We start from the raw sequence: 113,245 nt of genomic DNA on the forward strand, positions 1-113,245 counted from the left end.
CGCCGCCTGATCGGACGCACCTTCACATGCCCGGAGCACGCCGCCACGGAATTTCCACAGCATTCGCGACACGACCCTCCGGAACTATACGCTCAATGTCTTCGATCACCGTCCGTCGACCTCCGAAACGCTTTCCGAGGCCTTCCACCATCAATATCTCAAACCCGTGGGGAACGAGGCTTGAATTATCGGTCTGAATTAGGTCCGGTTCATCTCGAAGGAGCGAGATAGATTTCATGGTTGGAGGGCATCGGCCCGGCCAAAGTGCGCGAACGAAGATCCGCTCGTCATTATTCGGAAGCATCCTCAACAACCAATTTAGCCGCGCCTTTGTTGATTTGCGGTCAGTTGGGGCTTTGACCGTCATCGATACTGAAACGGTCTTGCGCGCAATGTCCGCACAGAGATCGATATCAGATGCGCAATCTGGAACCCGGAGCTTCGAGGTCAGCATGTGTGTTTCGACAATCGAGCTTATTTGCTCCTTCAGTCTTGCTGCAGGATCTTCCTGGAGCTTGCGTTCGATTATGCTCTCTACGCGTGTCCCCACATGGCTCGACATGTGTAGGCAAAGGTCGCGCTCCTCGGCGATCCAACTCGCCGCAGCCGCTTCGACCTCAGAAGATGATTTCTTCAGTTTCTCGTCGTTCGCGACCGATTGGACGATCTCTTTCCATTGCGCTGCCATTTGTGTGAAACGTTCAACTCCCGTTGCCGGATGAGCCAAGAAGTCGTTGAGTTGCGCCAAGAGATAGGACTGTTCAGCATCCTCTACTGCGTTCTGATAGCCGAGAATTTCGCAAATCGTGGCGAGCCAGGTCCAAGACCAGTGATAAAGTGAAACCTTGCGGAGAAGCGTTTTGGGTAGATTTACGGGAGAATGATCCGCGCGAGATACAAACTGGTTTGAGATTGTAATGACCGCATCGATCCCTTGGGCGCGCGCAATCTCGACGTAACGTTGCACCTGCTCCGCATCGAGATCGTTCTTACCGATTTTCGCTTCGATCAACGCAGACCATCGCGTGCGCCCCGTGTCGATTACGATCAACCCGTCGGGTCGGCAATTTGCGAAAGCCTTCTCCCGAAAGACAACTTCCGTAAAGGCTTGAACTTTGGTGCGCTTTCCGACGCGCACGCCGGTCGATGCTAGGACTTCTTGCGCGAGAGCAGGTATTTGCGTCATCACAGCAAGGAAAATCGAGGCCACACGCTTCTCCTTGCTCGTTTCGGCAAGGACGGGGAATAGCCGTGCTTCATCACCACTAAAAAGGAAATCAGGCAATTCTTTCATTATCAGCTCCCCGAGAAATACACTCGAAGGCTAACAACTCGAAATCAAACCGTCTACTTTCTTGAGCTTCGGCCCGCGGGCCAACCATTACAGGCCGCTTAGCCATATTGGGTGAGAAGCCAACTTCTGCGCGCGACAGCAAGGGTAGCCATCGGGAAATTGCTGAAAGTTTTCTGTCTGATCTCGGTTTCGAGAGTTTACGAAACGCCAAATCGCACTTTCAACGCTTCCACTGTTGAGCGCCACTTCGGAGTCACCGGTTTACAGACAGTGTTCTGGTTGCCGAACATGCCGACCTCTTGAACGCCGTGTTCCTCGTTTACAGTTTTGATCCACTCGACCGGGACGAAATATTCCGCTTTCTCGGGGTCTTCTAGATGTGCTCTGTGGTAATCCGCCTCAAGAATTTCGAGCGCCGGGCGGCCATCAATCTCGAATTCGGCTGCGGTGACGCGCGGTCCAGTCACACGGCCGACGCCAACGAAGCCTTTCCCCGGGATTTTGACCCAAACGCGGTCCCCCTCGGACAACATACGGAGCGAATTGCTATACCAACTGCCACCTCCGCCGGAGATGAACCCGTGTTGAACCGCTTCATCCCATCGACGCGTATTGTCCGCCCCGAAGCTCACATAGAACTCTCCGTTCCACGGTTCTTTTTCGCCGCGCTTGGCGCCGCTGGCCGCTTGGACTTGGACCTCGCCAGGATCTATTAGCCACGCGCGGCTTAAGAGTTGCTGGCCATCGTGATCGAATACTTGAAAGAAGAGCACGTTAATAGCGAGGCCGCGATCGTTCAGATAGTTCACAATACGCTCGCTGCTTGCGTCGAGCGAGGCGGCAACGATCACGACCTGATGGCTTTCATTGATACTATCTTCGTCGAGCATCTGCCCGAAGTTCGCGTGGAAATCTTCTGCGAGACTTCGATTGGGCTGAAACCGGCTGTAGATACCGGCGACATCATCCGCATCGAGCCGCTCCACCCAAGAGGCGTAGTCGAGCGCTTGGGCCACAACTTCCCTCGGCGTGCGGTCTCGCTTTAGTTCGACAAGAACCAGCGTTCCGTCTGGCGCGATTGCTAACAGATCGATCCGACCGCCGAAGCCGGTGTCGACTTGGCGGCCGATCAGCATCCATTCCGAAGAAAGTATCCGGGGCTGGGCGACAATCATGTCTTCCAGCATTTGCTCTGAGGGAAGAATGCCTTGGGGGATTTCAGTGGGGGAGGACGAAACCGTCCAGACTGCGTGGCTAATAGGCATGGTCTTTATCTTCCTAATCCAGCTTTTATATTTCGCCCGCTATTGCGATAGCATCCCGAGGCTTAAAGAAGTGGGTGGCTAGTTAGTGTTTTTTGCCGCACTGCGCCACGTTCCCGAATGTCTATTGAGTGACCGCTTTGGGCAGCCATCACCTGAGCGGTAGGACTGAAGTTTTGACCACAGCTTTCCCTACTCCTCGTAGTAGCGCTTCAAGTCACGCCGCCCGCTTAATTGCGTTGGCCGATAAGGCTTCACCTCACCGCACTGCGCTACGGCTTCCGCTCGCATACGTTGCTCCACCGAGGGGTGAAGAGGAAAGTCGTCGCCAACCTCACGAATTCCCTTCTTCCAGCGAATTCTAATCGGTCCGATTGCCACCATTGCATCTTCGCGGTGCTGAAGGCCGCCAGGGTCAGGTGCGCGATGCAGGAAATTTTCGTTAATCTGGATCGACGGAATACAATCCCTCAACTCATCTACCATCCAGTCTAGAGCGATGTCGCTGAGGCGGGACTCCGCTTCAGAATAGCTGCCGCCGATGTCGCTGTGGCAGCCTGGAAACCAGACTTGCTTGAGCCACGCCGGATCACGGTCTTTCGTCTCGAGCGCTGCATCTCTGGACGCCCACCCGACTCTAGGAAAATCAGCCCGGTCTTCGTCTATTGCCATTGCATGGCGGGCGTGTTGGACGTCGGGATCCAGCCACATATCGTAGTTGCGCTTGTTCCAGGCGGCGAAATGCCCTGTCTTGAAAATCTGTGGCCAATCCGCTGGGCGCCAGAGCCTCAGTTTATGGCCTAGATCGTCCGAAAAATATTTAAAGTTGTCGAGGAGTAGCGAGCCGAGTTGCCAGAGAAGCGCAACTAGGAGTGCGGCAAGTGGAATAACTAAGAACCACGACCACCCAAGCGCTAAGCTGGCGACAAATGCTGCGCCGACGGCACAAGTGCCACCCCATACAAGGGTGCGAACGACGGCGGTCCGCAGTGATGCTACCGTGTCAAAAACGCCAATAAAAGTTGGCTGGACGTTGCCTTGATTGTCTTCTCCCTCGAGGGGAAAGCTCGAATACTTCTTGCGAAACCGTCTGCCGAGCTCCTCACGGTTCGCAGAATACGAATTCCGTGCCCGCGGCTTCCCTGCGCCATGATTGTAAACGAATTTCACTGCATCCTTAGCGATCTTGCGCAGGCCGGGACCATGACGCGGAACCGGCGAACCGTCGGGCATCTGCGTTGGCACACCGCATAGGTTCATGACATTGGCGAGTGCTCTCACCGTGTATGCACCCCGTGAAAATCCAAACAGAAGAACTCGGTCGCCCGGCTCGTAATGGGCAACGATCTGTTCGTAGCAATCGATGATGTTATGGTCGATGCCGGTTCCGACCGCGCTTTCCAAGATCGGCTTGATACGTCCGAAGAGTCCGCCACTTTCGCCCGTTCCGAGACCGGGGTCGTAAAAGGCGACTTGGTCCTTTGGGCTAATAGGGGAATCCGGACCCGGGCGCATGGCGCGATACATCTTGTAGATGTTGGATAGGCGCTGATCCGGTCGCATCCCACCGATTTGACCGGTGCCGTCGGAAAAGATGAGAATATTCTTCGGCATATGATGCTCGCGAAAGTTCTTAATATGTTCCCATTCTTGTCGCGCGATCGACTTCGGTCAACAGGTTACATGCGTGCTTGCGTCGGGATGGCGATGGATGCAGTGGCAGGCTCGATCCTGAGGGTAACCTCGGTAAGCCATGGGGAAGGGGCCTTGAAAACCTGCAATGAACGGAGCCAGTTGAAGAAATTCAGGCATGCTTGAGGCCACCTTTTTTGCCGCGCTCTTCCTCACTTAGCTGGGGCAATCGGGTGCGGAACGGAGGCTGAGGTCGGGAGATCGTTTCAACGTTGAAAAAATACGTATAATTTACAATGGGTTGCGCGACTTCTTTGGTTTTCTGTTGGATCCGCGCTTTTTTCCGGTTCCGGAAATTCTTCCATCCTGCTATTGTCTCAGCATGAAAACGACCTTGCATATCAATCTGATAGCCCCGCAGCTGATACGCTGATCCTCTTGGATCGCGTGCGCTGAACGGTTCTCTGCGCGCTCGCTATTTCGAAGCAAGCGAAGCGGTCCGGTCGTTCTCACTCTCTCCCACTAACAGACCTGCGTGACAGCCTTGTTCAGGTCCGCATTGCGGCCTGTCAATGGCTTTTGATCGCGAGCTTCCGACGCCGATTCGCTTCGAATTGGTGATCGGACTGCTGAAAAAGTTCTGCCTGGGGTCTCCGCGAGAGGTCAGTTCGATTGGGTTTCGACACATGTTTCAGCAGGCGCTCCTTGAGAGGTCCATGCGAAAAAATCGAGCTTTCAGCTCGTCAAGGCGAACCAAGTCCAAGCTGGCTTGAAGAGGAGATAGAAAACGGCGGAGGCAAAAATCGTGCGGCCTAAGAGCTCCCGAACGTTTTTCGCACGGGTCCAAGTTCCGTTATGGGGTAAGTAGCTCGATTCAGTTCAGATCAAGGTTTGAAAGGCGCTTTTAAATCAGTGATTTGGCTGATGGCGATCAACTGCCGAAACCTAAGAGAGGGGACGACCCAAGAAGCGACACATTGAAAAGAAAAAGGCGCGCCGAGAGCGGCACGCCAAAAGTAACGACCGAGAACGGCCGCGTATTCAATTGCGTTCATAGACCCGAATACGGGCAGGCGCAACTCCGTTCCTCGGTCCATTCGAAATGAAAGAACCCGGATTTCCGGGAACGGAGGACCTATGTCCAAACCCTACGCTACGACCCACGAACGGCTCGAAATCGACGAGTGGAAATCGCACTTGCCCGCTCCCTCGCGCGCAAACCGCTCCATCCCCATCCGGTCGAAAGGCCACTGCGTCGTCAACGCCGTCCTTGGACGCGGACACGGACAGGTCACGGAGGGGGAGTCCTATACGGAATACAAAAACCTCCTGATCGTGAATGCGGACCCGGAGGTGGCGGATTTTCGTGTTCAGGCCGAGTTCCTCTACGGCCTAAATCGGGAGCATCGACACTATTTCGATGTCCTGAAGACCATGCTGGACGGCCGCATCATCGCGGAGACCGTCAAGCCGCGAGCGAGGCTAAGGTCAGGCGTGTTCCTGCGGGAAATGGCTGAAATCGCCTGGTGGGTGCGCGAATTTGGTTTCGCCGACGAGGTGCGGCTGATCACCGAAGCGGACATCGATCCCATCGATCTGCACAACGGACGCGTTCTCGCTGGCGTGCGCCTCGTCGAGGCTGCGGCGCTCGCCCAGGCGCGGATTGTGGTGTCGCAGCTGTCGGGGAGCGTCAGCTTGCGCGATTTGGTGAACGAAATCGCGCTCGGCGCTCCTGGCTACAGGGCGCTCCTGCATCTGCTCGCCCGGAATGAACTCCAACTTACCCACCGAGAGCGGATCACCCCTCAATCGAATGTTCGCCGCAAGGAGCAAGGCAAATGAACCAACACAATCAAACGTCCTACATGCCCTTCACCGCAGGTGAATCTGATCTTCTGCGTATCCAAGGGCAGGCGTGGCGCCCGGAAAGCGTCCGTGGCGGCGAGCTTATCCTCGCGCCGGTCGACCGGAATGGACTTCGCGAGGCTTTTGATTTCGGCATGCTCCGTCGTCTCAACGCGGCTGGCGAAATCGAGCATATTCCGGGGTATTTTCTGCCCGAAGATCAACGCATCGCGCAACGCCATCAGAGCTTTCGCGAATTCTCATCGTCACTCTCGCTTGAGGGATGGCAGCGTCTGTGGGTGAAGCTGGCTTTCGTCCGCGCTTTCGATCATCTCTATGATCGCAAGCAGATCAAGAAAACTGAGCTGTCGATCGGCGCGAGCCTTCTGGCGCTTGAACAACTCGCAGAGCGGTATTTTCTGCAAGAGCTTCCGACCGGCGCGCAGATGGAGCGAGAGGCGGCACAAGCTGACGCGGAGGCCGCTGGTGAGGCTCTCAAGACGCGTAGAAAACGCGGTGGTCGGCAGGAAACGAGGTTGAGCGCTCCTGCCGCCCGCACGCTTCTGGGCTGGGTGCGTGACTACAAGAAATATGGTCTCGCTGGCCTGTGCGACGAATATGCCAAGTGCGGCAACAACAATTCGTATTTCACGTCGGATGAACGCTTCCTTCTGACCCAAACGGTTCGCGAAAAATACCTCGTGCTTGGTGGCGCGACGAAGACGCATGTTCAGAACACAGTCCGCCTCGCGTTTCGCAAGGCCAATGAGGAACGTGAGGCGGAGGGACGCTCGCTTCTTCGGGTCCCGGGTAAACGTGCGGTCAGCCGCGAGATCGACGCGATCCCACATGTCGAAGTTTTGGTCGCTCATTTCGGTAAAGATGAGGCCATGAACCGATTGCGCACGATCGGCGCTGGTGTGGAGACATCGCGCCCCTTCGAGCGCGGTGAGGCCGATGAATGGAAGATCGATCTCTTCTCGCATCTCGACCCTGATGCCTTCCGGGAGATCTTCGGGGAGAAGATCTACAAAGAGGTCGGCTTCGAGTCCGGGAATGTCGGGCGCTGGTGGCTGAGTGCGATCATTGATCACCGCACCAAGTTGATCGTAGGCGCGACGCTGACGCGATCGCCGCGTGGTAGCGCAGCCCTGAAGAGTCTGAGGATGTCGGTGTCGGATCGCGGATATTTGGCCCGGGCGGTAGGTGCCAAGGCGCCTTGGGATCAATGTGCGACGTGGGAAGAACTCGTGACGGATGCCGGGGCAGCCTACACGTCAATCGTGTTTGTGCGAGCCTGCGAAGCACTCGGGATCACGAAGGTAGTCGCGAAGGCCGGTGCGGCCACGATGCGCGCTGCGATCGAGAGATGCTTTGGCTCCGCTGCTCGGGGTGTTCTGCGTGAGCTTCACGGGCGCACGTTCGAGGACGTCATCGCAAAGGATGGCTATCCGTCGATGGAGAGGGCGTGCCTGAGTGTCGAGGATGTGGCGAGGATCTTCCTGCGCTGGGTGATCGACATGTATCATAACACGCCCCACGAAGCCCTCGGCGGACGCACCCCGCTCGAGCAGTGGGAGGCGGACATGACCGCTGGAAATTCCACGTTGACGGGGGCACCGGATAAACGAAAGAAGCGTATGGCTTTCGGGCTTGCCGTGTTCCGCAAGCTGCACAAGGGCGGTTTGACCGTTCTGGGGGTTCAGTATCAGCATCCGCTTCTCGAAAAGGCCTATCTCGACAAACGCGGACAGATGCTCGAGATCCGTTGGGATCCTGACGACATCCGCGTCATCGAGGTAAATCTCGGTGGCTGGATCGAGGTTGAGGCTCTCAAGCCCGCATTCCACAATGGCTGCGTCTGTGCGGAAGACTGGATCGAAACCCGCAAAGCGCTGAGGACGCGCTCGCCGCAACGGCAAAAGTGGACCGACGACGTGGTGATGGCGGCTCTCGATGACATCCTTTCGCTGAACCGGCGCAAAGGCCTGGCGTTCCAGATCCTTGATCGGAATTGGTCGAAAGACCGTTTGACGAGCTTCGAACTCGAAGAGTTCCAAGGGTTCAGTATGTCGCAAGCGGTGCCGGCCCTTGGACAGCCGGATGGCGGACGTGGTCAGGTAATTCTGCCCCAGCGGCCGGGACAGGACCTTGAGGGTGCTCCTGAGCCGAGTGTCTCCGAAGAGGAGCCGCAGACGCAGGACGACGCGTCCGAGCAAAGCGCGGAAACGCGGCCGCGAAGCCGCCGGTCTTCTTCCGAGTTCAAGTTCCCCTCCCGGGACAAATGATCTGTCGAGCCATTGAGGCTGGGCGCCACCCAGGTGCCCGGTCGCTTTTCTCCTTACTGGCAAGTTGCACGGACGGCGTGATCCCCGTGCTCCACAGGAAAATCGAAAGAAAAATCATGACAACCAGTGCATTCGAGACGAAATCCGTCCTCGCGGAACTTCGCGCCATTCATATCGAGACTGAACGCGATGTCGAGTTACGTCGGCAATTGGATCGCCTCCTCGATGTCCGCAATGACGGTGCGATGACTGTGCATCCGGTGCGCTTCGCGGGCGGGCTGGAAACGCGTGGGATCGCGATGATTGAGCCTGCGGGCGGCGGCAAGACCACGGCAGTCCAGAATGTCTTGGCTTCGTATCCGGCACTGCAGGACAATCCCGAGACCGGAAGACCGCGCTATCTTCATGCGCAGGTCGAGAGCCCTGCAACCCAGAAAAGTCTCGGCATCGCGATCTTGCGCGAACTCGGTATCGACAGGATCTCCGAGCGCGCCAAGGTTTGGGAAATCTGGGACATGGTGCGCCACAGGCTGGCGCTCAACGGCATCATCGTGCTCTGGATCGACGAGGCGCATGACCTGTTTGGCAAAGGCAGCGACCGCGAAGTCGACCGGATGCTCAAGATGCTCAAGAGCCTCATGCAAGGCGAGACTGCAGTGATCGTGCTTCTGAGTGGCACGGAGCGCTTGGGCCAGATGACTTCCGTGGATCCCCAGGTCAGTCGGCGCTTCGTGAAGATCATTCCGTCGTCGCTCGAGCCAGGGGCTCATACCGACAGCCTCGGGAAGATGATCGCAGCTTACTGCGAGGTGGCCGGTTTGGCTTTCCGACAGGAACGGGACCTGGTTCACCGGCTTATCTACGGCAGCCGGAACCGTTTCGGGCGCGCGATCGAAACATCGATCAATGCGATTGAGGTCGCGCTCGAGAGGGGAGCCGAGACGTTGACGCCCGACGATTTCGCCGAGGCCTGGGGCATGGGCGAGAGCTGTGCCTGGTCGGAAAATGTCTTCGTGGCGCACCACTGGCAGAAACTCGATCTGGATCCGCTTGAAGACGATCCCTCCGCACTCCGCTCCGGCAATGGTCGCGAACGCTCCCGGCGGAAAGGATGACCACGATGGCACTGCTCCCACATCTCCCCATCCTGCCGCGGGAAAGCCTGATCTCGTATATTTCGCGCATCGCTCGCTATCATGGCAACACGAGCACGTTCGACTTTCTCAACGTGATCGAGATGAGCCGACATTCGGTGCTGTGTGCTGACCCTGGGGCCTTGATCCGGCTCGCGTCGATGACCGGGAATACCCTCGAGAGGCTGCTGGATTCGACTTGGTCCTCTCTTGGTGTGCGGCTCCACGAGCATCGCGGCGAGCGGTTTCACAGCGAGCTTATCGCAGGGCGGCACACGACCTACTGTCCGGCCTGCCTGTTGGAGGCAGACAATGGTGAAGGCATCGGTGGCTCGCAGCGGGTGGGACTGGTGGATTGGATGTTCACTCCGGTCAGAACATGTCAACGCCATCGAATTCCGCTGATCCGGCGTCACAATCAAAGCCACGCCGAGGGTGCGCAGGACATGAATTTCGTTGCCCCGAGCACTGACCAACTCATGAAGGAGTTGGGGCGCTGTTCGCCTCGGGAGGTCTCGGACCTCCAGTCATATGTCGACGCTCGCTTTAACGGGGGCAGGGGGGCGACATGGCTTGATAGCCAGCAAGTCGACCAAGCGGCCCGCGCGTGTGAAATGCTGGGCTTCGTTCACTTGTTCGACCCGAACGCGGACCTGAAAAAGCTGACAGTCGATGACTGGGATCGGGCAGGCCATGTTGGCTACCAATTTGCCAAGCGTGGGAGCGAGGGAATTCACGAGTGCCTGGCCGATGTGCTCAAGCGCGAACAGAAGGACCGAGATGTCAAAGGCGGGCCTCAGAAAGTATTCGGAAAGCTCTACAAATGGCTCCAATACGGACAGCACAAGAAATCGGTCGGGCCGATCCAGGAAGTGGTTCGCGAGTTCGTGTTGGATCGTATGCATGTCGCAGAGGGCACGATCCTCTTGGGGCAGCGGGTCGACCGCTCAAAGGTTCATTCTGTCGCCTCATTGGCCGCGAAATCCGGGATCCATCCTCGGACGATCAATCGACTGGTGGTCGGCGCCGGCCTGATCGAGGAAGGAGATGTGGGGCTACTTGATGCCCGTCTGGTATTCGAGGCTGAGGCCGGCGAAAGGCTGGCAGAGAGCTTTTTGAGAGCGATCCCGATCAATCAGCTGCCGGAGGCCCTCAACTGCAACCGCACACAGGCTGAGGTGCTTGCAAGGGAGGGAGTGATCCCATCAGTGATGAATGGAGCGGGTGGCATCCGGACGACGCGTATTGATCTCGACGAGGTCGAAACATTCCTGAAGAAGCTTCGCTCATATGGACGGGTCGTAGAGTTGCCTGGCGATGGGATGCTGGACATGATCGATGCGGCGCAAGCCGTGCGTTTTTCTGTCGTCAAGATTGTCCGGATGGTGCTGCGACGCGAACTCAAGAACATCGAGCTGATCGACGCAGGAAAACGCTTTCGTTCAATTTTTGTGGACCCGGAAGAAATTCGGGGAAAACTTGCAGTCAAGCCACCGGAGCATCTCATGTCGAAGCAGGCGGTTGCGACGAGGCTCGGTGCTTCCCTTTATGGCGTAAGCTTGTTGGCGAGGGAGAGAGATGACACAGGAAACCTCTATCTCGAGCCGGTGCTCGTGCGGAATGGTCGGGGTAAAGACGAGCAGTTCTTCGAGCCCGATGCGGTGAAAGCCTTCATGAGCCGCCATGTGGAACTCTCAAACATGGCATCTGAAATGGGCGTCTCCGTGCGCAAGGCATCAAACGGATTGCGAAATCGAGGGATCGAACCAATTCTTCCGATCAGCAAGCTGGGCAGATCCTACTATCGACGCGCGCAAATCTGAAAACAGCAGAATTCAAGTTCCTGGCCGCCCTTCGGGGCGGCTTTTTTCATGCCTGAGAACGATTTTTTGAAGGGTGATCTTAACGGGTCAAAAAGGCAGGGAGGTGAGCTCGGATTTGAAAAATATGCAATTAAATCAATGAGGGGAGGGTCCGGAAAAGGTCAAACTTACCGCGCCCGGACAATAAATAGACCTGCCCCTGACCTCTTGGTCAGGGGCTTTTCTTTTTCAGCGGGTTACGAGCTTCGACCTGATTTCAGGAGCCGAAGCGGCTCAATCAAGCGTCTGTCGATAGCGCAGCATCGAGATCAGCATGATCACCACGCCGATGATGAAGATCGCCCGCAAGTCGCCGGTGATGTCGGCCAGGTGGGCGCCTTTGAGCATCACCTTGCGCACGATGCGCAGGAAATGTGTGGCGGGGATCGCCGAGCCGATCACCTGCGCCCAGCCGGGCATACCTGCGTAGGGGAACATGAAACCCGAGAGCAGGATGGTGGGCAGGATCGTCATGAAGCTCGCCTGCATCGCCTGCATCTGGGTGCGCACGAGAGTCGAGATCAGGAAGCCGAGGGCGAGGTTCACCACGATGTAGAGGTTGAAGCCGATGAAGAAGGCCAGCCCCGATCCGAGGAACGGCACCCCGAACAGAAGCTTCCCGGCGATCAGGAACACGACGGTCTGGATGTAGCCGATCACGACATAGGGCAGGATCTTGCCCAGCATCACCTCGAGCGGCCGGACCGGCGTGGCGATCAGGGTTTCCATCGTACCGCGCTCTGTCTCGCGCACGATCGCGATTGCGGTGATCAGCACCATCGTCATCGCGAGGATCACGGCGATCAGGCCGGGCACGATGTTCAGCGAGGTCTTGCTCGCCGGGTTGAATTGCTTGTGCACCACGACCGAGAAGGGCGGGGGCTGGCCTGCGACCGGGGCGAGGGGGCCCTGGAAGGTCTGCTTCACCGCAGTGTCGATGATCCCCGACAGCGCGCCGACAGCGGTGCCCACTGCCGTCGGGTCGGACGCGTCGGCGCTGACGAGCAGCTTCGGCGACAGGCCCCGCACGATGTCGCGCTCGAAATTGGGCGGAATGACCACGACGAAATTCGCCGTGCCGTCGCGAAGGGCGCGGTCACCCTCTTCGGCGCTGGTCACGATGCCCTCGAATTTGAAATAATCCGAGGTCTCCATGCCCGACAGCACCGCACGCGCCACCGGGCTTTCATCGGCCATCTCGATCAGGGTCGGCAGGTGATGCGGGTCGGAATTGATGATGTAGCCGAACATGACCAGCTGCAGGATCGGGATGCCGATCATCATCGCGAAGGTCATCCGGTCGCGCCGCATCTGGATGAATTCCTTGTAGAGCACCGCTCCGAAACGCGACAGAGAGAACCAGCTCATGGGGAGGGGCCTCCGTTGACACCGAAATTGTCGGCTGCGGTCGCCATCAGATAGATGAAGACCTCCTCAAGCTCGGCCTCTTTCTTCTCCCATTTGCGCGCGTCGGTCTCCGCGCTCTTTTCAGCGACGACCGCGTCGAGCCCGGCGCTGTCGGTCGAGGAGACATGAAGCTGGGCGCCGAAGCGCGCGACCTGCTCGACCCGCGGATCGGCGCGCAGCTCTTCCTCCAACTGGATCAAGTCGGGGCCGGAGACCCGCCATGTGGTCAGGCCGACCTGATGCGGGATCTCGGTCGCGGGGCCGTCGATCAGCTTCTTCCCATAGGCGATATAGGCGATGTAATCGCATTGCACGGCCTCATCCATGTAATGCGTCGAGACCAGCACCGTGACGCCCTGTTTGCTGAGCTGGCGGATTTCGTCCCAGAAGTCGCGCCGCGCCTTCGGGTCGACCCCGGCGGTGGGTTCGTCGAGAAGCAGCAGCGCGGGCTTGTGCTGCATGCAGGCGGCCAGCGCCAGACGCTGTTTCCAGCCCCCCGACAGAGTGCCCGCCAACTGCTTGCCGCGCCCTTCGAGGCCAAGGGTTCGCAGGGTTTCGTTCACCACCTTCTTGCGGTTCTTCACCCGATACATCCGCGCCATGAAGTCGAGGTTCTCGCGGATCGTCAGATCGCCATAGAGCGAGAATTTCTGCGTCATGTAGCCGACGTTTTCCTTGATCGCACGCGCGTCCTTGTGGATGTCGTAGCCGAGCGTGTGACCTTCGCCGCCATCGGGGGTGAGCAGGGCGCACATCATCCGGATCGTGGTGGTCTTGCCCGAGCCGTTGGGGCCGATGAAGCCGTAGATCGCGCCTTTGGGCACTGACATATCGACCGCGTTCACCACCTTCTTGCCGTTGAAGATCTTCGTGAGCCCTTTCACGACGATCGCGGGCTCGCTCCGGTCGCTCACGCTGTCGGCGGCTGTCGTGCTCATTTCACCCGCCTCAGGCTGACCGGTTGGCCCGGCAGGAGCGACGCGCCCGCCGGAATGCGCGCCTCGGCTCGGAACACGAGCCGCGAGCGTTCTTCGCGCGAATAGATGATCGGCGGCGTGTATTGCGGCTCGGAGGCCATCTTGCTGATCGTCACCTTGATGTCGGGGTCACAGCCGTCGCATTCCATCTCCAGCTGATCGCCAATGGCGAAATCCGCGCGCTCGGCCTCGGGCAGGAAGAACAGGACCTTGAGCGCATTCGGCGGCAGGATAGACAGCACGGGCGACCCGGCAGCGGCCACTTCACCGGCCTTGTAATAGACCGTCTCGATCCGACCGGCCACGGGGGCGGTGACCGTCATGTCATCGAGCTGAGACCGCGCGAGATCGGCATCGGCCTGTGCCGCCTCGAGCGTTTTCTGGGCGGCCAGAACCTGCGCGCTGCGCGCGGGCAGCGCCGCCACTTCGAGCTGAGCCTTGAGCTGGGCCACCTGCGCCTCGGCCTCTTCCAGGGCGGCGCGGTCGACATCCACCTTGGCCTGCGCGACGATCTCGCGGGCGAACAGATCCTCGGTGCGTTTCAGCGCGGATTCCGCGAGATTGCGATGCGCGATGGCTTGCTCCAGCGAGGCCTTGATCACCTCGATCTCGGGGTCGCGCGAGCCGGTTTCGAGGTTGTTCAGATTGGCGCTCGCGGTCCCGATCTTGGCCTCGGCGGCGCGTACTGCCGCCTGCTGTTTCGTCGAATCCATATCAAACAGGAATTGATCTGCCTTCACGCTGTCGCCTTCGATCGCCGCCAGCGTCTTGATGCGCCCGGTGACCGAAGGGGCGACATAGACGTATTCGCCCTCCACATAGCCGGAGTAATGCGGCACCGGGGCGTCCCCATAGCCGGGAATGATCGCGGTGAGCAGGGCGCTGATCCACGCAACAATGGTATCAAGCATCGGTCGAACCCTCCGGTGACAGGAAAACGCCGTGGAATAGAATGTCGAGGTGGTTCTCGATCAGCTGATTGAGCGACAGCCCGTCCTCCGGCACGACGTCGAAGATCTCCGCGAGCAGGAGATGGACGACGATCGGGCCGATGATCGAGCGCAGGGTCAGTTCGGGATCGACCGGGCGCAACTGGCCCGATGCGATGCCCTGTCGGATGATTTCGGTCGCCGCGGGCAGGACGTGGTCGAACACCTCGCGCCGATACATCGCGGCGATCTCGGGCGCGACGACGGCTTCGCGGATCACGACCTTCGGGACCGCCAGCACTTTCGGGTCCCCCAGCGAGGTCGCGATCAGAGAGAACAGCGCGCGCAGCGTGGCGCGCGCATCATCGGGGGTCGGTTCGACAAGCGCTTGCGCCCGCGTGGCGATCGGAGACACCGCCCGGCGCACTAGGCCTTCGAGGATCGCCTGTTTTGACGGGAAATAGAGATAGACGGCCCCCTTGGAGAGACCCGCCGTCTTGGCGATCTGCGCCACCGACGTATGGGCGTAACCCTTTTCATCGAAGAGCGAGAGCGCCGCATCGAGCACCTCGTCAGGCCGCGCCTCTGCGCGACGTCGAAATTTGGGCTCGGGCGAGTCGGGATCTGTCATGGGCAGAAAATAACTGACCGGTCAGTCAGTAGCAAGAATTTTGACTCAGTGCCGTATGTCTTCTGACAACTTCAGGAAAAAGGCGAGGGGGGTAGGCCCGACGCGGTTTGTCTTTCGCGGAAGTTGAGGGAAAAATCGCTCAAGGCGAGCAGGCACCGTTGCGCCATGCTTCGCTCAGAGTTGCGCCGCCACGAGCTCGAGCGCCACGATGGCGCGCGGGGCTTTGGGGCAAGCCTGTCTCAGCTTTCCTTGCTCACGCGGTGGCGGAGCCAGACGACACCGTTCTCCAGCGTCTCGGCCTGCACCAGCTCCAGCGATTGCGCGGGGCCGGTGCCTTGTTCGTAGATCGCGGGCGCGCCGCTATTGCCGTCGATCAGGGGCAGGATCAGGGTGCTGGTCGCGTCGATCAAACCTTTGGCGAGGAAGGTGCCGTTCAGCGTGCCGCCGCCTTCCAGCAGCAGCCGGTCGATCCCGAACTCCTCGGCGATGCGGCTCAGCGCGCCTTCGATATCGTCACCGTCGGGGCCGCCGAACACGACCGAGATGCCGCGGTCTATCAGCCGCTCGACATGCGCCTGCGCGACGCGCTCGGAGAGCACGATCGCCAGATGGTCGCCCTCGAGTTCATCTGTATCCGGCAAGAGCCGCCCCTTGCGGTCGAACACGACGCCGAGGGTGCGTCCCGCCAGATCCGCCAGTCGATCGGGCCGTGCGGTGGGCGCGGGGTCGAGCATCGGTTCGACATGCGGCACCCAGCCTTCGAGCGAGGCGCGCCCGATGATCCAGCCTTGCCCCTCCAGACGCGCACCGACCGCATCGTAGATCGTCAGCAATTCGTCTTCGGAATAGGGCCAGCCTTCGGTCTTCAACCGTCCGTCGAGCGTGGTGATCATATGGCAAGTGATGTGCGGCCGGGGCATTGCGGGGCCTCGTGCTTTGAAAATTATTGGGAAGAAGAAAGAGAAGGCCGAGCCGCGCGGGCCCGGCCCTCAAGGTCAGCCGTTATAGTCTTCGTCGGCGACTTTTTCGAGCCAGGTGACGGGCGAGCCGTCGATGCTTTCCTGCACCGCGATATGGCTCATCGCGGTCTCGGACGAGGCGCCGTGCCAGTGCTTCTCGCCTGCCGGGAACCAGACGACATCGCCTTGGCTGATCTCTTCGACGGGGCCGCCTTCGCGCTGGACGCGGCCGCGCCCGAAGGTGACGATCAGGGTCTGGCCCGCCGGGTGGGTGTGCCATGCGGTGCGCGCGCCGGGCTCGAAGGTGACATGGCTGCCCGAGGTGCGGCCGGGCTCTTCGGCCTGAAACAGCGGGTCGACGCGGACGGTGCCGGTGAACCAGTCTTCGGGGCCCTGCATTGAGGCGTTGGCGCCGGAACGAATGATTTTCATGGGGAAACTCCTTTCTTGGGGTAGGGGCGCGCGGGCTTAGCCGCGCAGTTTTTCGAAACGATAGGTCAGGGCGGGACCGCCGGGTTGCCCATAGGCTAGCTCGGCGGTGACCATTGCAAAGGGCTCGACGAAACGCCCGGTGCGCAATCCGCCCGCATCAACCGGCGTAAAGCCGATATCTTCGATCAGCCCGCGGGCGACGGATTTCGCGCTCTCATCATTGCCGTAGATCAAAAGCTGTGGCGGGTCGGCCTGTCCCTTGCGGGCGAAGACCGGGGCGAAGCTCTCGGAGGGAGAGGTGTTGAATGTGGCCACCCAGCGCGCATCGGGGCGCATGGCGGCGAGTTGCTCGGCCCCGGAGGTCTTGGGGCCGAGCACGAGATCGCTATTGCTCGTATCGAGCGGAACACAGCAGTTGAGCACCACCTGACCTGCCATGTCGCCGGCCTGAGACAGCACATCCTCGATCCGGCTCCAATGCACGGCGAGCAGGATCGCATCCGCGCCCGCGACCGCCTCGGAGACGGAGGTCGCGCGGCCGCCGGTCTCGGTGGCGAGCCGCTCCAGCTTGGCCTGGCTGCGCGAATAGGCGAAGCGCAGCTCGTGGCCGCATTGCGCCCAGATCCGTCCGAGCTTCGCGCCCATCAGTCCAGATCCGAGAATGGCGATCTTCATGGCAGGGTCCTTTATTCGGCGCGTTTCTCGAAGACGTCCTTGGCCACCGGCAGGGCGGAGAAGACCTTGGGCCAGCCCGCGTAGAAGGCCAGATGCGAGAGCATCGCACCCGCTTCCTCCTGCGTCAGCCCATTGTCCATCGCACGGTTGAGGTGGAAGGTCATCTGCTCGGGCTGGCCTGCCGCGATCAGGGCCGCGACGGTGACCATCGAGCGGTCGCGCGGCGCGAGGTCGGGGCGCAGCCAGAGGTCGCGGAACAGAAGCTCGCGCGTGTTGTCGACCACGCCCATCGAGACGTCGCCATAGGTGCCGCGCACGAAACTCTCGCGCGATTCTTCGGCCTCTTCATCGAGCGGCAGCAGGTCGACCTCTGCGCCGGGAAGGCTGTCCGCGGCGATCCCGCGCGCCTCGTAGACCGGGGCCATAGCTTCTGCGGCGGCGGTGGCGTTGCCCCAGCCGGTGTAGAAGGCGAGATGGGTGACGGTTTCCGACAGTTCGGCCGGCGTCACGCCGCTATCGAGCGCGAGTTCGACGAAACGCTGGAGGTTTCCGGTCTCGTGGCGGGTCATAAGCGCTGCGAAGGTCACGAGCGAACGGTCCCGCATGGACAGCTGCTCGCCGGTCCAGACCGAGCCGAGAAGGTCATTGCTGGAATAGGCCTCGAGCGCGGGGGCCGCGCGGCCAACGGCGTCGGGGATGGTGCGATCGAGCGCCTCGCCGGAGGCCGAGGACGCGATCAGAGCAAAGGCGGAAGCTGCAAAACGGGTTTTCATATCATCTCTCCTGTCGGGTTGATCTTGTCCTTCAGAGATGGGGTAGGCGGCATTCAGGTTAATGCCGCATCAAGCCAAGTCACTCATGAGCGAGATTCATCGAAAGGCTTGAAAGGCACCGCCGGGACAGGCCCGGCGGTGCGATGGTCTGGCTTAAAGCTGACCGCCATAGACGGGGAACATGCTCGCCTCGCCGTAATCCTTGATCTCCTCGACCGATTTCAGCGCCTCCATATCGGCGTCGGAAATCTCGAAATCGAGCGCCGCATTGGAGCGCATGTGATCGGGATTGGCGGTCTTCGGCAGCGCGACCATGCCCAGTTGCAGCACGTAGCGGATCGAGAGCTGCGGGACGCTGACGTCGTATTTCTCGGCCATCGCCTTGATCTCGGCATTGTCGAGGATCTGGCCGTGACCGATCGGCGAATAGGCCTCGGCCACCATTCCGCGGCTCTGGATATAGTCGATCAGCTCGAAGGGCGTGTTCGACACGTGCGCGAGGATCTGGTCGATCATCGGCTTGACCTTCGCATTGTCGAGCAGGTTATCGAGATCCGCCTTCTCGAAGTTCGACACGCCGATCGCGCGCAGTTTGCCCGCTTCATAGGCCTCTTCCAGCGCGCGCCACGCCTCGAGGTTGCCTTCGAAGTAGCCATCGTCACCGTGGAACTCGGTCCAGGGCTTCGGGCTGTGGATGATCATCAGGTCGATCTTGTCGAGCCCGAGCGTCTCGAGCGAGCCGTCGATGGCGGCTTTCGCATCGGCGTAGTTCTTGATGCCCGCGTCGAGCTTCGTGGTCACGAAGATCTCGTCGCGCGGAACACCGCAATTGCGGATGCCTTCGCCGACGCCGCGCTCGTTGCCATAGGCCTGCGCGGTGTCGATGTGGCGATAGCCCATCTCGACGGCGGCCTTCACCGCATCGGCCACCTTGTCATCGTCGATCATCCAGGTGCCAAGGCCCAGTTTCGGGATCTCGACGCCGTTGGGGAGGGTAAGGGTTTCGTTCAGGATCATGTCTGGCTCCTTGCATTGGAGTGCGCCGCGCCCCTCATTTTTCAAGAGCACGGCTTCGGTTCATGTCCTGCAATCTAGGGCGAGATGCGCCACAGGATAATCGGCGGAATTTTTATAGCACCCATGAATGACGCACATGAATGCGCACGTTCATTCACCCGGGCGTGATAATAGGGAACCGCTCAACCCCGCTCGCGCAGGGCTTCCAGTACCGCGCCGAAGGCCGAAGAAGGGCGCTGACGGCTGGGGTAATAGAGGTAAAATCCCGGGAAATAGGGGCAATATTCTTCGAGACAGGATTGCAGCGCGCCACTTTCCAGATGGGGCGCGGCGAGCCGATCCGGCACCAGCGCCAGCCCGTGCCCGTCCAGCGCCGCGTGCTGCACCAACCCGATCGTGTTGAAGCAGGCCTGACCGGAGACCTTCACCCGGATTTCATGGCCCTCGGCATCCTCGAATTCCCAGGCATAGAGCGCGCCATGCGTCGCCAGCCGCAGGTTGATGCAGTTATGCTCGCTCAGATCATGCGGGGTCTGCGGCACGCCAGCCGCTTCGAAATAGGACGGCGCGCCGACGCAGAGCATCCGTTCGTCCGGGCCGATCCGGGTGGCGATCATCCCCTCGCTCACGCTGTCGCCATAGCGCACCCCGGCATCGCATTGCGCCGAGGCCAGATCGGTGAAGCCGTAATCCATCACCAGTTCGACATTGATCGACGGGTATTGCTTGAGCAGCGGCGAGAGCTTCGGCCAAAGCACCGTCTCGATCGCGTAATCGGTAGAGACGATGCGCACGGTGCCCGTGGGCTGGTCCTGCGCGTCATCAAGCGCGCGCAGCCGTGCCTCGATCATCTCGAAACAGGGGTTGAGCGTGGCCAGAAGATCCTCGCCCTCGAGCGTCGGCGCAACGGATCGCGTGGTGCGCGTCAGCAGCCGTAGCCCCAGCCGCTGCTCCAGCGCCTTGATCGTATGGCTCAGCGCCGACTGCGACACGTTGAGCCGCGCCGCAGCCTTGGTGAAGCTGCGCTCTTCGGCGACGGCGGCCAAGGCGATCAGATCGTTGATATTCTCGCGCAGCATGAGGGAGGCCTCGCTGAATGTTGGTGTCGCCATCGGGCGGGTCTCCCTCACGATATATGCGCGTGGTTCATGACGTCCACGGATTATTCAGCCGTGGATCAGGCGGCGTCACTCCAGATATTCCGCGTCGCTCACCTTCTCGCCCCAGGTCACGGCGGAGCCATCCACCACCTGCTGAATCGCGAAATGCGTCACATGGGTCGTGTCGGTCGCGCCATGCCAATGCTCGATGCCGGGCGGGCACCAGATCACGTCGCCTGCCTGCATCAGTTGCTTGGGCTGGCCGCGTTCCTGTACCCAGCCGGAGCCTGCCGTCACGACGAGTTTCTGCCCCGCCGGATGGGTGTGCCAGGCCGAGCGCGCGCCGGGAAGAAAGGTGACTTCGCCCGCGCTCACATCGCCCATGTCGGGGCCGAAGACGGGGGCGACGAGGGCGGTGCCGGTGAAGGTGTCAGAGCTGCCGATCGTGGCCGCGCGGCTCTCTGCCGGGGTCAGTTCCATCGACTGCGCGACGGCGGCAGGGGCGGCGAGAAGGACGGCGAGCGTCGTGAAGGTGCGGATCATCAGAGATCTCCCTTGGATTGCGTTTCAATGGCGAGGCCGTGATCTCCCTGGCCTCGCTTTCATTGAGGTAAGGACCGCCGTCGCGGGGTTAATGCCGCAAAAGCCGGAAAGCCTCATGAGCAGGATTCATGGATGCTGTGCGCAATGCGGTGATTATCTGCGGCGCGTTTCGCTGCATGTTGGAAGACAGGCGCCACCCCTGTTCCGGCGCTCTTCGTCAGTTCCCGAAAAAGGAGGCCCGAGATGTGCCAATCCTGCAATGACACGTTCCAAACCCTGACCCGCGATGGCGAAAGCCGCCGCAATTTCCTGCGCAGCGGCGCCGCGCTGGCCGCAGCGCCCCTCGCCGCGGGCCTCGCCACGCAAGCGGCCGCGCAAGAGGCCGGCGCATCGCTCGAAGCTTCCGAGGTGCAGGCTTGGGCGGCCTTCGACACGGATGGCAGTTTCGCGCCCCATACGATCCCGCGCCGTGCGGCTGGCCCGAAGGATGTCGTGGTCGAGATCATGTATAGCTCGATCTGCCACTCGGACATCCACACCTACAAGGGCGATTGGGGGATGCCGCAGTTCCCGCTCGTTCCCGGTCACGAGATGGTCGGTCGGGTCGTCGGCATCGGGGCGGAAGTCACCAAGTTCCGCGAGGGCGATATCGCCGGGGTCGGCACGATGGTCGACAGCTGCGGCACCTGCGCCAATTGCCTGGCCGACCGCGAGCAGAACTGCCTCAACGGCACGACCTTCACCTATAATTCCGAGGACAAGATCTCGGGCGGGGTGACCTATGGTGGGTACTCCAAGAAGATCGTCGTCAAGGAAGACTTCGCGCTGCGCATCCCGCCGGGGGTCGATCTCGCCGGGTTCGCGCCGCTTCTGTGCGCGGGGATCACCACCTTCTCGCCGATCAATCACTGGGATCTGCAGCCCGGCCAGCGTTACGGCGTGATCGGCATGGGCGGTCTGGGCCATCTCGCGGTGAAGCTGGCGGCGGCGAAAGGGGCCGAGGTCGTCGTCTTCACCACCTCCGAGGACAAGATCGCCGATGCCAAGGCTTTCGGTGCCGCCGAGGCCTATCTCTGGTCCGACGAGGCCGCGATGCGGAGTCAGATGGGCAGCTTCGATCTGATGCTCTCGACGGTTCCGGTCGCCTATCCGATGCAGCAATTCCTGAACCTGCTCAAGCTCGACAAAACGCTGGTCAATGTCGGCGCGCTGTTCCCGATCGAGGGGGCGCATGGGATGATGATGGGCTTCGGGCGTCAGAGCCTCGCGGGCTCGATGACGGGCGGCATTGCCGAAACCCAGCGCGTGATCGACTTCGCCGCACATCACGGGGTCGCGGCCACCTACGAGATGATCACCCCCGATCAGATCGGCGACGCCTGCGAGAAGGTCGTGAACAAGCAGGCGCGCTATCGCTATGTGATCGACATGACCAAGGCCTGAGGCGAAGACTGATGAGCGCCGCTCATCTGTGGCAGTATTGCGCGGGGGGTAATCCTCCCGCGCAATCGCGCCTAGATTTGTCTCTAGCAGCAGGAGGGCATCGGCCATGAGCTTCACGAAGTTTCTGACACCCGTCGCGGCGCTATGCATCGCCGCCAGCATGGCCTGCGCTCAGGAGACGAAAGGAGACAGCATGATCCCGATCACCGTGACCGCGGGCGAGACGGTTCTGACCGCTAAGCTCGACGACACCCCCGCCGGGCGCGATTTTGCGGCGCTCATGCCGTTGGAGCTGACCCTGCGCGACTACCACGGCATCGAGAAGATCGCCGATCTGCCGCGCAAGCTCGACACGACCGGCGCACCGCGCGCCTACGAGCCGAAGACGGGCGACATCACGCTCTATGCGCCTTGGGGCAATCTTGCGATCTTCTACAAACCCTTTGCCAACTCGCCGGGCCTCGTGCGCCTGGGCGCGTTCGACGGGTCGCTCGAGGCGCTGATGAGCAATCCGACGGTTCGGTTTGAGCGGGCGGAGTGATCGCATATCTTCCGCGCGGCGTAGTCCGGTAACCCGACCCGGAAGGAGATGCCGTGACCGCAGCCGCGCCTTTGCCATTGCCTGCCGCCACCCGCGCGGCTGGTGAGGACCGTCTGACGCGGTTCGTCCCGAAGATGGGCGCGGATTACGCGCAGGGGCGCAATTTCGATCACGGGGCGGGGCGGCACAGGGATGTCTCGCAACTGTCGCCCTATCTTCGGCGGCGTCTTGTGCTCGAGCGTGAGGCGGTGGCGCGGGCGCTTGACGCGCATGGCGCAGAGGCTGCGGAGAAATTCGTGCAGGAGGTGCTCTGGCGGGGCTATTTCAAGGGCTGGCTGGAGCACCGACCTGAGGTCTGGGCGCGCTATCGCGATGGCTTGGTACAAGACCTCGCCGCGCTGGAGGGTGCCCCCGATCTGGCCGCGCGCGTGGCCGAGGCCGAGGCGGGCCGCAGCGGGATCGCCTGTTTCGATGCGTGGGCGCGTGAGCTGCGCGAGACCGGCTATCTGCACAATCACGCCCGGATGTGGTTCGCCTCGATCTGGATTTTCACCTTGCGGCTGCCGTGGCGGATCGGCGCGGATTTCTTCTATCGCCATCTGCTCGACGGTGATCCGGCCTCGAACACGCTCAGCTGGCGCTGGGTGGCGGGGCTGCATACGCGGGGCAAGTTCTACGCCGCCGAGGCCGCAAATATCGCGCGCTATACCGGCGGGCGGTTCGCGCCCGATCCCGCGCAATTGGCGGAGGTGAGCGCGGGGTTGGAGGCGGAAGAACCCGAGGGGCTGCCCCCGGTCGCGGCGCTGCGTAGGCCGCGCGCCGCGCAGCCGGGGCTGCCCACGGCGCTGCTGATCACTGAGGAAGATTGCCGCGTCGAGGATTTCGATCTGAGCGCGTTCGATCTGCGCGGGGCCGCGACCCTCAGCGCCAGCCACCTGCGCTCGCCGCGCAAGGTGGCGCCGCATGTCGCGCGGTTCGAGTGCGACGCGCTTGCCGATGCGGCTGAGCGCGCCGGGGTGCCGGAGGTTCAGCGCCTGAAGGCCGGCGACCCGTCCGCGCTGCTAGATTGGGCGCAAAGTCTCGGCGCGCAGCAGATCGTGACGCCTTATATTCCGACCGGGCCGCTCGGCGATTGGCGCGAGAGTGCGGAGGCGGCGCTGGGCGAGCATGACATCGCGCTGTGCGAGCTGACGCGCGAGTGGGATCGCGTGATCTGGCCCCATGCCGCGGCCGGGTTCTTCAAGGTCAAAAAGAAGCTCCCTCAAATCCTTGCAGAGCTTGGCCTGGCCTGACGGCAGGGGGAATTGCGCGCGCCCTTGCCGATCATCGCCGAGTGATCGCGCCTCTTCGGAATTTTCCTAGTCATCTCAAAGCTTTTGGGCTACGATTCCGATCAGACCCGGAAAACGGGCGTATTCGAGGCAGTAACGGCAGTATAGCCCATGACAGAAATGGCATTCGGCACCGTCCCAGTGCGGGCCGGTGAACCCGTCTTACCGAAATGGTGGCGCACGATCGACAAATGGGCGCTCGGCGCCGTTTTGGCGTTGTTCGGCCTTGGCATGTTGCTGGGGCTCGCCGCCTCGGTACCGCTGGCAGAGCGCAACGGCCTTGAGCCTTTCTATTACGTCAAACGACAGGCCTTCTTCGGGGTGGTGGCGCTGGGCGTGATGCTGGGCATCTCGATGCTCGACCCGAAGCAGGTGCGCAGGCTGGGCGTGATCGGCTTCGTCGGCGCCTTCGTCGCGGTGATGCTGCTGCCGGTGCTGGGCACCGATTTCGGCAAGGGCGCGGTGCGGTGGTATTCCTTCGGTTTCGCATCGATCCAGCCGTCCGAATTCCTAAAGCCCGGTTTCGTTGTCATCTCCGGCTGGTTCATGGCCGCAGCCCATGACGTCGGGGGCCCCAAGGGGCGGCTCTATTCCTTCCTGCTGATGGTCATCATCGTGGTGGCGCTCGCGCTGCAACCCGATTTCGGGCAGGCCTCGCTGGTGCTGTTCGCCTGGTCGGTGATGTATTTCATCTCGGGCGCGCCGATTGCGCTGCTGACAGGGATCGGGGCGCTGACCGTCGCGGGGGGCTTCTTCGCCTATAACTTCTCGGAACACTTCGCGCGCCGGATCAACGGCTTCCTCTCGACGGATGTCGATCCGCGCACCCAGATCGGCTACGCGACCAACGCCATCCAAGAGGGCGGGTTCTTCGGCGTGGGCGTGGGGCAGGGCTCTGTCAAATGGTCGCTGCCCGATGCGCATACCGACTTCATCATCGCCGTCGCGGCCGAAGAATACGGCCTGATCCTCGTCCTCGTGATCATCGCGCTTTATGCGACCGTGGTGATCCGGTCGCTGCTGCGCCTGATGCGCGAGCGCGATCCCTTCACCCGGCTCGCGGGCTCCGGTCTGGCCTGCGCCTTCGGCGTTCAGGCGATCATCAATATGGGCGTCGCGGTGCGTCTTCTGCCCGCGAAAGGCATGACTTTGCCGTTCGTCAGCTACGGGGGCTCTTCGGTCATTGCTTCGGGGATTGCGGTGGGTATGTTGCTCGCGCTGACTCGGACCCGGCCGCAGGGACAGATTTCGGATATTCTCGCCCGACGCGGTCGCTAAAACCCTCAGGAGGGGGACATGGCCAAGGACACGACCCCGCTACTGCTGATCGCCGCTGGCGGCACCGGCGGGCATATGTTCCCCGCGCAGGCGCTGGCCGAGGCGATGGTGCGCCGGGGCTGGCGCGTGAAGCTGTCCACGGATGCGCGCGGGGCGCGCTACGCGGGCGGCTTTCCCCATACGGTGACGGTGGAGCAGATCGCCTCGGCGACATTCGCGCGCGGTGGCGCGCTGGGCAAGCTGGGCGTGCCCTTCAAGATCGCGGGCGGCGTGGCTTCGGCGATCCGCAAGAACCTGTCGGACAAGCCGACGGTGGTGGTGGGTTTCGGCGGCTATCCGACGATCCCGGCGCTGTCCTCGGCGGTGTTCCTGGGCATCCCCCGCGCCATTCACGAACAGAACGGCATCATGGGCAAGGTGAACCGCGTCTTCGCCAAGAAGGTGAACCGCTTCGCCTGCGGCACATGGCCGACCGATCTGCCCGAGGGCGTGCAGGGCGAGCATACGGGTAACCCGGTGCGCGCCTCGGTGCTTGAGCGTGCGGGCGCGGCCTATATCCCGCCGGGCGACTACCCGATGTCGGTCCTCGTGATCGGCGGCTCGCAGGGCGCGCGCATCCTGTCGGACACGGTTCCGGCGGCAGTGGCGAGCCTTCCCGAAGCCGCCCGTGCCAATCTGCGCGTCTCCCATCAGGCGCGCCCCGAAGACCTCGACCGGGTCGTGGCCGCCTATGACGCCGCAGGCATCAGCGCCGAGGTCGAACCCTTCTTCAACGATGTGCCGCGCCGTCTCAGCGAATGTCAGCTGGTAATCTCGCGCGCTGGTGCGTCCTCGGTCGCGGATATCTCCGTCATCGGACGGCCCGCGATCCTGATCCCCTATGCCGCCGCCGCTGGCGATCACCAAGCGGCCAATGCGCGCGGTCTTGCAAAGACCGGCGGCGCGATCACCATCCCCGAAAGCCAGCTCTCGGCAGAGAGCCTCGCGGATCAAATTTCACTGGTGCTGGACAACCCCGAGGGCGCGCTGCAGATGTCGCGCGCGGCTCTCTCCTACGGGGTGCCGGACGCCACCGAGCGGCTCGTCGCCCTCGTCGAAGACCTAGCAGGAAAGACTCAATGAACGCGACCAAACTGCCCGGAGAACTCGGCCCCATCCATTTCGTCGGTATCGGCGGCATCGGCATGTCCGGCATCGCCGAAGTGCTGATGACCCAAGGGTTCACGGTTCAGGGCTCGGATGCGAAATCCTCCAAGATAACCGACCGTCTGGCCACGCTGGGCGCGACCATTTTCGAGGGCCAGCGCGCCGAGAATATCGGTGAAGCGGGCGTCGTGGTGATCTCCACCGCGATCAAACCGGGCAATCCCGAGCTGGAAGAAGCACGCCGTCGCGGTCTTCCGGTCGTGCGCCGCGCCGAGATGCTGGCCGAGCTGATGCGCCTGAAATCGAACATCGCGATCGGCGGCACCCACGGCAAGACCACGACCACGACGATGGTCGCGACGCTACTCGACAAGGGCAATTTCGACCCAACCGTGATCAATGGCGGGATCATCCACGCCTATGGCTCGAACGCGCGCGCAGGCGCGGGCGAGTGGATGGTGGTGGAGGCCGACGAGAGCGACGGCTCCTTCAATCGTCTGCCCGCGACGATCGCCATCGTGACCAATATCGACCCTGAGCATATGGAGCATTGGGGCTCTTTCGACGCGCTGCGCAAAGGGTTTTACGATTTCGTCTCGAACATCCCGTTCTACGGGTTGGCTGTCTGCTGCACCGATCACCCGGAGGTGCAGACGCTGGTCGGCAAGCTCAACGACCGCCGCGTCGTGACTTTCGGCTTCAACGCGCAGGCCGATATCCGTGCGATCAACCTGCATTACGATGCGGGCGTTGCGCATTTCGACATCGCGCTGCAGGGCGAAGAGGGCAAGCCGGTGATCGAGGGCTGCACCCTGCCGATGCCGGGCGATCATAACGTCTCGAACGCGCTGGCCGCCGTCGCGGTGGCGCGCCACCTCGGGATGAAGATGGGCGAGATCAAGGAAGCTCTGGCGAGCTTCGGCGGCGTCAACCGGCGCTTCACCAAGGTCGGCGACGTGCTGGGCGGGGTCACGATCATCGACGATTACGGCCACCATCCCGTCGAGATCGCCGCCGTGCTGAAAGCCGCGCGTCAGGCGGTGAAGCCCGGTGCGCGTGTGATCGCGGTCCACCAGCCGCACCGCTATTCGCGCCTGCATTCGCTGTTCGACGATTTCTGCACCTGTTTCAACGAGGCCGATGTGGTCGCCATCGCCGAGGTCTTCTCGGCGGGCGAGGAGCCGATCGAGGGCGCCACGCGCGACGATCTGGTCGCCGGGCTGATCGCGCATGGTCACCGTCATGCTCGTGCCATTTTGTCGGAAGATGATCTGGCTCGGCTGGTGCGTGAACAGGCGCGTCCCGGCGATATCGTCGTCTGCCTCGGGGCGGGGACGATCTCGACCTGGGCGAACAACCTGCCTGCGAAGCTGGGGGGCTGAGCAGGCGCCGGGGCGACCCGGCACGACATCAAGAAGGTTTGCGGCGCTGCCACGTCGTCTTATGTGGGCAAGAAGGGCCGCGTCATGCGTGACGAGACGCATCTGAAACGCCGATTGGGTCCGTGGCTGATGACCGGCTACGGGGTCGGCGTCATGGTCGGTGCGGGCATCTATGTGCTGGTCGGCGCGGTTGCCGCGCAGGCTGGCATCTGGGCGCCGCTGGCCTTCGTGCTGGCGGGGCTGATCGCGGCGCCCTCCGCGCTCTCCTATGCCGAACTGTCCTCGCGCATCCCCGAAGCTGCCGGAGAGGCGGCCTATGTCGAGGAAGGCCTGCGCAGCCATGCGCTGGCGCTGATCGTGGGACTTGGGATCGTGGTCGCAGGCACGGTGTCGGCGGCGGCGGTGCTCCGCGGCGGAGCTGGCTATCTGACACTGCTGGTGCCGTTACCAGTCGAGGGCGTGATGATCGCCTTTGGGCTGGTGCTAATCGGCGTCGCCTGCCTCGGCGTTCTGGAATCCGTGGGCCTCGCCGTGGCGCTGACGCTGGTCGAGGTGGTCGGGCTCGCGCTGGTGATCTGGGCGGGGGTCTCTGCCGATCCGAGCCCCGATCTCACGCCGGTGCCCGCGCCGCATTGGGCCGGGATCGCGGCGGCCGCATCGCTCGCTTTCTTCGCCTTCATCGGTTTCGAGGATATGGTGAACATGTCCGAGGAGATGCGCGACCCGATCCGCGACATGCCGCGTGCGATCCTCGCCGCGCTCGGGATCACCGCGATCCTCTATCTGACCGTAAGCTACGCTGCCGTGCGCGCGGTGCCGCTGGCCGATCTCGCCCGCTCCGAGCAGCCGCTGGCGCTGGTCTGGCAATCGGCGGGACATGCGCCCGGTATCCTCGCTGCGATCGCGGTGGCGGCGGCGCTGAACGGGGTGCTCGCGCAGGTGGTGATGGCGGCGCGCGTGCTGTTCGGTCTGGGTCGCCGCAGCCCCGCGCTGTCCGTTTTTCATCAGGCGCATCCGCGCTTTGGCACGCCGGTCCTCGCGACTCTTCTTTGCGGTGTGGCGATGATTGCGCTTGCGCTCGCTGCCCCGGTCGAGCAATTGGCCGGTATCACTTCGAAGGTGCTCCTTGGCGTCTTCCTTCTCGTTAACCTGTCGCTCGTCGCGCTGAAAAGCCGGTCCGACTATGCGCCGTTCAAGGTGCCTATGGCCGTTCCGGTCGTGGGCGCATTGGTCGCCGGAGCGGCCCTGATCGCAGCCCTGGGAGGTTTCTCATGACCGTCTCGATCGTTCTTGCCTGTGTCTGGGCGCTCATTGCCACGCTGATCGCGATGGGACCGAGGCGGTTCCACTGGCCGGGCGCGTGGGGGCTGATCGCGGTGGGCGTGCCGCTGGTGGGCTGGGTGACTTATCAGAACGGCCCGATCATGGGGCTGCTGGTGCTGGCGGGCGGCATGTCAGTGCTGCGCTGGCCGGTCATTTTCCTTGTCCGTGCGCTGCGGGGTACGCGTGACCCCGCTGAATGAGATCGGGATCGCTTGCCTCGCCCTGCGCGCGCGGCTACGAGATGCGCCATGACTGATTGTCCTTCGACCTATACCCCGCGCGGCGCGCTGACGCCGAACCGTCCGCTCGACTCTCTGACCTGGCTGCGCGTGGGCGGCCCGGCAGACTGGCTGTTCCAGCCTGCCGACGAGGAAGACCTTGCAGAGTTCCTGAAAGGGCTGCCCGAGGAGATCGCGGTCTTCCCGATGGGCGTAGGTTCAAACCTGATCGTGCGCGACGGTGGTCTGCGCGCGGTGGTGATCCGCATGGGGCGGGGCTTCAACGGCATCGCCTGCGAGGGCGACACGGTCACCGCGGGCGCTGCGGCGCTGGATGCCCATGTCGCGCGCAAGGCCGCGCAGGCGGGGCTCGACCTGACTTTCCTGCGCACGATCCCCGGCGCGATCGGCGGGGCGGTGCGGATGAATGCGGGCTGCTATGGCAGCTATGTTGCCGATCACCTGATCGAGGCGCGCGCGATCACGCGGGCAGGGGAGCGGGTCATGCTCACGCCCGAGGATTTGAACTTCGCCTACCGTCAGAGCGATTTGCCCGAAGGCTGGGTGCTGACCGGCGCCACCTTCCGGGCGCAACCCGGCGACCCGGAGGCGCTCGAGACGCATATGGCCGAGCAACTGGCCAAGCGCGACGCGACCCAGCCCACCAAGGAACGCACCGCCGGATCGACCTTCCGCAACCCGGCGGGCTTTTCCTCGACGGGCCGGGCCGATGACACGCATGAATTGAAGGCGTGGAAGGTCATCGACGACGCCGGAATGCGCGGCGCGCGCATCGGCGGCGCGCAAATGTCGGAAAAACACAGCAACTTTATGATCAACACTGGCGGGGCGACCGCGGCCGATCTCGAAAATCTCGGGGAAGAGGTGCGCAAAAAGGTTGTGCAATCGAGCGGAATTTCGCTAGAGTGGGAAATCATGCGTGTAGGAGAATTCGAGGCGTAAGACCTCCACCCTGCAACGCAATTACCGGACGGGGGTCAACCCCCGCATGAGGCGAAAGTAGCGGGTATGTCGAGCAGGGCATCCCACCGTGTGGCGGTTCTTCTGGGCGGCCCTTCTGCTGAGCGGGAGGTGTCTCTGTCCTCGGGGCGCGAATGCGCCAAGGCGTTGCGCACGGCGGGTTTCGAAGTGATCGAGATCGACGCGGGAGAGGATCTTCCGCAACGGCTGAGTGATGCCGCGCCCGATTGCGTTTTCAATGCTTTGCATGGTCGCTGGGGCGAGGATGGCTGCGTTCAGGGCATGCTCGAATGGCTCCGTATTCCTTATACGCACTCCGGTGTGCTGGCCTCGGCGCTCGCTATGGACAAGGCCCGCGCCAAGCAGGTCTATGCCGCGGCGAACCTGCCCATCGTGCAATCCGTGATCGCGACCAAGGACGACGTGATGGCGCGGCATGTGCTGCCCGCGCCCTACGTCGTGAAGCCGAACAACGAGGGCTCGTCGGTCGGCGTCTATCTGGTGATGGACGGCGCGAACTCCCCGCCGCAGCTGTCGGCCGAGATGCCCGAAGAGGTGATGGTCGAGACCTACGCCCCGGGCCGTGAATTGACCGTCTCCGTGATGGGCGAGCGCGCGCTTTGCGTGACCGAGATCATAACCGAGGGCTGGTACGACTATGACGCGAAATACCGCCCCGGCGGCTCGCGCCACGTTCTGCCCGCCGAAATCCCCGTCGAGATCACCGAAGCCTGCCTCGATTACGCGGTCCGCGCGCATCAGGTTCTGGGCTGCCGGGGGCTCTCGCGCACCGATTTCCGCTGGGACGAGGGCAGGGGGCTCGCTGGTCTGGTGCTGCTGGAAACCAACACTCAGCCCGGCATGACGCCCACCTCGCTGTCGCCCGAACAGGCCGCGCATTGCGGCATCGACTTCCCGGAGCTCTGCGCCTGGTTGGTGGAGGACGCCTCATGCGGCCGCTGAACGGTGCCCCGCCGCGCGAAGCCCCCGGGCATCGCCAAGGCCCTTCGGGTGGCATGGCCCCTCGCGTTTACCAACGCTCCAAACGTCCCGCCCGCCGCGATCCCGCGCCGTCGCGGCTTGCTTTCAAACTCGAACGGCTGTGGCTCACGCCCGCCGTGCGCGCCTTCACCCGGATCGGCGTGCCGATTGTTCTGATCGTCGCAGGTCTCGGCCTGTGGCTGGGCGATCCGGGCCGCCGCGCCGAGCTGGTCGCGCAGGTGCAGGATGTGAAGGACGCGATCGAGCATCGCCCCGAATTCATGGTCAAGCTGCTCAAGATCGAAGGCGCGAGCCCCGAGGTCGCCCATGCCGTGCGCGCGATGCTGCCGGTGGGGCTGCCCGCGTCGAGCTTCGACATCGACCTCGACGCCTATCGCGACACGATCCGCCGCCTCGATGCGGTGGCGGACGCGCGGCTGGTGATCCGTCCGGGCGGTGTGCTCGAAGCCGACGTGACCGAGCGCGTCCCCGCGATTCTCTGGCGCCAGCCGGGCGGTCTCGAGATGCTCGACGCGTCGGGCCACCGGGTGGCTACGCTGATTTCGCGCGAAGCGCGTCCCGATCTGCCGGTGATTTCCGGCATGGGCGCGGATAAGGCGGTGCCCGAGGCGCTGGAAATCATTGCCGATGCCGGTCCGCTTCTGCCGCGTCTGCGCGGGCTGGAGCGACTGGGCGAGCGGCGCTGGGATCTCGTGCTGGATCACGATCAGCGCATCATGCTGCCCGAGACAGATCCCGTCGCCGCACTCGACCGCATCCTCGCGCTTAATACCGCCGAGGATCTGCTCGCCCGCGATTTCACCGTGATTGATTTTCGAAACAAGGACCGTCCGACGATCCGGCTCAGCGATAACGCGCTCGCCGAATTCCGCCGGGTGCAGTCTGACATTCTCAAAGCGAGGGCCACGCAATGACCGATCTCTACGAGTTCCAGCGCGCAATGCGCAACATGCGTAAGGCAGCGATGCAACGGGGTGTGATCGCGCTTCTCGATATCGGCAGTTCCAAGATCGCCTGCCTCGTTCTGAAATTCGACAATCCCAACGGATCCGAAGACGAAGACTCGCTGGCCGGTCACGCCTCGGTTCGGGTGATCGGGGCCGCGACGACGCGTTCGCGCGGGGTGCGCTTCGGCGAGATCGACGCGATGGCAGAGACCGAACGCGCGATCCGCACCGCCGTGCAGGCCGCACAGAAGATGGCCAATACGCGCGTCGATCACGTCATCGCCTGTTTCGCGGGCGCCGAGCCGCGCTCCTATGGGCTGGCGGGCGAGATCGAGGTGCAGGGCGATCAGGTCACCGAGGTCGATGTGAGCCGCGTGCTGGCCTCCTGCGATATCCCGCCGCTCGGGGCAGGGCGCGAGGTGCTTCATGCGCAGCCGGTGAACTTCGCACTCGATCACCGCTCGGGTCTGGCCGATCCGCGGGGCCATGCGGGGCAACGCCTCGCGGTCGACATGCATCTGCTGACCGTCTCCGACACCGCGATCCAGAACCTGATCTATTGCATCCGGCGCTGCGATCTCGAACTCGCGGGTATCGCCAGCTCGGCCTATGTCTCGGGCGTCTCCAGCCTTGTCGAGGACGAGCAGGAGCTGGGCGCGGCCTGCATTGACATGGGCGGCGGCGCGACCGGCGTGTCGATCTTCATGAAGAAACACATGATCTATGCCGACGCGGTGCGGCTGGGCGGCGAGCATGTCACCCGCGACATCGCGGCGGGGCTGCGGGTGCCGATGTCGGTGGCCGAGCGGATCAAGACCTTCCACGGCGGGGTTGTCGCCACCGGCATGGACGATCGCGAGATGATCGAGCTGGGCGGCGACTCCGGCGACTGGGAGAAAGACCGCCGTCAGGTGAGCCGCGCCGAACTGATCGGAATAATGCGCCCGCGCGTCGAGGAAATCCTCGAAGACGTGCGCGCGATCCTCGATGCCGCAGGCTTCGAGCATCTGCCCTCGAAGCAGATCGTGCTGACGGGCGGGGCGAGCCAGATCCCCGGTCTCGACGGGCTGGCCGCGCGAATCCTCGGCCAGAATGTGCGGCTCGGACGGCCGATGCGGGTGCAGGGTCTGCCGCAGGCCGCGACCGGCTCGGGCTTCTCTTCCGTGGTGGGGCTGTCGCTTTTCGCGGCGCATCCGCAAGACGAGTGGTGGGATTTCGAGATGCCCCCCGAAACGCTGGGCGGGCGCTCGCTGCGCCGGGCCATCCGCTGGTTCCGGGATAATTGGTGAAATGTTGCAAAAGTGAAAATCGACTGATCTCAGACGCCTGTCGCGCGAAGTTCAAGTTCGCGTAGCGGCGGCGGTCTGGCCGCATCATCCACACAATATGCTGACGTCTGCGCGAAATACCGCTGGTCACGGAATCTGGAGCTCCAGATTTTGTGGTCCGAAGCGGTTTTTTACGTGACGCTGCGGCGATTCATCGCTAAAATCGGTCTAATTTCCATTGAAATCGGCCTGGGACAGGGTCGGGCAGCAACAACAGGCGGACATACCACATGGCGTTGAATTTGATGATGTCAGAGCACGAGGACCTGAAGCCCCGGATCACCGTATTCGGCGTCGGGGGCGCGGGCGGGAACGCGGTCAACAACATGATCGAGCAGCAGCTTGAGGGCGTGGAATTCGTGGTCGCGAATACCGACGCGCAGGCGCTGCAGCAGTCCAAGTCGCAGGCCCGGGTCCAGATGGGCACCAAGGTCACCGAAGGTCTGGGCGCAGGCGCCCGTCCCACCGTGGGTGCCGCGGCCGCTGAAGAAAGCATCGAGGCGATCGTCGATCACCTCGCTGGCGCGCATATGTGCTTCATCACCGCCGGCATGGGCGGCGGCACCGGCACCGGCGCGGCCCCGATCATCGCGCAGGCCGCGCGTGAGCTGGGCGTGCTGACCGTCGGCGTCGTGACCAAGCCCTTCCAGTTCGAAGGCTCCAAGCGGATGCGTCAGGCCGAGCAGGGCCTCGAAGAGCTCCAGAAGGTCGTCGACACGCTGATCATCATTCCGAACCAGAACCTGTTCCGTCTGGCCAACGAGAAGACCACCTTCACCGAAGCCTTCTCGATGGCGGATGACGTTCTGTATCAGGGCGTGAAGGGCGTGACCGACCTGATGGTCCGTCCTGGCCTGATCAACCTCGACTTCGCCGACGTGCGCGCGGTGATGGACGAGATGGGCAAGGCGATGATGGGCACCGGCGAGGCGACGGGCGAAGATCGCGCGGTTCAGGCCGCCGAGAAGGCCATCGCGAACCCGCTCCTCGACGAGATCTCGCTGGCAGGCGCCAAGGGCGTGCTGATCAACATCACCGGCGGCTACGACCTGACGCTGTTCGAGCTCGACGAAGCGGCCAACCGCATTCGCGAAGAGGTCGATGCGGATGCCAACATCATCGTCGGCTCGACGCTGGACCCCGACATGGAAGGCGCGATGCGCGTCTCCGTGGTCGCGACCGGTATAGATGCGCTGGCCACCCCGGCGGAAGTCCCGGTGCCGCGCCGCTCGCTCGCCGAGCCGCTGAAGCCCGCGGAAACCGCTGCCGAAGCTACCATCGAGCATGCGCCCGCTCCGGCGCCGCAGCCCGCACCGGCTCCGCAGCCCGCGCCGCAACAGGCGCCGGCCGCTCAGGCTGCCCCGCAGCCCGCGCCGCAGCCGCAGCAGACCGCACAAGAGCGGACCCTGTTCGACGCGCCCGCAGCCCGCGCCACGATGGAGCAACCGCGCCAGGAAGCCGCTGACGACCTGCCGCCGCCGGCCTATCGTCCGCAGCCTGCGCCCGCGCAGGATCTGCATGTCGAAGACGGCGCGCATGACTATGTCGCACCGCGTCCGCGTCAGCCCGGCACCCCTTCGCCGGAAGCCCTGCGTCGTCTCGAGGCGGCGGTGAACAAGGCTCCGTCGAGCGCGCCCGCGCAGCGTCCGATGGCGGCGACTCGCCCGGCCGCACCGCAGCAGCCGCAACCGCAGCCGCAGGCAGAGCGTCCGCGCTTTGGCATCAATTCGCTGATCAATCGCATGACCGGCCACGGCCATGCCGAGCAGGGCCACGCGCCCCAGCAGCACGCTCCGCAGCAGCCCGCGCCGCAGCCCCAACAGCCGCGTCCGCAGACCGCTCAGCCGCGCGCCGAGGCCTATGATGACGAGCAATCCGAGGATCAGGATCGCATCGAGATCCCGGCCTTCCTGCGCCGTCAGGCGAATTAATCGGTCACAAAGGCTTCACGAAACGCCGAAAAAGGTCCGCGAGAGCGGGCCTTTTTTCATTCTATATCAGGGCTTTGTGTGCTTCTGCGCGGCCTTCCGCCAGATCACGGTCGCAATGTTTCAGGCCGTTACAAAGAGTGAATTGTTAACCCCGCCTTCTCTGACTAACTGATGCTGCGGCTCTCGGACCCGTGTGTTCGTGGATCGCCAGAGAAAAAAGTTGTGAGGTTATCGTGCAGACGACGCTTGCCAAATCCGTGGCCTTTTCCGGCGTTGGGCTCCATTCGGGCGCCCCGGTCGAGATGCATGTGCATCCGGCGCCTGCGGGCCATGGGATCGTGTTCCGTCGCACCGATGTGTCCGGCGTGAACCCGCGTGTGCCCGCTTTGTGGAGCAACGTGCCGAGCGCGACGCTCTGCACGCTGATCGAAAACGAGGACGGCGTTCAGGTCTCCACGATCGAGCACCTGATGGCGGCTCTCGTGGGCTCGGGCATCCACAATGCGCTGATCTCGCTCGACGGGCCGGAAGTGCCGATCCTCGACGGGTCTTCGGCCCAGTTCGTCGCCGCCTTCTGCGCAACCGGTCTGCGTCACCTCGCTGCCGAGTTGCGCGCGATCCGTATCCTCAAACCGGTCGAAGTACGCAACGGTAAGGCCGTTGCGCGGCTCGAGCCTGCAGCCAGCCTCGAGATCGATTTCGCGATCGACTTCACCGACGCCGCGATCGGCCGTCAGAGCAAGCGCCTCAAGATGGCCAATGGCGCCTTCGTGCGCGAGCTGATGGACAGCCGCACCTTCTGCCGCCTCGCGGATGTCGACGCGATGCGCGAGAAGGGGCTCAGCCTCGGCGGTACTTTCGAGAATGCCGTCGTCGTCGATGGCGACAAAGTTCTCAGTCCCGGCGGTCTGCGTCACGCGGACGAACCCGTGCGCCACAAGATGCTCGATGCGCTTGGCGACCTCGCGCTTGCGGGCGCGCCGATCCTCGGTCGCTATCGCGGCAACCGCGCGGGTCATGCGATGACCAACCAGCTTTTGCGGGCGTTGTTCGAGCGCCCCGATGCGTGGTGCTGGGAAACCTGTTCGCCCGCGCAGGCTTACAGCTTGCCCGGCGCTGGTGTATGTTCGGCAGCGGCACTGGCATCGGCCTGAACGCATCGCGGCCCGGTCACGGGTTCGCGGGCATCGGGAAAAGGGGCGTTAAAACCCGCAAAGGCATTTTGCGCCCCGGATTTTTCTATGCTAGGACATGCCGAACGGCCTCCGAAACGGGGTAGTGATTGACGGGTCCGGGGCCTTTCTCCGGCAACGAAAGAGGGATGGGGCAGGGCATGGCGCGCGGCAAACTGGCGGCAGCGAAACTCGGGGCTCTTGGTGTTGTTCTGGCGCTTTCCGCCTGCGGTCCTGATCCGAACAAAGCACCGAACCTCGAAAACTTCACGGCCAAGCAAATCTACGAGCGTGGCGAGTACGAGCTTGAGGTCGGCAATCCGCGCCGCCCCAATACCGCGCTGAAGTATTTCTCCGAGGTCGAGCGGCTTTACCCCTATTCGCAATGGGCCAAGCGCGCGTTGATCATGGAAGCCTATGCCCAGCATAAGGCGAAGAATTACGAAGAAGCCCGCGCCTCGGCGCAGCGATTCCTCGACACCTATCCCGGCGACGAAGACGCGGCCTATGCGCAATATCTTCTGGCGCTCAGCTATTACGATCAGATCGACGAGGTCGGCCGCGATCAGGGCCTGACCTTCCAAGCGCTGCAGGCGCTGCGCGACGTGATCGAGAAATACCCGGATTCGGAATACGCCCAGTCGGCGATCCTGAAATTCGACCTCGCCTTCGACCACCTCGCGGGCAAGGAGATGGAGATCGGGCGTTACTACCTCAAGCGCGGCAACTACACCGCGGCGATCAACCGCTTCCGCGTGGTGGTGGAGCAATTCCAAACGACGAGCCACACGCCCGAGGCGCTGGAACGTCTGGTGGAGGCCTATCTGGCACTCGGCATCACCGATCAGGCGCAGACCGCAGGCGCGATCCTCGGCCACAACTTCCAGTCCTCGCCCTTCTATCAAGACGCTTACAACCTGCTGCAAAAGCGTGGGTTGAAGCCCGAGGCGAAGGGCAACGGATGGCTGTCCAGCGTGTATCGTCAGGTGGTTCAGGGCAAGTGGCTCTGATCGGGGCCCTCATGGTCTGAAATGCTACATTCGCTGGATATCCGCGACATTCTGATTATCGAGAGGCTGGAGCTGGACTTCGGCCCCGGCCTCAATGTGCTGACCGGCGAGACGGGGGCGGGCAAGTCGATTCTGCTCGACTGTCTGGGCTTCGTGCTGGGCTGGCGTGGGCGCGCGGAGCTTGTGCGTCAGGGCGCCGATCAGGGCGAGGTGACGGCGGTGTTCGAGCTGCCCTCCGATCACCCCGCGCGCGAGGTACTGGCCGAAGCGGGCATCCCTGTCTCGGACGAGTTGATCCTGCGCCGGGTGAATGCGCGCGACGGCCGCAAGACCGCGTGGATCAACGACCGCCGGGCGTCCGGTGACGTGCTGCGGCAGGTCTCCGCCTCGCTGGTGGAGCTGCACGGTCAATCCGACGATGGCGGTCTGCTCAACGAACGCGGTCACCGGGCGCTGCTCGATGCCTTCGCGGGCCATTCCGATCTGCTGGAGGCCACCCGCACGGCGTGGAAAGCCCGCGCGGCGGCGGCGCGCAAGCTGGAGGCGGCGCGGAGTTCTCTCGCTGCGGTGAAGGAGGAAGAGGAATTCCTGCGCTATGCGGTCAAGGAATTCGACACGCTCGATCCGAAACCCGGCGAGGAAGCCGAGCTCGACAGCCAGCGCCGCCTTATGCAGGGCGCCGCGAAAATCCGCGAAGATGTGTCGCGCGCCTTTGCCGCCCTCGGCCCGGAAGGGGCGGAGGGGATGATGCGTGACGCCGATCGCTGGCTGCAAGGTGCTGCGGACCGGGCCGAGGGACGGCTCGATGCGCCGCTGGAGGCCTTGGAACGCGCCTTCCTCGAACTGGGTGAGGCCGCGCAGGGCGTCGAGACCGCGCTGGATGCGCTCGATTTCGATCCCCATGCTTTGGAGGCCTGCGAGGAGCGTCTGTTCGCGATCCGTGGCCTTGCGCGCAAACATGGTGTGCTCGCCGATGAACTGGCCGATTTCGCCGAAGGTCTGCGCGAGAAGCTGGCTGCCTTGGATGCGGGCGAGGAAGGGATCGGCGCGCTCGAGGCTGATCTCGCGAAAGCAGGCGCGACCTATGACAAGGCGGCTACTGCGCTTTCGAGGGCGCGTGCCGAGGCCGCAGGGCAGCTCGACGCCGCGATGGCGGGCGAATTGGCGCCTTTGAAGATGGATCGCGCCGTGTTCGAGACGCGGCTGTCGGAGGGCGAGCCCGGTGCCGAGGGCACCGATACCGTGCGCTTCACCGTCGCCACCAACCCCGGTGCACCGGCAGGGCCGCTCAACAAGATCGCGTCGGGCGGCGAGCTGTCACGCTTCCTGCTCGCGCTGAAAGTCGTGCTCGCGCGCGGCGCCGATACGCTGACGCTGATCTTCGACGAAATCGACCGCGGCGTGGGCGGGGCCACCGCCGATGCCGTGGGGCGCCGTCTGGCGAAACTGGCCGAGGGCGCGCAGGTCCTCGTCGTCACCCATTCCCCGCAGGTCGCCGCCCGCGGCGCCACCCATTTCCGCGTCGCCAAATCGGTCAACAACGACATGACCACTTCCGAAGTCCGCGCGCTGGCCGAAGCCGAGCGCACCGACGAAATCGCCCGCATGATCGCAGGCGCCGAAGTCACCGAAGCCGCGAAGGCGGCGGCACTGGATTTGCTGAAGGGTTAAGCCTTGCCCGTGCGCGCTCTGCGGCGTTTGGACTGACAGCATTGTAGCTGATTGCGCAGTGTCTTGCGATGCATCGAGAGATAGTAACGCGCGACCGAAAGCGCCCCGCCGGAGCGGCCGCTGAAATGCGGCATCCGGATGAAATGCGGGTTCGGGTGACGGAAGGACCAATCCCACCGGTGGACCGATAGATCGACCTTTTGCAGTACCCACGGCAAGGCCAGCTGATCGCGCTTCGAGTTGTGACGATATTCCTCCCACCAGAGTTGCATCGCCGGCGCGAGATTGGTGGCGCGATGGTTGCGGAAGATGATGCTGTTTTCGGAGAGCGGCACGCCGCACCCGGTCGGCATTTCCCCGCGATACCGGTTTAGCTGCGCAAGCATCGCAGCCTTTTCCTCGGGCGAGAAGCGGGGGGAGTCGCACAGTTCGGTGCATTCCTCGTCAATGGTGGACCGCGTCGGGTGTTTGAACAGCCCGATCGCGGCATGCGAGGCGATGAATTCGTCGCGCAAGGCCTTGAGGTTGCCGATGATCCGAATGTTCCCGTCGAGATAGACTGAATAGTCGTGGTCGGGGAAAATCTCATGCGCGAACATCTTGCACCAGCGGTTCGCATCGCCCGAGGGCAGGTCACGGGCCGGTTCGGGAAGCGATCGGACGGTCCAGCCACGCGCCTTGGGCATGGGGGTGTTGGACAGCAGAATATAGTCGACGTCCGGATCGGACTGGCGCGGAGGCAGGGGTAAGTCGTAATCGTCGATTATGGCTGTATAGACGACAACCCTTGGCCGATCTGAAGAGGATGAACTGGGGGTCATGATGTCATTCCCCTTATCCATAGCGCCACTCGGCTCAAAGTGAAAACACGCTCCCGCGCGCGATTTTCACGAGTTCTCTGAATCTTTCAGCAATGGCGGGGGCGGAAACACGCGCGGCCATCGTCTGTGTTGCGCTCAGGGCCTGTGTCCAAGCTGGCCCGCCGAATTCCGTTGTCATCTTCTCGAACGCGGCTTCTACCGCCGTGTCGCTGTCGTCTTCGGTGAAATAGGGATAGTCCGCGCCAAGCAGCGCTTCCGCGTCGGGCACCGAGCGGTTCACCAGCGGAACGGCTCCGCAGGCGGCGGTGATCATCCCCTTGGTGAATGGTTTCGTCACGCGGCCGCCTTGCGCGTCGGGGCGGACGCAGTAATGCGCGCTGTAATCTCCAAGCGCTTCGAATGTGGCGACGAAATCTTCGGCATGGGCCGCGTTGAGCACGTCGATCTTGTCTCGCAGCGCCTCGCTCATTTGGCAGTTCAGCGGGTCGCCGAAATAGACCATGCGGAATGTGTCCTGCTGCGCGCACACAGCCTGATTGGCAAGGCGGATGTCTGGGCCATGCAGGATTGTGTGGACTTTGGACGAAAAGCGGGGACCGCCGGCGTTCCGCTCAGCGATAAGGTCGTGCAGCTGACGCTCGGATTGGTACGAGCTTGCGATATGCAGATCGGCTGCGGGCGACAGAAGTCGGTCGAGATCGCCATCGACATAGTCGGCGCAAATCGTCCCGCCGCGTTTCTTCAGGCTCGCGGCGACCTCGGGGCGCAGCACGGGCAGGGCGCTTTTCGTGACGAAGAAGATCGCGTCTTCAGGTTGGCGTGCAGCCCAGAGACGGCGCGCGATCTTGCCCCAAAGCTTCGACTTGCGCGGCGCGAGGGAAATGGAGAGATCGATCTCGTCGCCAAGCTCGGGCGAAATCAGTTCAATCAGCTGATGGGCGCGCATGAAGGTGCTGCCCAGCGAGAGGTGCCGGTCGCTGCAAACGAAGACGATTCTTGGTCTGATTTCTCCCATGTCGCAACCATAGGTTAAGCGGCTGGGAGCCGCCATACGGCGTCTTACCCCGCCTCCACCACGAATTGCGCGGCGACGATTTCCCAGCCCGCTGGCGTCAGCCCGAGCGTTGCGGCCAGCGTGCAGCCGATCCGGCCCGCATCCGCGCCGTTTTCGGTGATGATCCCGGTCAGGACGAAGCGTTGGAGGACGACCGCGGCCTCGGCGCCGACGGCGCGCGATTTGGCCTTGCCGGTCACCAGCCGCGCGCGCGAGAAGGCGCCGGCGAGTTCGCCTGCGAACAGTTCCGCAATTTGGGTGCGGCCCGAGGCAATCCCGCCGGTGAGCGAGATGAAATCGGCATCTTCCGCGAAGAAGCCCGCAAGCGCCTGCGCATCGCGCGCGCCCCAGGCTTTCGCAAAGGCGCGCGGCAGCGCGTCCGGGGTTTCGAAGCTCATTCGTCCTGCTCCACCAGTTTGCCGGGATTGAGAATGTTCTGCGGGTCGAGCGCGCGCTTGATCTGGCCCATCACGTCCCAGCCCGCGCCATGCTCGCCACGCATATAGCCCATCTTGCCCATGCCGATGCCGTGTTCGCCAGTGACGGTGCCCTGCATCTCCAGCGCGCGTTCGGCCATCTTCGCGGCCACCTGCTTGGCGCGCTTGAACTCCTCTTTATCCTCGGGATCGAGCAGCAGGACCGAGTGGAAATTCCCGTCGCCGACATGGCCCACAACGGGGCCGATCAGCCCGGCTTCGAGGATGTCATGCTTCGTCGCGGCCACGGCCTCGGCCAGTCGCGAGATCGGCACGCATATATCGGTCACCAGCCCCATGCAGCCGGGGCGATGCGCGATCGTGGCGGGGTAGGCGCCGTGGCGCATCTTCCACAGCTTGTTGCGGTCCTCGGTCGTCGTCGCCCATTGGAAATCGGCGCCGCCCATCTCGGCCACGACTTCGCCGAACCGCTCGGAGGCTTCGGCCACGCCGCTTTCCGAGCCGTGAAACTCGATCATCAGATGCGGTTTCGCGGGGAAGTTGGTGCCGTTGGCCTCGTTGAAGATCTGCGCGGTAAGGTCGTCGACGAATTCGATGCGGGCCATCGGGATGCCCATCTGGATCGTCATCTGCACCGTCTCGACCGCTGCTTCCAGCGTATCGAAAGCACAGACCGCCGACGAGATTGCCTCGGGCTGGCCATGGAGGCGCAGCGTCAGTTCGGTGATGATCCCGAGCGTGCCTTCCGAGCCGACCATCAGCGCGGTCAGATCGTAGCCTGCCGAGGATTTCTTCGCGCGGCTTCCGGTGCGGATGATGCGACCGTCGGCCAGTACCACTTCCAGCGCCGCCACATTGTCGCGCATCGAGCCATAGCCGACCGTCGTCGTGCCCGAGGCCCGGGTCGCGGCCATCCCGCCCAGCGAGGCATTCGCGCCCGGATCGACCGGGAAGAACAGCCCCGTCGCGCGCAGGTCTTCGTTGAGCGCCTCGCGGGTCACGCCGGGCTGGACGCGCACCTGCATGTCCTCGGCCAGAACGTCGACCACGCGGTCCATCTTCATCAGATCGAGGCTGATCCCGCCGCGCACCGGCACGGCATGGCCCTCCAGCGAGGTGCCCGTGCCGTAAGGCGTGATCGGCACGTCTTGGGCGGCGCAGATTTTCACGATCGCGCTGACTTCCTCGGCGCTGATCGGATAGGCCACCGCATCGGGCGGCGCGAAAGCGAACCAGGTCTCGTTGCGGCCATGCTGGTCGCGCGCGCCTTTTGAGGTGTCGAGCCGGTCGCCCAGCAAAGTTTCGAGTTCCGCCAGCGCCTCTGCCAATGCCATGCACGCCTCCCATTTTTGCTGCCCAAGCTTTAGGCTCAGCCGCGCGCGAGTGAAAGGGTTCCTGCGGTTTGTCGGCGGTTTTTGTCTCGGATCAAGGATTTGTCGCGAATCTCTGCCTAGCTAGCAGCGCGCAGGTCCGGCAGACTTGCGTAGCAGGCAAAAAGAAGGAGCGCGCCATGATGTTCGAGAGCCGGAAATGGGACGAGATCGAGGTCGGTCAATCGGCGGAGTTGAAGCGGCTGTGCACGGCCGATGATTTCTACGTCTTCGCGGCGGCCTCGGGCAATCACAACCCGGTTCATCTGGAGGCCGAGGACGGCGATGGCGACGGCCAGAAGGAGGCCTACGCGCCGGGCATGTTCGTGGCCTCTCTGATCACCGCCGTGCTGGGCAATCTGCTGCCGGGTCCGGGGACGCTCTATCGCTCGCAAAGCCTGCGTTTCCACGATCTCGCGGCTGCCGGGCAGGAGCTCTGCGCCCGCGTCGAGGTGCTCGAGAAGCTGCCCGGCGATCTTCTGCGGATGAAGACGGAAGTGCGCCGCGTGGGCGATGACGCGCTGATCGTCGAGGGCGAGGCCGAGGTTCACGCTCCGCAGAAACATCTGAAATTCGATGCGCTCGAAGTGCCGGGCCTAATCTCGCAGCGCCACCGCCATTTCGAGAAACTGCTGGAGAAGGCCGAGCCGCTGCCCGATCTGGTCACTGCCGTCGTCTGCCCCGAAGAGCCGGTGTCGCTCGACGGTGCGCTCCTCGCCGCCGAACATCACCTGATCGAGCCGCTGCTGATCGGCCATCCCGAAAAGATCATGTCGGTCGCGAAGGAGCTCGGCCGCGACGTGACCAAGTTCGAGATTCTGCCCGCCGAGACCGCCCGCGATGCCGCGCGCATGGCGGTGCAACTGGTCAATGAGGGGCGCGCCGGCGCAGTGATGAAGGGCCACCTACATACCGATGCGCTCTTGAAGCCGATGCTCGACAAGGCGACGGGGCTGCGGGTCGGCAAACGCTTCACCCATGTCTTCGTGATGGATGTGCCCGGCGTCGTGCATCCGCTGATCGTGACGGACGCCGCGATCAACATCGCGCCCGATCTCGAGACCAAGGTGCATATCGTGCAAAACGCGATCGACGTGGCGATCTCGATCGGGATCGAGGTGCCGAAAGTCGGCGTGCTGTCGGCGGTCGAGACCGTGACGCCCGCGATCCCGTCGTCCCTCGATGCGGCGCTGTTGTCGAAGATGGCAGAGCGCGGGCAGATCACCGGGGGCGAGGTCGATGGGCCGCTGGCGATGGACAATGCCGTCGATCTGGCTGCCGCGCGGACCAAGGGTATCCGTTCGGCGGTCGCGGGCCGGGCCGAGGTGCTGGTAGCACCCGGCATCGATTCCGCGAATATGCTCGCCAAGCAGCTCGCCTATATCTCCCACGCGGAAGGGGCGGGGCTGATGCTGGGCGCGAAAGTGCCGGTGATCCTGAACTCGCGCTCCGATAGCGGGATGGCACGGCTGGCCTCGGCCGCCGTGGCCTCGATCCACTACCACCGCACCCTCGGAGAGCGCGCATGAGCACCCGCGCGATCCTGACGCTGAATTCCGGCTCGTCCTCGCTGAAACTTGGGCTGTTTTCGGAAGATCTCGAGACGCTCGCACTTGGACATGTCGACCGGATCGGGCGGCGCGAGGCAGCGATGAAACTCAGCGGCCCCGATGGCGCGCCGCTACCGCTGCCCGCCTCCGCCCCGGACGATTTCGCGACCAATGCGGCGGCGCTCCACACCGCGCTTGCGGCCTTTCAGGCCGCCTTTCCGGGGCTGGAAGTGATCGCGGTCGGCCACCGGATCGTGCATGGCGGGATCGACCATGCCGCCCCCGAGCCCCTGTCCGAACCGCTGATGAAGGAGCTGGCCAAGCTCGCTCCCTTCGCGCCGCTGCACCAGCCGCATAACCTCGCCGGTGTCCGCGCGGCGGTCGATACCTTCCCCGGCACGCCGCAGGTCGCCTGCTACGACACGGCCTTTCATCGCGGCCATCCCTTCGTCAGCGACACCTTCGCCCTGCCGCGCCGCTATTACGAGAAGGGCGTGCGCCGCTACGGCTTTCATGGGCTGAGCTATGATTTCATCAATGGCGAGCTGACCCGCACCGAGCCCGACTTGCATAAGGGCCGGATGATCGTCGCGCATTTAGGCTCGGGCGCGTCGATGTGCGCGATCGAGAATGGCCAGTCGGTCACCTCGACGATGGGGTTCTCCGCGCTCGAAGGGCTGCCGATGGGCACGCGTCCGGGCGAGCTCGATCCCGGCATCCTGCTCTACATGATGGATCAGGAGGGGATGAGCGCGTCCGAAATCTCGACGCTGCTCTACAAGGAATCCGGGCTTCTGGGCATGTCCGGCATCTCCAACGATATGCGCACGCTGGAAGGATCAAGCGACCCCAAAGCGAAAGAAGCGATCGACTATTTCTGCTTCCGCATCAAACGCCAGATCGGCGCGATGGCGGCGGCGATGGGCGGCTTGGACGGGATCGTCTTCACCGGCGGGATCGGAGAGAACTCGGCCCGCGTGCGCGCGCAGGCCTGCGACGGTCTGGGCTTCCTCGGGATCGAAGTTGACGCCGAGGCCAATACTGAGAATGCGCGCGAGATCGGGGCGGGCGCGGTTCGGGTGCTCGTGATCCCGACCAATGAGGAAATCGTCATCGCGCGGGCGGCAAAGGCCGTGCTCGACCTGTAAACGCCGGCGCATGCGGCTCCTGCGGGACGCTCCGCGGGGGATATTTACGCCAATACGAAAGAGGGCGCCCTGTTTTCGGCTTGGCAGAAATATCCCCGCCGGAGGCATTCCCGGCTTGCCGCGCGCGCCGCCTCAGAGCGGAGCGCAGGCGGCTTGCAGCCAGGCCTTCGCGCCCTCGCTGACCTTCGGCGCGATCCTCTCCAGCACCTCGGCGTGATAGGCGTTGAGCCAGTCGCGCTCCTCGGGGCCAAGCAGATCGACGTCGATCAGGCGGCGGTCGATCGGCACCCAAGTCAGCGTCGAGAAGGAGAGCTGGTCGCGATTGTCGCCCTTGGCCTCGGCCTCTTCGGTGAGGATCAGGTTCTCGATCCGGATGCCGAATGCGCCCTCGCGGTAATAGCCCGGCTCGTTCGACAGGATCATCCCTGGTTCGAGCGGCAGGGTCGAGACACGGGAAATCCGCGCGGGGCCTTCATGCACGCAGAGCGCTGCACCGACGCCATGGCCGGTGCCGTGATCGTAATCCCAGCCCTCGGCCCAGAGGGGCGCACGGGCGAGCGCATCGAGATGCGCGCCTGCCACGCTGCGCGGGAAGCGCGTGCGCGACAGCGCGATCATGCCCTGCAACACGCGGGTGAAGGGGCGTTTCGCATCTTCCGGCACATCGCCCACGGCGACGGTGCGGGTGATGTCGGTCGTGCCGTCGACATATTGTCCGCCCGAATCCACCAGTAGCAATTCACCCGGTTTCACGGGGCGGTTGGTGTCTTCGTTCACGCGGTAATGGACGATCGCGCCATTGCCGCCCGCGCCGCAGATCGTCTCGAAGGAGATGTCGAGCAGCGCGTTGGTGTCGCGGCGGAAGCCTTCGAGCGCAGTGACCACGTCGATCTCGGTCAGCTTGCCTTTCGGGGCCTCCGTATCGAGCCAGCTGAGGAATTCGACCATAGCGGTGGCGTCGCGCAGATGCGCCACCTCCATGCCTGCGACTTCGGCGGCGTTCTTGCGCGCTTTCGGCAGGATGCAGGGATCGCGCGCCTCATGGATCTTGGTGTCGTGATCGGCCAGCAGCAGCGAGACGGCGAGCGGCGCGCTGTCGGGGTCGACCAGCACCGGGCCTTCGATCGCCTCTAGCGCGGCGGTCAGGCTGTCGGGCGGCAGGATCGAGATCCCGTCGCCTAGATGGGCGCACAGGTCGGCGTCGAATTTCGCGTCGTCGGCAAAGAGCTTCACCGCGCCGTCGTCGAAGAGCACCGCGAAGGACTGAACCACCGGGTTGCGGGGAATGTCGGAGCCGCGAATGTTGAGAAGCCAGCAGATCGAATCCGGCAGGGTGAGCACGGCGGCGGCGATATCGTCGTCGCGCAGCGCTTCGGCCAGACGGGCGCGTTTCTCCGCTGCCGTTTCGCCCGCAAATTCCGGCGGGTGAATGCGGGCCGGTTCCGCGGGCGGGGCAGGGCGGTCGTTCCAGACGCGGTCCACGAGATTCTCGCTCTCGATCAGCGCGATGCCGGTGCCTTCCAGCCCCTCGCGGATTTTCGCGATCTCGGATTTGGTATGCAGCCACGGATCGAAGCCGATCTTGGCGCCTGCGTGGGCGTTTTCCTTCAGCCAGTCAGCCGGTTTCACCTCGGGCCAGTTCACCGGGGTGAAATGGTCGAGCGAGACCTCGGCGCGCACCTGGACCCGGTAGCGGCCATCGACGAAGACGCCCGCGATCTCGGGCAGGGCGATGCAGAAGCCTGCCGATCCGGTGAAGCCCGTCAGCCAGCCCAGCCGCGCATCGCAGGGCGCGACATACTCGCCCTGATGCGCATCGGCGCGCGGGATGATGAAGCCGTCGAGCCCGGCGGCAGACATGGCTTCGCGCAGCGCCGCCAGCCGGGGCGGGCCCAGTTCGGGGCGCGATTGCACCGAGAAATCCTGAAACATCAGATAGCCTTCTTGATCCCGAGGAAGCGGGCACGCGCCCGCGGATCGCTGTCGAAGAGGGAGGCGAGCTGTTCGGTCATGGCGCCCGCCAGTTGCTCCACATCGGTGATCGTCACCGCGTGCTGGTAATAGCGCGTCACGTCATGGCCGATGCCGATCGCGATCAGCTCCACCGCGCGGCGGCGTTCCACCATCGCGATCACGTCGCGCAGGTGTTTCTCCAGATAGATCGCGGGGTTCACCGACAGCGTCGAGTCGTCCACCGGCGCGCCGTCCGAGATCACCATCAGGATCTTGCGCTGCTCGGTGCGGGCGAGCATCCGGCGATGCGCCCATTCCAGCGCCTCGCCGTCGATGTTCTCCTTCAGCAGACCTTCCTTCATCATCAGGCCCAGATTGGCCCGCGTCCGGCGCATCGGCGCGTCGGCACGCTTGTAGATGATGTGGCGCAGATCGTTGAGGCGACCGGGGCTTTGCGGGCGGCCATCGGCGAGCCATTTCTCGCGCGATTGCCCGCCTTTCCAGGCGCGGGTGGTGAAGCCGAGGATCTCGACCTTCACGTCGCAGCGCTCCAGCGTGCGGGCGAGCACGTCGGCGCAGATCGCCGCGATCGAGATCGGGCGGCCCCGCATCGAGCCGGAATTGTCCAGCAGCAGCGTCACCACCGTGTCGCGGAACTCGGTATCCTTCTCGACCTTGAAGCTGAGCGGCGTCGTCGGGTTCGCGACAACGCGGGCGAGGCGGCCCGCATCGAGCATCCCTTCCTCGCGGTCGAATTCCCACGACCGGTTCTGCTGTGCCTGCAGGCGGCGCTGCAGCTTGTTGGCGAGCCGCGAGACCGCGCCTTTCAGCGGGTCGAGCTGCTGATCGAGATAGAGGCGCAGACGCTCCAGCTCGGCCGGTTCGGCCAAGTCCTCGGCGGCGATCTCCTCGTCGAATTCGGTCGTGTAGACGGCGTAATTCGGATCGGCCTGCGAATGCGGCGGGGGCGGCGGCGGCTCCAGCGGCGCATCAGCCTGCGGCATGTCCATCTCGTCGCTCATTTCCTGATCGGCGAGATCGTCGGAGCTGACGGAGGTCTGGGTCTGGGTCTGGTCGTCCTGCGCTTCCTGGCTGGATTCCGGCGTGGCCTCGGCCTCGTCGTCCTCCTGCTCGTCGCGGGCCTGATTTTCGCCCTGTTCCTCGTCGGCGTTCTCTTCCTGCTCGTCCTCGGCCTCGTCGCCCATATCCTCGTCGGGATCGTCGCCCAACTGATCGGCATAGCCGAGATCGGCGATCACCTTGCGGGTGAGGCGCGCAAAAGCGGCCTGATCCGCGAGGACGTGGTTAACGTTCTCCAGATCGTCGCCCGCCGATTGCTCGATGAAGGGGCGCCACAGGTCGAGCACGTTATCCGCGCCGGGCGGCAGTTTCCGGCCCGTCGCCAGTTCGCGCACGAAATACCCCGCGGCGACCGAGAGCGGGGCCTCTTCGGGGGCGCGGATCTGGGCATAGCCCTTGCGTTCGGCCTCATGGGCGATCTTGGCGTCGATATTGCTGAGCGTGCCGGGCATGTCGCGCGCGCCCAAGGCTTCGCAGCGCGCGGTCTCCATCGCCTCGTAGATCGCGCTCGCCAGATCGCCCGAGGGCGCATAGCGGCTGTCGATCGCGGCATCGTGGTGGCGGCGGCGCATCGCCATCGCATCGGCCGTGCCACGCGCCAGCAGAACCTCGTCACGCGTCATCCGGCGCGAGACCTGCGGCAGGCGCATCGTGTCGGCGGTCATACCCGAAGGGTCGACCGAATAGCTCACCGTCATATCGGGCGCGTCGGCCATCGTCTTGGTGGCCTCGGCCAGCGCCTTTTTGAAGGGATCCGCGGGGTTGTCGGAAGGCTTGCTCATAGCCTCAGATAAAGCATCGCGCGCGTCCGCCCGCAAGAGCCGATCGCGTGAGGAGCGCGCGGCAGATCGGCCCGGTTTGCGCGGGGCGGCGAGGGCGGGAAAGTTCCCGCTGCTGGCGCGCGGCATCCGTTCACCTGTGCACATAACGGGCGGGTTGGATGGGCTCAAACAGGGCTTACGTAGAGTTGAACACGAGACGCACGCCTCCCCCGCTGGTCCGACTTCCCCAATCGAGGGCCCCGTGCGACACACCGGACGACATACCGGAAAGGAGTTCGACATGAGCGAGACTTTGAACATCGGCCTGATCGTCGGCACGACGCGCGAAGGGCGCTTCGCTGACCGCGCACTCGAATGGTTCGAGACCAAGATCGATGCGCGCGACGACATGCGCTACGAGGTTCTGGATCTGCGCGAAGCCGCGCTGCCCTTCTTCGACGAGGCGGCTCCGCCTGCAGCGAAGCCCGTGACCAGCGAGAAGGCGCAGGCTTGGGGCGAAAAGCTCAAGGAATTCGACGGGTTCATCGTGGTGACGGCGGAGTATAACCACTCGATTCCCGCCACGATCAAGAACGCCTTCGACTATGCGTTCGAGGGCTGGCGTCGCAAGCCGCTGGGCACCGTGGGCTATGGTGGCGTGGGCGCTGCCCGCGCGGTCGAGCATCTGCGGCTCGTCGCGATCAATTTCGGCATGGTCCCCGTCGCAGGCGCAGTCAGCATCGGCGGTGCGGATTTCGTGAAGGCCTCACAAGGCACGCCGATCGCGGAGTTGGGCGACCATCTGGACGGTCCGGCGAAGACGCTGCTCGACGATATGGCGTTCTGGGGTCAGGCCGCGAAGCTGGCCAAGGGCGAGACAGAAAATCGTCAAGCCGCGTGATCCAAACGGATCTGCCACACGTAGTAGTAGAGTAACGAGTTTGCCCGGCCTCCGCGCCGGGCGTTTTTATGCGCGGCTTAGCGCGACCGAATTTACTGGAAAAGCCCGGTGCAGATCATCGGCATCCAGTCCGCGTGCAACGTGCTCAGCGGGAAGGCCCGGCGATCCTGCGAGCCCTTCGCGGTCTGCCCGCGCCGCGTCATGACGTAATCGCCATTGAGCAGGTTTACGTCGCAGGTGCCGGTATCCTCGGGATCGATCCGGTCGTAATAGCGGTAGCTGTAGCCCGAGACGACGAAACCGCCGTTGCGCCACGCGATGGAATAGGCGCTTTCCCACGGGGTGCGCCCGATCCCGATCTGTTCGGAATGCAGCTTGAACGCGCTGTCGGAAAGCGGCTTGAGCGTGGGCGTCTGCCCGCCCATCTGGCCCGAAAAGACCACCCGTTTGACCGTCATCTCGCGTTTCAGCCCGAAGGTCGGATCGCCGAGATAGATCACCAGATCGGCCGCATCCGCGCCGTTCTGCACCAGCATCGCCGCATCCTGCGTGCCGTCGCCGTTCCAGTCCCCGGTGAGGGCCGCAAAAATCTCGCCATCCGTGGGCGCCTCCTGAGCTGCCGCCGCGAAGGGCAGCAGCGCCGCGAAGAGCGCGCCCCGGATCGCGAGGCGCGGGATCACGAAGCGATGGCCGCCGCCGATTCCGGCAGCTCTTCGTCGAAGAGGCGCTGGTAGAACTCGGCCACGGTCTGACGCTCCAGTTCGTCGCATTTGTTGAGGAAGCTCAGGCGGAACGCATAGCCGATATTGCCGAAGATGCGCGCGTTCTGCGCCCAGGCGATCACCGTGCGCGGCGACATCACCGTCGAGAGATCGCCATTCATGAAGGCGGTCCGGCTGAGGTCGGCCACGGTCACCATCTGGCTGATCGTCTTGCGCCCGGCCTCGGTGTTGTATTGCGGGTTCTTCGACAGAACGATCGCGACCTCGGCGTCATGGCTGAGATAGTTCAGCGTCGAGACCAGCGACCAGCGGTCCATCTGACCTTGGTTGATCTGCTGGGTGCCGTGATAGAGGCCGGTCGTGTCGCCCAGACCCACCGTGTTCGAGGTCGCGAACAGGCGGAAATAGGGGTTCGGCGTGATCACTTCGTTCTGGTCGAGCAGCGTCAGCTTGCCGTCGGCCTCCAGCACGCGCTGGATCACGAACATCACGTCGGCGCGGCCCGCATCGTATTCGTCGAAGACGATGGCGGTCGGGTTGCGCAGCGCCCAGGGCAGGATGCCCTCGTGGAACACGGTGACCTGCTTGCCGTCGACCAGCTTGATCGCGTCCTTGCCGATCAGGTCGATCCGGCTCACGTGGCTGTCGAGATTGACGCGCACACAGGGCCAGTTCAGGCGGGCGGCGACTTGCTCGATATGGGTCGATTTGCCGGTGCCGTGATAGCCTTGGATCATCACGCGGCGATTGTAGGCAAAGCCCGCGAGGATCGCCATCGTGGTGTCGGGGTCGAACTTGTAGGTGGAGTCGATCTCCGGCACGCGGTCGGTGCGCTCTGCAAACCCTTTGACCTTCATGTCGGAATCGAGGCCGAACACCTCGCGCAGGTCGATTTCTTCAGTGGGCTTGGCGGTCTGGTCGAGCATCGCGGACGTCCTTTCGTGGTTGGGTCGATTTGTGAACCATCGCGCGCAGGCGTGCAAGGGGGCGATGACGCGTGATGCGCGAGGCTGCTATCGGCCCGTTCCCGCCAGCGTGGCTTGGTTTGAGTTGACCCGGACCCGCCATCCGCTAGAAAGGCCGCAAAGCTTGAGGTGCATCATGCAGCATTACGAATACAAGGTCATCCCGGCGCCCGCGCGCGGCGACAAGGAGCGCGGCCTGAAATCCGGCGCGGACCGCTTCGCCCATGCGCTCTCGGGCGTGATGAACGAGATGGCCACGCGCGGCTGGGAATACCTGCGCGCAGAGACCCTGCCCGCGGAAGAGCGTACCGGCCTCACCGGCAAATCGACGGTCTATCACAACCTGCTAGTCTTCCGCCGTCCCACCAGTGCCGATCCGGCGCGCGCGGTCGGCGCACATCCCGATCCCGAGGATGCGGCCAATGACGAGGACGCGCCCGAGGCCAAGCGCCGCGCGCTTCTCGCCGATGCGCCCGAGGGGCGCGCGCCGAAACTGCGCGCCAACCGCGACGGGACTTCCAAAGACGAAGACTGACGCGGGGCAGGGGCGTTGCGAAGGCGGCGTCCCGAAAGCGGGTGCCGCGCGTCCTGAGCCGCCAGTCCCAAGACCTGCCGTGCGCGCCCCATCTCGGCGCGCCGGTTGCGTTGCCGTCGGGGCGCCCCGCACCGACCCTTGATCCGAGCAGATAGCGGCCCCATTTCCGCCCGACCCCCTTTCAACATCTGTCATTTCCAGTAGACTGCGTGACCCGACTCGGAGGCAGGCCTCAAACGCCGCCCCGAAGTGGCATTCGGGCAGCAGGCAAGAGGCAAGCATGAGCAACAGCGATCCTTTCGGCTTCAACATTTCGGCCGCGGCGGACAAGAAACGCCGCTCGCGTGGCAGGCGCGGCATGTCGGGGGCTTTCGAGACCTCGACCCGGATCTGCGACAAGGAAGGCTGCAACGAGCCGGGCAAGTACCGTGCGCCGAAAAGCCCGAAAATCCTCGATGACTACTATTGGTTCTGCAAGGACCACGTCCGCGAGTACAATCTGAACTGGAATTACTTCCAGGGTCAGTCCGAGGAGGAATTCCAGGCCTTCCTCGACAATGCGACCGTCTGGGAGCGCCCCACCAAGCCCTTCAGCAAGGCCAAGGAAGAAGCCGGCTGGGCGCGTCACGGCATCTCGGACCCGCATGAGATTCTCGGCGACAACGCCACGAAGAACCCCGGCCGGACGATGGGCCGCAAGCTGCCGCCGACCGAACGTCGCGCGCTCGATATTCTCGAGGCGAAGGACTCGATGACCAAGGCCGAGGTCCGCAAGTGCTACAAGGCGCTGATCAAGGTGCTGCACCCGGATATGAACGGCGGCGACCGCTCTCAGGAAGAGATGCTGCAAGAGGTCGTCTGGGCCTGGGACCAGCTGAAAGACAGCCGCAACTTCAAGTGACGGCAGTGGGCTCCGCCCCCCGTCTCCGGAGGGCGACAAGTCTCAGGCAAGCGGGGGCTCTGCCCCCCGCGCTAACGCGCGTCCCCCGGAATATTTTCGCAAGAGCGAAGACGCCTTTTTACATGTCTTCGCTCTTTTGAAATATCCCGGGGTGAATGCCGCAGGCAGAGGGGCAGCGCCCCTTAGACCCCTTCCACTTTCGCGCCCCCGCCCCATCTCTAGGGGAGGAGGTGCTTCATGATCCCGTTTCCGAGCCTGCGCGCCGCATTGGCGCTCGCCCTGACGATCCCCGTTCTCTCGAGCCTCGGCCTCGCGCCGCTCGCCACGCCAGCCGCCGCGCAGAACGTGGGCGAGAAACCCGCGAGCCGCGATCTGCCTTTCGTGCTCAAGCCGATCGCGCAGCTGGAAAACCCCTGGGCCATCGCGCCCTTGCCCGACAGCTCGGTTCTGGTGACCGGCAAGTCGGGCAAGATGTGGCATGTCACGGGCGGCGGGGCGCAGGCGATCAGCGGGCTGCCGGAGGTGCAATATAGCGGCCAGAACGGGCTACTCGACGTCGCTGTCCCGCCCGATTTCTCGGACACGCGCGCGGTCTATATCACTTATGTCGCGCCGGATAACGCGCTGCATCTGGCGCGCGGGGTGCTGGACGGCAGCAAGCTCACGCAGCTAAAGACGATCTGGCAGCAGACGCCGGGCGGGCGTGGCCAGCCCGGTGGGATCGTGGCGTTCGGGCCGGACGGTCTGCTCTACCTCACCGTGGGCGACCGGATGCAGCCCGACACCGCGCAGGATCCCGACAATCCACGCGGCAAGATCCTGCGCCTGACCCGCGACGGCCAGCCCGCCCCCGGCAATCCCCATGAGGGGGCGGGGGGCGTGCGTGCCGAGACCTGGACCGAGGGGCACCGCAACCAATACGGCCTCGCCTTCACGCCCGACGGCAAGCTCTGGGAGCATGAGATGGGTCCGCGCGGTGGCGACGAACTGAACCTGATCGAGAAGGGCAAGAATTACGGCTGGAACGAAGTGTCGAACGGGCGCCACTATTCCGGTCAGCCGATCCCCGATCACGACACGCGGCCCGAATTCGAACCGCCGAAACTGTGGTGGACGCCGGTGATCGCGCCAGCGGGTCTCGCCGTCTATGAGGGGCGAGACTTTCCCGACTGGCAGGGCGATATGCTGATCGGCGGGCTTGCGGGCAATGGGCTCGCGCTGATCGCGGGCGACGGCTCGGATCAGATCGCGCGCTGGGATTTGCAGATGCGGGTACGCGACGTGGCCGTGGGCCCCAAGGGCGAGGTCTGGATCATCGAGGATGCGGGCGACGGCGCGCTCTATCAGTTGGTGCCGAAGTGATCTTCCCGAGTGCGTAAATGAAAACGGCGGCGCGCGCCTCTCAGCGCAGCGCCGCCGCCTTGGACAAAGGCCGGGCGGATCATGCCCGGCCTTTCGCGTTGCGGGCTTACATCCGGCCCTTCCACGGCACGACCTTCTTCTCCACCCAGCGCATCGCCAGATCGAAGCACCATGCGATGCCGCCGATCAGGAAGATGCCCACCAGCACGGTCGAGGTCTGCAGGAACTGGCTGGCCGAGAGGACCATGTAGCCAAGCCCCATCGTCGCCGCGACCATCTCGGCGGCGACCAGCGTCGTCCAGCCGAAGCCCACCCCGATGCGCATGGCGGTCAGGATTTCCGGCAGCGCCGAGGGCAGCACCACTTCGCGCAGCACCTGCGCGCGGCTCGCGCCCAGCGAATAGGCGGCATGGATCTGCTCGATCGCGACCGAGCGGACGCCTGCGCGCGCACCGAGCGCGACCGGCGCCAGCACCGAGAGGAAGATCAGCAGCACTTTCGAAGTCTCGCCGATGCCGAACCAGATGATCATCAGCGGCAGATAGGCCAGCGGCGGGATCGGGCGGTAGAACTCGAGGAAGGGATCGAATAGCCCGCGCATAACCGGGCTCATCCCCATCGCGAGGCCAAGCGGAATTCCGATGATACAGGCCAGCGCGAAGGCGGCGAAGACGCGGCCTGCGGAGACGAGGATATGCTCCCACAGCGGCACGCCGGTGAAGCCGGTCGAGATCAGGCCGAAGAGCTTCTGCACGACCGCGACGGGCGAGGGCAGGAACAGCGGCGCGATCAACCCGGAGGCCGTCACGATCTGCCACAGGCCCAGCACCACCAGAACGGCCACGACCGAGATCTTGATCGTGTTGCCTTCGCCCGGCACGCCATAGGTCTGGCCGGGTTTGGTGGGGGCTTGGCGGAAGATGCGTTTGATCATCGGGGCGGGGCGGCTGTCATCTTGGATATCCATGGTCATGCGGCCTTCTCCTCGTCTGCGAAGATGATGCCGAGAATGGTCTCGCGCATCGCGATGAATTCGGGGGATGCCTTCACCTCGCGGGCGCTCTCGCCTGCGAGGAACCGGCGCGAGAAGGGCAGGTCGAAGCGATGCGTGATCCGGCCCGGACGGGGCGACATCACGATCAGCTTGGAGCCCATGAAGAGCGCCTCTTCGACCGAGTGGGTGATCAGGAACACCGACTTGCCCTGCGCTTCCCAGATTTTCAGGATCAGTTCCTGCGCGCGTTCGCGGGTCAGCGCATCGAGCGCGCCGAGCGGTTCGTCCATCAGCAGGATGCGCGGATCGGCGGTCAGCGCCCGGCCGATGCCTACGCGTTGCTGCATCCCGCCCGAGAGCATGTAGACGGGGCTGTCCTCGAACCCCTCAAGGCCCAGCACGGTCAGGAATTCGCGGGCGACCTTGTAGCGTTTCTCCTTGGAGACGCCCTGCAGCTTCAGGCCGAAGGCGAGGTTGTCGAGCACGTTCATCCACGGCATCAGCGCGTGTTTTTGGAACACCACGGCGCGGTCCTGACCGGGGCCGGTCACGGGGGCGCCGTCGAGTTTGATCTGGCCTGAACTGGGCGCGAGGAACCCCGCGATCAGGTTCAGGAGCGTCGATTTCCCGCAACCCGAGGCACCGAGGGCGACCACGAATTCGCCCGGCTCGATGGTCAGTTCGACATTGCGAAGCGCTTCGACCGGCTCGGATTTGTCACGGGCGGGGTAGAGTACGGAGGCGCGGCGGATTTCAAGCATCTGGGCTTCCTTTCCGGGGCGGAGCTGGGGAATGGGAAACGCCCGGCCAGAGGTCCGGCCGGGCGCTGGGGCGTGTCTTTATTCGCCCATTGCGTCTTGCAGCGGCTTGAGCGTGATGAACTGCGAGTAGTCATCGGCCACCGAGTCGATCCGGCCCGCTTCCTTCAGGAATTCGGCGGTCGATTTGATCGCGGGGGCCATCGCGCCACCCAGCCAGTCTGCGCTGACCTGATCGGCGGGCTTGAGGAAGGTGTAGCCCCCGAGGATGCCCGGCACCTGCGCGGCGTCCGCGCCGGTATTCGTGGCGATCTCTTTCACCTCGTCGCTATCGGCGGTCCAGGCGTCCTTGTTGTCGATATAGGCGGCGTCGGCGTCGGCGGTGACCTTCACGAAGCCTGCGACGGCTTCGGGGTTTTCCTCGGCCCACTGGCTGTTGACGACCCAGCCGTCAAAGGTCGGGTAGCCCCATTTCGCGGTCTCGTCCGCGCCCATGATGCGGGTGCCCGATTTCAGCAGCTGCGACTGAACCGGATCCCAGATCCAGGCGGCGTCGATGGCGTTCTGTTCCCACGCGGCGGCGATCTGATCGGGCGACATCGACAGGATGGTCAGGTCGCTTTCCGAGATGCCCTCATGCTTGAGCGCGCCGGTCAGCGAGAAATGCGCGGTCGAGCCGACCGGCACGGCCACGCGCTTGCCCTTGAGGTCGGCCAGCGACGAAATCCCCGAGCCGTCATGCGCGATCAGGCTCTCGGCCTGACCGATCACGTCACCGATCATGAAGAGCTTGATCGGCACGCCTTGGCTGGCGGCGATCGCGAAGGGCGAGGAGCCGAGCGCAGCGAGCTTCACGTCGCCCGAGGCCATCGCCGCGATCACGTCGGTGCCCGAGGCGAATTTGCGCCACTCGACATCGTAGCCCATCGCCTTCGCGTATTCCTCGGTGTTGACCTTGGTCATCATCGGGATCGGCGTCCCGAAATTGCCGATGATCAGCGTTTCGGCCGAGGCCACCGTGGCCATCGGCAGCAGGCCGATCAGCGCGAGCGTCGCGTAACGGGCGGTTTTCTTGAACATGTCTATCCTCGTCTGTTGGTTGAGCGGGCCGTTTGCGGCCTCTTTCGGGGAGGGGCCGGGGCGGTTGCCCGCCCGGGCCAGTGTTGATCCGTGTCAGGCGCTGAGCTTGGCCAGCGCGCGGTCGATCGTCTCGGTGATCCGGGTGATCTCGGAGGGGCCGACGATCAGCGCGGGGCTCAGACACAGCGTGTTGTTGAAGCCTTTGAACGAGCGCGAGGTCTTGCCGATGATCACGCCTTCCGCGTCGCAGGCACCGACCACACCTTCGACGAGCTTCTCGTCGAGCGGCTCTTTCGTGGCGCGATCCGCGACGAGTTCCAGCCCGCAGAACAGGCCCTTGCCGCGCACGTCGCCCACGACGGCGTGCTTGTCCTTCAGCTCCATTAGGCGGTCCATCAGCAGATCGCCCATCGCGTTGGTGTTCGCGAGCAGGTTCTCGTCCTCGATGATGCGCATGTTCTCCAGCGCCGCCGCCGGGCCTGCCGTGCAGCCCCCGAAGGTGGAGATGTCGCGGAAATAGCTCATCGGATCGTCGGGATCGGAGCGGAATTTCTCGAACACGTCCTCGGTGGTGATCAGGCACGAAATCGCGGCATAGCCCGAGGCCAGCCCCTTCGCGGTGGTCACGAAATCGGGCTTGATGCCGTAATGCTGGTAGCCGAACCATTCGCCGGTGCGGCCCATGCCGCAGACGACCTCGTCCATGTGGATCAGGATGTCGTATTTGGTGCAGATCTCCTGCACGCGCTCCCAATAGCCAGCGGGTGGGGTGATGACGCCGCCGCCTGCGGTGATCGGCTCGAGGCAGATCGCGCCCACGGTGTCGGGGCCTTCGCGCAGGATGACCTCTTCGATCGCGTTCGCGGCACGGAGGCCGTAATCTTCGTCATCCCATTGCGCGCGATATTCGAGGCAATGCGGCACGGCGACGAACCCGTCGGGGAAGGGGCCATATTGGTCGCGGCGCTGTTCCTGACCGCAGGCCGCCATCGCGCCCAGCGAAGTGCCGTGGTAGTCGCGCTCGCGGTAGAGAATCTTCCACTTCTTGCCGCCATGATGCTTATGCGCGATCTGGCGCACCATCTTGAAGGCCTTCTCATTCGCCTCCGAGCCCGAGTTGGCGAAGAAGACGCGGCTCAGGCCCGGCGTCTTTTCGACCAGACGGGCGGCGAATTGCGCCGCCGGGATCGTGCCCGCCGAGCCTGCGAAATAGTTCATCTTCAGAAGCTGGTCGCGCACGGCATTGGCGATGCTCTCGCGGCCATAGCCGACATTGACCGTCCAGACGCCGCCCGAGACCGCATCGAGATAGTCGCGGCCATTCTGATCCCAGACCGTCATGCCCTTGCCCTCGACAAGGATGCGCGGATCGCGGTGGTCCAGTGCGGCGTGCTGGAACAGGTGGTGCCAGACATGGGCGCGGTCGGCTTCGACCGTGGCGCTGATATCGTTGAACTGACCGTCCATCGGGGTTTCCCTTTCCTTTGGGTTCGGCGCCCATCAAGCCTTTCCGCGGTGCAGCATGTGAGGGCCAGAGCGCCAATTCCGATGGGGCCAGATTTCGGCATCGATGTATTTCGGGCAGAGGTTTTAAGCCCTGAGCTGGGCAAATGACCGGAAATTGGGCGATTGCCGAAGATCGGGCGGTATCTGGCCCGCTCGACCTTGCTCTTCCATGGGGCCAGAGCGCAGATGCGAGGGCAATTCAAAGGAGCCAGATCATGGATCGCTTGCCCGTCTCCATCGACCGTAACAGCCCCGAGCCGCTGCAAAGCCAGCTGCGTCAGGCGCTGATCGCGGCGATTCATGCGGGCAAGATGGCGCCGGGGCAGAAGGTGCTGTCCTCGCGCGCGCTGGCCGAGAAGCTGGGCATCGCGCGCAACACCGCCACCGCCGTCTATGACGAGCTGGTCGCGCGCGGCTATCTCGAGGCGCAGCCGCGCCGCGGGCTGTTCGTCGCCACCCGCGGGCAGGGGAAAGGGCAGAGCGTCGCGGGGGCCTCCGTCGTCGATTGGCAGGCCCGCATCGGGGTCACCCCGTCGAAACTCAACCATATCCGCAAGCCGCTGAACTGGCAGGACTATCCCTATCCGTTCATCTTCGGGCAGGTCGATCCGCGGCTGTTCCCGCTCAACGCGTGGCGCAATTCCTCGCGCGATACATTGGGGCGGGCCTCGCTCGACTGGTGGGCGGCGGATCGCGCGGTCGATGACGATCCGATGCTGATCGAACAGATCCGGACCCGCATCCTGCCCGAGCGCGGCATCTATGCGCGGCCCGAGGAGATCCTGATCACGCTCGGTGCGCAGGAGGGGTTCTACCTGCTCGCGCAGCTTCTGGCGGGGGCGGGCAAGCGCGTGGGCTGCGAGATGCCGGGCTACCCGGATTCGCGCTTCATCTTCGAGATGTCCGGCGCGCAGAGCGTGCCGCTGCCGATCGACGAGAAAGGCGCGCGGATCGCTTCGGGGCAGGGGCTCGATCTGGCGCTGCTGACACCGGGCGCGCATTGCCCCTCGATGGTGATGATGCCCGGGCCGCGCCGCGACGAGATCCTCGCGCGGGCCTCGCAGGACGATTTCCTGATCATCGAGGACGACTATGAGGGCGAGGTCGCCTTCGCCCGCGAACCGGCGCTGAAATCCCGCGACCGCGACGGGCGGGTGATCTATCTCGGCACGCTGTCGAAGACGCTCGCGCCGGGGGTGCGCCTGGGCTTTCTGGTGGCGCCCGAGCCGCTGGTGAAAGAGGCGCGCTGGCTGCGGCGGCTGGTGCATCGCTCGGTCCCGCTGAACAACCAGCGCACGGCGGCGATCTTTCTGGCCGAGGGGCATTACCTGTCGCTGCTGCGCAAGCTGCGCGCGGCCCATGCCGACCGCTGGTACCGGGTGATGGAACATCTGCCCGATCTGCTGCCCGGCTTCCGCGCGCCCGATCCCTGTCATGGCGGCTCTTCGGTCTGGCTGGAGCTGCCCGAGGGCGTTGACGGGCGCGAATTGATCGCGGCGGCAGGGGCGGAGGGTATTTTGCTGGAAAACGGCGATCCTTTCGTGGCCCCCGAACAGGCGGGGCGCTTCATCCGGCTCGGCCTGTCACTGATCCAGACCGAGGCCATCGTGCCGGGGATGCGCCTCTTGGGCGAGATCGCGGCGCGGCTGGCGCAAGAGGGCACCTCTGGCCCCAACGAAAATGCCGCTCTGGACCAATCGGGCGCGCAGGTGGCGAGCTAGGGCGAGGGAAAGACCCTGACGGAGCCGATGATGTTCGACGCCACGACCCTCTATGTGATCCTCGCCGTAGCCTATGCGGCGGTGCTGCGCGGCATGGCGGGGTTCGGCTTTGCGATCGCCGCCGTGCCGATCCTGTCGCTGTTCATCCCGCCTCTGGAGGCGGTCGCGATGGCGGTGCTGTTGCAGGTGGTCGTGGGTCTGCACGATCTGGTCAAGCTGCGCGGCGCGGTGCATCGGCCTTCGCTGCTGCGGCTCTGCGCGGGCTCTCTGATCGGCACGCCGCTGGGGATCTGGGCGCTCAGCGCGCTCAGCCCCGATGCCGCGCGGATGGCGATTGCGGTGCTGGTGCTGGGAGGGCTCGCGATGCTGTTGCGCTACAAGCCCGCCGCGCCGCAGCCGCATTCGGGGCTGGCGCTGCTGGCGGGTGTGGCCTCGGGCGCGTTCTCAGGTCTGGCCGCGATGCCCGGGCCGCCCGCTGTGGTCTATTACCTCGGCGCAGGCACGCCGCCTGCGCAAACGCGGGCCTCATTGCTGCTGTTCTTCTTCGTGGCTTCGGTGATCGCGGTGCCGGGGCTGTGGCTCGCAGGTGCGATTGACGGAGAGGTGCTCTGGCTCACCGCGATTTCCGTGCCGCCGATGGCGCTGGGCACCTGGGCGGGCACGGCGGCTTTCGCGCGGCTCGATCATGCGCAATACCGCAAGATCGCGATCGGGGTGATGGCGATCTCGGCGGTGCTGGCAGGGTGGCGGGGCCTCTCGGTCTATCTGTGATCGGCCCCGCGTAACTTCAGTCGCGGTGGATCTGGAACGGCGCCCAGCTCTGGCTCACCGGCATGATCTCGATCGAGTTGATATTCACATGCGGCGGAAGCGCAGCCACCCAGTAGATGCTCTCGGCGATATCCTCGGGCTGCAGCGGATTGGCCCCGGCATAGAGCTTGTCATAGGCCGCCTTGTCGCCACCGGTGCGCACCAGCGTGAATTCGCTCTCCGAGAGGCCCGGCTCGATCGAGGTCACGCGCACGCCGGTGCCCGACAGGTCCGAGCGCAGCCCGAGCGAGAACTGCTGCACGAAAGCTTTCGTGCCGCCATAGACATTGCCGCCCGGATAGGGCCAGTTCGCCGCGATCGAGGCGAGGTTCACGATCAGCCCCCGGCGCGCGATCAGCCGATCCAGCGTGAGCCGCGTCATCACCGCGAGTCCGGTGATATTGGTGTCGATCATCGCGCGCCAGTCATCCAGATCACAGTCCTGCGCAGGCGCGGTGCCGCGCGCGAGGCCCGCATTGTTGATCAGCGCGTCGATCTGCGCGAAGCCTTCGGGCAGGCTGTCGAGCGCCGCGCGCGTCGCCGCTTCGTCGCGAATGTCGAAGCAAAGGGGATGCGCGACCTCCGGTCCGCCGAGTGCCTCGACCAGCGCGTCGAGCCGTTCCTGACGCCGCCCGGTCACGATGACCTTCCAGCCCTCATGGGCAAAACGGCGGGCGATGGCGTCGCCGAACCCTGCGGTGGCTCCGGTGATGAGGGCGGTTTTGGTCATGAAGGGGCCTTCCTGTCTTGCTGCCTGTCAGGCCGCGCATCTCGGCGCGGCGATTGCGGCCAGTCTGTCTCTCTGGTCTGCCGGTGCGACAGGGCCAGTCGGGGATTTCCCATGGGGCCAGTCCCGCGCGCCCGCACACCTTTTGCCGCGGCACGATAGGGGCAGGGGGCCGGAACTGCAATTTCACGGGCGCGTGACTGCGACTATGTGATCTGAGCGGTGGCGGTCAGTTCTTGGGAGGCGGGGGCTCCGAACGGATCGAAGCGCGCTAAGTCTTTGTGCTATCCTCAAGTTCGGGACGGCGCGCAATTGGCGCCTCGCGGATCGGACATGGAAAGGGAGAGACGCTGCATGGCTCTTTGGGTTCTGGCCATTGTCGCCATCGGGCTTTTCGGTCTGTTCGCAAGGCGGCGTCTCGAGCTGCGGGCAGACCGTGCCGAGATGGCGCGCCTGAGTGCATTTCAGCCCACCGATCCGCCGCGCTTCTCCGCCGATATGGTCGCCGATCTCCCCGAGCCCGCGCGCCGATTTTTCACCTTCGCCATTGCGGAAGGAACGCCGCTCTACACCGTCGCCCGGCTGAAGATGCAGGGGCAGTTCGGCATGGGGGGCAAATCCGCCCCCGGCTACATGCCGATGCGCGCCACGCAGGTGCTCGCCGCGCCGCATGGCTTCGTCTGGGCGATGTCGGGCGGGACTGGCGGGATGCGTCTCAGCGGCTCCGACAGCGCGAAATGGACCCGGTTCTGGATCGCGGGGCTCGCCCCCGTGGCCCGGTTCGGTGGCAGCCCGGATCACAAACGCTCCGCCTTCGGGCGCTACGTGGCCGAGGCGGTGTTCTGGACGCCCGCCGCAGTGCTGCCGGGCCCGAAGGTGACGTGGGAGCCGGTCTCGACGAACATTGCCCGGATGACGATGCGCCATGACGGGTTGGAGCAGGCGGTCGACCTCACCGTCGCCGCAGATGGCCGCCCCGTGCAGGTCCGCTTCCAGCGTTGGAGCAATGCGAACCCGCAAAAGCGCCACCGGCTTCAGCCCTTCGGCGGCTACCTCTCGGAGTTTCGCGAGGTCGAGGGCTTCCGCTTGCCGACCCATGTGGAGGCGGGGAACGACTTCGAGAGTGAGGCCTATTTCCCGTTCTACATCGCCGATGTCACCGACATTCGCTTTCCCAGGTGACTGCGCCCACCCCGTGCCTCAGGGCCGCGCCTCACCGGGGATCACTTCGGTCACGGTGCCTTCGCGCGTGAACATCATGTCGCGCTTCCACCAGACGACGATCGCGGCGACGCCCACCAGAATCCACGTGTCCCAAGGCTGCGCATCCGGCCAGAACGGGTTGATGAGCTGCCAGTGGAACAGCATCGGCAACAGCAGGCTGCCCCGCGCTGCGTTGAAGATCGGCGTGACCAGAACCGCGAGGGTGATGTTACCGATGAAGAAGGGCAGGAAGCTCCACTCGGCGAAGACCACCCCGGCGAGGTAGAAGGCGGGCAGGTGCCAGACGCCCCAGATCGCGCCGATCAGCACGCCGGCCCAAAACGGGGCGACATGGCGCTGCAACAGCGGTTGCGCGACGCCGCGCCAGCCGAACTCCTCGATCGGGCCGAGAAGCAGCATCATGAACATCACGCTGACCATCGCGCCCACGCCCTCGGGCGGCATCGGCGCAAGCAGGGGCCCGCCCTTGATGATCGAGCCCACCATGAAGACCAGCGGGATCACGAGCAGGATGAAGCCCCACCACGGCGCGGGGCAGCGCCAGATCAGAAGCCGCAACAGAAACCCGCGCAAGCCGCCTAGTCCGGCGGAGGCCACGACCAGCGTGAAGGCCGCGATGGCCGGGGCCCAGGTGGCCAGAAAGAAGAGCGGGTGAGAACCGCTGATCTGGCCGAACCGCGCGGCCATGGCGTCAGGCCAGAAGATGTAGCTGCCGATCACGCCCCAGGTGATCGCGAAGGTCAGCGCGAGAAAGGCGAGCAGCGCGCGCGCCGTGGATGACGGGGTCGGGTGTTCGCGAGCGACAGACATTGGGGCGGCCTTGGAGCATGACGTCAGGAAGCGCGTCACCGTCGCCGTTTTCCGCGCGGATTTCCTTGTTCTGGGTCAACTGGATCAACCCTCGAACGTCCGCGACAGTCTAAGGGGCCATGAAGCGCCGCCGCGCTTCCACCGCGATACTGTAGCGCTGCTCCAGATCGGCGATCAGCGCCATCGCGACGCGCTTGGCATCGTCGCCCTCGGCCTCCCGGTAGCTCTCTTTGGCGGCCTCCAGCAGCTTCTTGAGCTTGAACTCCTCGGGCAGCGCGCCGGCTTCGGCCATGATGCGCGACGCCACCGCCGTCGCCATATCGGTGAACGCCTCGCCCGAGCGATCCGGGAGCGGTTTGCCCTCGCCGGAAAGCCCGCTCAACTGCCCCTCCGCGAGGGCCTTCTGGATTTGCCGCTCGACGAGGCGGTTCAAGGATTGGGTCATGCGACGGTCCTGCCTGTTCCGGCGCCGCGAGAAGTGCGGCACTGCCGCGAGCATAGCGCGCTTGTGGCGATGCGAACACTCAGACTTCTGTGCGAAACCTGTGAAAGATTGCGCGCGGGCTCAGGCCGGTCGCGCGAATTGCGGCAGCACCCAAAGACCGTCCGAGGCCGCCGCGCCCACCTGCAACTCGCATCCATAGGTGCGACTGAGGATCGGTCCGCGCATCACCGTCTCGGGCGGCCCATGCGCCTCGATCCGGCCTTCGCGCATCAGCACCATCTCGTCGGCCAGCTGCGCCGAGAGGTTGAGGTCATGCATCACCGCGACCACGCCGCCGCCCGCATCGGCGAAGCGGCGCAGGATCGCCATCACCTCGAGCTGATGCGCGATATCGAGGCTCGCCACCGGCTCGTCGACCAGGAGCCAGCGCGGCCCCGCGTGGCTGAGCGGCTGCCAGACCTGCGCCCGCACCCGCGCCAGATGGGCGCGGGCCTGCTGACCGCCCGAAAGCGACTGGATCGGGCGATGGGCCAGATCGCTCAGCCCGACCTCGGCTAAAGCGGCGGACACGATTTCGGGGTGATCCGCCTCGATCCCGGCATGCAGCCCCATCCCCACGACCTCGGCCACGGTGAAGGGAAAGGCGACGCTGTTCGATTGCTCCAGCACGGCGCGCAGCGCGGCCAGCCGCCAGGCGGGCGTCTTCGCGATCTCATGGCCTTGCAGGATGATCCGCCCGCGATAGGGCAGCGCCCCGGAGGCCGCTTGCACCAACGTCGACTTGCCCGAGCCATTCGGGCCGAGGATCACCGTCACCGCGCCCGGTTGGGCGGTCAGCGAGAGGCCCTGCAACACGTCGCTACGCCCCCGCGCGACATGCAGGTCGGAAATCTCCAGCATGTTCAGACCCCTCCCAATCCCTGACGGCGGATCAGTATCCACAGGAAGACCGGCGCGCCCAGAATGGCGGTGACGATCCCGATGGGCAGTTCCGCAGGCGCGACCACCAGCCGCGCGATCAGATCGGCCAGCACGAGAAGCGCCGCGCCGAGGAGGGCCGCATCCACCAGCAGCGTCTTGTGATCCGGCCCGCCCGCGATGCGCAGCAGATGCGGCACCACGATGCCCACGAAGCCGATCCCGCCCGCCATCGCGACAGCCGCCCCCGCCAGCGCCGCGACGCCGATCACCGCGCGATGCTTGAGCCGCTCGATATCGTGGCCCATATGCGCCGCCGTCGCCTCGCCCAGTGCCAGCGCGTTCAGCCCGCGCGCAAGCCGCGGGGTCAGGATCAGCGCAGGCCCGATCAGAAGCCCGCCCACGAGCAGCTTCATGTCGCTCGCGCCAGCCAGCGACCCCATGCCCCAGAAGGTCAGATCGCGCAGCTGCGTGTCATCGGCGAGGTAGGTCAGGATGCCGGTTAGCGCCCCCGCCAGCGCGGCCAGCGCGATCCCCGCCAGAAGCAGCGTCGCGATGGAGACCTGACCGCCCCGGCTGGCAACCCGATAGAGCAGCAGCGTGGCCGTCCACGCCCCGCCGAAGGCCGCGACCGGCACCAGCCATGTGCCGAAAAAGGCGGCGATGGCGGCGGGGAGGAAGCCGCTCAGCACGATCATCGCGACGGCGCCAAGTCCCGCGCCTGCGCCCACGCCGATGATGCCGGGATCGGCGAGCGGGTTGCGAAACAGCCCCTGCATCACCGCGCCCGCCACCGCGAGCGCCGCGCCAACCATCAGCCCCATGACCAGCCGCGGCAGCCGGATATCGAGCAGCACGACGCGGTCGCGGGTCGAGATTTCTTCGCCCGTCAGCCACTGGCCCAGAACCTGCGGCAGCGAGACCCCCGCCGCGCCGGTCCCGAGCGACAGGGCCGCCGCGATCACCAGCAGCGCGATCAAACCGAGCCGCAGCGGCGCGCAGGGGCTGCGCACGGCACCGGGCAGGGCGAGGGAGGTCATCGCCATCGCCTCAGCCCTCCGCCTCGGGATAAAGCGCCGCATGCAGAGCTTGCGCCGCCTGCGGGGTGCGTGGCCCGAAGCCCAGAAGCAGCATCCCGTCCATCGCGACCAGCGCGCCCTTTCTGGCCGCGCGGGTCTGCCCCAGCGCGGGATGGGCGAGGATGTCGCGCTCGGTCACCGCCATCTCGCCCTCGCGATCCATCGTCAGGATCACATCCGGATCGGCAGCAAGGATCGCCTCGTCGGTGACAGGCTTGTAGCCCGCGAAGCCCGTCGCGGCATTCACCCCGCCCGCAAGCTCGATGATTGCCTCTGCCGAGGAGCCTTCGCCCCCCGCCATCACGCGGCCATTCTGCAAAGACAGCACGAAAAGAACCCGCTTGGGCGTGGCGACAGCGCCCGCCGATTTGCGCACCGCGTCCATCTCGGCGTCGAAACTGGCGGTGAGCCGTTCGGCCGCCTCTTCGCGATCAAGCGCGGCGCCCACGACCGCGATCTTCTCGCGCACGCCTTGCACGCTCGGATCGCCCGGCAGCGCGACGAAATCGACGCCCGCCGCCTTCAGCGTCTCCACCGCCTCGGGCGGGCCTGCCGTGGCTTCGGCGAGGATCAGGTCGGGAGCGAGCGCCAGCACACCTTCCGCCGAGAGCGCGCGGACATAGCCCACATCGGGCAACTCGGTGATGCGCTCGGGATATTCCGAGGTGGTGTCGCGCGCGACGAGCCGGTCCTCCGCGCCAAGCGCCACGACGATCTCGGTCACCGCCCCGCCGAGCGAGATCACACGGGCAGGTTCCGCCAGTGCTGGGCCCGCGATGAGAAGGGCGGCGATCAGGGCAAGACGCTTCATGCCTGACCCTCCAGATGCGGCAATGCGCGGATCGTCGCGTTGAACGCCTCGACGCCGCCATCCTTGCGCGAGGCGAAGATCTGCGTGATCAGCGCGCCTTGCTTGTCGAAGGCCTCGAGACTGAGCGCGGGGCCGTTCTTCGTCGGCTTGTCGACCAGCCAGACCTCGGCGATGTGGTCGCCGCGCAGATGCAGGTTGAAGCGCGGGTCGAGCACGTTGATCCAGGGGCCCATCGGCTTCACCGTCTCGATCGTACCGCCGTGGATCTCGATGCAGCCCGCATTGCCGACGAAGATCATCAGCGGCGTCTGATCAGTAGCGCAGCGGGTCAGCAACGCCTCGACCGCGCCGGGAGACATCTCGGTCGCATAGGGCGTGCCCGCGATGCGATAGGCCCCGAGCCGGTTCATCTTCAGCTTCGAGACCAGCCGCAGGAACTGATGCGTGTCGGTCAGCTTGTCCCATTCCGCGCGCAGGGTCTCTGCCTTCTCGGGCAGCGATTTCGCCGCCTCGACCGGCGCGCGCGGCGCAAGGTCGAGCTGATCCGACTGTTCGGGCAGGCGCAGTTCCGCGACGAGCGCGTGGAAGGCCGCCACGTCGCTCTCGGGTTTCAGATGCACCTTGTGGATCGCATCGCCCGCCCGGTCGAACACCTGGATCGAGCGTTTCTCGCCATCCTCCAGCGCGAAAGCATGGGCCCAGTGCTGCGCGAAGAGACGCAGGTCAATCTCCTTGCCGAGCGCCATCTGCGCATGCGCGCCCGAGTGATACTCTTCGTAAGTGCCGCGCCGTTCGATTACGCAGCTCTCGTTGCGGGTCAGCGCCATCACGTCTCCAAGCGCGGTCAGGCGCGGCATGATCGCATCGGGATGGGCTTCGATCGCGGTGGCGGTCGTGCCGATCTGGGCCGCGACCAGTTCGGCCTCCGCGATGCCATGCTGAGTGGCGAAATCGCGCGCGCGCATCTCGGGGCGCTCGGCGCGGAGCGCGCGGATACCTTCGGGGGAAAGCTGTTGGGGCAGGGTGCCGTCTGCGGGCATGGGGAGTCCTCTCGTCGTTTTCGCAAGGGGCGCGAATCTGGCGAGAGGGCGAAGCCTCGAGCTGGGCGCGGATGGGATCAAATATATCTCAGGAATATACTTGACTAGTTTTGTCGGATTCTCTAGCTGGTCAAATCATCGAAATCAAGACAGTTTCTGCGCTGCCAGCGTCACGCCAGCCCCATGCAGACCACGAAGGGGACAACCATGGCTACGACGCCTCGCGCCGCGCGGATGCGGCTTTTCACGACAGTTACCAGCCTCGCGCTGATCGCCGCCGCAGGTCCGGCACTCGCACAGCAGAGCGGGACCGATGACGGCTACACGATGCTGGGCCGCCTGATCTATGGCTGGGGCACGCCGAAAGTGGCGATCGATACGCCGCAGGCGGTGACGGTGATCGACCAGCAGGACCTCGACGAGGAACAGCCCCGCACGATGGGCGATCTGTTTGCCGATGTGCCGGGCGTGCAGGCGGCGGGCGCCTCGGCGCGGATGCTGGGGCAGGCCTTCAATATCCGCGGCATCGGCAATGCCGAGCAGACCGGCAGCCAGAACCGCATCATCATCACCGTCGACGGCGCGGTGAAATTCTTCGAGCAGTATCGCACCGGCTCCTTCTTCGGCGATCCCGAGCTTTACAAGCGCGTCGAAGTGCTGCGCGGCCCGGCCTCGTCCACGATGTATGGCTCGGGCGCGATCGGCGGCGTGGTGAATTTCACCACCAAGGACGCCACCGATTTCATCCCCGAGGGGCAGACCGGCGCGGTGCGGCTCAAGGGCGCGTATGACAGCAATGGCGACGGCAAGATCGGCACGCTGACCTATGCCCAGAAGCTGGGCGAGGATGCGGATATGCTGTTCAGCTACTCGCAGGGCGCGTCCGACGACATGGAAGACGGCGCGGGCGAGACGATCCCGGCCACCGCTGGCGACCGCTGGTCGGCGCTGTTGAAGTCGAACTACTATTTCGGCGAGAACCGTGATCAGCGACTGACCTTTTCGGCGTCGCGCACCGATAGCGACCTGAAGGATGCGGCCGTCGCGCAGACCGGTGGGTCGCTGGCCTCGGCTTTCGGTACCTCGGATCTGCATGCGATCGACGACACGCTCAGCCTGACCTACGCCAATGAGGGCGTGGGCAACCCGTGGCTCGATCTCGAAGCGCAGCTGAGCTACTCGAAAACCTCGACGGAGCGCGACAATTTCTCGCTCGGGATGATGTGTTCGGCGGGCCGTTTCTCGGTGCTCTGCCCGAATACGGCAAGCTACGAGACCACCGCGCTCAAGCTCGAGAACACCGTCGAGATGTCGCGCGGCGCGTGGGAGAATTACCTCACCTTCGGCACGCAGCTTTCGCATCAGAACCGCTACGCGAATTCCTCGGTGGGCGAACCCGCCTTCCACCCCGGTGGCACCGAAGACAAGCTGGGCCTCTATGTGCAGGGCGAATTCGTCTGGAACGACAAGCTGACGATCACGCCGGGCCTGCGCGTGGACCGGGCGTGGCTCTCGCCCGATGCGGCGGCGGCGGCCCAAGGCGGCACCGATCAGGACGGCACGGCGGTCTCGCCGAAGATCGCAGCGCTTTATCAGTTCAACGACACCTGGGGCGTCTTTGGCTCGCTCGCGCGGACCGAGCGGATGCCGACGCTGGACGAGCTCTATCAGACCGACGGGATCGGGGCGGCGGGCCGCACCGCGAGCCTCAATCTCGACAAGGAGAAAGCCACCACGGTCGAGCTGGGCGTGACCTATCAGACCTCGGGCCTCATCTCGGAGGGCGACAGCCTTTCCGCGAAAGCCACGCTGTTCCACAACGATCTGACCGATCTGATCGCGGCCAACCCCTCCGGCTCGGTCGGCGTGCCCTATTTCCGCAATGTCGATTCCGCGAAAATCTGGGGCGGCGAGATCGAGGCGTCCTACGAGGCCGATCGCTGGTTCGGTCAGCTCGCCTATTCCAAGGTGAAGTCGAAAGACGAGGCGACGGGCCAAACCCTGACCGACACGCCCGCCGAGAATATCGCGCTGACGCTGGGGGCGAAATTCCCCGATCAGGGTGTGCGCGCGGGCTGGCGCGTGCAGGGCTTCAGCGGGATCGAGACGGCGTCCGCCTCGACCTCCGCGCCGGGCTACGCCACGCATGATCTCTTCGTCAGCTGGAAACCCGAACGGCTCGCCGGGATCGAGGTAAACCTGACGGTCGAGAACGTCTTCGACCGCGAGTATCGCAACAACCTCTCGCTCGACAACGCGCCGGGCCGGAACGTGAAACTCGCTGTCGCCAAGGCCTTCACATGGTGAGGGCGGCGCTTCTGACACTGCTTTGCGCGTGCCTCCCTCATGGCATCTCCGCGCAGGGCGCGCACCGGCTAAGCTTGACGCTGGCCGGGGCAACCGAGGCCGAGGACGCTTGCCGGTTGAGTTTTCTCGCCGAGAACGGGCTGGGGAGCGATCTCGGCGCGCTGGTGGTGGAGGCGGTGATCTTCACCCGCGCGGGCGCGGTCGAGCGGTTGTTGCTCCTCGATTTCCGCGACTTGCCCGCGGGCAAGCCCCGCGTGCGGCAATTCGATCTGGCCGGGCTGCGCTGCGCGGCGCTTGGCCAGATCCTGATCAATGGCGTCGAGAGCTGCGAGGGCGGGGACGAAGCGGCCTGCGCGGACGCTCTGGAAACCGGCTCGCGCGTCGACGGAACGGAGGTGACGGGATGATCTCTCTTGCGGCAATCCAACAGGGTTTGAACGATTTCGTCGCGCTGGGCGGCTGGGTCGTGGCGCTGCTGCTATGTGTCTCGGTGATCGCCGGGGCGGCGGTGCTGTGGAAACTCTGGCATCTCGCAAACCTGCGGATCGGGGCTCACGCGCGGTTGGAGGCCGCGCTCGATCTGTGGCAGGCGGGCCAGCGCGGGGCCGCGCGCCAGAGCCTCACGTCCGCCCGTGGCCCTCTGGCCGAACTGACCCGCCGCGCGATGGCGGCCCCCGAGCCGCAGGCGCTGCGCTCGCGTCTGCAGACCGAGACCGAAATCCAAGCCGCCCGCAGCGAGGCCGGGATGCGGCTGCTGGACGCCATCGCGCAGACCGCGCCGCTGCTGGGCCTGTTCGGCACGGTTCTGGGGATGATCGAAGCCTTCCAGACGCTGCAGAGCGCAGGCTCCTCGGTCGATCCGGCGCAGCTTGCGGGCGGCATCTGGGTGGCGCTTCTGACCACCGCGCTCGGCCTCGGGATCGCGATGCCGGTCTCGCTGTTTCTGTCCTTCGTCGAGAGCCGCATCGCCCGCGAAAGCCAGAGCGCGGTGCTGATGATCGAGGCGCTTTGCGGTCCGGCGCTGCCCGAGAGCGCACCTGCACGGGCCGAGCTCAATCGCGCTGTGCAAACCGCTGGGGAATGACATGCGCAAGCCGCTTCGCCGCCGCAGCCTGTCGATGACCTCGCTGATCGACGTGATCTTCCTGCTGCTGATGTTCTTCATGCTGGCCTCGAGCTTTTCGCGCATGACCGAACTGCCGATCGCGGCGCGCGGGGCAGGGGGCGCGGCTGCGCCCGAGAGCAAGCTGGCCTTCCTGCAGCTCGGCCCCGAGCGGCTCAGCCTGAACGGCGAGGCGGTGGAGTTGGACGCGCTGGAGGCGGCCTTGCGGGACGATTTCGGACAGGTCCCGCCGCGCCTGCTGGTCAGCCTCGAGCCTGACACCTCGAGCCAGCGGCTCGCCGATCTGCTGGTGCGGCTGCGCGCGGTGCCGGGGCTAGAAGCGGAGGTGCTGGGATGAGCACACGCTTCACCCGCCGCCGGAGCGATCCGATCCTGACCCTGATCAACGTGGTCTTCCTGCTGCTGGCCTTCTTCCTCGTGGCCGGCACGCTCGCCGCCCGCCCGCCCGCCGATCTGCAACTGGTCGCATTGCCGGAAGGCGCTCGCGCGCCCGAGTCGGGCCGGGTGGCGCTGACTGCGCAGGGCGAGATTCTCTGGCCCGAGGGCGTCGCGGATGCGTCCGCCTTCATCGCGCAGCTTCCGCCCGAGGCAGGCGGCGTGGCTCGTATCCTGCCCGATCGCGCCGCCCCCGCCCCCGCGCTCGTGGCGCTGGCCCGCGATCTCAGCGCGGCCGGGGCGCAGGGCATCCGCCTCGTGGCCGAGCGGGGAGAGACACCATGAACCGGGGCGCGTTCATCGCCATCGCGGCGCTTGCGGTTTCCGCCGGGCTGCACGCGCTGGGGCTGGCGCAGACGCCTGTCGCTGCGCCGAATCTTCCACCCGCAGGCGGGCAGGCCGCGCAGGAGGCCCCGCTTCTGGGCAATGATTTCGCCGATCTCGCGGCAGGACGCGCGACGCCGGTCGTGCCGGAGCGCGCCGAACCAATTGCTCGAGAGGTCACGCGCCCGGTGCAGCCGGAGACGCCCGCAATGCCCAAGGCCACAAGCCCGTCCGCGCCCGCAGCGCCGGACCGCCTCGCCGCCGTCACCCCCACGCCCGAGACTCTGCGCGCCCAGAGCACGCTCGCCCCGCAGCAAAGCCAGCGCCCCGAAGCGCGCCCCAAACGCCCCGCGCCGCAGAAGGCCACCAAGCTCAGAAAACAGGCGCAAAGCGAAGCGAGGCCCACACAGCCCAGCAACGCGGGAAATGCCGCCCGCGATGCCCGGCGCGGCTCCTCGCAAGGCGCGGCCAAGGCGCGCAACACCGCCGATAAAGGCCAGCCCGCCAAGGCCCCCAGCGCCGCGCGCTCCGGCCAATCGCCCCGGCAATACGCGGCCTCGGTCATCCGCAAGATCCAGTCCACGCCGAAGCGACGCGGGCAGGGCCGCGGGCGCGCCGTGGTCGGTTTCGTGATCTCCGCGAACGGGCGGCTGAGCACGGTACGCATCCTGCGCGGCTCCGGCTCCTCGGGCCTCGATGCGGCAGCGCTCGACCACGTCCGCCGGGCCGCGCCGTTCCCGCCGCCTCCGAAGCCGGGAATGAAGTTCTCCTTCGAATTTATCGCCCGCGGTTAAGGCCGCGACCCTCAAACGACCCGGAGGGCAACTCGCTCAGATCAGACAAAACCGGATTCATCCGGTAAAACAGAGCTTTGCACGGCGTTCTTGCCAGCGCTTGAATTCCGTTTCGCGCGGTCGCATTCTCGACGGCAAAGGGTGGAAAGCCATGTCCGAGACACTGTCGGCACTGGGCGGAATCGGGTTGTTCCTGCTCGGCATGAAGATAATGACCGAGGCGCTGCGCGAAGCGGCAGGCGCGAACCTGCGCCGCCTGCTGGCACGGTTCACCACCACGCCGCTCAAGGGCGTGGCGAGCGGCTTGGTCACGACGGCAGTGATCCAGTCGTCTTCGGCGACCACGGTGATGACGGTCGGCTTCGTCGGCGCGGGGCTTCTGAGCTTCACGCAGGCGCTCGGTGTGATCTACGGCGCCAATATTGGCACCACCGTCACCGGCTGGATCGTGTCGCTGGTCGGCTTTAAGCTGAAGCTGGGCGCGGTGGCGATGGGGCTTTTGTTCTTCGCGAGCCTGACACTGTTTCTCTCGCATGGCCGCGCGGCGCGCATCGGGCGCGTGCTTGCGGGCTTCTGCCTGCTCTTCATCGGCCTCGACATGATGCAGCAGGGCATGTCCGGCGCGGCGGACTGGATCACGGTCGAGCGCACGCCCGGAACCGGGGTGGGCGGCCTGCTCGCGATGGCGGCGCTGGGGCTGGCGGTCACGGTGGTGATGCAATCCTCCTCGGCGGCCATCGCGGTGGTGCTGGTGCTGGTCAGCAACGGCGCGCTGCCGCTCATTCAGGCGGCGGCGGCGGTGATCGGGATGAACCTCGGCACCACCTTCACTGCGCTGATCGCCGCTTTCGGGGGATCGCGGGCGATGCAGCAGACCGCAATCGCGAACCTGCTTTTCAATTGCGGGACGATGGTGATCGCCTTCCCGCTGCTACAGCTGATCGCGGGCCCGCTGGAGGCGCTGGCCGCGCGGACCGGAGTGGATACCGCGCTGGTGCTGTTTCACACCGGCTTCAACCTGCTGGGGACGCTGGTCTTTCTGCCCGTCACACGCCAATTCGCCACGCTCGTCGCAAGGCTGCGCCCCGATCTGGGCGGGCGCGCACCGCCCGAACTCGACCGCCGCCTGCTGAGCGACGAGGGCGCGGCGATGCAATCGGCGCATGCGATGGTGGTCTGGGCCGCGCGAGAGGTCTTCTCGGCCTATTCGCTGGCCATCGGCCCCGCGCGCGATCTGCGGCGGATGTCGGCACTGGGCCCGCGGGTCGGGATCGCGCTCGATGAGCTGAAGGATTACATGGCGCAGATTTCGGTTCCGCGCGACAAGCCCACCGAGGCCGCCGCCTTCGCAGCCCTGATGCATCAGGCCGACCATCTGATGCGGCTGGTGGAGCAAGCCGAACATCGCGGCTACATCGCGATCCTTCTGCGCGGCAAGATCACGCCGAGGCCCGCGCAATGGTTCGCCGCCTGCCTGTCGCCCGAACGCCCGCTCGATCTGCCGCAGATCGGGGCGCGCATGGCGCTGATGGCCGCGCCGGTCGCCCATCGCTTCGCGCGGCACCGGCGCGGGCTGCTGCTGGGCGAGCATGTCGGGCTTTATACGATGCAGGAGACGTTTCAGGCGACCGATGCGATGCGCTGGTTCACGCGGATCATACATAACGTGCAGCGCGTCGGGGAATATGAGCGCGAGGTTCAGAGCAATCTGGGCCATGAGGCCGTCTCCGCCCCCGAGACCGCGCCGCCGCCTGCTGCCGAGCTCGCCTGACGATATTCGGAAACCGGCCGATCCGTCCGCTCATGCGGCATGGGTCGCGCGCATCACCACCCGTGCCCCCGTCACTTATCTACGGAGGGTCCGTCTAGGGGCTTTGGGGCATCCCGAAGTGGATGACGTGTCGACCTGCCATCCAAAAGTTAGATCCACAACGTTCGTCGAGAATGGCCATCTGCAGATCGAGCATGTGGTCCCGCGCTTTCTCCGCTGCAGTCAGCCAGGTCGAGGTAGAAACCCAATAATCGACGTGACGAAGCGCAGGCTCGCGCTCCACGAGGGAGAGGAGCACCGTCAGAAATTCCGGGAAGAGCATCAGGATCGGCGTCTCGATGCCGCATGTTGGGCGATTGCTTCAACCTGCAACCCTCGGCATGAACGCTACCCGGGCGACCGTCTCGGCCGGTTGGATGACCCGGAGCTGCTCGGCCAAGCGTTACTCCCGAGCGCGAGGGGGCAGCCAGCGGGAAGCAGTCTCAGCCCGCGGATCGGACGGCGTCGAGAATGCGGTTCTCCGCGTCTCTCAGGCCGCGTTGCGGCGATTTTCCGTTGAAAACGATGTCGTGGATTTCTTCCCCGAGGGTGCGTTCGATCAGGTTGAATTCCGGCACCGGCGGGCGCGCCCAGGTCACCAGCTCGTTCTTGCGCGCCATGCGGTCGACCATGCTGACGATGGGTGAGGAGGCCAACGCCTCCGGGTCGGCGCAGACCGAGAAGCGCGGAGCCACGGGGAAGCCGTTCTTCACGTGCTCCTTCATCGCTTCGGGCGAGACCATCCACGCAATCGCGTCGATGATCTGCTTCTGGCGCGCGGGTTCGACATAGGCGGGGATCGTCAGAAGGAAGCCGCCGATCGGGGCCGACACGCGACGCATCCGGCGCGACGGGGGCGGCAAGTAGGCCACACGCCGGGCAACGCGGGAGCTCAGCTCATGCTCGAAGCGCGCCGCGCGCATCGTCCAGCAATAGGCGAGCGCGGTCTGACCCGACATGAAGTAGTGGATTCGCCGCTCCCAATCCATCGTCGCGATGTCGGGCGGCGAAACTTCGACGAGCTGCTTCATGTATTCGATCACTTCGAGCGCGTCTTCGGTGTCGATCTGAAGCTTCAGCTTCTCGAACGTGTCGAAGCTCCAGCTCTCCTGATTGCGCAGCGGCATATCGATGACCGTAGTCCGGCAGGCTGCGAGGAAGAACATGAAGGAGTTCGCGATGGGCATGCCGCGCTGCCCGTTCCACGCGATGCCGTAGAAGTCGTCCTGCGGGTTATGGAATTCCCGCGCGGCGGCGATCGTCTCGTCGAAGGTCTTCGGATAGGCGAGGCCGCGGCTCTCGAACAGGTCCTTGCGGGCGGCGAGAATCTCGATCGTGCAATAGAGCGGGATGCCGTATTGCGTCCCTTTCCAGTTGCCGGTCCCCCAGACGGAGGGATGGAAATCCAGCGCGTTGATCGCGGCATCCGAGATGAGATCGTCCAGCGGGGCGAGCTCCCCACGCTCGGCGAATTCCCCGAGCCACGGCATGTTCATCGCGACGACATCATAGCGCGGCGACATCTCCGAAAGGGTGCGTCGCGTATTGGCGTAGAGGTCGGGCAGTCGCTGAAGATCGAAGCTGCTGCGTTTGCCGAAATCGTTGCGGAAGTCGGACCACATGTTGCGCATGGCGATGAAGTAGTTGTCGTCGTTCAGAAGGAATTTGATATCGCCAAGGTTGATCGAGGAGATGTCCTCCCCGCGCACGGGAGAGATGATCTGCGAGGCGAAATAGCTGCCGCCGAAATAGTATTCGCTGGTCTCCATCCCGCGCCGCAAGCCGAAGGTTTTCGCCAGATGCCCCTTCACGTAAGTGGCGTAGTCCATGAAGGTGTTGAGCAGGGTGTCGGAGGGTTCGAGGAAATGTGTCTTCAGCCCGTTGCCGCGCGGCACCTGCCGGATCAGACCGTCCTCGATCATCTTCAGGATCATGCGGTTGCCGGTGCTGTAGGGCACATCGGCGAGGCTGATCAGGCCCGACTTGTCGATCGGGCTCACACGCAGATGCGCGTCGACCAGTTCGAGCGTGATGTTGAAATACACGTCCGGCTTGCCGCCGGGCATGTTCGCGTCGAAGGGCGCACGAAGCTGCCGGAGGAAATCGACGATCCGGGACAACTCGTGACTCGTGAGTTCAGCATCCTGAGGTTGCATGGCCTCCGAATGCTGCTCCGCCAATTTCATCTTGTCGACAACTTTTCCTGCCATTTCACCAATGCGAAGAAATCTTCGTCCTGCATGCCCGCGTTCGAGGCGCTTCTATAAAGCTCGAGGATCAGGCCGGTTGTCATCAGCGGCACGCTGTTGCGTCGGGCGGCTTCGCTGATGAGCGTGAAATCCTTGATCATCTGAGACACTGTGAAAGCGGGCGTGAAGTCATCTTCGACGACCGGCTTCTGCTTATATTTGAACAGGGGCGAGGCCACTGCGCTTTCGCAAATTACATCCATCATATCGGCTCGGGTCAGGCCGCCGCTGGCGCCGATCGCCAAGGCTTCGGAGAGCACCGCGGAAGAGGCGCCGACCAGAGTGTTCAAAACGAGCTTCATGTAGCGCGCTTCTTCTCCGTTTCCGAGGAAAAACTGTCGCGCGGAGAGTTTGCGGATGTAGGGGAGCGCTTCGTCCCAGCCCGCGCGGTCTCCCGAGGCGAGCACGGTGAGCGCGGCACTCGCCGCCATGTCTGTGCTGCCGGAAAGCGGCGCTCTGACATAGTTTATTTTCTTGGCTGCGAGAACCTTCGCAACGCTTTCGGAGCATTCGGGGGAGACCGTGCTCATCTCGACCAGCGTCGCGCCCGCGGGCAGGGTGGTCGCGAGGCCTGCGTCATCTCCATTGCCGACGACATCCAGCAAAGCCTGATCGTTCGGCAGTGTCGAGAAGACGATACCTGCGCCCGCGAAATCCGAGATCGACGCGGCCTCGGACGCGCCCAATGCGGTCAGCCGATCGCGGCTGTCCTTCGCCGGATCGGAGACAAGAAGTTTCGCGCCACTCGCTACGAGGTTGCGCGCCATGGGGCCGCCCATTTTGCCCACGCCGATCCAGCCAAGCGTCAGCTGCGTATCGATCTGATCAGTGTCTGCCACCTGGGTCTGGCTCATGCTTATATCTCCCACTTATGTGTTGGGCCGACATTACGTCGCCAAAACGGTGGTGATGGATGTAATTTATCCGAAGCGGAAATTTTTCTGCAGTGATGGCCGGATTGGTTTGTTACGAATCGTCGCAGCCAAATGGCGATCTCGATGTCGGGGTGATCCCGGCAGACCCAGAGGATCGCGAGACTTGGAAAGGGAGGAAAAGCTTTGAAAGCTGTTCGTTTTCACGGAGCGAAGGACATCCGCGTCGAGGATGTCGAAGAACCGTCGAGCAAACTGGCGCCGGATGACGTTCTGGTCGCGCCGATCGTGACCGGCATCTGTGGCACAGATCTTCACGAATATATCGCGGGGCCGATCGTCACCCCATCCGAACCGCATATCTATACCGGCGCGTCCAACCCGCAGATTCTTGGCCATGAATTCTCCGCCAAGGTTCTCGCAGTGGGCGACGAGGTCAGCAACGTCTCGGTCGGCGAGCGCATTTCGGTCCAGCCGCTCGTGGCGCCGCGCAATGACTACTACGGCAAGCGCGGTCTCTATCACCTCTCGCCGCAATTGGGCTGCATCGGTCTGAGCTGGGCCTGGGGCGGCATGGGCGAGAAAGCCGTCATCAAGGATTACAACGCGCAATCCGTGCCCGAGGGGCTGACGGATGATCAGGCTGCGATGATCGAGCCGGCTGCGGTCGCGCTTTACGGCGTGGATCGCGGCGGCGTCGAGGCGGGTTCGACCGTTCTGGTCTCGGGTGCCGGTCCGATCGGCGCGCTGACGGTGCTGTCGGCCCGTGCGGCGGGTGCGAGCACGATCATCGTGTCGGAGCCGAACCCGAACCGTCGCCGGATCATCTCGGAAATCGCGCCCTATGCGCATGTCGTCGATCCGCGCAGCGGCGAGCTGCCGAACGTCGTCGGCGATCTGACCGAAGAGGGCGTCGGCGTCGACGTCGCGCTCGAATGTGTCGGGCTCGAAACCTCGCTCAACGCCTGCGCCGAAGCGGTGCGCCGCCAGGGCAAGGTCGTGCAGGTGGGCCTGCACATGAAACCCGCCAGCATCGATGCGATGCTCTGGGCGCTCAAGGACATCTCGGTCGAAGCGACCTGGTGCTACCCGACGCAAATCTGGCCCCGGATCGGCCGCATGGTCGCCTCGGGCAATTTCCCGATCGAGAAAGTCATCACCTCGCGGATCGCGGCGGAAGATGTCGTCGACAAGGGCTTCGAGGCGCTTCTCGATCCTGCCGGGGAACATCTGAAAATTCTCGTCACCACCTGACGAAACGGAACTGCAAGAAAGGGGCGAAGACCCATGGCTGAACAGAATATTGCGTTGATTGTCGGGGCGACCGGCCTCTCGGGCAGCTACACCGCGCGCGAATTGAAATCTCACGGCTGGACGGTCGTGACGGTGTCGCGCAGCGATGTCGATCTCGAGTGGTCCGACCGGCACATTGCCGCAGACCTGACCGATGCAGAGGGCAGCAAGGCCGCGCTGGCTGCGGCCAAGGACGTGACGCATGTGTTCTATTGCACCTGGTCGCGTCAGGCCAACGAGGAAGAGAACGTCCGCGTGAACGGAATGATGGTGCGCAACCTCTTCGAGGGGATCGCAGGCGCGCCGATCAAGCACGGGGCGCTGGTCACGGGGCTCAAGCATTACCTCGGTTCGTTCGACGATTACGCCAAGGTCACGCCCTACACGCCCTTCCTCGAATCGAGCCCGCGTCTGCCGGGGCCGAACTTCTACTACGCGCAGGAAGATGTGCTGCTGGAGATGGCCGAGAAATACGGCTTCACCTGGTCGGTCCACCGCCCGCACACGATGATCGGCTTTACCGTCGGCAACTACATGAACATGGCAGTGACGCTCGCGGTCTATGCCTCGATCTGCAAACACACCGGTAAGCCGTTCCTCTATCCCGGTTCGCCCGAGCAATATAACGCGGTCACCGATGTGACCGACGCGCGCATCCTCGCCAAACAGTTCTACTGGGCCGCGACGACGCCGGAAGCTGCGAACACGCCCTTCAATACCGCAAATGGCGATGTCTTCCGCTGGACTTGGCTCTGGACGCGGATCGCCGAGTATTTCGGCCTCGAGGTCGCGGAATACCCCGGTCACACGACGCCGCTCGAAGAGCAGATGGCGGATGCGCCCGCGATCTGGTCCGAGATGGTGGCCCAATACGGGCTTCAGGACATCCCTGTGACCAAGCTGGCCTCGTGGTGGCACAGTGACGCCGACCTGGGCCGCGAGCTGGAATGCTTCACCGACATGACCAACAGCCGGAAGCTGGGTTTCGACGCCTATCAGAGCACGCCCGACAGCTTCTTCGACGTCTTCGAAGAGCTGCGCGAGCGCAAGATCATTCCGGCGAAGTGAGGAGACTGAGATGCATTACGTGATCCATTGCCTCGACCATGACGGTGCCGTCGACAAGCGGCTGGCCAATTACGAGGACCACAAGGCCTATCTGGCTCAGGCGCCGGTGAAGACGGTGATCTCGGGCCCGCTGCTCGCAGATGACGAGGAAACCATGATCGGCAGCTGCTTCGTGCTGGAGGCCGACAGCCTCGCAGAGGTCGAAGAGTTCAACCGCAACGACCCCTTCGCGAAGGTCGGTCTGTGGAAGTCGGTCTCGATCCGTCCGTTCTCCAAGCGTGTGGATAATCGCTGATGTCGGGGCCGGTCAAAATCGCCCTCGTCGGGCTGGGTTGGTGGGGGCAGAAGATGCTCGCCGTTCTGTCGAGCGCCCCTGATGACATCACGGTCGTCCGCGCGGTGGAGCCGAACATGGACGCGGTGCGCGATCTCTGCGCCGAGAAGAGCGTGACGCTCAGCGCGGATTACGCCGATGCGCTGAACGATCCCGAGGTCGAGGCTGTCGTGCTGGCGACGCCGCACTCGCTGCACACGGATCAGATCGCCAAGGCCGTCGCGGCAGGCAAGCACGTCTTCTGCGAAAAGCCGCTCGCACTCACCGCTGAAGAAGCCGCCCGTTCGGTCGCGCTTTGCGCCGAGGCCGGACTGGTTCTGGGCATGGGCCATGAGCGCCGCTGGGAGCCGCCGATCGCCGAGATGCTGGCGAAGGCCGATGCGGGCGAGCTGGGCCGTATCCAGCAGATCGAGGCCAATTTCAGCCACGACAAGTTCGTTGGCATGGACCCGAACAACTGGCGCGTTCAGGCGAGCGAGGCGCCGGCAGGCGGCATGACCGCGACGGGCATCCACCTGCTCGATCTGTCGGTCCGCCTGCTGGGCCGCGCGGAAAGCGTGCTGTGCATCTGCGAGCAGCTGTCTTCGGAACTGCCGCAGGGCGACACGGTCGCGGCCTATGTGAAATTCGCCGGGGGAGGGACCTCCTACGTGTCGGCTTCTCTGTCGAACCCGTTCATGTCCCGCTTCACAGTCTACGGCTCGAAAGGCTGGATCGACATCCGCGACAAGGCGCATGTCGAGGCGCCCGACGGCTGGATCGTGACCTCGGCCATGGCTGGCGGCCCGATCGAAACCGTGGAGATCGGAAAGGCCGAGCCCGTGAAGGACAACCTGGTGAGTTTCGCCCGCGCCGTGCGCGGACAGGAAACCTACCCGATCACCGCCGATCATCTGGTCGACAATATCGCGCTGCTCGAGGCGGTCTTCGCCTCCTCCCGCAGCGGTCAAATCGAACGCGTGGCGCAACCCGCCGCAGCGAAAGTTGGAGCCTGACATGAAAGCCCTGATCTTCGACGAACCGAACAAGCCCATCGTGACGCAGGTGCAGACGCCCGGCATCACCGACAACGAGGTGCTGATCCAGTCGCGCCGCGTCGGGATTTGCCATTCCGATTACGAGCTGCTGGCCGGTCAATACATTATCCCGATTTCCTACCCGGTCGTTCCGGGCCACGAATGGGTCGGCGAAGTCGTCGAAGTCGGGAAAAATGTCGACGGGCTCAAGCCCGGGGATCGTGTAGTCGGGGAATGCGTGATCAACACGCCCGAGCGCATCCACCACTTCGGCTTCTCGATGGATGGTGCGGATCGCGAATTCTTCGCCGCGCGTCCCGAATGGCTGCACAAGCTGCCCGACGCGGTCGATGACGCAAAAGGCGCGCTGATCGAACCCTTCACCTGCGGTTATTACGCGGTGCTGCGCCATGGTGGCGTCTGCGCGGCGGATACGGTCGTCGTCTCGGGCGGCGGCACGATCGGCCTCGTCTCGGCTGCTGCCGCGATCGGCATGGGCGCCCGTGTCATCGTGGTCGATCCGGTGCCGCTGCGCCGCGAGATCGCGATGAAGCTCGGTGCGGATGCGACGATCGACCCGACCGATGGCGATCCGATCGAAGCGGTGCAGGAGATGACCAAGGGCGGCGCTGATCTGGTCGTCGAATGCGCGGGCCATCCGGCCTCGCTGGCGAACGTGTTCGACTATGCCCGCGACGACGGGGATGTCTCGATGGTCGGCATCAATATCGGCCAGAAATTCCCGGTCGAGCTGGGCAAGATCCAGATCAAGAACCTCAACGTGCGCGGTTGCATTGGCTCGCCCGGCGTCTGGCCGGCGGCGATCCGGTTCCTCGAGCGCACCGGGCTCGATCTCTCGCCGATCCAGACCCACAGCTACAACATCGATGACGCGATGACCGCGCTGGAGCTTGGCAAGTCGCCCGACAAGGCGGTCAAGGTCACCTTGGAAATCAGCTGAGACGCGACGCGAGGGAGGAGGAGAAAACATGGCTGAGACGACGCCGCATAGCTTCGGAGGTTCGATGGGACTTTCTTCGATGTCCCTGTCGAAGGGCTTCGTGACCATCGTCGCCTCGACGCTGGCGCTCATCCTCCTTTGCATCATCTTCGCACCCTCGGCGGTCACCGCCGGGTCGCTGATGGGCAGCCTGCCTTTCGCGGCGGTGCTTGGCATCGTCGGGCTCGGCCAGATGCTGGTGGTGCAGCAGGGCGGCTTCGATCTGTCGGTGCCGGGCTCGGTATCTCTCGCGGTGGTGATCGCGACCCACATGCCCAACGGTCAGGATGCGGGGCTTCTGCCCGCCCTGGTCATCGCGGTCGGCTTCGCGCTCGCCGCGGGGGTGCTCAACGGTATCATGGTCGCCTATTTCCGCCTGAACGCGATCGTCGCGACCATCGGGATGAACGCGCTTCTGTTCTCGGCGGTCTTCGCGATCTCGGGCGGCGTGCCGCGGATCACGACGAACCTTCTGGCCCATATCGCGGGCGGTCAGACCCTGGGGATTCCCCATTCGGTGCTGTTCGCCCTCGCCATTCTGGCCCTCGTGTCCTTCGGCCTGAAAAAGACGGTAGCTGGCCGTCGCTTCGAGGCGATCGGGGCCAACCCGAAGGCGGCCCGCGCGGCGGGGCTCAGCGTCAAACCCTATCAGGCGATGGCCTATGTGGCGGCGCAGATCCTTTACTGCACCGCGGGCATCCTGATCGCAGGCATCACCCGCGAACCCACGGCATTTCAAGGCAACAGCCTGCTTCTGCCCTCGGTCGCCGTCGTGGTGCTGGCAGGGACCTCGCTTCTGGGAGGGCGCGGCTTTCCGATCTCGGTCGTGATCGCCGCCTTCTTTCTCAATCAGCTCAGCCAATTCGCTCTGTCGATCGGTGTGCCTTACTCGGCGCAGACCATCGTGCAGGCGCTCGCTCTTGTATTCGGCATCGGGGTCTACTCGATCGAATGGACGAACCGTTTCAAGAAAGAACAGACAAGTTCTACAGAGGAGGAGAACCATGAAACTGTCTAACCTGAAAGGATGCGCTGCCTATATGGCGCTGGGGCTTGGAATTGCCCTTTCGGCCTCGGCAGCCAGCGCAGAGGACGCACCCTCCTGGTGCGGCCCGAACAAAGCCTCGCTGGCGCTGCTCGACGGTTTCGGGGGCAATAGCTGGCGTCTGGTGACGACCGCTTCGGGCAAGGAGGAAGCCGCGAAGTGTCCGAGCATCACCGACTACTACTATGCCGACGGTCAGGGCGATACGCAGAAGGCGATCTCCGACATCAACTCGATGGCGGCGCGCGGTGTCGATGCGATGGTCGTCTTCGGCGATGCGGGCCCCGCGATCCTGCCCGCGTTGACCAAAGCCTATCGCTCCGGCGCGGTCGTCGTGCCCTACCGCGTGAATGTTGGCGGGGAAGCCGGCAAGAACTACACCCGCTTCGTCGGTGCCGACTTCGTCTATGACGGCGAAAGCTGGGGCAAGTGGATCAAGGAGAACTTTCCGGACGGCGCGAACATCCTGTTCCTGTCGGGCCCGGCGGGCAACAGCCAGGGTCTGGACGAGCTCAAGGGGATGAAGAACATCCTCGACGACAGCTACAAGTTCCTGAACCCGGACCCCTTCGCGGTGACCAACTGGGATCCGTCGCTGACGCAGCAGGTGCTGTCGGCCGCCATCGCGCAGCATGACAATATCGACGTCATCGTCTCCGACTTCGGGCCGTCGCTCGTGGGCGCTCTGCCGGTGTTTGCGAACTTCGATCGCTCGATCCCGGCGCTCGCGACCTCGGACGGCAACTCGCTCGGCTGCTTCTGGGAGAAGGCCCACGCGGACAACCCCGATTTCAAGCTCTTCACGGTCGCGACCGGCAACGACAACGTTCGTCTCGCCGTGCAATGGGCGATCGCGGAAGCGACCGGTGGCACCCCGCCGTCGGAGGAAATCTTCAAGGCTCCGAACTTCGAGGACTCGACCGATGGGGATCCGAACCCCGTCCAGTGTCGCTCGGATCTGCCCGGCGCGATCTATCTCTCTGCTCAGCTTTCGGGTGACGAGCAGGCGAAGGCCGTCGGTCAGTAACCTCCCCCTGTCTCCGGGCGGCGCGATCCGCCCGGAGACTGCCGCGCCAACCCCCTCAGATCGGCGGAACTAAACGGATGATAGCATTGGCTGAAATCGAACCGATGGAGAAGGCGGACGGACTCCGCGAAACGTCAACGGGCACCCCCGTGATCCGCTTGCGCGGCGTGTCCAAATCCTTCGGGGCGGTCCGCGCCCTGAGCGACGTGAGCGTCGACATTCACGCGGGCGAAGTGCATGCGGTCCTAGGCGAGAACGGGGCCGGGAAATCGACCCTGATGAACCTGATCACAGGCGTGCTGCAGCCCAGCACCGGCCGGATCGAATTCGACGGGCGGGACGTGATGCCGCTCTCGCCGGAAAGCTCGTCGGCGCTTGGCGTCGCGATCTCCTATCAGCACCCGGCGATCCTGCCCGACATGACGGTGCTCGAGAACCTGCAGGTTTCTCTGCCTGCCTCTGTTTTCCAGGGCGACCGCAAGGACCGCGTCGGCCAGCGTCTGCTGGAAGAGGTCGGCCTCGAGGTGCCGCTGAACGCGCGTGTCGATACGCTGACCATCGCGCAGAAACACCTGCTGGAGCTCGCGAAAGCGCTCGCCGTTCAGCCCCGTGTGCTTATTTTGGATGAACCGACGGCCGCGCTCGATCAGGACGCGACGGATATGCTTTTCGCGAAGGTTCGGGCGCTGAAGGCCTCCGGCACCGCCGTCATCTATATCACCCACCGTCTGGCCGAGTTGCGTCAGATCGCGGATCGCGTGACCGTGCTGCGCGATGGACGTCACCGGGGCAGCGCGCCTGCGAGCGAGATCAGCAATTCCCAACTTCTGGATCTGATCGTCGGCCGCCGTCTTGCCTCTGCCTTCCCGCCGAAATGCGCCGACGCCAATCCCCCGATCAATTTCGAGGTCGAAGGCCTCAGCGGGCGCAAATTCTCGGACGTGGCCTTCGCCTTCGGGCGCGGCCAGATCATCGGCGTCGCCGGTGTCGAGGGCAACGGCCAGTCCGATCTGATGCGCGCCTTGGTCGGCCTTCAGCCCTATCGCGGCGCGATCAAGCTCCACGGTCGCACCCTCTCGCCGAAAGAGCTGAAACACGCGGCGGCCTTCATGCCGTCGGATCGCCATACCGAAGGCCTCGCCGCGGATCTGACGATCCGCGAAAACGCGACCTTCGCCTCGCTCGACAAATATGCCTCGGGCGGCGTGCTGGATCGTAAGAAGGAAATGCAGAAGGTGCAGGAGGTCTTCTCCTCGCTCGCGGTGAAGGCCGCAGGCGTCGAGGCGAAGGTCTCCCAGCTTTCGGGCGGCAACCAGCAGAAGATCGTGATGTCCCGCGCGCTTCTGTCGGAGCCGGGCTTCATCGTGGCCGACGAACCCACGCAGGGCGTCGATGTCGGCGCGCGTTTCGAGATCTACCGGATCCTGCGGGAAGTCTCGGACGCGGGCACCCCGGTGATCGTCAACTCCTCGGATGCGGCGGAACTGGAAGGGCTGTGCGACATCGTTCTTGTCATGTCGCGGGGACGTATCGTCGAGACCCTGCGCGGTGACGACATCACCGAGGCCCGCATCGTCGGTGCTGCGGTCGAGGCCGACACGCATGCGCATCACGTCGATGAAGAGCATCAGGCGAAAGAGGGCTTCGGCGCGAAACTGCGCCATTTCGTGCAGACTGATAATGCGACCATCGTGCCGCTCGCGCTGGTGACGGTGCTGCTCGCGCTGTTCGTGAGCGCGCAGAACGAGAATTACCTGTCGTCCTTCAACGTCTCGAATATCCTGATCCTCGCGACCGCGCTCGGCTTCATCGCCTTGGGGCAGACCATCGCCTTGCTGATGGGGGGGATCGATTTGTCGGTCGGGCCGCTCGCCGGTTTCCTCGTGGTGATCGGATCTTTCTTCATCAACGATGGCAGCCCGGCCCCGACGATGGCGCTCGGTTTCGCGCTGATGTTCGGCGCGGCGATCGTCGTCGGATTGATCAACGGCGTGCTGATCCGGTTTGCCAACTTTACCCCCATCGCAGCCACACTGGCGATGTTCATCGGCTTGCAGGGCATGAGCTTCGTGCTGCGCGAGGGGCCGGGCGGCTACATCTCCTTCGACGTGATCGACACGCTCACCCGGAGCTTCGGCCCTGTGCCGGTCGCCTTCGTCGTGATGATTGCGATCGCCATCGCGATGGAGCTGGGCCTGCGCCGCAAGCGGGCGGGGTGGCAGCTTCGCGCAGTCGGCTCGCATGAGGAATCCGCGCGGCGCATCGGCGTGCGCACAGACCGGACCTTCGTGCTCGGCTACATCGCCGTGTCGCTGCTGACCGCGCTTGGGGCGATCATGCTGATGGCACAGATCGGCGTCGGCGACCCGGCGCAAGGCGTGAACTACACACTGGGCAGCATCACCGCGGTCGTGCTGGGCGGCACCAGCCTTCTCGGCGGGCGCGGCACCTTCATCGGCTCGCTGCTGGGCGCGGTGCTTCTGACCGAAGTGCTTAACGCCGTGTCCTTCCTCGGTCTGTCGCAGGCCTACCAATACGGCTTCCAAGGGGTGCTGATCCTCGTGGCGGCGCTCATCTACACGACCGCGCGTCGGCGTCGCGAGGAGTAACCTCGCGGCCCACGCTGGCTCAATTCAACGCCTCGTCTGTGCGAGGCGCAGGGAGGAACCATGCCTGAAGCGTTCATCTACACATCCACTCCGGGGCGCATCGTCTTTGGCTCCGGGACCCTGGCGAAAGTCGCCGAGGAGGTGGAGAGACTGGGCTGCGCCCGCGCGCTGATCCTGTCGACGCCGTTCCAGAAATCCGATGCCGAGGCGCTTGCGAACAAGCTCGGGGAGATGGCGCCCGGAACCTTCACCGAAGCCGCGATGCACACGCCGGTCGCCGTGACCGAGGCCGCGCTCGAGGTCTATAACCAGACCAAGGCCGATTGCGTCGTGGCGCTTGGCGGTGGCTCGACCATCGGTCTGGGCAAGGCCATCGCCTGGCGCAACGACGCACCGCAGGTGGTGATCGCGACGACCTATGCCGGTTCCGAGGTGACCGATATTCTCGGGCAGACCGAGAACGGGCAGAAGACGACCGTCCGTGATCCCAAGATCCGCCCGGAAACCGTGATCTACGATCCCGATCTGACGCTGGGCCTGCCGGTCGCGATGAGCGTTGCGAGCGGGTTGAACGCGATGGCCCACGCGGTCGAGGCGCTCTACGCGCCCGATGCGAACCCCGTCACCTCGCTGATGGCGGTCGAAGGTCTGCGTGCGCTGAAATCGGCGCTGCCGCGGATCGTCGAGACGCCGGAGGATCGCGATGCCCGGGCCGATGCGCTCTACGGGTCGTGGCTCTGCGGCACCGTGCTGGGCGCGGTCGCCATGTCGCTGCATCACAAGCTTTGCCACACGCTCGGCGGCGGGTTCGACATGCCCCACGCGGAGACCCACGCGATCCTGCTGCCGCATACCGCCGCCTATAACGCCGAGGCCGCGTCGGCGCAGCTCGCCCGAGCGACCGAGCTGTTCGGCGGCGATCTGGGCGGCGGACTCTACGACTTCGCGCGCTCCGTCGGCGCCCCGCTCGCGCTGGCCGACTTTGACCTCAGGGAAAGCGATCTGGCGCGCGCCGCCGATATGGCCGTGCAGAACCCTTACAAGAACCCGCGCGACGTCACGCGCGACGGCATTCTCGACCTGCTGACCCGCGCCCATGCCGGGCAACGCCCCGTCACGACCTGATAGGAATGAATGACATGACCCAAGAGCCGAAGATCGCCTATTTCACCGAGGACGCCTCGGTCGAAACCGTCAACGCCCGGGTTTCGGAGAGCACCGATGCGCGCCTCCAGACCGTGATGGCAAGCCTCGTCCGTCACCTGCATGCCTTCGTCAAGGACGTCGAGCTGACCCAAGCCGAGTGGGACATCGCGATCGATTTCCTCACCAAGACCGGCCAGATTTGCGACGAGTACCGGCAGGAGTTCATCCTGCTTTCCGACGTGCTGGGCGTCTCGATGCTGGTCGATGCGATCAACAACCGGCGCCCGACCGGGGCGACCGAGAACACGGTGCTCGGCCCCTTCCATGTCGACGGCGTGCCGGAATACGAGATGGGCGCGAACATTACCCAGGCTGGCGGGCGCGAGACCTGCCGCTTCTATGGCACCGTCACCGATCTCGACGGCAATCCGGTCGAAGGCGCGCGGATCGACGTCTGGTCGGACAGCGAGGACGGCTTCTACGACGTCCAGCAGCCCGACATCCAACCGCGCAACAACAATCGCGGCGTGTTCACCACGGGGCCAGACGGGCGCTACTGGTTCGAGGGGATCAAGCCGGTTTCCTACCCGATCCCCGATGACGGTCCGGTGGGCAAGATGCTGGGCAAGCTCGGGCGTCACCCGTATCGCCCGGCGCATATGCATTTCATCGTCAGCGCCGAGGGCTTCGATCCGGTGACGACCCATACCTTCGTTGCGGGCGACAAATACCTGACCTCGGATGCGGTGTTCGGCGTCAAGGAATCCCTGATCGCCGAGTTCACCCCGGTCGAGAATGGCGAGACGCTGTGGGAGTCCAATTACGACTTCGTGCTGCATCGGACCGAGTGAGCGGGGAGGCTATCATGTCGGACAAAGACGAGATGGGAGGCGTCGTCGTCACGGGGGCCGCACGGGGCATCGGCCTCGAAATCGCGCGGCGCGCCGCGGCGGCTGGATATGGCGTGGTGATCGCGGATCTCGATGCCGCGGCAGGCGAGGCGGCAGCGAAGGCCCTGACTGCCGAGGGCGGTCGCGCGATTTTTTGCAAGACCGACGTGACCGACCGGGCTGCCACCCGCGCGGCCATTGTCGCCTGCGAGGCGGAGTTCGGTTTTCTCCATGCCATCGTCAACAACGCAGGTTTCAACCGCCCGCAGCCGTTCCTCGAGACGACCGAGGAGAACTGGAACCAGATCATGACGGTCAACGGAATGGGCGTGATGATCGGCATTCAGGAGGCGGCGAAGGCGATGATCGCGGCCAAGCGGAAAGGCAAGATCATCAACACCGCCTCGATGGCCGGCCGCGCGGGCTACGGTGATTTCGCCCCATATTGCGCAAGCAAGGCCGCCGTCGTCAGCCTGACCCAGGCGGCTGCGCGCACCCTTGCCCCGCACGGGATCACCGCCAATGCCTTCGCGCCGGGCGTGGTGGAGACCGACCTCTGGACGGTGCTCGACAAGGATTTGATGGAAATGGGCGTCTCCTCCGAGCCGGGTGAGGCGCTCCGCAACTTCGCCGCCGGAATCCCGCTCGGCCGCACATCGACGCCCGCCGATGTCGCAGGAACGGTCGCGTTCCTGCTCTCGCCGGATTCCGACTACATGACCGGCCAATGCCTGCAGATCGACGGCGGGATGATCATGCAATGACCGCAACCGAGGAGATACGCCAGATGAAGAAGCAAACTCCTTTCCCTCGGATCGCCTTTATCGGGACCGGCGCGCAGGGCGCATCGGTCGCCGCCGATTTCGCGCTGGCGGGGCTCGACGTCACCTTCATCGACCAATGGCCCGCCCATGTCGAAGCGATGCGGGCGAACGGCCTGACGGTCAATATGCCGACCCGCCAGCTACACACGCCGGTCAAGGCGTTGCACCTGTGCGAGATCGCCGAAATCAAGGAGCCCTTCGATCTCGTCTTCATGGTGGTGAAGGCCTACGACACCCGCTGGGCGGCGGAGATGATCAAGCCGGTTCTGGCAGAAGACGGCTTCGTCGTGGGGCTGCAGAACGGCATGACCCACGAGGCGATCGCCGACATCGTCGGCGCGCATCGCACGATCGGCGCGGTTATTCAGATCGCGTCGAACATGTGGGAGCCGGGGATCACGACCCGCCAGAACGACAAGGACGAAAGCTGGTTTGCGCTCGGGGCGCTCGATCCCGAGCAACAGCCGCGGGTCCACGACGTCGCCGATATTCTGCGCCATTCCGGCACCGTTCAGGTGGTGGACGATATCCGCTCGGCGAAATGGATGAAACTGGTGGTGAATGCAGCCGAACTGATCCCCACGGCGATCATCGACACCGCGATGCGCGATAGCGTCCGCGACCCCGAGTTTCTCGAAGTGATGCGGCGCGCCGGTTATGAGGCAATGGAGGCAGCACTCGCTGACGGCGCCACCATCATGCCGATCATCGGGATGCCGCCGGTGATGAGTAACCACCCGGAACGCTATGTCGACGAGATCTTCGACGAGGTCGTTCGCACCTTCTCAAGGGACGACACGCTGACGACCTCGCTGCAGGATTGGCGCAAGGGCCGTCGCGCCGAGGTCGACGAGGTGAACGGGCTGGTGGTCGATTTCCTCGAGGCGCGTGGCAAGGCGGCGCCGATGAACCGCAAGGTCGTGGAGATGGCGAAGGAGATCGAGGCCGGCCGGCGCAGGCATCACCCCGACAACGCGCGCGAACTTGTAGCGCATTACCGGGGGCTGGCGCAGTAGGGACGTGTCTGCTCAGCTCGCAAACCCTTCGGCAGCTTGCATGAGGCTGCGCAGTCGTCAGTTGTCGATCGGATGCAAAGGTTGTGGTAAGTTCCGCCGATTATGCCTGAATTCGGATAAATTGCTTGGATGATGCCTCGCGCAAGGCGATAAGCGGAAGGAAATGGCAATAGATCGACGCGCGACGTGAAGATACATAAGTTCGATATCAGTGGACATCCCGGGGAGACCGTCGGTGACATCACCCATCGGCGCCTGCGCGGCGACATCGTGCATGGGCGGTTCAAACCGGGGCAGAAGCTGAAGCTCGATCTGCTGCGCAAGAAATACGATATCAGCGTGACGACGCTGCGCGAACTGCTCAGCAGCCTGACGAACGAAGGGCTCGTCACCGCTGAAGGACAACGCGGCTTCGAGGTGGCGCCGATCAGCAAGGCCGACCTGCGCGATCTGGCCGACCTGCGTCTGCTGCTCGAGACCCACGCTCTGCGCCAGTCCATCGCGAATGGCGACATCGAGTGGGAAGCGGGCGTCGTCTCTTCGCATTACAAACTGGAAACGATCGAGCGCGAGCTGATCGCGGGCGGCGACGGGCCGGTGCAACCCTGGGTGCGTCACGACTGGGACTTCCACTTCGCGATGATCGCGGCTTGTGACAGGCCGAACCTGATGCGCACGCATTCTTCGATCTTCGATCGCTTCATGCGCTATCACATGATCATTCTGGAATTCCGCGGCGAGAAGGCGAAGGAAGATCACATTCGCCTGCGCGACCTGACCTTGGCCCGCGATGCGGATGCGGCCGTAGAGCTGCTGATCTCCCATGTCGAAAGCGGCGTCGACCACATTCTGGCGACCGGTCGCGTTCCCTGAACCCTTCACACGACGGCGTCTGACAGTGGGGCAGCGGGTGGAGAAGAACACCCGCTCGTGATTTTGTCCGTCAAAAATAAAAATGTATGATATTTTTAAAGTTGACATATGAAATTTGAGATGCCGAATTGAATGAGCCGCTTTCGATGCGGCGAAAGGGAGGAACTATGACCAAATTGACTCGCCGCAGCGTGCTGGCGACAGGGGCCGCTGGTGCAGCCGCGACCCTGATGGCAGGCACTGCATTCGCTCAAGATCGCAAACGGCTCCGCCTGTCTTCGGTGGTGTCGAATAACGACATTCGCGCCAAGGCCTTCGCCCGCATTTCCGAGGATGTCGCCAAGGATTTCGACCTGCAGGTCTATAACCAGTCGACGCTCGTGCCGCAGGGGGGTGAACTGACCTCGATCCAGCGCGGGACGCTGGAAATGGGTCTCGTGGCGCCGCAGAAGCTGGCCGATCAGGTGCCGGAATGGTCGATCCTGACCGCCGCCTATGTGCTGCGCGATGCGGCCCATATGAAAGCCGTCTTCGACAGCGACGTGGGCAAGCAGCTGAACGACCTCGCAGCGCAGGCTGGGCTCCATGTCCTCGCGCCGGTCTATTTCGGCGCGCGTCAGGTCAACCTGAAGCCCGAGAAGAAGATCAACACGCCCGAGGATCTGAAGGGGATGACCCTGCGCATGCCGGGCGGCGACGCGTGGCAGTTCCTTGGCGAGGCGATCGGCGCCAGCCCGACGCCGCTGGCCTATTCGGAGGTCTACACCGCGCTCCAGACCGGGGCGATCGACGGACAGGACAACCCGCTGCCGAACGACTACAACATGAAGTTCTACGAGGTCACGAGCCAGATCGCGCTGACCAGCCACCTCGTCGGTTTCGACGTGCTTGGTATCTCCAAGAAGGTCTGGGACGATATGAGCGCCGATCAGCAAAAGCTGCTCAAGGACTCCGTGGACAAGGAAATCGCCGCCAGCACCGAGGAGCACCTCAAGCGCGAGCAGGAACTGGTGGACTTCTTCAAGGAACAGGGCCTCGAGGTCTACGAACCCGACCGCGCCGCCTTCCGGGACTACGCCCAGAAGAAGTATCTCGCCAGCGACTTCGCCAAGAGCTGGCCCGAGGGGATGCTCGAACAGATCAACGCGATCCAGGCCTGACCCCCGGATACACTGAGGGCGAGGGGCCGTGTCGGCCCTTCGCCCCTCGAAAGGCAAACCGATGCAAAACACGAGCCGCCGCTGGCGGAACGTAGCGCGCCGTCTGGCCGACGCCGTTCCGGCGCTGCTTCTGGCCGCCATGTTCCTGGCCTTCATCGTTCAGGTTTTCATGCGCTATGTGTTGAACCACCCCGTCGGCTGGACGGTCGAGCTCTGCGTCATAGCGTGGCTCTGGGTCGTGCTGTGGGGGCAATCCGTCTCGGCGCGCGAAGAAGACGAGATCCGCTTCGACATCATCTACGGCGCGGTCCGGCCCAAGGTGCGCCGCGTGTTCCGCATTCTGTTCTCGCTCTTCATCGTCGGTATCTATGCGGCCTCACTGCCGGATGTCCTCAGCTACATCTCCTTCATGAAGATCGAAAAGACGGCCTACATGAAGATCCCCTTCAGCTACGTCTTTTCCGTTTTCGCAATTTTCACGGCGGTCACAATCCTGCGCTACGGCTGGATCCTGATCAAAGAGCTGCGCGGTCAGGGCCCCGAAGATGACAATCCCGACCTGACGCATGTCGCGCGCAAGGATTTCTCCGAATGAGCTGGGAATTCACCCTCGCCGTGGCGGCCATTGTCGCCACCGCCATCGTCGGCCTGCCGATCGGGCATGCCATGCTGGGGGCCTCGATCCTCTATCTTCTGCTCGAACAACAAGACATGAGCATCGCCGCCGAGCAGGTCCTGCGCGGGCTCTACGGTTCCTACGTCCTGCTGGCGATCCCGCTGTTCATCTTCGCGGCGGACCTGATGAATATCGGCTCGCTCTCCGACCGGCTGCTGGATTTCTGCCGCGCACTGGTGGGGCGCTTCCGGGGCGGGCTGGGCCATGTCAACGTCGTGTCCTCGCTGATTTTCTCGGGCATGTCGGGCTCGGCCATCGCCGACGCGGTGGGGATCGGCAAGATCATCATCCAGCTGATGACCAAGGACGGGAAATATCCGCCCGCCTATGCCGGGGCCATCACCGCCGCTGCCGCGATTATCGGCCCGATCATTCCGCCCTCGATCCCGATGGTGCTCTATGCGCTCGTCTCCGACACCTCGATCGGATACCTCTTTCTCGGCGGCGTGGGGCCCGGTCTGATCCTCGCGCTTCTGCTGATGGTAATGAACGCCATTCAGGCACGCCGTCACGACTTCCCGGTGGAAGTGCCTGTGCCGGTGCGCGAGATGCCCCGCATCACGCTGCGCGCCGTGCCCGCATTGCTGATGCCGGTGATACTTCTGGTTGGCATCTATGGCGGCATCACCACGCCCACCGAGGCGGCCGCGCTCGCCGCGCTCTATGCCTTCCTGATCTCGACCTTCCTCTACCGCTCCGTCAGCCTGCGCGCGGCCTATGAGACCGTGTGCCAATCCGCGCGATCCACGGCGAGCGTGGGTATCCTGATCGCAGGGGCGCTGGCTTTCAACTACGTGGTCACCGTCGAGCAGATCCCGAACGAGATCCGCGGCGCATTGGGTGACATGCAGCTCGACCGCGTCACCTTCCTGCTTCTGGTCAACGTGCTCCTGCTGGTGCTCGGATGCCTGCTGGAAGCAAATGCGATCCTCCTCGTGATCGTGCCGATCCTGCTGCCGACCGCGGTCTCGCTCGGCGTGGACCCGGTGCATTTCGGGGTGGTCGTCGTGGTCAACACGATGATCGGGCTCGCAACGCCGCCCTACGGGTTGCTGCTCTTCGTGGTCAGCGGGATCACCAAATCCCCGATCGGCCAGACGATCCGGCATCTCGTTCCCTTCCTCATCATCATGATCGTCGGACTCGCGATCATCACTTTCGTGCCGGGCACCGTGCTGTGGCTGCCCCGGCTTTACGGTTACGGCGGCTGACAGGCCGCAAATCAGGAGACCTCACATGGCCCAGAAAGACCTTCCGATCCTGGTCATCAATGGCCCCAACCTGAACCTGCTCGGCACGCGTCAGCCCGAGATCTACGGGCACGACACGCTTGAGGATGCAGAGCGGTTGAGCCGCGATGCGGCCGCTGCGGCGGGGGTGGAAATCGACTTCCGCCAATCCAACCACGAGGGCGAAATCGTCGACTGGATCCAATGGGCCCGCACCAACGCCTGCGCCATCCTGATCAATCCGGCGGGCTTCACCTCTACCTCCATCGCGATCCTCGATTCCCTGCTGATCTTCGACGGGCCTATCTTCGAGGTTCACGTCTCGGCCCTGTTCCGGCGCGATGAATTCCGCCACCCTTCCTACGTCTCGAAAGCGGCGACGGCGAAGATCGAAGGCTTCGGCATCGCGGGCTACGGCTTCGCGATCACCCGGATCGCCCAGCTCGTGAAAGGCGCCAAGTGATGCCTGCCCCGGTAAGCCCTTCCGAGGTCGCGTCGGACGACGCGGTCATCCGGCTGGGTCTGATCGGCGACAATATCGCCGTCTCGCAGGCCCCGCGCCTGCACCGGCTGGCAGGGCTGCAGAACGGACGGAAGGTGACCTATGACCGGCTTGTCCCGCGCGAGCTTGGTACGGATCACGCGACGATCCTCGCCGACTGCGCCGCACAGGGCTATCGGGGGCTCAACATCACCTATCCCTACAAGGAGAAGGTGGCGGCGCTGGTTCGGATCTCCGACCCGATGGTCCGACGGCTGGGCGCGGTGAATACCGTCCTCTTCGAACCCGGCGGACCTGAGGGCCACAACACCGATCACTCCGGCTTCATCTCCGCCTACCGCGCCGCGCGGGGGAGCACTCCGCCCGGAGCCACCCTGCTTATCGGCACCGGTGGCGTCGGGCGGGCCATCGCCTTCGCGCTGGTTGCGCTCGACGCCTCAGAAATCCGCCTCGCGGACCACGACATCAAGAAGGCCGAGGTTCTCGCGTCGGAACTGGAAGCGGCGAGACCGGGACTTCGCGTCACCGTGGGGCGAGACGCCGCCGAAATGTCCGAAGGCGCCGAAGGTCTCATCAACGCGACCCCGGTCGGCATGACCGGCCATCCGGGCTCGCCACTTGAGGCATCCGCAATCACCGGCGCATGGGCCTTCGACGCCGTCTACACACCGGTCGAGACCGAGTTCCTCACCACAGCACAGGCGGCGGGCCTGCAGGTCATCTCGGGTTACGAGCTGTTCATCTGGCAGGGCGTCGATGCGTGGAAGCTCTTCACGGGTCTGCCGCTCGACGTCGCCCGCTTGCGCAGCGATCTCGCGAAAACCGACCCGGCCACATCCTGAAAGGAGGCCTCCCATGAAAACCGCCATCGCCACTGTCTCGATCTCGGGGACGTTGCAGGAAAAGCTGGAGGCGATCTCTGCTGCGGGCTTCGACGGGATCGAGATTTTCGAGCAGGATTTCATCGCCCATGACGGCGGGCCGCGCGAAGTCGGCCAGATGGTCCGCGATCACGGGCTGGAGATCTTCCTCTTCCAACCCTTCCGCGACTTCGAGGGTCTGCCGGAGCCATTACGCCACCGCGCTTTGAGACGCGCCGAGCACAAATTCGAGCTCATGCGCGAACTCGGCACCCGCGACATGCTGGTCTGTTCCTCGGTTCATGCCGAGGCGCTTGGCGGGATCGATCGGATGGCAGATGATTTCGCCGCCTTGGGCGAGCTTGCCGCAGGCTACGACATTCGCGTCGGGTTCGAGGCGCTCGCTTGGGGGCGCCATGTCTGGGACCACCGCGATGCGTGGGAAGTGGTGCGCCGGGCCGATCATCCCAATGTCGGGCTGATCCTCGACAGCTTCCATACGCTCGCCCGCAAGATCGACCCGAATACGATACGGCGGATCCCGGGAGACAAGATTTTCTACGTCCAGCTTGCCGATGCTCCGGCGATCGACATGGACTTGCTCTACTGGTCGCGCCACTTCCGCAACATGCCGGGCGAAGGCGATCTGGACGTCACCGGCTTCATGCGCGCCGTGATGGCCACCGGCTATGACGGACCGGCGAGCCTCGAGATTTTCAACGACCAGTTCCGCGGCGGACCGACGCGAACCATCGCACGCGACGGCTACCGCTCGCTCGTGGCGCTGATGGATGACGTTCGCCGCACCGAGCCCGGTCTGGAAGACAAGATCGACGAAATTCCTGCGCGCGTCGCCGTGGACGGGGTCGAGTTCATCGAGTTCGCGGCGCAGGGCACGGAGGCGGAGGCGCTGAAGACGTTGCTCACGACCCTCGGCTTCCGCATGTCGGGGCGGCATCGCAACAAGATGCTGGAAGTCTGGCGTCAGGGCGATATCCGCATTCTCATCAATTCCGAGACCACGGGCTTTGCTGCCTCGACTTGGACCGCGCGCGGCACCAATGTTTGCGACATCGGCCTCAAAGTCGCGGAGGCGGCCTCGACGGTCACGCGTGCGCGAGCGCTCGGCGCCGATACCTTCTCGCAGCCGGTCGGACCTGGCGAGCTGGACATCCCCGCGATCCGTGGGCTTGGGGGCTCGGTGCTGCATTTCGTGGATGCCTCGAGCGGTCTCAGCGAAGTCTGGGACGTCGAGTTCGAGCCTGCAGAAGACATGTCGAACCGAGACGCTGGCCTGACCTCCATCGATCATGTGGCGCAGACGATGGAATATGACGAGATGCTCAGCTGGGCGCTTTTCTACACGACGCTGTTCGACATGCAGAAAGCCCCGATGGTCGACGTGATCGACCCGGACGGGCTCGTTCGCAGCCAAGCCATCGCATCGCGCGCGCGCCCGGATGGAAAGGGCCTGCAGGTTACGCTCAACGGAGCCGAGACGCATCGCACCCTCGCGGGCGATTTCCTGACGCATGGCTTCGGCGCGTCTGTGCAGCATGTGGCCCTGAGAACCGAAGACATGCTGCAGACCGCCGCCGCGCTGGCCGATCTGGGCTTCGATCCGCTGCCGATGCCGGCCAACTACTATGCCGATCTCGAAGCGCGCTTCGACCTGTCGCCGGAATTTCTGGAGCGGTTGCGTTCGGCCAACATTCTCTATGACGAGGATGCGCATGGCGCCTTTCTTCAGCTTTACTCGCGGCCCTTCGCAGGGGGCATGTTCTTCGAAATCCTCGAAAGGCGGGGCGGCTACGAGGGGTTCGGGGCGGCGAACGCCCCGTTCCGGATCGCCGCGCAGAAGCGGTTTGGCCGCGTGAAGGGAATGCCCGATCTCTGAGTGACGGCGACTCGGCGAAATGTCCCCAAGTGTCTTGGCGACGGGAGCAGGGAGATGCCGAACTCGGCTTGCCGCTGATCCTCCATTCTCCCGCGTACTGTCCGTTCCCCCGTTTCGCAGTGAAATGGCGGCATGCTCAGTCTCTGGTGTGATTATCACCAGAAATCAGTCTCTTACGATTTCGAGGGAGCTTGGAGCGGGTAGCGGGAATCGAACCCGCGCGTTCAGCTTGGGAAGCTGACAGGCTACCATTACATCATACCCGCATGGTGCGAGCGCAGAGGTATTCCAGCCGAAAGCCACGGTCAAGAGGGATCGCGCCCGTCCTCGGGCCCGCTCACAAAAAAGCGCCCGGCGAGGAGGACCTCACCGGACGCCAGGCGCCGCGCGGAAATTAGGGAGACGAGGCGCGGGGTCGATTTACATCTTCGGCTGAAGCACGGTGTCGATCACGTGGACCATGCCATTCTTCTGCTTCACGTCGGCGGTCTGAACCGTCGCGACATCGCCTTTCGGGTCCTTCAGCATCACCATGCCGTCCTTGACCATTGCGGTCAGATCACAGCCGCCGAGCGTCTTGATCGTGGCCATGCCGTTGCCCTTCTGAACGGTCGCCATGATGTTCTCGGCGGTGATCACGCCCTTGGCGACGTGGCAGGTCAGGATATGCGTCAGCATTTCCTTGTTCTCGGGCTTCACCAGCGTCTCGACGGTGCCCGCGGGCAGCTTGTCGAAGGCCGCGTTGGTCGGTGCGAAGACGGTGAACGGGCCGGGGCCTGCCAGCGTGTCGACGAGGCCCGCCGCTTTCACCGCGGCGACCAGCGTGGTGAGGTTCGGAGCGGCCGAAGCGTTCGCCGCGATCGGCTTGCTCTCATACATTTTCGCGCCACCGACCATCGGGTTTGCCAGCGCGGGCAGGGCGAGGCCCAGCGTTGCAGCTGCGGTGAGCGATGCGGCGAATGCACGGAATTTCATAGACATAAGGATTTTCCTCCCTGTTAAACGACGGTTGTCCCCGCCAAAGCACAAGGGTTACGGCGCGCTGGGGGCGCGCCGATCACTTATGTCTCATCACGAAATCGTGTGCAGCCTGATCCGGCCTGAAATCGGAGGTCTCGCAGCGCCCCGAGGCGAGGCCTGAAGGCCTGCCTCAGCCGCGCCGGCGACGCCTGCGCCCGCCATCCTCGCCGGACCCGCCGGTGTTGAAGCTGACCTCCGGAAGCGGTGCGATCTTGCGCAGCTCGGGGAAGGGGGCGGTGGCGTGCGGCAGCGCGTTCGCGGCCACGAAATGCTCCTGGAAGCGCGGCTCGATCGCGGTCTCGACCTTGGTGATCTGATGCACCTGCGCCTCGATCTCGCGCCGCGCCTTCACCGAGCACAGTGCCATATGCGCCCCGGTGCCTGCCGCGTTGCCCGCCGAGGTGACGTGACCCAGCGGCGCATCCGGGATCATCCCCAGCACCATCGCGTGCTTGGGAGAGATATGCGCGCCGAACGCGCCCGCGAGCACCACGCGGTCGACCGTGTCCACCCCCATCTCGTCCATCAAGAGGCGCGCGCCCGCATAGAGCGCGGATTTCGCCAGCTGGATCGCGCGGATGTCGCCTTGGGTGACGGTGATGCGCGGGCCTTCCTCGCCGCCGTCATAGATCACGTATTCATGGGTGCGCCCGTTCGGCTCGCAGCGCGGCGTGCCGACCTGCTCGGCCGAGCCGATCAGCCCTGACGTGTCCACGATACCGGCCATCCGCATCTCGGCCACAGCCTCGATGATCCCCGAGCCGCAGATGCCGGTGATCCGGGGCGTGCCAAATTCGGGATCGGTCGACCAGTGGTCGTTTCCGATGATCTTGAAGCGCGGTTCCTTGGTCTCGGGGTCGATCTCGATCCGCTCAATCGCCCCCGGCGCGGCGCGCTGGCCGCTGGAGATCTGCGCGCCCTCGAAGGCGGGGCCGGTGGGTGAAGAACAGGCCAGAACCCGTTGTTTATTCCCGAGAAGTATCTCGGCATTGGTGCCGACATCGACGATCAGCGACAGGTCGTCGCGCTTCTGCGGAGCCTCCGACAGCGCCACCGCCGCCGCATCCGCGCCGACATGGCCCGCGATGAGCGGCAGGATATAGGCGCGCGCGCCAGCGCTGGCCTCGATGCCGATCTCGCGCGCCGCGAATTCAAGGCTCTCCGAGGTCGCCAGTGCGAAGGGCGCCTGACCCAACTCCACCGGATCGATCCCCAGCAGCAGGTGGTGCATCACCGGGTTGCAGACGACGACGGCCTCGACGATCTCGCCCGTCTCGACCTTCGCCTCGCCCGCCAGCTGCCGCGCCAGATCGCCCATCGCGTCACGCACGGCATTGGTCATTTCCTGATCGCCGCCGGGGTTCATCATCACGTAGGAGACCCGGCTCATCAGGTCTTCGCCGAAACGGATCTGCGGATTCATCACGCCGGCGCTCGCCAGCACCCGCCCGTCATCGAGCGCGACCAGATGCCCCGCGATGGTGGTCGAGCCGAGGTCGATCGCCAGCCCATATAGCGGCACCTCGCGCACGCCGGGGAAGATGCCGGTCACGCGCGGCCCGTCGCCCGCATCGTGGATCGCGACCGTAACTTTCCAATCGGCCTTGCGCAGCGCGGGCTGCAGCATCCGAAGCACATCAAGATCGGCGCGCACGCCCTTGATCTGCCATTGCTTTTCCAGCGCCTGTGAGAGCTGCTGCAGGTCGCCCTCGGGGCGGTGCATATCCGGCTCGGCGACTTCGACATAGACGGGCCGCGTCGCCGGATCCATCTCCATCACGCGCTCGGAGGCTGCCTTGCGCACGACCTGTTTGTGGACCTGACTTTCGGGCGGCACGTCGATCACGACGTCGTCGAGGATCTCGGCCTGACAGCCCAGACGCCGCCCCGGTTTCAGCCCGCGAATCCGGTCATAGCGTTCCTCGACCGCGTTGAGCGGGCTGACCGCGTCCGGCTCCACATGCAGGCCGAGTTTCGGGTAATCCCCGAAGGAGGGCGTGCATTGGCATTTCGAGCACACGCCGCGCCCGCCGCAGACGGAATCGAGATCGACCCCCAGCTTGCGCGCCGCCGCGAGCACCCTCGTGCCACGCGCCACGCGCCCCCGCTTTCCAGAGGGGGTAAAGATCACCTGCACGTCGTCGGCCATATCGCGCTCCCGTTTTCCTTGCCCCCGTTCTAGGGCCCAAGCCGGGCAGAGCAAAGCCCGCAACCGACGCGCGTGGATGAGAAATCGTCATCATCATCATGCAAGCGGTGCGCGCCGCCCATTGCTCTCCCCAGCGCCGCGTTCTATCTAATCGGGCCATGAAGATACTCTTTCTTGGCGATGTGATGGGCCGCGCGGGCCGCGCCGCGATCACCGAAACCCTGCCGAAACTTCGCGAGGAGTGGCGCCTCGATTTCGTCGTGGTTAATGGCGAGAACGCCTCGGGCGGCATGGGGCTGACCGGCGATCACGCGAAGCTTCTGCTGGATGCGGGCGCGGATGTGGTGACGCTGGGCGATCACGCCTTCGATCAGAAGGACATGCTGCGCTTCATCGAGAGCGAGCCGCGCATCATCCGCCCCGTGAACTACGCCAAGGAAGCGCCGGGCAAGGGCGCGCGGGTGTTTCAGGACCGGCGCGGGCGCAAGGTGCTGGTGGCGCAGGTGCTGGGCAATGTGTTCATGAAGCGCGCCTTCGACGATCCCTTCTCGGCCATCGAGGCGGAACTGAAACGCTACCCGCTGGGCGGGGCGGTGCAGGCGGCGCTGGTGGATGTGCATTGCGAGGCGACGTCGGAGAAGATGGCGATGGGCCATTGGTGCGACGGGCGTGCAAGTGTCGTCGTGGGCACCCATACACATGTGCCCACCGGCGATGCGCAGATTCTCGAGAAGGGCACGGCTTACCTCAGCGATGCGGGCATGTGCGGCGATTACGATTCCGTCATCGGCATGGCGAAGGCCGAACCGATGCGCCGTTTCGTGACCGGCATGTCGAAGGAACGCTTCTCGCCCGCCCGCGGTCCGGTGACGCTCTGCGGTTTTTATGTCGAGACCGACGACAAGACCGGGCGCGCGACCCGCTGCGAAGCGGTGCGCACCGGCGGCAGGCTCGCACAATCGGTGCCAATCTGAGCGTCGTTCGCGTCCCGAGTTGCCCGAACCTCATGCCGTTACGTGGAAATTTCCTCTGCCGCGGGCAGAGCGCGCTTGCTCGTGCAACACGTGTCGATAGTATCGGGCCGATGCGCTTACGCGAGAGCCTGACATGATCCAACTGCCCTTCACCGGCACCGAGACCGCCGTCGCGGCCCTTCTCGTCGTGGGGTGGATGTTCGTCATGTTCGTCCGCGAGACATGGCCGCCAGAGGTCACCGCCATGGCGGGCGCGGCCCTGATGCTGATCTTCGGATTCGTGCCCTACGAGAACGCGGCCGCGATTCTGTCGAATCCGGCGCCCTGGACCATCGCCTTCATGTTCCTGATCGTCGGCGCCCTGGTGCGCACCGGCGCGCTCGACGCGATGACGCGCTATGCGGAATCGCGGATCGACCAGAACCCGAAGCTGACCGTGCTCCTGATGTTCGGGGTCACGATGTTCGCAAGCGCCGTGATGAACAACACGCCGGTCGTCGCAGTGATGATCCCGGTCTTCATTCAGGTCGCGCGCAAGCTGAACCTCTCGCCGTCGCGGCTCTTGATGCCGCTGAGCTATGTCACGGTGATGGGCGGCATGATCACCCTGATCGGTACCTCGACCAACATTCTCGTCGATGGCGTCGTGCGGGGGCGGGGGATGGAGCCCTTCACGATCTTCGAGATCGCGCCTCTGGGCTTCGCGATCTGTCTCGTCGGCGGGACCTTCCTCGCGATCTTCGCGCCGAAACTGATCCCTGAGCGGCAATCGCTCTCCTTCATGCTCGGCGACCGTCCGAAGATGAAATATTTCACCGAGGTCGCGATCCCGGAGGAAAGCGGGCTGATCGGCGAGTCGGTGTTGGAGACCGATACGTTCAAGCGCGAGGGCGTGCGGGTGATCGACGTGCTGCGCGGCGATGCGTCGCTGCGCCGCGATCTCGCCTCGGTCGAGCTGATGGCGGGCGACCGCGTGGTTCTGCGCTCCGAGATGGAAGAGCTTCTGGGGATGCAGAAGAACCGCGACCTGCGCATGGTCGACAAGCTGTCCTCGGTGCAGACCGAGACGGTGGAGGTACTGATCTCGCCCGGTTGCCGGATGATCGGGCAGCGTCTGGGCGATATGCGCCTGCGCCGCCGCTATGGTGTCTACACGCTCGCCGCGCACCGCCGGAACCAGAATATCGGTCGCCAGCTCGACGATCTGATCGTGGTGGTGGGCGATACGCTTTTGCTCGAAGGCGCGCCCGAGGATATCGCGCGTCTGGCCGCCGATATGGACCTCGTGGACGTCTCGAAACCGCAGGCGCGCGCCTATCGCCGCTCGCATCTGCCGCTTGCCATGGGCGCGCTCGGCGCGGTGGTAATCTTCGCAGCCCTTGGTGTGGCCCCGATCCTTGCGCTGGCGATGGTGGCGGTGGCGGGCATCCTCGTGACCCGCTGCATCGACACCGACGAGGCCTTCACCTTCATCGAGGGCCGCCTGCTTGCGCTGATCTTTGCGATGCTCGTGGTCGGCGCGGGGCTGGAGCATTCCGGCGCGGTCCAGCTGATCGTCTCGGGCGTGGCGCCCTTCCTGAAGATGCTGCCGCCGCAACTCGCGCTGATCGTGGTCTATTTCCTCGGTCTCGTCATGACCGAATTGCTGTCGAACAACGCGGTGGCGGTGATCTACACCCCGATCGCGATCTCGCTGGCTGCTGCCCTCGGACTCGATCCGCGGCCCTTCGCGGTGGCGGTGATGTTCTCGGCCTCGGTGGCCTTCGCGACCCCGATCGGGTATCAGACTCACATGATGATCTATGGCCCCGGTGGCTATAAGTTCACCGATTTCCTGCGCGTCGGCATCCCGATGGATATCGTGACCGGGTTGACCGCCTGCCTGCTGATCCCGCTGATCTGGCCCTTCTGAGGAGGTTCCCACATGCGCTTTGCCGCCCGTCTCGCCGCCCTGTCGCTTCTCGCACCGCTCGCGCTCGCCGCCTGTGTGCCGGGGCAGGGCACCCGCGCGCCCTCCTGGCCCGACCGGGTGACCTTTCAGGGCACGGTGATGCGTGTCTCCTTCATCGACGGCACGGTCTGCCGCGCCAATATCTCGGGCCAGTATACCGGCGATCTGGCCGGGTGCCCGCATCCGATGCGCTATCAGGTGACCCGGTTCGAGCCGAGCTATCTCGGCGGCGTCGGGGTCGGCAATATCTTCCAGCCCTATGCCGAGGTCACGCTGAAGGACGCGCAAGGCCGCCGCTGGAGCTTCAAGACTCCCGAGCCGATCCCCTCGCGCAGCCAGCCCGACGGGGTCCTCAAGCTGCCGCATTGATCGGCAATGGCGGGCGCCCGGCACCGCCCGCCACCCATCTATCTTGAATCATCCCCCCGTTGCGCACTATACGGGGTCGATTTCGCGACTATTCCGAACGGAGATACCCATGGCAGGCCACTCAAAATGGGCCAACATCCAGCACCGCAAGGGCAAGCAGGATGCGGCGCGCTCGAAGATGTTTTCCAAGCTCTCGAAGGAGATCACGGTCGCCGCCAAGATGGGCGACCCCGATCCCGAGAAGAACCCGCGCCTGCGCCTCGCCGTGAAAGCGGCCAAGTCCCAGTCGATGCCGAAAGACGTGATCGACCGCGCGATCAAGAAATCGCAAGCGGGCGACGGCGATGACTACACCGAGATCCGCTACGAGGGCTACGGCCCCGAGGGCATCGCGGTGATCGTCGAGGCGATGACCGACAACCTCAACCGCACCGCGTCGAACGTGCGCTCCACTTTCACGAAGAACGGCGGCAATCTGGGCACCACCGGCTCGGTGTCCTTCATGTTCGACCGAATGGGCGAGATCATCTATCCCGCCTCCGTGGGCGATGCCGAGACCGTGCTGATGGCCGCCATTGAGGCGGGTGCCGAAGACGTCGAGAGCGACGATGAAGGCCACTGGATCTACTGCGCGATGGAAGACCTCTCGGATGTCTCCGACGCGCTCGAGAAGGAACTGGGCGAGGCCGAGGAAGCCAAGCTGATCTGGAAGCCCCAGAACCGCACCGAGGTCGATCTGGAGACCGCGCAGAAGCTGATGAAGCTGATCGACACGCTCGAAGACGATGACGACGTGCAATCCGTCACCGCCAATTTCGACGTGCCCGAAGAGGTCGCAGCCCAGCTGTAAGGCGATATGCACCGAAAATTGATAAAAGCGCCCTCCGGGGCGCTTTTTGCGTCTCGAACGGCCTCAAACCGCCCGAATTCCGGCCCCCCGGTTTACATTCCGGGTCAGAACCCCCAGTTTGTCGCGTGACGCTCCGAGCACCCGCGTAACCCCGTGGCCTCGGCAAATTCATCTCCCCGCGAAAGGATATCACCATGACCCAAGCAAAGGCTGGCGACACCCTGCATCTTCATTACACCGGCAAGCTGGACGACGGCTCCGTCTTCGATAGCTCGGAAGGCCGCGACCCGCTGTCCTTCACGCTCGGCTCCGGCCAGATCATCCCCGGCCTCGACAAGGGCGTGACCGGCATGGAAGAGGGCGAAAAGCGCACCGTGCGCGTCGAGCCCGCAGAGGCCTATGGCGAGCATCACCCCGAGCGCATGCAGTCGGTCGATCGCGCGAACATCCCCGACGACATCCCGACCGAGCCGGGCACCCAGCTTCAGGTTCAGACCCAGGACGGTCAGACCGTGAACGTGACCGTCGCCGAGGCGAACGAGAAAGAACTCGTCCTCGACGCGAACCACCCGCTCGCCGGCAAGGCGCTGACCTTCGACGTGGAACTCGTCAAGATCGACGCGTAAGCCTGCGTTTGCTTCCAGAGCTTGAGAAGGCGCCCTCGTGGCGCCTTTTTTCATGCACGCGAGCGTGCGCCGCGTCGCAGGAGCCTGCTCAGGCCGCCAGTTCGTTTCGCGCTGCGGGGGCCGTGACCTTCCTGCGCATTGCGGGCCCGGCACAGCGCGAGCAGGTCCGCATCGCTGCTCTCCGGATCGGCCCCCAGATAGGCGGCAAGTTTCGTCCGCAGAACGGTGAGATCCGCGGTCTTGGTCACCTTCGTGTGGTCCGTGCGCAGGGTCATGTCGAAATCACCCCAACCGAAAAACTGCCAGATGGCCTGAAACTGCCGCTCCGGGTCTTCGGTCAGGTCTTCATAGGTGAGGTCGCAAACGGGCTGGTCGAGTTGCGCGAGAACCGCATCGAGATGGGCTTCGTCCTGATCGATCCGAAAGATTTCGTGGGCAAGGTCCGCCCCGGTGATCTCGTCGACCGGATCGCCGCTGCCGGATTTGTGGTTCGGCGTGCGTTGCGCCTCTCCGGCTTTCACATGGGCAACGCCGCTCTTTCGATGCACGAGACGCGAGACCGCCTGCGCGACGCGGTCGCTGCGAGAGATGCGCAGATAGGCGCTCGATCCGAAGATTTTTGCATAGGCGTCGATGAACTGTGCGTGAGCCGCCACCGGCTCCAAAGCCTCATAGGCCGGTTTGCCGAAAAAGGCTTCCGCGATCGGAGCAAGCTGGTTCGACATCACGTTGATCGCCGAGGTCCCGTTTTCGCCACGCCCCATTTCAGCCGCGGCGAAGAAATCCGCAGGCGTGATCTCATTGCGGGGTTTGCTGCGCATCAAAAGCAGGAAAAATTCGCCCGCTTTTCCCAAACCCGCGCGTTGCAGATAGTCGCAAAGCAGCGAACTGCCGGTCCTCTGGGTGGAGAAGACGAGCAGGCAAGCCGGTCTGTAGCTATCGTTGGGTGCCATTACTCACCTTTCAGTCCCGGGGCGTTTTCGCACCTGTATCATGGACGGTCTCGAGGCGCACGACCAGCCCGGTCCGGCGGGTTCGGCTTTCCGGCGTGCGATAGGGAACCAAACCCTCTGCGCCCCCCTTTCCCCACCGACGTGTCTCTGTTACGCGGCGCGCTCCATCCCAGTGACACCACCTGAATCCCGAGAGAAGGAGCCGCCATGCGCATTTCCGTCGACGTGCAGATGCAATACCAGTTCCCGCAGCCGAATACGGTCGCGCTGGTGCTCGAAGCGGCGCAGGCTCCGGGGCAGGAGATCGTCAACGCGTCGATGAATCTAGGGGATGCGAGCGTGGGCCGGATCGCGGGCGATTGCGGCGTGGGCGAGCGGATCTGGGCGCAGGTCGGCACGCAGATGACGCTGCATTATCAGGCGCTGATCGATATCACGCGTCCGGCGATCGACCTGACGCAGATGCGGGCGGCACAGCTCCACGAGCTGCCCGCCGAGGCCGCGCCCTATATCCGACCCTCGCGCTATGTGCAGTCGGACAAGTTCGTGTCCTTCGTGAGCAAGCGCTTCGGCGATCTGCAGGGCGGGGCGAAAGTCGCGGCAATCCGAGACTGGATCGAGAAGAACCTGTCTTACGTGCCCGGCGCGTCGGATAGCGACACCAACGTGCTCGAGACCTTCGCGGGCCGGGCAGGGGTCTGTCGCGACTACGCGCATCTATTCTGCGCGATGGTGCGCGCGGCGCAGATTCCGGCGCGGATGGCGTCCTCCTACGGGCCGGATGTGTGGCCGCAGGATTTCCACGCCGTGGCCGAGGTCTGGCTCGATGGCGCGTGGCATATGGTCGATGCGACCGGCATGTGCGGGGCCGAGAACATGGCGCTGGTCGCGGTGGGGCGCGATGCCTATGACGTGGCCTTCATGGAATCGCAGGCCCCCGCGATGCTGATCAACCAGAGCGTCTCGGTGATCCGGGTCTGAGCGCCTTTCCTCAGGGCTTCAGCGGATAGCGATCGGCCTCCTCGAAGGCGTCGATCACCTTCGTCCCCGCCTTGAGCCGTGCCGAATGTTCCGCGCCGGCGGGGATGTCGTAGCTGTCACCGGGGCGATAGACCCGGGTCTCGCCTGCGATGGTCAACTCCGCCTCGCCTTCGATCACCGTGCCCCACTGGGCCTTATGCGCATGGGGCGGCAGGTCGAAATCGGTGAGGAAGTGCAGGAACACCACCAGCCCTGCCTCCGAGCGGATCGCGTGGCTGCGCACCTGATCTTCGGGAAACGGCAGGTCGAGGGCGGGTAAGGCCTGAATGAAATCGGGTAGCTCCATGGGCGTCTCTCCTCCTGACGGGCCTACGGGACATGCGTCACTATGTGCGCCGCGCAGGCCGCGGGCAACGCGTGCGCTCAGACTGCCGGATCAGCCCTGTTACCGGCCCCTTACAACAACACCGCTTTCGCCGCCTGCCGCAGCGCTTTGGTCAGCGGCGCGAGCGGGGCTTTCAGCCGCCTTGCGCTTTGCCAGTAGAGCGGCACGTCGATCGGCGCGGGGCCCAGCCGTTCCAGCGCGCCGCTTTCCAGATGCGCGCGGACCAGAACCTCGGGGTTTAGCCCCCAGCCCATGCCGCGCAGACAGGCCTCCACGAAGCCTTCGGTCGAGCCGATACGATGCGCGCGCAGCCCCATCGGCATGCCCGCGATCATCGAGGCCCAGCGGTCCTGCAGCCGATCCTTGGCGTTGAACTGCAGGGCAGGGGCCGCGCGCAAGGAGTGCCGGTCGATCCGGTTCGGGAAATAGCGCGCGACGAAGTCCGGGCTCGCCGTCGCGATATAGCGCAGCCGCCCGAGGCTCACGCTGTCGCAGCCCGCAATCGGCCCCTCATCGGCGGTGATCGCGCCCGCGACCTCACCGCGGCGCAGCAGCCCCGCCGAATGGTCCTGATCGTCGATCACCAGATCGAAACGCACGCCCTCCACCTCGGCCAGCGCGGGCAGGACCCAAGTCGCGAGACTGTCCGCATTCACCGCGATGCGCAGAACCGGCGGGATCTCGGAGGGCGCAAGCTCGGTCTCTAGAAGCGCCACTTCGCGCAGATGGGCGATCAGCCGCGCCCCGTCCTCGGTCGCGCGGCAGGGCGTGGCGCGGATCACCAGAACCGCGCCCATGCGTTCCTCCAACTGGCGGACGCGTTGCGAGACGGCCGATTGCGACACGCCGAGCCGCGCGCTTGCGGCCTCGAAGCTTCCGGTCTCGATCACGGTGGCGAGCGCATCCAGCGCGGCATAGTCGAACATAAGTTTTACTTATACTGCTTCAGATTAATTAAGTTGAACTTATACGCGCGCCCCGGCACTGAGAAGCGTCTCTGAGAAGACTGGGGGTGAGGCGGATGGAATTGGTGGCATTCTGGGCAGGGTTGAAGCTGGGGCTCGGGCTGATCGTGGCGATCGGCGCGCAAAACGCTTTCGTGCTGCGTCAGGGGCTGCGGCGCGAGCATGTCTTCGCGGTGGCGCTGTTCTGCGCGCTTTCCGATGCGGTGCTGATCGCGCTTGGCGTGTCGGGCTTCGCCGCTGCCTCGACCGCGCTGCCATGGCTGCCGGAGACGCTGCGCTGGGGCGGTGTTGTCTTTCTCAGCTGGTATGCGATCCGCTCCGCTTTGGCGGCGATCCGGGGCGGCGAGCATCTCGACCCGAGCGCAGGCAGCGCGCCGTCCCTGCGCGCCGTGCTGGTGACGGTGGCCGCCTTCACCTGGGCGAACCCGCATGTCTGGCTCGATACGGTGGTGCTGCTGGGGGCGGTCTCGGCGCAGTTCGCGGGCGCGCGGATCAGCTTCGCCTCGGGCGCGATCGTGGCCTCCTTCCTCTTCTTCTTCGCGCTGGCCTATGGCGCGCGACTTCTGGCGCCGCTTTTCGCCAAGGAGAGCGCGTGGCGCGTGCTCGATGCGCTGATCGCGCTGCTGATGGGCTCGATCGCCTGGAAGCTCGCCGCGGGCGCATTATAACCGACACAAAGCCGCCCCTTGCGCGCGGTGCCGAACCAGCGTCCAAGAGGTGTCATGACCGCGCAAGACAGACCCAACAAACCGCTGATCGGCATCCTGTGGATGCTCGCCACCACCGCCTGTTTCGTGATGGTGAACATCATCGTTCACTGGCTGGGCGATCAGGTGCCCGCCGCGCAATCGGCCTTCGTGCGCTTCATGTGGGGGCTGATCTTCTTCGCGCCCGCGCTGGCCCGCATCCTGCGCCAGAATTTTCCGCCTCAGGTCTGGGCGCTGTTCGGGCTGCGCGGGGCGCTGCATGCGGTGGCGGTGGGGCTTTGGTTCTTCGCGATGAGCAATATCCCGATCGCCGATGTCACTGCGATCAACTACCTCAACCCGATCGTGGTGACGGTGGGCGGCGCGCTCCTGCTGGGCGAGGGGCTGGCATGGCGGCGCGTGACGGCGGTGGTCGTCGCGCTGATCGGCGCGCTGATCATCCTGCGCCCGGGGATGCGCGCGATCGAGCCGGGCCATCTCGCCCAGCTTGGCGCGGCGCTGTTCTTCGGCGGCGCCTATCTCGCCGCGAAGCGGCTGACCGATTACGTCCCCGCGGGCACGGTGGTCGCGATGATGACGCTGGTGGTGACGGTGGCGCTCGCCCCGGTGGCGATCTGGAAATGGGAGCCGATCACGCTGTCGGAGACGCTTTGGCTGGGCGCGGTGGCAGTGTTTGCGACGGGCGGGCATTACTGCATGACGCGGGCGTTTGCTGCGGCGCCTGTGACGGTGACGCAGCCGGTGATCTTCCTGCAACTGGTCTGGGCGGCGATTGCGGGCTGGTCGATTTTCGGCGAGCGCCCGGACCCTTACGTGATCCTAGGCGGTGCTATCATCATCGCCTCGGTCAGCTACATGACCTTCCGCGAGGCGCAGCTCAAACGCCGGGTGACGCCGCCTCCGCCCGCCACCAAGATCTGACAGCGCGGCGCTTTTCTGCAAATGTCGGATGCCTCCGGCGGGGATATTTGAGCCAAGCCGAAGGGGCGCGCGCGCCTTGGTTTCGGCTTGGTCAAAATACCCTCTGCGAAGCGTCCCTCAGCTCGCCTCGGCGCTGCGCTGGGGGTCGATAAGCCGCGTGATGACGCCCTCGCGGGTCACGACACGGCCATCGGTGAGCGGCACGGCGGGCTCGTAGCGCAGCCGCTCCATCACGTCGCGCACGGGCGCGTCGGCGGGCATCGGCTCGCCGGTGGCGTCGCCGGTGGGCGTACCAACGGGGTCGGCGATGTCCTCGGCGGTCAGCACGCCGAGCGGGTTCATATGGGCCACGAAATCGGCCACATAGCCATTGGCGGGCTTGGCGATGATGTCGCGCGCGGTGCCGCATTGCACGATCCGCCCGCCTTCCATCAGCGCGATCCGGTTGCCGATCTTGAAGGCCTCGTCGAGGTCGTGGCTGACGAAGATGATCGTGCGCTTGAGTTCGGTTTGCAGCTCCAGCAACTCGTCCTGCAGCTTGGTGCGGATCAGCGGGTCGAGCGCGGAGAAGGGCTCGTCCATCAGCAGGATCGGCGCGTCGGTGGCGAAGGCGCGGGCGAGGCCCACACGCTGCTGCATGCCGCCCGACAGCTCCGCCACCTGACGGTCGGCCCAGTCCGAGAGGCCCACCAGTTCCAGCTGCCTGTCGACCTTCTCGCGGCGTTCCGCCTTGCTCATGCCCGCGAGTTCGAGGCCGAGGCCCACATTCTCGCGCACGGTCCGCCAGGGCAGCAGGCCGAATTGCTGGAACACCATCGCGATCTTGGTCAGGCGCATCCGGCGCAGGGTGGCGGGGTCGGCATGGGTGACGTCGACGAGGCTCTCCCCGTCATGCACCTCGACCTGCCCGCGCACCACCGGGTTGAGCCCGTTCACCGCGCGCAGGAGCGTCGATTTGCCCGAGCCCGAGAGGCCCATCAGCACGAGGATCTCGCCTTCGGGCACCTCGACCGAGCAGTCATGCACGCCCAGCACCTGATCGGTGCGCTCCTGAATCTCGGGGCGCGAG

Annotated in this window: 105 protein-coding genes and 1 tRNA gene (1 of these 106 cut by a window edge); 63 read left to right on the forward strand and 43 right to left on the reverse strand. The window is 64.5% G+C overall.

The window, feature by feature from the left end; genetic code table 11:
* Positions 1–22: 22 nt before the first annotated feature.
* From BMI86_RS18270 to BMI86_RS18280, 3 genes are all read right to left on the reverse strand, one after another.
* Entirely contained in the window at positions 23–1,294 is a 1,272-nt protein-coding gene (locus tag BMI86_RS18270; RefSeq protein WP_078542618.1) for a hypothetical protein, read from the reverse strand.
* Positions 1,295–1,491: 197 nt separating this feature from the next.
* Positions 1,492–2,481: an endonuclease NucS domain-containing protein gene (locus BMI86_RS18275; RefSeq protein ID WP_246831765.1), complete on the reverse strand. Its 990-nt coding sequence runs from the start codon at positions 2,479–2,481 to the stop codon at positions 1,492–1,494.
* A 267-nt stretch (positions 2,482–2,748) separates the two neighbouring features.
* Positions 2,749–4,170, reverse strand: coding sequence for a DUF2235 domain-containing protein (locus tag BMI86_RS18280; RefSeq protein ID WP_078542620.1), 1,422 nt, complete (start codon positions 4,168–4,170; stop codon positions 2,749–2,751).
* Positions 4,171–5,325: 1,155 nt separating this feature from the next.
* Here BMI86_RS18280 and BMI86_RS18285 point away from each other — a divergent pair.
* The 4 genes from BMI86_RS18285 to BMI86_RS18300 all read left to right on the forward strand — a co-directional run bounded on the left by BMI86_RS18285 (position 5,326) and on the right by BMI86_RS18300 (position 11,277).
* Positions 5,326–6,030, forward strand: coding sequence for a hypothetical protein (locus BMI86_RS18285; protein WP_078542621.1), 705 nt, complete (start codon positions 5,326–5,328; stop codon positions 6,028–6,030).
* Positions 6,027–8,321 carry a DDE-type integrase/transposase/recombinase gene (locus BMI86_RS18290; protein ID WP_078542622.1) on the forward strand — a complete coding sequence of 765 codons (2,295 nt, stop codon included), beginning with the start codon at positions 6,027–6,029 and terminating at the stop codon, positions 8,319–8,321. Before BMI86_RS18285 ends, BMI86_RS18290 begins: the two co-directional genes overlap by 4 nt.
* Before the next feature lie 77 nt (positions 8,322–8,398).
* Entirely contained in the window at positions 8,399–9,436 is a 1,038-nt protein-coding gene (locus BMI86_RS18295) for a TniB family NTP-binding protein (protein WP_168173892.1), read from the forward strand.
* Positions 9,437–9,441: 5 nt separating this feature from the next.
* Positions 9,442–11,277 (forward strand): TniQ family protein, encoded by a 1,836-nt coding sequence (locus BMI86_RS18300; RefSeq protein WP_168173893.1) that lies wholly within the window; start codon positions 9,442–9,444, stop codon positions 11,275–11,277.
* A 273-nt stretch (positions 11,278–11,550) separates the two neighbouring features.
* On the opposite strand, the gene BMI86_RS18305 is transcribed toward BMI86_RS18300, so the two are convergent.
* The 11 genes from BMI86_RS18305 to BMI86_RS18355 form a co-directional block, all read right to left on the reverse strand.
* Positions 11,551–12,684, reverse strand: coding sequence for an ABC transporter permease (locus BMI86_RS18305; protein ID WP_078542625.1), 1,134 nt, complete (start codon positions 12,682–12,684; stop codon positions 11,551–11,553).
* Positions 12,681–13,661: an ABC transporter ATP-binding protein gene (locus BMI86_RS18310; protein ID WP_078542626.1), complete on the reverse strand. Its 981-nt coding sequence runs from the start codon at positions 13,659–13,661 to the stop codon at positions 12,681–12,683. The genes BMI86_RS18305 and BMI86_RS18310 overlap by 4 nt, the downstream gene beginning before the upstream one ends.
* Positions 13,658–14,611, reverse strand: coding sequence for an HlyD family efflux transporter periplasmic adaptor subunit (locus tag BMI86_RS18315; RefSeq protein WP_078542627.1), 954 nt, complete (start codon positions 14,609–14,611; stop codon positions 13,658–13,660). Before BMI86_RS18315 ends, BMI86_RS18310 begins: the two co-directional genes overlap by 4 nt.
* A complete protein-coding gene (locus tag BMI86_RS18320) occupies positions 14,604–15,260 on the reverse strand; it encodes a TetR/AcrR family transcriptional regulator (protein ID WP_078542628.1) in 657 nt (218 codons plus the stop codon). The genes BMI86_RS18315 and BMI86_RS18320 overlap by 8 nt, the downstream gene beginning before the upstream one ends.
* A 239-nt stretch (positions 15,261–15,499) precedes the next feature.
* Positions 15,500–16,180 (reverse strand): dihydrofolate reductase family protein, encoded by a 681-nt coding sequence (locus BMI86_RS18325; RefSeq protein WP_078542629.1) that lies wholly within the window; start codon positions 16,178–16,180, stop codon positions 15,500–15,502.
* 75 nt (positions 16,181–16,255) lie between these two features.
* The gene (locus BMI86_RS18330; protein ID WP_078542630.1) at positions 16,256–16,651 is read right to left on the reverse strand and encodes a cupin domain-containing protein; all 396 of its coding nucleotides are present in this window, start codon (positions 16,649–16,651) and stop codon (positions 16,256–16,258) included.
* A gap of 36 nt (positions 16,652–16,687) precedes the next feature.
* Complete coding sequence (locus BMI86_RS18335) at positions 16,688–17,326, reverse strand: NAD(P)-binding domain-containing protein (protein ID WP_078542631.1); 639 nt, start codon at positions 17,324–17,326, stop codon at positions 16,688–16,690.
* An 11-nt stretch (positions 17,327–17,337) separates the two neighbouring features.
* A complete protein-coding gene (locus tag BMI86_RS18340) occupies positions 17,338–18,099 on the reverse strand; it encodes a carboxymuconolactone decarboxylase family protein (RefSeq protein WP_078542632.1) in 762 nt (253 codons plus the stop codon).
* A gap of 153 nt (positions 18,100–18,252) precedes the next feature.
* A complete protein-coding gene (locus BMI86_RS18345; protein WP_078542633.1) occupies positions 18,253–19,116 on the reverse strand; it encodes an aldo/keto reductase in 864 nt (287 codons plus the stop codon).
* A gap of 182 nt (positions 19,117–19,298) precedes the next feature.
* Entirely contained in the window at positions 19,299–20,228 is a 930-nt protein-coding gene (locus tag BMI86_RS18350; RefSeq protein WP_246831766.1) for a LysR family transcriptional regulator, read from the reverse strand.
* Between the two features lie 75 nt (positions 20,229–20,303).
* Positions 20,304–20,759 (reverse strand): cupin domain-containing protein, encoded by a 456-nt coding sequence (locus BMI86_RS18355; protein ID WP_078542634.1) that lies wholly within the window; start codon positions 20,757–20,759, stop codon positions 20,304–20,306.
* A 243-nt stretch (positions 20,760–21,002) separates the two neighbouring features.
* On the opposite strand from BMI86_RS18355, the gene BMI86_RS18360 reads away from it, so the two are divergent.
* The 16 genes from BMI86_RS18360 to recN all read left to right on the forward strand — a co-directional run bounded on the left by BMI86_RS18360 (position 21,003) and on the right by recN (position 39,463).
* Complete coding sequence (locus BMI86_RS18360; RefSeq protein WP_078542635.1) at positions 21,003–22,202, forward strand: NAD(P)-dependent alcohol dehydrogenase; 1,200 nt, start codon at positions 21,003–21,005, stop codon at positions 22,200–22,202.
* Between the two features lie 106 nt (positions 22,203–22,308).
* The gene (locus tag BMI86_RS18365; protein WP_246831767.1) at positions 22,309–22,743 is read left to right on the forward strand and encodes a cyclophilin-like fold protein; all 435 of its coding nucleotides are present in this window, start codon (positions 22,309–22,311) and stop codon (positions 22,741–22,743) included.
* Positions 22,744–22,796: 53 nt separating this feature from the next.
* Positions 22,797–24,035: an FAD-binding domain-containing protein gene (locus BMI86_RS18370; RefSeq protein ID WP_246831768.1), complete on the forward strand. Its 1,239-nt coding sequence runs from the start codon at positions 22,797–22,799 to the stop codon at positions 24,033–24,035.
* A 150-nt stretch (positions 24,036–24,185) separates the two neighbouring features.
* Complete coding sequence (locus BMI86_RS18375; RefSeq protein WP_078542636.1) at positions 24,186–25,352, forward strand: putative peptidoglycan glycosyltransferase FtsW; 1,167 nt, start codon at positions 24,186–24,188, stop codon at positions 25,350–25,352.
* An 18-nt stretch (positions 25,353–25,370) separates the two neighbouring features.
* Positions 25,371–26,474 carry a UDP-N-acetylglucosamine--N-acetylmuramyl-(pentapeptide) pyrophosphoryl-undecaprenol N-acetylglucosamine transferase gene (locus BMI86_RS18380; protein WP_078542637.1) on the forward strand — a complete coding sequence of 368 codons (1,104 nt, stop codon included), beginning with the start codon at positions 25,371–25,373 and terminating at the stop codon, positions 26,472–26,474.
* Positions 26,471–27,880, forward strand: a complete 1,410-nt coding sequence (murC, locus tag BMI86_RS18385) for a UDP-N-acetylmuramate--L-alanine ligase (RefSeq protein ID WP_078542638.1) — start codon at positions 26,471–26,473, stop codon at positions 27,878–27,880. Before BMI86_RS18380 ends, murC begins: the two co-directional genes overlap by 4 nt.
* Before the next feature lie 84 nt (positions 27,881–27,964).
* A complete protein-coding gene (locus BMI86_RS18390) occupies positions 27,965–29,155 on the forward strand; it encodes an APC family permease (RefSeq protein WP_078542639.1) in 1,191 nt (396 codons plus the stop codon).
* Positions 29,152–29,403 carry a DUF2484 family protein gene (locus tag BMI86_RS18395; RefSeq protein WP_078542640.1) on the forward strand — a complete coding sequence of 84 codons (252 nt, stop codon included), beginning with the start codon at positions 29,152–29,154 and terminating at the stop codon, positions 29,401–29,403. Before BMI86_RS18390 ends, BMI86_RS18395 begins: the two co-directional genes overlap by 4 nt.
* A gap of 48 nt (positions 29,404–29,451) precedes the next feature.
* A complete protein-coding gene (murB, locus tag BMI86_RS18400) occupies positions 29,452–30,384 on the forward strand; it encodes a UDP-N-acetylmuramate dehydrogenase (RefSeq protein ID WP_078542641.1) in 933 nt (310 codons plus the stop codon).
* 66 nt (positions 30,385–30,450) lie between these two features.
* On the forward strand, positions 30,451–31,365 hold the full coding sequence (locus BMI86_RS18405) for a D-alanine--D-alanine ligase (RefSeq protein WP_078542642.1): 915 nt from the start codon (positions 30,451–30,453) through the stop codon (positions 31,363–31,365).
* Positions 31,353–32,318, forward strand: coding sequence for a cell division protein FtsQ/DivIB (locus tag BMI86_RS18410; RefSeq protein WP_078542643.1), 966 nt, complete (start codon positions 31,353–31,355; stop codon positions 32,316–32,318). The genes BMI86_RS18405 and BMI86_RS18410 overlap by 13 nt, the downstream gene beginning before the upstream one ends.
* On the forward strand, positions 32,315–33,640 hold the full coding sequence (gene ftsA / locus BMI86_RS18415; protein WP_078522995.1) for a cell division protein FtsA: 1,326 nt from the start codon (positions 32,315–32,317) through the stop codon (positions 33,638–33,640). The genes BMI86_RS18410 and ftsA overlap by 4 nt, the downstream gene beginning before the upstream one ends.
* 269 nt (positions 33,641–33,909) lie before the next feature.
* A complete protein-coding gene (gene ftsZ / locus BMI86_RS18420; RefSeq protein ID WP_078542644.1) occupies positions 33,910–35,610 on the forward strand; it encodes a cell division protein FtsZ in 1,701 nt (566 codons plus the stop codon).
* A gap of 233 nt (positions 35,611–35,843) precedes the next feature.
* Complete coding sequence (gene lpxC / locus BMI86_RS18425; RefSeq protein WP_078542645.1) at positions 35,844–36,764, forward strand: UDP-3-O-acyl-N-acetylglucosamine deacetylase; 921 nt, start codon at positions 35,844–35,846, stop codon at positions 36,762–36,764.
* A 179-nt stretch (positions 36,765–36,943) separates the two neighbouring features.
* Entirely contained in the window at positions 36,944–37,792 is an 849-nt protein-coding gene (locus tag BMI86_RS18430; protein WP_078542766.1) for an outer membrane protein assembly factor BamD, read from the forward strand.
* A gap of 21 nt (positions 37,793–37,813) precedes the next feature.
* Positions 37,814–39,463 carry a DNA repair protein RecN gene (recN, locus tag BMI86_RS18435; protein WP_078542646.1) on the forward strand — a complete coding sequence of 550 codons (1,650 nt, stop codon included), beginning with the start codon at positions 37,814–37,816 and terminating at the stop codon, positions 39,461–39,463.
* On the opposite strand, the gene BMI86_RS18440 is transcribed toward recN, so the two are convergent.
* Genes BMI86_RS18440 through BMI86_RS18455 form a run of 4 tightly spaced genes read right to left on the reverse strand, consistent with a single transcriptional unit; the run spans position 39,460 to position 43,109 of the window.
* Positions 39,460–40,284 carry a glycosyltransferase domain-containing protein gene (locus BMI86_RS18440; protein ID WP_168173894.1) on the reverse strand — a complete coding sequence of 275 codons (825 nt, stop codon included), beginning with the start codon at positions 40,282–40,284 and terminating at the stop codon, positions 39,460–39,462. The two genes, recN and BMI86_RS18440, sit on opposite strands and share 4 nt — an antisense overlap.
* A 34-nt stretch (positions 40,285–40,318) precedes the next feature.
* Positions 40,319–41,335 carry a hypothetical protein gene (locus tag BMI86_RS18445; protein WP_143594869.1) on the reverse strand — a complete coding sequence of 339 codons (1,017 nt, stop codon included), beginning with the start codon at positions 41,333–41,335 and terminating at the stop codon, positions 40,319–40,321.
* Positions 41,336–41,343: 8 nt separating this feature from the next.
* A complete protein-coding gene (locus tag BMI86_RS18450; RefSeq protein ID WP_078542649.1) occupies positions 41,344–41,736 on the reverse strand; it encodes an SgcJ/EcaC family oxidoreductase in 393 nt (130 codons plus the stop codon).
* Positions 41,733–43,109: an FAD-linked oxidase C-terminal domain-containing protein gene (locus BMI86_RS18455; RefSeq protein ID WP_078542650.1), complete on the reverse strand. Its 1,377-nt coding sequence runs from the start codon at positions 43,107–43,109 to the stop codon at positions 41,733–41,735. The genes BMI86_RS18450 and BMI86_RS18455 overlap by 4 nt, the downstream gene beginning before the upstream one ends.
* Positions 43,110–43,285: 176 nt before the next feature.
* On the opposite strand from BMI86_RS18455, the gene BMI86_RS18460 reads away from it, so the two are divergent.
* Both BMI86_RS18460 and BMI86_RS18465 read left to right on the forward strand, forming a co-directional pair.
* Positions 43,286–44,674, forward strand: a complete 1,389-nt coding sequence (locus tag BMI86_RS18460; RefSeq protein WP_078542651.1) for a bifunctional enoyl-CoA hydratase/phosphate acetyltransferase — start codon at positions 43,286–43,288, stop codon at positions 44,672–44,674.
* Entirely contained in the window at positions 44,671–45,843 is a 1,173-nt protein-coding gene (locus BMI86_RS18465; protein WP_078542652.1) for an acetate/propionate family kinase, read from the forward strand. Before BMI86_RS18460 ends, BMI86_RS18465 begins: the two co-directional genes overlap by 4 nt.
* Before the next feature lie 132 nt (positions 45,844–45,975).
* On the opposite strand, the gene BMI86_RS18470 is transcribed toward BMI86_RS18465, so the two are convergent.
* On the reverse strand, positions 45,976–47,775 hold the full coding sequence (locus BMI86_RS18470; RefSeq protein WP_078542653.1) for an aminopeptidase P family protein: 1,800 nt from the start codon (positions 47,773–47,775) through the stop codon (positions 45,976–45,978).
* Positions 47,775–49,658, reverse strand: coding sequence for a cobaltochelatase subunit CobT (gene cobT / locus BMI86_RS18475; protein WP_078542654.1), 1,884 nt, complete (start codon positions 49,656–49,658; stop codon positions 47,775–47,777). Before cobT ends, BMI86_RS18470 begins: the two co-directional genes overlap by 1 nt.
* A gap of 280 nt (positions 49,659–49,938) precedes the next feature.
* Between cobT and BMI86_RS18480 the strand changes: the two genes are divergently transcribed.
* Positions 49,939–50,538, forward strand: a complete 600-nt coding sequence (locus tag BMI86_RS18480; RefSeq protein WP_078542655.1) for an NAD(P)H-dependent oxidoreductase — start codon at positions 49,939–49,941, stop codon at positions 50,536–50,538.
* A gap of 92 nt (positions 50,539–50,630) precedes the next feature.
* Here BMI86_RS18480 and BMI86_RS18485 read toward each other — a convergent pair whose 3' ends face one another.
* Complete coding sequence (locus BMI86_RS18485) at positions 50,631–51,218, reverse strand: hypothetical protein (protein ID WP_078542656.1); 588 nt, start codon at positions 51,216–51,218, stop codon at positions 50,631–50,633.
* A complete protein-coding gene (gene cobS, locus BMI86_RS18490; RefSeq protein ID WP_078542657.1) occupies positions 51,215–52,186 on the reverse strand; it encodes a cobaltochelatase subunit CobS in 972 nt (323 codons plus the stop codon). The genes BMI86_RS18485 and cobS overlap by 4 nt, the downstream gene beginning before the upstream one ends.
* A 175-nt stretch (positions 52,187–52,361) precedes the next feature.
* Here cobS and BMI86_RS18495 point away from each other — a divergent pair, with 175 nt between their 5' ends.
* The 3 genes from BMI86_RS18495 to BMI86_RS18505 all read left to right on the forward strand — a co-directional run bounded on the left by BMI86_RS18495 (position 52,362) and on the right by BMI86_RS18505 (position 55,023).
* The gene (locus BMI86_RS18495) at positions 52,362–52,760 is read left to right on the forward strand and encodes a hypothetical protein (RefSeq protein WP_078542658.1); all 399 of its coding nucleotides are present in this window, start codon (positions 52,362–52,364) and stop codon (positions 52,758–52,760) included.
* A gap of 280 nt (positions 52,761–53,040) precedes the next feature.
* Positions 53,041–53,661, forward strand: a complete 621-nt coding sequence (locus BMI86_RS18500; protein WP_078522979.1) for a DnaJ domain-containing protein — start codon at positions 53,041–53,043, stop codon at positions 53,659–53,661.
* Between the two features lie 237 nt (positions 53,662–53,898).
* Positions 53,899–55,023, forward strand: coding sequence for a PQQ-dependent sugar dehydrogenase (locus BMI86_RS18505; protein ID WP_078542659.1), 1,125 nt, complete (start codon positions 53,899–53,901; stop codon positions 55,021–55,023).
* A gap of 106 nt (positions 55,024–55,129) precedes the next feature.
* On the opposite strand, the gene BMI86_RS18510 is transcribed toward BMI86_RS18505, so the two are convergent.
* From BMI86_RS18510 to BMI86_RS18525, 4 genes are all read right to left on the reverse strand, one after another.
* Entirely contained in the window at positions 55,130–55,996 is an 867-nt protein-coding gene (locus BMI86_RS18510; RefSeq protein WP_232621617.1) for an ABC transporter permease subunit, read from the reverse strand.
* A complete protein-coding gene (locus BMI86_RS18515) occupies positions 55,993–56,778 on the reverse strand; it encodes a taurine ABC transporter ATP-binding protein (RefSeq protein ID WP_078542660.1) in 786 nt (261 codons plus the stop codon). Before BMI86_RS18515 ends, BMI86_RS18510 begins: the two co-directional genes overlap by 4 nt.
* Before the next feature lie 78 nt (positions 56,779–56,856).
* The gene (tauA, locus tag BMI86_RS18520; RefSeq protein ID WP_078542661.1) at positions 56,857–57,855 is read right to left on the reverse strand and encodes a taurine ABC transporter substrate-binding protein; all 999 of its coding nucleotides are present in this window, start codon (positions 57,853–57,855) and stop codon (positions 56,857–56,859) included.
* 93 nt (positions 57,856–57,948) lie between these two features.
* On the reverse strand, positions 57,949–59,322 hold the full coding sequence (locus BMI86_RS18525) for an aminotransferase class III-fold pyridoxal phosphate-dependent enzyme (protein ID WP_078542662.1): 1,374 nt from the start codon (positions 59,320–59,322) through the stop codon (positions 57,949–57,951).
* A gap of 254 nt (positions 59,323–59,576) precedes the next feature.
* Between BMI86_RS18525 and BMI86_RS18530 the strand changes: the two genes are divergently transcribed.
* Entirely contained in the window at positions 59,577–61,082 is a 1,506-nt protein-coding gene (locus BMI86_RS18530; RefSeq protein WP_078542663.1) for a PLP-dependent aminotransferase family protein, read from the forward strand.
* Positions 61,083–61,112: 30 nt separating this feature from the next.
* Positions 61,113–61,853: a sulfite exporter TauE/SafE family protein gene (locus BMI86_RS18535; RefSeq protein ID WP_078542767.1), complete on the forward strand. Its 741-nt coding sequence runs from the start codon at positions 61,113–61,115 to the stop codon at positions 61,851–61,853.
* A 16-nt stretch (positions 61,854–61,869) separates the two neighbouring features.
* Here BMI86_RS18535 and BMI86_RS18540 read toward each other — a convergent pair whose 3' ends face one another.
* Entirely contained in the window at positions 61,870–62,622 is a 753-nt protein-coding gene (locus BMI86_RS18540) for an SDR family oxidoreductase (protein ID WP_078542664.1), read from the reverse strand.
* Positions 62,623–62,973: 351 nt separating this feature from the next.
* On the opposite strand from BMI86_RS18540, the gene BMI86_RS18545 reads away from it, so the two are divergent.
* Positions 62,974–63,801: a DUF6544 family protein gene (locus tag BMI86_RS18545; protein ID WP_078542665.1), complete on the forward strand. Its 828-nt coding sequence runs from the start codon at positions 62,974–62,976 to the stop codon at positions 63,799–63,801.
* Between the two features lie 18 nt (positions 63,802–63,819).
* Here the strand turns inward: BMI86_RS18545 and BMI86_RS18550 are convergent, their stop codons facing one another.
* The 6 genes from BMI86_RS18550 to BMI86_RS18575 all read right to left on the reverse strand — a co-directional run bounded on the left by BMI86_RS18550 (position 63,820) and on the right by BMI86_RS18575 (position 68,946).
* Entirely contained in the window at positions 63,820–64,653 is an 834-nt protein-coding gene (locus tag BMI86_RS18550) for a CPBP family intramembrane glutamic endopeptidase (RefSeq protein ID WP_078542666.1), read from the reverse strand.
* A 109-nt stretch (positions 64,654–64,762) separates the two neighbouring features.
* Positions 64,763–65,098 (reverse strand): DUF1992 domain-containing protein, encoded by a 336-nt coding sequence (locus tag BMI86_RS18555; protein ID WP_078542667.1) that lies wholly within the window; start codon positions 65,096–65,098, stop codon positions 64,763–64,765.
* Between the two features lie 120 nt (positions 65,099–65,218).
* On the reverse strand, positions 65,219–65,998 hold the full coding sequence (locus BMI86_RS18560) for a heme ABC transporter ATP-binding protein (protein ID WP_078542668.1): 780 nt from the start codon (positions 65,996–65,998) through the stop codon (positions 65,219–65,221).
* Positions 65,999–66,000: 2 nt separating this feature from the next.
* Entirely contained in the window at positions 66,001–67,056 is a 1,056-nt protein-coding gene (locus BMI86_RS18565) for an iron ABC transporter permease (RefSeq protein WP_078542769.1), read from the reverse strand.
* 10 nt (positions 67,057–67,066) lie between these two features.
* Positions 67,067–67,906: a hemin ABC transporter substrate-binding protein gene (locus tag BMI86_RS18570; protein WP_078542669.1), complete on the reverse strand. Its 840-nt coding sequence runs from the start codon at positions 67,904–67,906 to the stop codon at positions 67,067–67,069.
* Positions 67,903–68,946 carry a ChuX/HutX family heme-like substrate-binding protein gene (locus tag BMI86_RS18575; protein WP_143594870.1) on the reverse strand — a complete coding sequence of 348 codons (1,044 nt, stop codon included), beginning with the start codon at positions 68,944–68,946 and terminating at the stop codon, positions 67,903–67,905. Before BMI86_RS18575 ends, BMI86_RS18570 begins: the two co-directional genes overlap by 4 nt.
* Positions 68,947–69,153: 207 nt before the next feature.
* Here BMI86_RS18575 and BMI86_RS18580 point away from each other — a divergent pair, with 207 nt between their 5' ends.
* The 7 genes from BMI86_RS18580 (at position 69,154) to BMI86_RS18610 (ending at position 75,700) form a co-directional block, all read left to right on the forward strand.
* Positions 69,154–71,253, forward strand: coding sequence for a TonB-dependent receptor (locus BMI86_RS18580; RefSeq protein ID WP_078542670.1), 2,100 nt, complete (start codon positions 69,154–69,156; stop codon positions 71,251–71,253).
* A 116-nt stretch (positions 71,254–71,369) separates the two neighbouring features.
* Positions 71,370–71,660, forward strand: a complete 291-nt coding sequence (locus BMI86_RS18585) for a hypothetical protein (protein WP_143594871.1) — start codon at positions 71,370–71,372, stop codon at positions 71,658–71,660.
* Positions 71,657–72,337 carry a MotA/TolQ/ExbB proton channel family protein gene (locus BMI86_RS18590; protein WP_078542672.1) on the forward strand — a complete coding sequence of 227 codons (681 nt, stop codon included), beginning with the start codon at positions 71,657–71,659 and terminating at the stop codon, positions 72,335–72,337. The genes BMI86_RS18585 and BMI86_RS18590 overlap by 4 nt, the downstream gene beginning before the upstream one ends.
* A gap of 1 nt (position 72,338) precedes the next feature.
* A complete protein-coding gene (locus tag BMI86_RS18595; protein ID WP_246831769.1) occupies positions 72,339–72,713 on the forward strand; it encodes a biopolymer transporter ExbD in 375 nt (124 codons plus the stop codon).
* Positions 72,710–73,096 (forward strand): biopolymer transporter ExbD, encoded by a 387-nt coding sequence (locus BMI86_RS18600; RefSeq protein ID WP_078542673.1) that lies wholly within the window; start codon positions 72,710–72,712, stop codon positions 73,094–73,096. The genes BMI86_RS18595 and BMI86_RS18600 overlap by 4 nt, the downstream gene beginning before the upstream one ends.
* Complete coding sequence (locus BMI86_RS18605; protein ID WP_078542674.1) at positions 73,093–73,929, forward strand: TonB family protein; 837 nt, start codon at positions 73,093–73,095, stop codon at positions 73,927–73,929. The genes BMI86_RS18600 and BMI86_RS18605 overlap by 4 nt, the downstream gene beginning before the upstream one ends.
* 151 nt (positions 73,930–74,080) lie before the next feature.
* Positions 74,081–75,700 carry a Na/Pi symporter gene (locus BMI86_RS18610; protein WP_078542675.1) on the forward strand — a complete coding sequence of 540 codons (1,620 nt, stop codon included), beginning with the start codon at positions 74,081–74,083 and terminating at the stop codon, positions 75,698–75,700.
* A 94-nt stretch (positions 75,701–75,794) separates the two neighbouring features.
* On the opposite strand, the gene BMI86_RS21335 is transcribed toward BMI86_RS18610, so the two are convergent.
* The 3 genes from BMI86_RS21335 to BMI86_RS18625 all read right to left on the reverse strand — a co-directional run bounded on the left by BMI86_RS21335 (position 75,795) and on the right by BMI86_RS18625 (position 78,842).
* The gene (locus BMI86_RS21335) at positions 75,795–76,022 is read right to left on the reverse strand and encodes a hypothetical protein (RefSeq protein WP_078542676.1); all 228 of its coding nucleotides are present in this window, start codon (positions 76,020–76,022) and stop codon (positions 75,795–75,797) included.
* 160 nt (positions 76,023–76,182) lie between these two features.
* Positions 76,183–77,949 (reverse strand): extracellular solute-binding protein, encoded by a 1,767-nt coding sequence (locus BMI86_RS18620; RefSeq protein ID WP_078542677.1) that lies wholly within the window; start codon positions 77,947–77,949, stop codon positions 76,183–76,185.
* Positions 77,922–78,842 carry an NAD(P)-dependent oxidoreductase gene (locus BMI86_RS18625; protein WP_078542678.1) on the reverse strand — a complete coding sequence of 307 codons (921 nt, stop codon included), beginning with the start codon at positions 78,840–78,842 and terminating at the stop codon, positions 77,922–77,924. The genes BMI86_RS18620 and BMI86_RS18625 overlap by 28 nt, the downstream gene beginning before the upstream one ends.
* A gap of 204 nt (positions 78,843–79,046) precedes the next feature.
* Here BMI86_RS18625 and BMI86_RS18630 point away from each other — a divergent pair, with 204 nt between their 5' ends.
* From BMI86_RS18630 to BMI86_RS18720, 19 genes are all read left to right on the forward strand, one after another.
* Positions 79,047–80,114, forward strand: a complete 1,068-nt coding sequence (locus BMI86_RS18630) for a 2,3-butanediol dehydrogenase (protein WP_078542679.1) — start codon at positions 79,047–79,049, stop codon at positions 80,112–80,114.
* A 33-nt stretch (positions 80,115–80,147) separates the two neighbouring features.
* Positions 80,148–81,221: an SDR family oxidoreductase gene (locus tag BMI86_RS18635; RefSeq protein WP_078542680.1), complete on the forward strand. Its 1,074-nt coding sequence runs from the start codon at positions 80,148–80,150 to the stop codon at positions 81,219–81,221.
* A 10-nt stretch (positions 81,222–81,231) separates the two neighbouring features.
* Positions 81,232–81,516, forward strand: coding sequence for a YciI family protein (locus tag BMI86_RS18640; RefSeq protein WP_078522957.1), 285 nt, complete (start codon positions 81,232–81,234; stop codon positions 81,514–81,516).
* Positions 81,516–82,550, forward strand: a complete 1,035-nt coding sequence (locus BMI86_RS18645; RefSeq protein WP_078542681.1) for a Gfo/Idh/MocA family oxidoreductase — start codon at positions 81,516–81,518, stop codon at positions 82,548–82,550. The genes BMI86_RS18640 and BMI86_RS18645 overlap by 1 nt, the downstream gene beginning before the upstream one ends.
* A 1-nt stretch (position 82,551) precedes the next feature.
* Complete coding sequence (locus BMI86_RS18650; protein WP_078542682.1) at positions 82,552–83,532, forward strand: zinc-binding dehydrogenase; 981 nt, start codon at positions 82,552–82,554, stop codon at positions 83,530–83,532.
* 28 nt (positions 83,533–83,560) lie between these two features.
* Positions 83,561–84,589, forward strand: a complete 1,029-nt coding sequence (locus tag BMI86_RS18655; protein ID WP_210402739.1) for an ABC transporter permease — start codon at positions 83,561–83,563, stop codon at positions 84,587–84,589.
* On the forward strand, positions 84,576–85,643 hold the full coding sequence (locus BMI86_RS18660; RefSeq protein ID WP_078542683.1) for a substrate-binding domain-containing protein: 1,068 nt from the start codon (positions 84,576–84,578) through the stop codon (positions 85,641–85,643). The genes BMI86_RS18655 and BMI86_RS18660 overlap by 14 nt, the downstream gene beginning before the upstream one ends.
* 86 nt (positions 85,644–85,729) lie before the next feature.
* Positions 85,730–88,252 (forward strand): ATP-binding cassette domain-containing protein, encoded by a 2,523-nt coding sequence (locus BMI86_RS18665; protein WP_210402740.1) that lies wholly within the window; start codon positions 85,730–85,732, stop codon positions 88,250–88,252.
* A 60-nt stretch (positions 88,253–88,312) separates the two neighbouring features.
* Complete coding sequence (locus BMI86_RS18670) at positions 88,313–89,377, forward strand: maleylacetate reductase (RefSeq protein WP_078542684.1); 1,065 nt, start codon at positions 88,313–88,315, stop codon at positions 89,375–89,377.
* A 14-nt stretch (positions 89,378–89,391) separates the two neighbouring features.
* Positions 89,392–90,249: an intradiol ring-cleavage dioxygenase gene (locus tag BMI86_RS18675; protein WP_078542685.1), complete on the forward strand. Its 858-nt coding sequence runs from the start codon at positions 89,392–89,394 to the stop codon at positions 90,247–90,249.
* Between the two features lie 14 nt (positions 90,250–90,263).
* Positions 90,264–91,052: a glucose 1-dehydrogenase gene (locus BMI86_RS18680; protein ID WP_078542686.1), complete on the forward strand. Its 789-nt coding sequence runs from the start codon at positions 90,264–90,266 to the stop codon at positions 91,050–91,052.
* A 23-nt stretch (positions 91,053–91,075) separates the two neighbouring features.
* The gene (locus BMI86_RS18685) at positions 91,076–92,128 is read left to right on the forward strand and encodes a ketopantoate reductase family protein (RefSeq protein ID WP_078542773.1); all 1,053 of its coding nucleotides are present in this window, start codon (positions 91,076–91,078) and stop codon (positions 92,126–92,128) included.
* Positions 92,129–92,314: 186 nt separating this feature from the next.
* Positions 92,315–93,001: an FCD domain-containing protein gene (locus BMI86_RS18690; protein ID WP_078542687.1), complete on the forward strand. Its 687-nt coding sequence runs from the start codon at positions 92,315–92,317 to the stop codon at positions 92,999–93,001.
* A gap of 167 nt (positions 93,002–93,168) precedes the next feature.
* Complete coding sequence (gene dctP, locus BMI86_RS18695) at positions 93,169–94,161, forward strand: TRAP transporter substrate-binding protein DctP (RefSeq protein WP_078522948.1); 993 nt, start codon at positions 93,169–93,171, stop codon at positions 94,159–94,161.
* A 61-nt stretch (positions 94,162–94,222) separates the two neighbouring features.
* Positions 94,223–94,756, forward strand: a complete 534-nt coding sequence (locus tag BMI86_RS18700; protein WP_078542688.1) for a TRAP transporter small permease subunit — start codon at positions 94,223–94,225, stop codon at positions 94,754–94,756.
* Positions 94,753–96,048, forward strand: a complete 1,296-nt coding sequence (locus BMI86_RS18705) for a TRAP transporter large permease (RefSeq protein ID WP_078542689.1) — start codon at positions 94,753–94,755, stop codon at positions 96,046–96,048. Before BMI86_RS18700 ends, BMI86_RS18705 begins: the two co-directional genes overlap by 4 nt.
* Positions 96,049–96,073: 25 nt before the next feature.
* Positions 96,074–96,529 carry a type II 3-dehydroquinate dehydratase gene (locus BMI86_RS18710; RefSeq protein WP_078522945.1) on the forward strand — a complete coding sequence of 152 codons (456 nt, stop codon included), beginning with the start codon at positions 96,074–96,076 and terminating at the stop codon, positions 96,527–96,529.
* Positions 96,529–97,410 carry a shikimate dehydrogenase gene (locus BMI86_RS18715; protein ID WP_078542690.1) on the forward strand — a complete coding sequence of 294 codons (882 nt, stop codon included), beginning with the start codon at positions 96,529–96,531 and terminating at the stop codon, positions 97,408–97,410. The genes BMI86_RS18710 and BMI86_RS18715 overlap by 1 nt, the downstream gene beginning before the upstream one ends.
* Before the next feature lie 13 nt (positions 97,411–97,423).
* On the forward strand, positions 97,424–99,325 hold the full coding sequence (locus BMI86_RS18720) for a sugar phosphate isomerase/epimerase and 4-hydroxyphenylpyruvate domain-containing protein (RefSeq protein ID WP_078542691.1): 1,902 nt from the start codon (positions 97,424–97,426) through the stop codon (positions 99,323–99,325).
* Between the two features lie 192 nt (positions 99,326–99,517).
* Here BMI86_RS18720 and BMI86_RS18725 read toward each other — a convergent pair.
* The 3 genes from BMI86_RS18725 to BMI86_RS18735 form a co-directional block, all read right to left on the reverse strand.
* A tRNA-Gly gene (locus BMI86_RS18725) sits at positions 99,518–99,591 on the reverse strand.
* A gap of 154 nt (positions 99,592–99,745) precedes the next feature.
* A complete protein-coding gene (locus BMI86_RS18730) occupies positions 99,746–100,306 on the reverse strand; it encodes a fasciclin domain-containing protein (RefSeq protein ID WP_078522879.1) in 561 nt (186 codons plus the stop codon).
* A gap of 169 nt (positions 100,307–100,475) precedes the next feature.
* A complete protein-coding gene (locus BMI86_RS18735) occupies positions 100,476–102,494 on the reverse strand; it encodes an ASKHA domain-containing protein (RefSeq protein ID WP_078542692.1) in 2,019 nt (672 codons plus the stop codon).
* Positions 102,495–102,652: 158 nt separating this feature from the next.
* Here BMI86_RS18735 and BMI86_RS18740 point away from each other — a divergent pair, with 158 nt between their 5' ends.
* The 5 genes from BMI86_RS18740 (at position 102,653) to BMI86_RS18760 (ending at position 107,264) form a co-directional block, all read left to right on the forward strand.
* Complete coding sequence (locus BMI86_RS18740; RefSeq protein WP_078542693.1) at positions 102,653–103,468, forward strand: TIGR00282 family metallophosphoesterase; 816 nt, start codon at positions 102,653–102,655, stop codon at positions 103,466–103,468.
* Between the two features lie 133 nt (positions 103,469–103,601).
* The gene (locus tag BMI86_RS18745; RefSeq protein WP_078522876.1) at positions 103,602–105,380 is read left to right on the forward strand and encodes an SLC13 family permease; all 1,779 of its coding nucleotides are present in this window, start codon (positions 103,602–103,604) and stop codon (positions 105,378–105,380) included.
* A gap of 12 nt (positions 105,381–105,392) precedes the next feature.
* Positions 105,393–105,788, forward strand: coding sequence for a hypothetical protein (locus BMI86_RS18750; protein ID WP_078542694.1), 396 nt, complete (start codon positions 105,393–105,395; stop codon positions 105,786–105,788).
* 109 nt (positions 105,789–105,897) lie between these two features.
* Entirely contained in the window at positions 105,898–106,638 is a 741-nt protein-coding gene (locus BMI86_RS18755; RefSeq protein WP_078542695.1) for a YebC/PmpR family DNA-binding transcriptional regulator, read from the forward strand.
* A 194-nt stretch (positions 106,639–106,832) separates the two neighbouring features.
* Positions 106,833–107,264, forward strand: coding sequence for a peptidylprolyl isomerase (locus BMI86_RS18760; RefSeq protein WP_078522873.1), 432 nt, complete (start codon positions 106,833–106,835; stop codon positions 107,262–107,264).
* Positions 107,265–107,314: 50 nt separating this feature from the next.
* Here the strand turns inward: BMI86_RS18760 and BMI86_RS18765 are convergent, their stop codons facing one another.
* On the reverse strand, positions 107,315–108,217 hold the full coding sequence (locus tag BMI86_RS18765) for a Stf0 family sulfotransferase (protein ID WP_078522872.1): 903 nt from the start codon (positions 108,215–108,217) through the stop codon (positions 107,315–107,317).
* A 207-nt stretch (positions 108,218–108,424) separates the two neighbouring features.
* Between BMI86_RS18765 and BMI86_RS18770 the strand changes: the two genes are divergently transcribed.
* A complete protein-coding gene (locus BMI86_RS18770) occupies positions 108,425–109,198 on the forward strand; it encodes a transglutaminase family protein (protein WP_078542696.1) in 774 nt (257 codons plus the stop codon).
* A gap of 10 nt (positions 109,199–109,208) precedes the next feature.
* Here BMI86_RS18770 and BMI86_RS18775 read toward each other — a convergent pair whose 3' ends face one another.
* Positions 109,209–109,544 carry a cupin domain-containing protein gene (locus BMI86_RS18775; RefSeq protein ID WP_078542697.1) on the reverse strand — a complete coding sequence of 112 codons (336 nt, stop codon included), beginning with the start codon at positions 109,542–109,544 and terminating at the stop codon, positions 109,209–109,211.
* 110 nt (positions 109,545–109,654) lie between these two features.
* Positions 109,655–110,509 carry a LysR family transcriptional regulator ArgP gene (locus BMI86_RS18780; protein ID WP_078542698.1) on the reverse strand — a complete coding sequence of 285 codons (855 nt, stop codon included), beginning with the start codon at positions 110,507–110,509 and terminating at the stop codon, positions 109,655–109,657.
* 95 nt (positions 110,510–110,604) lie between these two features.
* Here BMI86_RS18780 and BMI86_RS18785 point away from each other — a divergent pair, with 95 nt between their 5' ends.
* Together BMI86_RS18785 and BMI86_RS18790 are read left to right on the forward strand one after the other, a co-directional pair.
* Complete coding sequence (locus BMI86_RS18785; protein WP_078542699.1) at positions 110,605–111,216, forward strand: LysE/ArgO family amino acid transporter; 612 nt, start codon at positions 110,605–110,607, stop codon at positions 111,214–111,216.
* A gap of 54 nt (positions 111,217–111,270) precedes the next feature.
* Positions 111,271–112,176: a DMT family transporter gene (locus BMI86_RS18790; protein WP_143594872.1), complete on the forward strand. Its 906-nt coding sequence runs from the start codon at positions 111,271–111,273 to the stop codon at positions 112,174–112,176.
* Positions 112,177–112,293: 117 nt separating this feature from the next.
* Here BMI86_RS18790 and choV read toward each other — a convergent pair whose 3' ends face one another.
* Positions 112,294–113,245 carry the 3' portion of a choline ABC transporter ATP-binding protein gene (gene choV / locus BMI86_RS18795; RefSeq protein WP_078542700.1) on the reverse strand. The gene runs 101 nt beyond the window's last position, so 952 of the gene's 1,053 nt are visible here — the last part of the coding sequence; the start codon falls outside the window, past its right edge; the stop codon is at positions 112,294–112,296.

Origin of the sequence: Thioclava sp. DLFJ5-1 (genome assembly GCF_002020115.1) — a bacterium.
Taxonomy (GTDB): domain Bacteria; phylum Pseudomonadota; class Alphaproteobacteria; order Rhodobacterales; family Rhodobacteraceae; genus Thioclava; species Thioclava sediminum.

Coding starts and splice junctions, on each gene's coding strand:
- BMI86_RS18375 (WP_078542636.1), top strand. CDS start 24,186: ATGACAGAAATGGCATTCGGCACCGTCCCAGTGCGGGCCGGTGAACCC.
- BMI86_RS18755 (WP_078542695.1), top strand. CDS start 105,898: ATGGCAGGCCACTCAAAATGGGCCAACATCCAGCACCGCAAGGGCAAG.
- BMI86_RS18605 (WP_078542674.1), top strand. CDS start 73,093: ATGAACCGGGGCGCGTTCATCGCCATCGCGGCGCTTGCGGTTTCCGCC.
- BMI86_RS18320 (WP_078542628.1), bottom strand. CDS start 15,260: ATGACAGATCCCGACTCGCCCGAGCCCAAATTTCGACGTCGCGCAGAG.
- BMI86_RS18570 (WP_078542669.1), bottom strand. CDS start 67,906: ATGAAGCGTCTTGCCCTGATCGCCGCCCTTCTCATCGCGGGCCCAGCA.
- BMI86_RS18790 (WP_143594872.1), top strand. CDS start 111,271: ATGACCGCGCAAGACAGACCCAACAAACCGCTGATCGGCATCCTGTGG.
- ftsZ (WP_078542644.1), top strand. CDS start 33,910: ATGGCGTTGAATTTGATGATGTCAGAGCACGAGGACCTGAAGCCCCGG.
- murC (WP_078542638.1), top strand. CDS start 26,471: ATGAACGCGACCAAACTGCCCGGAGAACTCGGCCCCATCCATTTCGTC.
- BMI86_RS18525 (WP_078542662.1), bottom strand. CDS start 59,322: ATGGACGGTCAGTTCAACGATATCAGCGCCACGGTCGAAGCCGACCGC.
- BMI86_RS18495 (WP_078542658.1), top strand. CDS start 52,362: ATGCAGCATTACGAATACAAGGTCATCCCGGCGCCCGCGCGCGGCGAC.
- BMI86_RS18560 (WP_078542668.1), bottom strand. CDS start 65,998: ATGCTGGAGATTTCCGACCTGCATGTCGCGCGGGGGCGTAGCGACGTG.
- BMI86_RS18445 (WP_143594869.1), bottom strand. CDS start 41,335: ATGGCGGCTCCCAGCCGCTTAACCTATGGTTGCGACATGGGAGAAATC.
- dctP (WP_078522948.1), top strand. CDS start 93,169: ATGACCAAATTGACTCGCCGCAGCGTGCTGGCGACAGGGGCCGCTGGT.
- BMI86_RS18675 (WP_078542685.1), top strand. CDS start 89,392: ATGACCCAAGAGCCGAAGATCGCCTATTTCACCGAGGACGCCTCGGTC.
- BMI86_RS18580 (WP_078542670.1), top strand. CDS start 69,154: ATGGCTACGACGCCTCGCGCCGCGCGGATGCGGCTTTTCACGACAGTT.
- BMI86_RS18595 (WP_246831769.1), top strand. CDS start 72,339: ATGCGCAAGCCGCTTCGCCGCCGCAGCCTGTCGATGACCTCGCTGATC.
- BMI86_RS18470 (WP_078542653.1), bottom strand. CDS start 47,775: ATGTTTCAGGATTTCTCGGTGCAATCGCGCCCCGAACTGGGCCCGCCC.
- BMI86_RS18310 (WP_078542626.1), bottom strand. CDS start 13,661: ATGAGCACGACAGCCGCCGACAGCGTGAGCGACCGGAGCGAGCCCGCG.
- BMI86_RS18335 (WP_078542631.1), bottom strand. CDS start 17,326: ATGAAGATCGCCATTCTCGGATCTGGACTGATGGGCGCGAAGCTCGGA.
- BMI86_RS18465 (WP_078542652.1), top strand. CDS start 44,671: ATGAGCACCCGCGCGATCCTGACGCTGAATTCCGGCTCGTCCTCGCTG.
- BMI86_RS18430 (WP_078542766.1), top strand. CDS start 36,944: ATGGCGCGCGGCAAACTGGCGGCAGCGAAACTCGGGGCTCTTGGTGTT.
- BMI86_RS18355 (WP_078542634.1), bottom strand. CDS start 20,759: ATGATCCGCACCTTCACGACGCTCGCCGTCCTTCTCGCCGCCCCTGCC.
- BMI86_RS18280 (WP_078542620.1), bottom strand. CDS start 4,170: ATGCCGAAGAATATTCTCATCTTTTCCGACGGCACCGGTCAAATCGGT.
- BMI86_RS18740 (WP_078542693.1), top strand. CDS start 102,653: ATGAAGATACTCTTTCTTGGCGATGTGATGGGCCGCGCGGGCCGCGCC.
- BMI86_RS18650 (WP_078542682.1), top strand. CDS start 82,552: ATGAAAGCCCTGATCTTCGACGAACCGAACAAGCCCATCGTGACGCAG.
- BMI86_RS18760 (WP_078522873.1), top strand. CDS start 106,833: ATGACCCAAGCAAAGGCTGGCGACACCCTGCATCTTCATTACACCGGC.
- BMI86_RS18655 (WP_210402739.1), top strand. CDS start 83,561: ATGGCTGAGACGACGCCGCATAGCTTCGGAGGTTCGATGGGACTTTCT.
- BMI86_RS18625 (WP_078542678.1), bottom strand. CDS start 78,842: ATGAGCCAGACCCAGGTGGCAGACACTGATCAGATCGATACGCAGCTG.
- cobT (WP_078542654.1), bottom strand. CDS start 49,658: ATGAGCAAGCCTTCCGACAACCCCGCGGATCCCTTCAAAAAGGCGCTG.
- BMI86_RS18440 (WP_168173894.1), bottom strand. CDS start 40,284: ATGACCCCCAGTTCATCCTCTTCAGATCGGCCAAGGGTTGTCGTCTAT.
- BMI86_RS18330 (WP_078542630.1), bottom strand. CDS start 16,651: ATGAAAATCATTCGTTCCGGCGCCAACGCCTCAATGCAGGGCCCCGAA.
- BMI86_RS18535 (WP_078542767.1), top strand. CDS start 61,113: ATGTTCGACGCCACGACCCTCTATGTGATCCTCGCCGTAGCCTATGCG.
- BMI86_RS18460 (WP_078542651.1), top strand. CDS start 43,286: ATGATGTTCGAGAGCCGGAAATGGGACGAGATCGAGGTCGGTCAATCG.
- BMI86_RS18575 (WP_143594870.1), bottom strand. CDS start 68,946: ATGCCCGCAGACGGCACCCTGCCCCAACAGCTTTCCCCCGAAGGTATC.
- BMI86_RS18750 (WP_078542694.1), top strand. CDS start 105,393: ATGCGCTTTGCCGCCCGTCTCGCCGCCCTGTCGCTTCTCGCACCGCTC.
- tauA (WP_078542661.1), bottom strand. CDS start 57,855: ATGTTCAAGAAAACCGCCCGTTACGCGACGCTCGCGCTGATCGGCCTG.
- ftsA (WP_078522995.1), top strand. CDS start 32,315: ATGACCGATCTCTACGAGTTCCAGCGCGCAATGCGCAACATGCGTAAG.
- BMI86_RS18645 (WP_078542681.1), top strand. CDS start 81,516: ATGTCGGGGCCGGTCAAAATCGCCCTCGTCGGGCTGGGTTGGTGGGGG.
- BMI86_RS18600 (WP_078542673.1), top strand. CDS start 72,710: ATGAGCACACGCTTCACCCGCCGCCGGAGCGATCCGATCCTGACCCTG.
- BMI86_RS18620 (WP_078542677.1), bottom strand. CDS start 77,949: ATGGCAGGAAAAGTTGTCGACAAGATGAAATTGGCGGAGCAGCATTCG.
- BMI86_RS18345 (WP_078542633.1), bottom strand. CDS start 19,116: ATGATCCTGAACGAAACCCTTACCCTCCCCAACGGCGTCGAGATCCCG.
- BMI86_RS18395 (WP_078542640.1), top strand. CDS start 29,152: ATGACCGTCTCGATCGTTCTTGCCTGTGTCTGGGCGCTCATTGCCACG.
- BMI86_RS18315 (WP_078542627.1), bottom strand. CDS start 14,611: ATGCTTGATACCATTGTTGCGTGGATCAGCGCCCTGCTCACCGCGATC.
- BMI86_RS21335 (WP_078542676.1), bottom strand. CDS start 76,022: ATGCTCTTCCCGGAATTTCTGACGGTGCTCCTCTCCCTCGTGGAGCGC.
- BMI86_RS18785 (WP_078542699.1), top strand. CDS start 110,605: ATGGAATTGGTGGCATTCTGGGCAGGGTTGAAGCTGGGGCTCGGGCTG.
- BMI86_RS18710 (WP_078522945.1), top strand. CDS start 96,074: ATGGCCCAGAAAGACCTTCCGATCCTGGTCATCAATGGCCCCAACCTG.
- BMI86_RS18510 (WP_232621617.1), bottom strand. CDS start 55,996: ATGACCATGGATATCCAAGATGACAGCCGCCCCGCCCCGATGATCAAA.
- BMI86_RS18545 (WP_078542665.1), top strand. CDS start 62,974: ATGGCTCTTTGGGTTCTGGCCATTGTCGCCATCGGGCTTTTCGGTCTG.
- BMI86_RS18715 (WP_078542690.1), top strand. CDS start 96,529: ATGCCTGCCCCGGTAAGCCCTTCCGAGGTCGCGTCGGACGACGCGGTC.
- BMI86_RS18450 (WP_078542649.1), bottom strand. CDS start 41,736: ATGAGCTTCGAAACCCCGGACGCGCTGCCGCGCGCCTTTGCGAAAGCC.
- BMI86_RS18670 (WP_078542684.1), top strand. CDS start 88,313: ATGCCTGAAGCGTTCATCTACACATCCACTCCGGGGCGCATCGTCTTT.
- cobS (WP_078542657.1), bottom strand. CDS start 52,186: ATGCTCGACCAGACCGCCAAGCCCACTGAAGAAATCGACCTGCGCGAG.
- BMI86_RS18515 (WP_078542660.1), bottom strand. CDS start 56,778: ATGCTTGAAATCCGCCGCGCCTCCGTACTCTACCCCGCCCGTGACAAA.
- BMI86_RS18530 (WP_078542663.1), top strand. CDS start 59,577: ATGGATCGCTTGCCCGTCTCCATCGACCGTAACAGCCCCGAGCCGCTG.
- BMI86_RS18640 (WP_078522957.1), top strand. CDS start 81,232: ATGCATTACGTGATCCATTGCCTCGACCATGACGGTGCCGTCGACAAG.
- BMI86_RS18775 (WP_078542697.1), bottom strand. CDS start 109,544: ATGGAGCTACCCGATTTCATTCAGGCCTTACCCGCCCTCGACCTGCCG.
- BMI86_RS18270 (WP_078542618.1), bottom strand. CDS start 1,294: ATGAAAGAATTGCCTGATTTCCTTTTTAGTGGTGATGAAGCACGGCTA.
- BMI86_RS18780 (WP_078542698.1), bottom strand. CDS start 110,509: ATGTTCGACTATGCCGCGCTGGATGCGCTCGCCACCGTGATCGAGACC.
- BMI86_RS18770 (WP_078542696.1), top strand. CDS start 108,425: ATGCGCATTTCCGTCGACGTGCAGATGCAATACCAGTTCCCGCAGCCG.
- BMI86_RS18555 (WP_078542667.1), bottom strand. CDS start 65,098: ATGACCCAATCCTTGAACCGCCTCGTCGAGCGGCAAATCCAGAAGGCC.
- BMI86_RS18635 (WP_078542680.1), top strand. CDS start 80,148: ATGGCTGAACAGAATATTGCGTTGATTGTCGGGGCGACCGGCCTCTCG.
- BMI86_RS18285 (WP_078542621.1), top strand. CDS start 5,326: ATGTCCAAACCCTACGCTACGACCCACGAACGGCTCGAAATCGACGAG.
- BMI86_RS18410 (WP_078542643.1), top strand. CDS start 31,353: ATGCGGCCGCTGAACGGTGCCCCGCCGCGCGAAGCCCCCGGGCATCGC.
- BMI86_RS18610 (WP_078542675.1), top strand. CDS start 74,081: ATGTCCGAGACACTGTCGGCACTGGGCGGAATCGGGTTGTTCCTGCTC.
- BMI86_RS18305 (WP_078542625.1), bottom strand. CDS start 12,684: ATGAGCTGGTTCTCTCTGTCGCGTTTCGGAGCGGTGCTCTACAAGGAA.
- BMI86_RS18300 (WP_168173893.1), top strand. CDS start 9,442: ATGGCACTGCTCCCACATCTCCCCATCCTGCCGCGGGAAAGCCTGATC.
- BMI86_RS18390 (WP_078542639.1), top strand. CDS start 27,965: ATGCGTGACGAGACGCATCTGAAACGCCGATTGGGTCCGTGGCTGATG.
- murB (WP_078542641.1), top strand. CDS start 29,452: ATGACTGATTGTCCTTCGACCTATACCCCGCGCGGCGCGCTGACGCCG.
- BMI86_RS18765 (WP_078522872.1), bottom strand. CDS start 108,217: ATGGCACCCAACGATAGCTACAGACCGGCTTGCCTGCTCGTCTTCTCC.
- BMI86_RS18720 (WP_078542691.1), top strand. CDS start 97,424: ATGAAAACCGCCATCGCCACTGTCTCGATCTCGGGGACGTTGCAGGAA.
- BMI86_RS18700 (WP_078542688.1), top strand. CDS start 94,223: ATGCAAAACACGAGCCGCCGCTGGCGGAACGTAGCGCGCCGTCTGGCC.
- recN (WP_078542646.1), top strand. CDS start 37,814: ATGCTACATTCGCTGGATATCCGCGACATTCTGATTATCGAGAGGCTG.
- BMI86_RS18455 (WP_078542650.1), bottom strand. CDS start 43,109: ATGGCATTGGCAGAGGCGCTGGCGGAACTCGAAACTTTGCTGGGCGAC.
- BMI86_RS18380 (WP_078542637.1), top strand. CDS start 25,371: ATGGCCAAGGACACGACCCCGCTACTGCTGATCGCCGCTGGCGGCACC.
- BMI86_RS18350 (WP_246831766.1), bottom strand. CDS start 20,228: ATGGCGACACCAACATTCAGCGAGGCCTCCCTCATGCTGCGCGAGAAT.
- BMI86_RS18505 (WP_078542659.1), top strand. CDS start 53,899: ATGATCCCGTTTCCGAGCCTGCGCGCCGCATTGGCGCTCGCCCTGACG.
- BMI86_RS18540 (WP_078542664.1), bottom strand. CDS start 62,622: ATGACCAAAACCGCCCTCATCACCGGAGCCACCGCAGGGTTCGGCGAC.
- BMI86_RS18685 (WP_078542773.1), top strand. CDS start 91,076: ATGAAGAAGCAAACTCCTTTCCCTCGGATCGCCTTTATCGGGACCGGC.
- BMI86_RS18405 (WP_078542642.1), top strand. CDS start 30,451: ATGTCGAGCAGGGCATCCCACCGTGTGGCGGTTCTTCTGGGCGGCCCT.
- BMI86_RS18290 (WP_078542622.1), top strand. CDS start 6,027: ATGAACCAACACAATCAAACGTCCTACATGCCCTTCACCGCAGGTGAA.
- BMI86_RS18360 (WP_078542635.1), top strand. CDS start 21,003: ATGTGCCAATCCTGCAATGACACGTTCCAAACCCTGACCCGCGATGGC.
- BMI86_RS18365 (WP_246831767.1), top strand. CDS start 22,309: ATGAGCTTCACGAAGTTTCTGACACCCGTCGCGGCGCTATGCATCGCC.
- BMI86_RS18565 (WP_078542769.1), bottom strand. CDS start 67,056: ATGACCTCCCTCGCCCTGCCCGGTGCCGTGCGCAGCCCCTGCGCGCCG.
- BMI86_RS18680 (WP_078542686.1), top strand. CDS start 90,264: ATGTCGGACAAAGACGAGATGGGAGGCGTCGTCGTCACGGGGGCCGCA.
- BMI86_RS18275 (WP_246831765.1), bottom strand. CDS start 2,481: ATGCTGGAAGACATGATTGTCGCCCAGCCCCGGATACTTTCTTCGGAA.
- BMI86_RS18325 (WP_078542629.1), bottom strand. CDS start 16,180: ATGCCCCGGCCGCACATCACTTGCCATATGATCACCACGCTCGACGGA.
- BMI86_RS18745 (WP_078522876.1), top strand. CDS start 103,602: ATGATCCAACTGCCCTTCACCGGCACCGAGACCGCCGTCGCGGCCCTT.
- BMI86_RS18480 (WP_078542655.1), top strand. CDS start 49,939: ATGAGCGAGACTTTGAACATCGGCCTGATCGTCGGCACGACGCGCGAA.
- BMI86_RS18590 (WP_078542672.1), top strand. CDS start 71,657: ATGATCTCTCTTGCGGCAATCCAACAGGGTTTGAACGATTTCGTCGCG.
- BMI86_RS18500 (WP_078522979.1), top strand. CDS start 53,041: ATGAGCAACAGCGATCCTTTCGGCTTCAACATTTCGGCCGCGGCGGAC.
- BMI86_RS18735 (WP_078542692.1), bottom strand. CDS start 102,494: ATGGCCGACGACGTGCAGGTGATCTTTACCCCCTCTGGAAAGCGGGGG.
- BMI86_RS18550 (WP_078542666.1), bottom strand. CDS start 64,653: ATGTCTGTCGCTCGCGAACACCCGACCCCGTCATCCACGGCGCGCGCG.
- BMI86_RS18340 (WP_078542632.1), bottom strand. CDS start 18,099: ATGAAAACCCGTTTTGCAGCTTCCGCCTTTGCTCTGATCGCGTCCTCG.
- BMI86_RS18660 (WP_078542683.1), top strand. CDS start 84,576: ATGAAACTGTCTAACCTGAAAGGATGCGCTGCCTATATGGCGCTGGGG.
- BMI86_RS18705 (WP_078542689.1), top strand. CDS start 94,753: ATGAGCTGGGAATTCACCCTCGCCGTGGCGGCCATTGTCGCCACCGCC.
- BMI86_RS18730 (WP_078522879.1), bottom strand. CDS start 100,306: ATGTCTATGAAATTCCGTGCATTCGCCGCATCGCTCACCGCAGCTGCA.